General features: G+C 70.4%; 93 protein-coding genes, 1 tRNA gene and 1 other RNA gene (1 of these 95 only partly in view). 56 read left to right on the forward strand and 39 right to left on the reverse strand.

The window, feature by feature from the left end:
* Window positions 1-1013, forward strand: the 3' portion of a protein-coding gene (locus GPA03_RS12645; protein WP_156252358.1) for a leucyl aminopeptidase family protein. 505 nt of this gene lie to the left of the window's left edge; 1013 of the gene's 1518 nt are visible here — the last part of the coding sequence; the start codon falls outside the window, past its left edge; its stop codon occupies window positions 1011-1013.
* Window positions 1014-1088: 75 nt separating this feature from the next.
* Here GPA03_RS12645 and GPA03_RS12650 read toward each other — a convergent pair whose 3' ends face one another.
* Window positions 1089-2072, reverse strand: coding sequence for a type IV toxin-antitoxin system AbiEi family antitoxin domain-containing protein (locus GPA03_RS12650; RefSeq protein WP_156252359.1), 984 nt, complete (start codon window positions 2070-2072; stop codon window positions 1089-1091).
* Window positions 2073-2343: 271 nt separating this feature from the next.
* Here GPA03_RS12650 and GPA03_RS12655 point away from each other — a divergent pair, with 271 nt between their 5' ends.
* From GPA03_RS12655 to GPA03_RS12685, 7 genes are read left to right on the forward strand one after another with little or no spacing between them, the layout of a single operon-like run.
* On the forward strand, window positions 2344-3687 hold the full coding sequence (locus tag GPA03_RS12655; RefSeq protein WP_156252360.1) for an ABC transporter substrate-binding protein: 1344 nt from the start codon (window positions 2344-2346) through the stop codon (window positions 3685-3687).
* Window positions 3684-4649 carry a carbohydrate ABC transporter permease gene (locus GPA03_RS12660; RefSeq protein ID WP_156252361.1) on the forward strand — a complete coding sequence of 322 codons (966 nt, stop codon included), beginning with the start codon at window positions 3684-3686 and terminating at the stop codon, window positions 4647-4649. Before GPA03_RS12655 ends, GPA03_RS12660 begins: the two co-directional genes overlap by 4 nt.
* 1 nt (window position 4650) lies before the next feature.
* Entirely contained in the window at window positions 4651-5547 is an 897-nt protein-coding gene (locus tag GPA03_RS12665) for a carbohydrate ABC transporter permease (RefSeq protein WP_156252362.1), read from the forward strand.
* A 50-nt stretch (window positions 5548-5597) separates the two neighbouring features.
* Window positions 5598-6374 (forward strand): IclR family transcriptional regulator, encoded by a 777-nt coding sequence (locus GPA03_RS12670; RefSeq protein ID WP_162458361.1) that lies wholly within the window; start codon window positions 5598-5600, stop codon window positions 6372-6374.
* A gap of 23 nt (window positions 6375-6397) precedes the next feature.
* Window positions 6398-7498, forward strand: a complete 1101-nt coding sequence (locus GPA03_RS12675) for a mandelate racemase/muconate lactonizing enzyme family protein (RefSeq protein WP_241681279.1) — start codon at window positions 6398-6400, stop codon at window positions 7496-7498.
* A 10-nt stretch (window positions 7499-7508) separates the two neighbouring features.
* Window positions 7509-8327 carry a 5-dehydro-4-deoxy-D-glucuronate isomerase gene (kduI, locus tag GPA03_RS12680; protein WP_156252365.1) on the forward strand — a complete coding sequence of 273 codons (819 nt, stop codon included), beginning with the start codon at window positions 7509-7511 and terminating at the stop codon, window positions 8325-8327.
* Window positions 8324-9079, forward strand: a complete 756-nt coding sequence (locus tag GPA03_RS12685) for an SDR family oxidoreductase (RefSeq protein WP_156252366.1) — start codon at window positions 8324-8326, stop codon at window positions 9077-9079. The genes kduI and GPA03_RS12685 overlap by 4 nt, the downstream gene beginning before the upstream one ends.
* Before the next feature lie 169 nt (window positions 9080-9248).
* Here the strand turns inward: GPA03_RS12685 and GPA03_RS12690 are convergent, their stop codons facing one another.
* Window positions 9249-9788, reverse strand: coding sequence for an O-methyltransferase (locus GPA03_RS12690; RefSeq protein ID WP_338325734.1), 540 nt, complete (start codon window positions 9786-9788; stop codon window positions 9249-9251).
* A gap of 269 nt (window positions 9789-10057) precedes the next feature.
* Between GPA03_RS12690 and sigE the strand changes: the two genes are divergently transcribed.
* The 4 genes from sigE to GPA03_RS12710 all read left to right on the forward strand — a co-directional run bounded on the left by sigE (window position 10058) and on the right by GPA03_RS12710 (window position 13456).
* Window positions 10058-10669: an RNA polymerase sigma factor SigE gene (sigE, locus tag GPA03_RS12695; protein ID WP_156252368.1), complete on the forward strand. Its 612-nt coding sequence runs from the start codon at window positions 10058-10060 to the stop codon at window positions 10667-10669.
* On the forward strand, window positions 10666-11433 hold the full coding sequence (locus GPA03_RS12700; RefSeq protein ID WP_156252369.1) for a zf-HC2 domain-containing protein: 768 nt from the start codon (window positions 10666-10668) through the stop codon (window positions 11431-11433). The genes sigE and GPA03_RS12700 overlap by 4 nt, the downstream gene beginning before the upstream one ends.
* Before the next feature lie 291 nt (window positions 11434-11724).
* Window positions 11725-12873: a S1C family serine protease gene (locus GPA03_RS12705; protein WP_162458362.1), complete on the forward strand. Its 1149-nt coding sequence runs from the start codon at window positions 11725-11727 to the stop codon at window positions 12871-12873.
* 16 nt (window positions 12874-12889) lie between these two features.
* Window positions 12890-13456, forward strand: coding sequence for a twin-arginine translocase TatA/TatE family subunit (locus GPA03_RS12710; RefSeq protein ID WP_156252371.1), 567 nt, complete (start codon window positions 12890-12892; stop codon window positions 13454-13456).
* Between the two features lie 13 nt (window positions 13457-13469).
* On the opposite strand, the gene GPA03_RS12715 is transcribed toward GPA03_RS12710, so the two are convergent.
* Both GPA03_RS12715 and GPA03_RS12720 read right to left on the reverse strand, forming a co-directional pair.
* Window positions 13470-14288, reverse strand: a complete 819-nt coding sequence (locus tag GPA03_RS12715) for an ABC transporter permease (protein ID WP_156252372.1) — start codon at window positions 14286-14288, stop codon at window positions 13470-13472.
* On the reverse strand, window positions 14285-15250 hold the full coding sequence (locus GPA03_RS12720) for an ATP-binding cassette domain-containing protein (RefSeq protein ID WP_156252373.1): 966 nt from the start codon (window positions 15248-15250) through the stop codon (window positions 14285-14287). Before GPA03_RS12720 ends, GPA03_RS12715 begins: the two co-directional genes overlap by 4 nt.
* A 117-nt stretch (window positions 15251-15367) precedes the next feature.
* On the opposite strand from GPA03_RS12720, the gene GPA03_RS12725 reads away from it, so the two are divergent.
* On the forward strand, window positions 15368-16165 hold the full coding sequence (locus tag GPA03_RS12725) for a helix-turn-helix domain-containing protein (protein ID WP_241681280.1): 798 nt from the start codon (window positions 15368-15370) through the stop codon (window positions 16163-16165).
* A gap of 9 nt (window positions 16166-16174) precedes the next feature.
* Here GPA03_RS12725 and GPA03_RS12730 read toward each other — a convergent pair whose 3' ends face one another.
* The 8 genes from GPA03_RS12730 to GPA03_RS12765 all read right to left on the reverse strand — a co-directional run bounded on the left by GPA03_RS12730 (window position 16175) and on the right by GPA03_RS12765 (window position 23767).
* Entirely contained in the window at window positions 16175-17305 is a 1131-nt protein-coding gene (locus GPA03_RS12730; protein WP_156252375.1) for an Mrp/NBP35 family ATP-binding protein, read from the reverse strand.
* Between the two features lie 57 nt (window positions 17306-17362).
* Window positions 17363-18148, reverse strand: coding sequence for a DeoR/GlpR family DNA-binding transcription regulator (locus GPA03_RS12735; protein WP_156252376.1), 786 nt, complete (start codon window positions 18146-18148; stop codon window positions 17363-17365).
* Entirely contained in the window at window positions 18145-18993 is an 849-nt protein-coding gene (locus GPA03_RS12740) for a class II fructose-bisphosphate aldolase (RefSeq protein WP_156252377.1), read from the reverse strand. Before GPA03_RS12740 ends, GPA03_RS12735 begins: the two co-directional genes overlap by 4 nt.
* Before the next feature lies 1 nt (window position 18994).
* Window positions 18995-19999 carry a 1-phosphofructokinase family hexose kinase gene (locus GPA03_RS12745; protein WP_156252378.1) on the reverse strand — a complete coding sequence of 335 codons (1005 nt, stop codon included), beginning with the start codon at window positions 19997-19999 and terminating at the stop codon, window positions 18995-18997.
* Window positions 19996-20931 carry an ROK family protein gene (locus tag GPA03_RS12750; protein ID WP_206673540.1) on the reverse strand — a complete coding sequence of 312 codons (936 nt, stop codon included), beginning with the start codon at window positions 20929-20931 and terminating at the stop codon, window positions 19996-19998. The genes GPA03_RS12745 and GPA03_RS12750 overlap by 4 nt, the downstream gene beginning before the upstream one ends.
* Window positions 20928-21821: an SIS domain-containing protein gene (locus GPA03_RS12755; protein WP_206673541.1), complete on the reverse strand. Its 894-nt coding sequence runs from the start codon at window positions 21819-21821 to the stop codon at window positions 20928-20930. The genes GPA03_RS12750 and GPA03_RS12755 overlap by 4 nt, the downstream gene beginning before the upstream one ends.
* Window positions 21822-21957: 136 nt before the next feature.
* Window positions 21958-22476 (reverse strand): DUF1003 domain-containing protein, encoded by a 519-nt coding sequence (locus GPA03_RS12760; RefSeq protein WP_156252379.1) that lies wholly within the window; start codon window positions 22474-22476, stop codon window positions 21958-21960.
* The gene (locus tag GPA03_RS12765) at window positions 22469-23767 is read right to left on the reverse strand and encodes a magnesium transporter MgtE N-terminal domain-containing protein (protein WP_241681281.1); all 1299 of its coding nucleotides are present in this window, start codon (window positions 23765-23767) and stop codon (window positions 22469-22471) included. The genes GPA03_RS12760 and GPA03_RS12765 overlap by 8 nt, the downstream gene beginning before the upstream one ends.
* Window positions 23768-23865: 98 nt before the next feature.
* Between GPA03_RS12765 and GPA03_RS12770 the strand changes: the two genes are divergently transcribed.
* Window positions 23866-24387 carry a YflT domain-containing protein gene (locus GPA03_RS12770; RefSeq protein WP_156252380.1) on the forward strand — a complete coding sequence of 174 codons (522 nt, stop codon included), beginning with the start codon at window positions 23866-23868 and terminating at the stop codon, window positions 24385-24387.
* A gap of 200 nt (window positions 24388-24587) precedes the next feature.
* Here GPA03_RS12770 and GPA03_RS12775 read toward each other — a convergent pair whose 3' ends face one another.
* The 3 genes from GPA03_RS12775 to GPA03_RS12785 all read right to left on the reverse strand — a co-directional run bounded on the left by GPA03_RS12775 (window position 24588) and on the right by GPA03_RS12785 (window position 28306).
* Window positions 24588-26000 carry a DUF2079 domain-containing protein gene (locus GPA03_RS12775; RefSeq protein ID WP_156252381.1) on the reverse strand — a complete coding sequence of 471 codons (1413 nt, stop codon included), beginning with the start codon at window positions 25998-26000 and terminating at the stop codon, window positions 24588-24590.
* 2 nt (window positions 26001-26002) lie between these two features.
* Window positions 26003-27529, reverse strand: coding sequence for an aminopeptidase P family protein (locus GPA03_RS12780; protein ID WP_156252382.1), 1527 nt, complete (start codon window positions 27527-27529; stop codon window positions 26003-26005).
* A 156-nt stretch (window positions 27530-27685) separates the two neighbouring features.
* Window positions 27686-28306: a hypothetical protein gene (locus tag GPA03_RS12785; protein ID WP_206673542.1), complete on the reverse strand. Its 621-nt coding sequence runs from the start codon at window positions 28304-28306 to the stop codon at window positions 27686-27688.
* Between the two features lie 162 nt (window positions 28307-28468).
* Between GPA03_RS12785 and GPA03_RS12790 the strand changes: the two genes are divergently transcribed.
* Window positions 28469-29326 (forward strand): PHP domain-containing protein, encoded by an 858-nt coding sequence (locus tag GPA03_RS12790; RefSeq protein ID WP_156252383.1) that lies wholly within the window; start codon window positions 28469-28471, stop codon window positions 29324-29326.
* Entirely contained in the window at window positions 29323-31407 is a 2085-nt protein-coding gene (locus tag GPA03_RS12795) for a GMC oxidoreductase (protein WP_156252384.1), read from the forward strand. Before GPA03_RS12790 ends, GPA03_RS12795 begins: the two co-directional genes overlap by 4 nt.
* A gap of 80 nt (window positions 31408-31487) precedes the next feature.
* On the opposite strand, the gene GPA03_RS12800 is transcribed toward GPA03_RS12795, so the two are convergent.
* The 3 genes from GPA03_RS12800 to GPA03_RS12810 form a co-directional block, all read right to left on the reverse strand.
* A complete protein-coding gene (locus GPA03_RS12800) occupies window positions 31488-32219 on the reverse strand; it encodes a nucleoside/nucleotide kinase family protein (protein WP_241681282.1) in 732 nt (243 codons plus the stop codon).
* A gap of 76 nt (window positions 32220-32295) precedes the next feature.
* Complete coding sequence (locus GPA03_RS12805) at window positions 32296-33906, reverse strand: DEAD/DEAH box helicase (RefSeq protein ID WP_156252385.1); 1611 nt, start codon at window positions 33904-33906, stop codon at window positions 32296-32298.
* A gap of 180 nt (window positions 33907-34086) precedes the next feature.
* Window positions 34087-34329, reverse strand: coding sequence for a DUF3107 domain-containing protein (locus tag GPA03_RS12810; RefSeq protein ID WP_156252386.1), 243 nt, complete (start codon window positions 34327-34329; stop codon window positions 34087-34089).
* A gap of 76 nt (window positions 34330-34405) precedes the next feature.
* Between GPA03_RS12810 and GPA03_RS12815 the strand changes: the two genes are divergently transcribed.
* From GPA03_RS12815 to GPA03_RS12825, 3 genes are read left to right on the forward strand one after another with little or no spacing between them, the layout of a single operon-like run.
* The gene (locus tag GPA03_RS12815; RefSeq protein ID WP_156252387.1) at window positions 34406-35176 is read left to right on the forward strand and encodes a DUF3152 domain-containing protein; all 771 of its coding nucleotides are present in this window, start codon (window positions 34406-34408) and stop codon (window positions 35174-35176) included.
* A 29-nt stretch (window positions 35177-35205) separates the two neighbouring features.
* Window positions 35206-38430 (forward strand): ATP-dependent DNA helicase, encoded by a 3225-nt coding sequence (locus tag GPA03_RS12820; protein WP_241681283.1) that lies wholly within the window; start codon window positions 35206-35208, stop codon window positions 38428-38430.
* The gene (locus tag GPA03_RS12825; protein ID WP_156252388.1) at window positions 38427-41615 is read left to right on the forward strand and encodes an ATP-dependent DNA helicase; all 3189 of its coding nucleotides are present in this window, start codon (window positions 38427-38429) and stop codon (window positions 41613-41615) included. Before GPA03_RS12820 ends, GPA03_RS12825 begins: the two co-directional genes overlap by 4 nt.
* On the opposite strand, the gene GPA03_RS12830 is transcribed toward GPA03_RS12825, so the two are convergent.
* The gene (locus GPA03_RS12830) at window positions 41605-42762 is read right to left on the reverse strand and encodes a phosphotransferase (RefSeq protein WP_206673543.1); all 1158 of its coding nucleotides are present in this window, start codon (window positions 42760-42762) and stop codon (window positions 41605-41607) included. The two genes, GPA03_RS12825 and GPA03_RS12830, sit on opposite strands and share 11 nt — an antisense overlap.
* 149 nt (window positions 42763-42911) lie before the next feature.
* On the opposite strand from GPA03_RS12830, the gene betC reads away from it, so the two are divergent.
* Together betC and nudC are read left to right on the forward strand one after the other, a co-directional pair.
* Window positions 42912-44408, forward strand: coding sequence for a choline-sulfatase (gene betC / locus GPA03_RS12835; RefSeq protein ID WP_156252389.1), 1497 nt, complete (start codon window positions 42912-42914; stop codon window positions 44406-44408).
* Between the two features lie 71 nt (window positions 44409-44479).
* On the forward strand, window positions 44480-45400 hold the full coding sequence (gene nudC / locus GPA03_RS12840) for an NAD(+) diphosphatase (protein ID WP_156252390.1): 921 nt from the start codon (window positions 44480-44482) through the stop codon (window positions 45398-45400).
* On the opposite strand, the gene GPA03_RS12845 is transcribed toward nudC, so the two are convergent.
* On the reverse strand, window positions 45392-45649 hold the full coding sequence (locus GPA03_RS12845; RefSeq protein WP_156252391.1) for a mycoredoxin: 258 nt from the start codon (window positions 45647-45649) through the stop codon (window positions 45392-45394). The genes nudC and GPA03_RS12845 overlap by 9 nt on opposite strands.
* A gap of 94 nt (window positions 45650-45743) precedes the next feature.
* Here GPA03_RS12845 and GPA03_RS12850 point away from each other — a divergent pair, with 94 nt between their 5' ends.
* Together GPA03_RS12850 and GPA03_RS12855 are read left to right on the forward strand one after the other, a co-directional pair.
* Entirely contained in the window at window positions 45744-47798 is a 2055-nt protein-coding gene (locus tag GPA03_RS12850) for an ATP-dependent helicase (protein ID WP_156252392.1), read from the forward strand.
* Window positions 47799-48234: 436 nt separating this feature from the next.
* Window positions 48235-48567, forward strand: a complete 333-nt coding sequence (locus GPA03_RS12855; RefSeq protein ID WP_156252393.1) for a WhiB family transcriptional regulator — start codon at window positions 48235-48237, stop codon at window positions 48565-48567.
* Between the two features lie 10 nt (window positions 48568-48577).
* Here the strand turns inward: GPA03_RS12855 and GPA03_RS12860 are convergent, their stop codons facing one another.
* A complete protein-coding gene (locus GPA03_RS12860) occupies window positions 48578-49639 on the reverse strand; it encodes a hypothetical protein (protein ID WP_156252394.1) in 1062 nt (353 codons plus the stop codon).
* Window positions 49640-49766: 127 nt separating this feature from the next.
* Here GPA03_RS12860 and GPA03_RS12865 point away from each other — a divergent pair, with 127 nt between their 5' ends.
* Window positions 49767-50318, forward strand: coding sequence for a M48 metallopeptidase family protein (locus GPA03_RS12865; protein ID WP_156252395.1), 552 nt, complete (start codon window positions 49767-49769; stop codon window positions 50316-50318).
* A 1-nt stretch (window position 50319) separates the two neighbouring features.
* On the opposite strand, the gene GPA03_RS12870 is transcribed toward GPA03_RS12865, so the two are convergent.
* On the reverse strand, window positions 50320-51735 hold the full coding sequence (locus tag GPA03_RS12870) for a zinc-dependent metalloprotease (protein WP_156252396.1): 1416 nt from the start codon (window positions 51733-51735) through the stop codon (window positions 50320-50322).
* A 127-nt stretch (window positions 51736-51862) separates the two neighbouring features.
* Here GPA03_RS12870 and GPA03_RS12875 point away from each other — a divergent pair, with 127 nt between their 5' ends.
* The gene (locus tag GPA03_RS12875) at window positions 51863-52954 is read left to right on the forward strand and encodes a YlbL family protein (RefSeq protein ID WP_241681284.1); all 1092 of its coding nucleotides are present in this window, start codon (window positions 51863-51865) and stop codon (window positions 52952-52954) included.
* Window positions 52955-52978: 24 nt separating this feature from the next.
* On the opposite strand, the gene GPA03_RS12880 is transcribed toward GPA03_RS12875, so the two are convergent.
* The gene (locus GPA03_RS12880; RefSeq protein WP_156252397.1) at window positions 52979-53530 is read right to left on the reverse strand and encodes a PPA1309 family protein; all 552 of its coding nucleotides are present in this window, start codon (window positions 53528-53530) and stop codon (window positions 52979-52981) included.
* Between the two features lie 74 nt (window positions 53531-53604).
* Between GPA03_RS12880 and GPA03_RS12885 the strand changes: the two genes are divergently transcribed.
* Both GPA03_RS12885 and GPA03_RS12890 read left to right on the forward strand, forming a co-directional pair.
* Window positions 53605-56667 carry a UPF0182 family membrane protein gene (locus tag GPA03_RS12885; protein WP_156252398.1) on the forward strand — a complete coding sequence of 1021 codons (3063 nt, stop codon included), beginning with the start codon at window positions 53605-53607 and terminating at the stop codon, window positions 56665-56667.
* Window positions 56668-56757: 90 nt separating this feature from the next.
* Window positions 56758-56831 (forward strand) — tRNA-Met (locus GPA03_RS12890).
* 302 nt (window positions 56832-57133) lie between these two features.
* Here GPA03_RS12890 and GPA03_RS12895 read toward each other — a convergent pair.
* From GPA03_RS12895 to GPA03_RS12940, 10 genes are all read right to left on the reverse strand, one after another.
* The gene (locus GPA03_RS12895) at window positions 57134-58372 is read right to left on the reverse strand and encodes a D-arabinono-1,4-lactone oxidase (protein ID WP_156252399.1); all 1239 of its coding nucleotides are present in this window, start codon (window positions 58370-58372) and stop codon (window positions 57134-57136) included.
* Window positions 58373-58471: 99 nt separating this feature from the next.
* Complete coding sequence (locus tag GPA03_RS12900) at window positions 58472-59014, reverse strand: hypothetical protein (RefSeq protein WP_156252400.1); 543 nt, start codon at window positions 59012-59014, stop codon at window positions 58472-58474.
* Window positions 59011-60294, reverse strand: a complete 1284-nt coding sequence (locus tag GPA03_RS12905; RefSeq protein WP_156252401.1) for a DUF58 domain-containing protein — start codon at window positions 60292-60294, stop codon at window positions 59011-59013. Before GPA03_RS12905 ends, GPA03_RS12900 begins: the two co-directional genes overlap by 4 nt.
* Window positions 60291-61268: an AAA family ATPase gene (locus GPA03_RS12910; RefSeq protein ID WP_156252402.1), complete on the reverse strand. Its 978-nt coding sequence runs from the start codon at window positions 61266-61268 to the stop codon at window positions 60291-60293. Before GPA03_RS12910 ends, GPA03_RS12905 begins: the two co-directional genes overlap by 4 nt.
* Window positions 61265-61729: a hypothetical protein gene (locus GPA03_RS12915; protein WP_156252403.1), complete on the reverse strand. Its 465-nt coding sequence runs from the start codon at window positions 61727-61729 to the stop codon at window positions 61265-61267. Before GPA03_RS12915 ends, GPA03_RS12910 begins: the two co-directional genes overlap by 4 nt.
* On the reverse strand, window positions 61726-62469 hold the full coding sequence (locus GPA03_RS12920) for a DUF4129 domain-containing protein (RefSeq protein WP_241681302.1): 744 nt from the start codon (window positions 62467-62469) through the stop codon (window positions 61726-61728). The genes GPA03_RS12915 and GPA03_RS12920 overlap by 4 nt, the downstream gene beginning before the upstream one ends.
* A gap of 18 nt (window positions 62470-62487) precedes the next feature.
* Window positions 62488-62970: a dihydrofolate reductase gene (locus GPA03_RS12925; RefSeq protein WP_194239521.1), complete on the reverse strand. Its 483-nt coding sequence runs from the start codon at window positions 62968-62970 to the stop codon at window positions 62488-62490.
* A gap of 16 nt (window positions 62971-62986) precedes the next feature.
* Window positions 62987-63787, reverse strand: a complete 801-nt coding sequence (locus tag GPA03_RS12930; RefSeq protein WP_156252406.1) for a thymidylate synthase — start codon at window positions 63785-63787, stop codon at window positions 62987-62989.
* 10 nt (window positions 63788-63797) lie between these two features.
* Window positions 63798-64550: a hypothetical protein gene (locus tag GPA03_RS12935; RefSeq protein ID WP_156252407.1), complete on the reverse strand. Its 753-nt coding sequence runs from the start codon at window positions 64548-64550 to the stop codon at window positions 63798-63800.
* A 9-nt stretch (window positions 64551-64559) separates the two neighbouring features.
* Entirely contained in the window at window positions 64560-64970 is a 411-nt protein-coding gene (locus tag GPA03_RS12940) for an OsmC family protein (RefSeq protein ID WP_162458363.1), read from the reverse strand.
* A 232-nt stretch (window positions 64971-65202) separates the two neighbouring features.
* Here GPA03_RS12940 and GPA03_RS12945 point away from each other — a divergent pair, with 232 nt between their 5' ends.
* Both GPA03_RS12945 and GPA03_RS12950 read left to right on the forward strand, forming a co-directional pair.
* Window positions 65203-66312: a glycosyltransferase gene (locus GPA03_RS12945; RefSeq protein ID WP_162458364.1), complete on the forward strand. Its 1110-nt coding sequence runs from the start codon at window positions 65203-65205 to the stop codon at window positions 66310-66312.
* Window positions 66309-67388, forward strand: a complete 1080-nt coding sequence (locus GPA03_RS12950; RefSeq protein WP_156252410.1) for a glycosyltransferase family 2 protein — start codon at window positions 66309-66311, stop codon at window positions 67386-67388. Before GPA03_RS12945 ends, GPA03_RS12950 begins: the two co-directional genes overlap by 4 nt.
* Window positions 67389-67397: 9 nt before the next feature.
* On the opposite strand, the gene wecB is transcribed toward GPA03_RS12950, so the two are convergent.
* A complete protein-coding gene (gene wecB / locus GPA03_RS12955; RefSeq protein ID WP_156252411.1) occupies window positions 67398-68438 on the reverse strand; it encodes a non-hydrolyzing UDP-N-acetylglucosamine 2-epimerase in 1041 nt (346 codons plus the stop codon).
* 56 nt (window positions 68439-68494) lie between these two features.
* Between wecB and manA the strand changes: the two genes are divergently transcribed.
* Window positions 68495-69682 (forward strand): mannose-6-phosphate isomerase, class I, encoded by a 1188-nt coding sequence (gene manA, locus GPA03_RS12960; RefSeq protein ID WP_206673545.1) that lies wholly within the window; start codon window positions 68495-68497, stop codon window positions 69680-69682.
* Here manA and GPA03_RS12965 read toward each other — a convergent pair.
* Window positions 69669-70307: a TIGR03089 family protein gene (locus GPA03_RS12965; RefSeq protein ID WP_241681286.1), complete on the reverse strand. Its 639-nt coding sequence runs from the start codon at window positions 70305-70307 to the stop codon at window positions 69669-69671. The genes manA and GPA03_RS12965 overlap by 14 nt on opposite strands.
* Window positions 70308-70599: 292 nt before the next feature.
* Between GPA03_RS12965 and GPA03_RS12970 the strand changes: the two genes are divergently transcribed.
* Genes GPA03_RS12970 through GPA03_RS12980 form a run of 3 tightly spaced genes read left to right on the forward strand, consistent with a single transcriptional unit; the run spans window position 70600 to window position 75939 of the window.
* Window positions 70600-70872, forward strand: a complete 273-nt coding sequence (locus GPA03_RS12970) for a WhiB family transcriptional regulator (RefSeq protein ID WP_194239522.1) — start codon at window positions 70600-70602, stop codon at window positions 70870-70872.
* Between the two features lie 19 nt (window positions 70873-70891).
* Entirely contained in the window at window positions 70892-74428 is a 3537-nt protein-coding gene (locus GPA03_RS12975; protein WP_156252414.1) for a glycosyltransferase, read from the forward strand.
* Complete coding sequence (locus tag GPA03_RS12980; RefSeq protein WP_156252415.1) at window positions 74428-75939, forward strand: DUF5719 family protein; 1512 nt, start codon at window positions 74428-74430, stop codon at window positions 75937-75939. The genes GPA03_RS12975 and GPA03_RS12980 overlap by 1 nt, the downstream gene beginning before the upstream one ends.
* A 117-nt stretch (window positions 75940-76056) precedes the next feature.
* On the opposite strand, the gene GPA03_RS12985 is transcribed toward GPA03_RS12980, so the two are convergent.
* Window positions 76057-78216, reverse strand: a complete 2160-nt coding sequence (locus tag GPA03_RS12985) for an HNH endonuclease signature motif containing protein (RefSeq protein WP_156252416.1) — start codon at window positions 78214-78216, stop codon at window positions 76057-76059.
* Window positions 78217-78509: 293 nt separating this feature from the next.
* On the opposite strand from GPA03_RS12985, the gene GPA03_RS12990 reads away from it, so the two are divergent.
* From GPA03_RS12990 to GPA03_RS13015, 6 genes are all read left to right on the forward strand, one after another.
* A complete protein-coding gene (locus GPA03_RS12990) occupies window positions 78510-79070 on the forward strand; it encodes an RNA polymerase sigma factor (protein ID WP_156252417.1) in 561 nt (186 codons plus the stop codon).
* The gene (locus GPA03_RS12995; protein ID WP_156252418.1) at window positions 79067-80392 is read left to right on the forward strand and encodes a hypothetical protein; all 1326 of its coding nucleotides are present in this window, start codon (window positions 79067-79069) and stop codon (window positions 80390-80392) included. The genes GPA03_RS12990 and GPA03_RS12995 overlap by 4 nt, the downstream gene beginning before the upstream one ends.
* A 70-nt stretch (window positions 80393-80462) precedes the next feature.
* On the forward strand, window positions 80463-81044 hold the full coding sequence (locus GPA03_RS13000) for an HhH-GPD-type base excision DNA repair protein (protein WP_156252419.1): 582 nt from the start codon (window positions 80463-80465) through the stop codon (window positions 81042-81044).
* A gap of 168 nt (window positions 81045-81212) precedes the next feature.
* Window positions 81213-82487: a multidrug effflux MFS transporter gene (locus GPA03_RS13005; RefSeq protein ID WP_241681287.1), complete on the forward strand. Its 1275-nt coding sequence runs from the start codon at window positions 81213-81215 to the stop codon at window positions 82485-82487.
* Window positions 82488-82533: 46 nt separating this feature from the next.
* On the forward strand, window positions 82534-83085 hold the full coding sequence (locus GPA03_RS13010; RefSeq protein ID WP_156252420.1) for a DUF2087 domain-containing protein: 552 nt from the start codon (window positions 82534-82536) through the stop codon (window positions 83083-83085).
* Window positions 83086-83143: 58 nt separating this feature from the next.
* Window positions 83144-84640, forward strand: coding sequence for an aldehyde dehydrogenase family protein (locus tag GPA03_RS13015; protein WP_156252421.1), 1497 nt, complete (start codon window positions 83144-83146; stop codon window positions 84638-84640).
* Window positions 84641-84662: 22 nt separating this feature from the next.
* On the opposite strand, the gene GPA03_RS13020 is transcribed toward GPA03_RS13015, so the two are convergent.
* Window positions 84663-85961, reverse strand: coding sequence for an MFS transporter (locus GPA03_RS13020; protein ID WP_156252422.1), 1299 nt, complete (start codon window positions 85959-85961; stop codon window positions 84663-84665).
* 92 nt (window positions 85962-86053) lie between these two features.
* Here GPA03_RS13020 and prfB point away from each other — a divergent pair, with 92 nt between their 5' ends.
* The 17 genes from prfB (at window position 86054) to GPA03_RS13105 (ending at window position 110035) form a co-directional block, all read left to right on the forward strand.
* On the forward strand, window positions 86054-87163 hold the full coding sequence (prfB, locus tag GPA03_RS13025; protein ID WP_156252423.1) for a peptide chain release factor 2: 1110 nt from the start codon (window positions 86054-86056) through the stop codon (window positions 87161-87163).
* A gap of 117 nt (window positions 87164-87280) precedes the next feature.
* Window positions 87281-87976: a cell division ATP-binding protein FtsE gene (gene ftsE, locus GPA03_RS13030; protein ID WP_156252424.1), complete on the forward strand. Its 696-nt coding sequence runs from the start codon at window positions 87281-87283 to the stop codon at window positions 87974-87976.
* Window positions 87977-88040: 64 nt separating this feature from the next.
* Window positions 88041-88955 (forward strand): permease-like cell division protein FtsX, encoded by a 915-nt coding sequence (gene ftsX / locus GPA03_RS13035; RefSeq protein ID WP_156252425.1) that lies wholly within the window; start codon window positions 88041-88043, stop codon window positions 88953-88955.
* Window positions 88956-88964: 9 nt separating this feature from the next.
* Complete coding sequence (locus GPA03_RS13040; RefSeq protein WP_156252426.1) at window positions 88965-90368, forward strand: M23 family metallopeptidase; 1404 nt, start codon at window positions 88965-88967, stop codon at window positions 90366-90368.
* 144 nt (window positions 90369-90512) lie between these two features.
* On the forward strand, window positions 90513-90995 hold the full coding sequence (gene smpB, locus GPA03_RS13045; RefSeq protein ID WP_206673566.1) for an SsrA-binding protein SmpB: 483 nt from the start codon (window positions 90513-90515) through the stop codon (window positions 90993-90995).
* A 64-nt stretch (window positions 90996-91059) separates the two neighbouring features.
* Window positions 91060-92919 (forward strand): DUF2207 domain-containing protein, encoded by a 1860-nt coding sequence (locus GPA03_RS13050; RefSeq protein WP_156252428.1) that lies wholly within the window; start codon window positions 91060-91062, stop codon window positions 92917-92919.
* 97 nt (window positions 92920-93016) lie between these two features.
* Window positions 93017-93384: a transfer-messenger RNA gene (ssrA, locus tag GPA03_RS13055) on the forward strand.
* A 249-nt stretch (window positions 93385-93633) separates the two neighbouring features.
* The gene (locus GPA03_RS13060) at window positions 93634-94719 is read left to right on the forward strand and encodes a tyrosine-type recombinase/integrase (RefSeq protein ID WP_206673546.1); all 1086 of its coding nucleotides are present in this window, start codon (window positions 93634-93636) and stop codon (window positions 94717-94719) included.
* A gap of 77 nt (window positions 94720-94796) precedes the next feature.
* Window positions 94797-95963, forward strand: a complete 1167-nt coding sequence (locus GPA03_RS13065; protein ID WP_156252430.1) for a TRAFAC clade GTPase domain-containing protein — start codon at window positions 94797-94799, stop codon at window positions 95961-95963.
* A gap of 930 nt (window positions 95964-96893) precedes the next feature.
* On the forward strand, window positions 96894-97394 hold the full coding sequence (locus tag GPA03_RS13070) for an excisionase family DNA-binding protein (protein ID WP_156252431.1): 501 nt from the start codon (window positions 96894-96896) through the stop codon (window positions 97392-97394).
* A 451-nt stretch (window positions 97395-97845) separates the two neighbouring features.
* Window positions 97846-98730 (forward strand): hypothetical protein, encoded by an 885-nt coding sequence (locus GPA03_RS13075; RefSeq protein ID WP_206673547.1) that lies wholly within the window; start codon window positions 97846-97848, stop codon window positions 98728-98730.
* Window positions 98723-99532: a hypothetical protein gene (locus GPA03_RS13080; RefSeq protein ID WP_206673548.1), complete on the forward strand. Its 810-nt coding sequence runs from the start codon at window positions 98723-98725 to the stop codon at window positions 99530-99532. Before GPA03_RS13075 ends, GPA03_RS13080 begins: the two co-directional genes overlap by 8 nt.
* A gap of 880 nt (window positions 99533-100412) precedes the next feature.
* Window positions 100413-102410: a type I restriction-modification system subunit M gene (locus GPA03_RS13085; protein WP_156252432.1), complete on the forward strand. Its 1998-nt coding sequence runs from the start codon at window positions 100413-100415 to the stop codon at window positions 102408-102410.
* The gene (locus GPA03_RS13090) at window positions 102407-103702 is read left to right on the forward strand and encodes a restriction endonuclease subunit S (protein WP_156252433.1); all 1296 of its coding nucleotides are present in this window, start codon (window positions 102407-102409) and stop codon (window positions 103700-103702) included. Before GPA03_RS13085 ends, GPA03_RS13090 begins: the two co-directional genes overlap by 4 nt.
* Before the next feature lie 59 nt (window positions 103703-103761).
* Window positions 103762-104772: a PDDEXK nuclease domain-containing protein gene (locus GPA03_RS13095; RefSeq protein ID WP_241681288.1), complete on the forward strand. Its 1011-nt coding sequence runs from the start codon at window positions 103762-103764 to the stop codon at window positions 104770-104772.
* Complete coding sequence (locus GPA03_RS13100) at window positions 104765-107917, forward strand: type I restriction endonuclease subunit R (RefSeq protein WP_156252435.1); 3153 nt, start codon at window positions 104765-104767, stop codon at window positions 107915-107917. Before GPA03_RS13095 ends, GPA03_RS13100 begins: the two co-directional genes overlap by 8 nt.
* 18 nt (window positions 107918-107935) lie before the next feature.
* Complete coding sequence (locus GPA03_RS13105; RefSeq protein ID WP_156252436.1) at window positions 107936-110035, forward strand: DUF262 and DUF1524 domain-containing protein; 2100 nt, start codon at window positions 107936-107938, stop codon at window positions 110033-110035.
* A 362-nt stretch (window positions 110036-110397) separates the two neighbouring features.
* On the opposite strand, the gene GPA03_RS13110 is transcribed toward GPA03_RS13105, so the two are convergent.
* On the reverse strand, window positions 110398-111783 hold the full coding sequence (locus tag GPA03_RS13110) for a phospholipase D-like domain-containing protein (RefSeq protein WP_156252437.1): 1386 nt from the start codon (window positions 111781-111783) through the stop codon (window positions 110398-110400).
* Window positions 111780-115190 (reverse strand): serine/threonine-protein kinase, encoded by a 3411-nt coding sequence (locus tag GPA03_RS13115; RefSeq protein WP_156252438.1) that lies wholly within the window; start codon window positions 115188-115190, stop codon window positions 111780-111782. The genes GPA03_RS13110 and GPA03_RS13115 overlap by 4 nt, the downstream gene beginning before the upstream one ends.
* Window positions 115191-115343: the final 153 nt, after the last annotated feature.

A 115343-nucleotide genomic window follows, 5' to 3' on the forward strand; every position in this document is an offset into this window, starting at 1 on the left:
AGGAGGCGCTCGATGCTGCTCAGGTGAGTGCGCGCGCGACGTGTCGTGCCCGCTTGCTGGCGGCCACGCCGTCGAACATCAAGAACCCGGCCTGGCTGGCCGACCAGGCGGTCGCACTCGCCCAGGAGGCCGGTGGGGCGCGTGCTGGGCTCAAGGTGACCGTGCACGACGAGCGCTGGATCGAGCGCACCGGCCTGGGCGGGCTCGCAGCGGTCGGTCGCGGGTCGGCCACGCCGCCGCGGCTCGTGGTGGTCGACTACACGCCCAAGGTCGCTGCGACGGGAGCCCCGGTGCTGCTGGTCGGCAAGGGCATCACGTACGACACCGGCGGTCTGAGCATCAAGCCCCGCGAGGCGATGGTGCCGATGAAGACAGACATGTCGGGCGCGGCGGTCGTGCTGTCGGTGGTGCTGGCGGCCGCCGAGCTACGGCTGCCGCAGCGGGTGGTGGCGCTGCTGCCGCTCGCGGAGAACGCGGTGAGCGGCTCGGCGTACCGGCCGAGCGACGTCATCCGCATGTACGACGGCTCCACGGTCGAGATCGGCAACACCGACGCCGAGGGCCGGATGGTCCTCGCCGACGCGATGGCGTGGGGGCGGGAGACGTTCTCGCCGTCGGTGCTGGTCGACGTGGCCACGCTCACCGGCGCCGCGAGCCTCGGCCTGGGCAAGCTCCACGCCGCGCTGTACGCGACGACACCGGAGCTGAGCGGTGCCCTCGTGGCTGCCGGCGACGAGGCGGGTGAGTCGCTGTGGCCGATGCCGCTGGTCGAGGAGTACCGCAGCGCCCTCGACTCGGCGATCGCCGATGTCAGCCACATCGCCACCGACCCCAAGGTCGGGGGAGGCTCCATCACCGCCGCGCTGTTCCTGCAGCGCTTCGCCGGTGACATCCCCTGGGCCCACCTCGACATCGCCGGCCCCGGCCGCTCCGACGCCGACCGTCACGAGGTCACCAAGGGCCCCACGGGCTTCTCCGCTCGCACCCTGATCAGCTGGCTCGCCGCGCGGTAGCGGGCCCACGACCTCGCCGGCGCGACAGCTCCGGGGCACCCCTCCCTGCGGAAAGCGCTTTGGGGTACCCACGGTTCATCTGGCGGACCGCGACGACCCCAAAGGTCCCGGTGCAGGGGTGCAGCGGCGACACCGCTGGAACGATCCGGGCCATCCTCGCTGGCGCAGCACCTCGGCGAGCAGTCGGGCGGTGCGACACGGTGTGTCGAAGACCAGCCCGTACGTGATGCGCAAGGTCGCCTCCCGCGAGCGGGCCAGCTCGGCTAGGTCGCGGAACGCGTCGGCGTCGGATCGTGCGCCCGCGTGGTAGCCGCGCCCATCCAGCTCGACGATGAACCGGTACTCCGGGTACGGCACGTCCTGGCTGGTGCGGTGGCCAGTTGCCGTGCTGACCCGTTGTCGATCGGCACGCGGTAGTCCATGAGCCCTCTCGACCCGATGGAGGTACTCCCGTTCGAGCACCGAGCACGCGCCGTCGCGGAGGTCGTGGAGCAGGTCACGGATGAGGGCGCGGCCAGGGAGCCGCCTGCGCACCGCGAGCGCGTCGAGCATCTGATCGGGAGTGATCCGGCGCGAGTGCGCCACCTCGGTGAGGGCGTAGAAGGCGCCCGCGACGTCGTCGGCTGCGAGCTTCTCGGACATGTGGTCGAGGATCGCGTGCTCGGGGCGGACGCGGGCCGGTGAGCGATGCCGGCTCACCCGGGCGCTCACGTCACGCGACCGGTGCAGGACCGTCCCGGGTGGCACCTTGACCTTCCGGTCGTGCTCGATGACCAGGTGCACTTGGGCCGAGGACAGCTCGGGCAGGGCAGACGCGCAGCTGAGTGCCGCTGGCCCAGCCGCGAGGACGGGCACCCACATGCGCTGCCGCGGCGTCAGCGGCCCGGTGTGGGAGACGTAGACGCCGTCGAGCACCCGGGTGAGCTCGCGCCGTCGGATCAGGCGCTTGATGTCGTGCGGTGCGGCGCCCAGTGCGAGCAGCTGCTGCCGCGCGATGACGCCATCCTGCTGGGCCAGCAGGGCCGCGACACGATCGTCGTCGAGCGAGAAGCGAGCCATGCGGCCACGATGACCTGCTCGATCCCGCGCGCGCAGGGTCGACCCGGGGGTGCTGTGGACGACGGCGCATCGGTGCGTTCCTGTGGACGACCTGGCTGCGGGGGTGTTCTGGGTCTACCACCCGGGACCCTGCGCACCCCGAAGCGCTTTCCCGAGCGGGTTGACGCGCGTACGCCGCCCATGAGTGTTGCCCTTGCGGGCAGACGTCGTGTAGCGTCTCATTCATCGAATCAGGGTCCCGATGAATGACACACGACAAGGGAGTCGTCGTATGACACTGCTTCATCCGCCGCCGTCGCGGCGCGCCTTCCTCGGCCTGGGTGCGGGCGCGCTCGGCGCCGCAGCCCTCGGGGCATGCGGTGCACCTGATCTGTCGGCCGTCGACCTGCCTGAGGTGCAGGACGTGTACGACGGGCCGCCGCTGACGCTCACGTTCTGGAACGGTCTCACCGGTGGCGATGGCGGCATCATGCGCGACCTGCTCCTGGAGTTCGGGCAGGCCCACCCCAACATCACGGTGCAGATGTTCGCCATGCCGTGGTCGTCCTTCTACCAGAAGTTCCCCGCAGCGGTGGTGAGCGGTCTGGCACCCGACCTCGGCCTGATGCAGAACTTCCACGTGGCGACGAACGCCGCGCGCGGTGTGATCGTCTCGCTCGACGAGGTGGCCGACCGCATCGGGCTGACCGAGGATCAGTTCGCGACGACGGTCTGGCGGTCCGGGATCGTCGACGACGCGCGGTACTCCATCCCGCTCGACGTCTGGCCGGACAGCCTCTTCTACAACAAGCGGGTGCTGGCCGATGCCGGGCTCGACCCCGAGGAACCGCCCCGCGATCGCGCGAGCTACGAGGCGGCGCTCGAGACCCTCGCCGCGCAGGGCATCGCCGGGCACTGGCTGCCCGCCGTCGACCCCCAGGGGGTCGGGCGCGGCTTCGACAGCCTGCAGTGGCAGATGGGCGGCGAGCTCTACGACGAGGCGGGCAGCCGGGCGCTCTTCAACGGACCCGCCGGAGTCGAGGCGCTCACCTGGCAGCTCGACCTGATCCGCGCCGGGCACAGCAAGCAGAACGTCAACGGCGGCGATGCCAACGTCGCCTTCAAGAATGATCTGAACGCGTTTCTCTGGGGCGGCCCGGGAGCTCTCATCAACGACCTCAGCTCGGTCGAGGACCTCGACTGGGGAGTCGTGCCGCTCCCTCGCATCGGCGACCGGCCCGCCTCGTTCTCCGGCTCGCACCAGTTCGTGATCATGCGACAGCGCACCTTCGACCCGGATCGGCTCGCGGCGACCTACACATTCCTGTCCTGGATCAGCGCGAACTCGATCGGCTGGGCGGGCGCGGGACCGGTGCCGGCACGGCGGGACGTCGTCGAGAGCGCGGAGTTCGCCGAGCTGCAGGCGCAGTCGGCGGTCGCCGAGGCGCTGCCCGACGTGCGCTTCTACCCCCTGGTGCCCGGCATCTTCGAGGTCCAGTCCACCATCTTGTACCCGGCGATCAGCGACGTGCTGCTCGGGCACGCGGACCCGCAGGAGGCCCTGGACGAGGCCGCCGCGCGGGCCGCGTACCTGCTCGAGGAGAACCGGCAGAAGTACGCGGAGGCGCGATCATGACAACTGCCGAGCTGGCCAGCCCCGCCGTCCGCGAGAACCAGGGACCAGAGCGCACCACGCCGCGCACGCGCTCGGCACGCCACGGCAGCCGGTACGCGCCGTACCTGTTCCTGGCCCCGTTCATGCTCATCTTCGGTGTCTTCGTGCTGGCGCCCGCCGCGTACGGCATCTGGATCAGCCTGCACAACTGGGACTTCTTCCTGCCGTCGCGACCGTGGGTCGGGCTCGGCAACTACATCGAGCTCTTCGATCCCACGGCGCTCGTGGCGGTGCAGTTCTGGGAGTCGATGCGAGCGACCGGGCTGTTCGTGCTGTTCTCCGTGCCGTTCCTCGTGGTGATCCCGCTCGGTCTCGCCCTGATGCTCAACCGCACCTTCCCCGGGCGGACGTTCTTCCGCGCGGTCTACTTCGCGCCGTACGTGCTCGGGGTCAGCGTGATCGGTGTGCTGTGGCAGTACCTGCTGAACGCGAACGCCGGCCTGATCAACTATCACCTCGCCCAACTCGGCATCGCCGAGGCGATCCCCTGGCTGACCGCCACCCCATGGGTGTGGGTCACGCTCGTGGGCGTCACCGTCTGGTGGACGCTCGGGTTCAACGCCGTCGTCTACCTCGCTGGCCTGCAGGGCATCGACAGCACGCTCTACGAGGCCGCCCGCATGGACGGCGCCGGCAAGCGGCACGAGTTCTGGCACGTCACGCTGCCGGGGCTGCGGCCGGTGCTGCTGTTCGTCGTCACCATCACGATCCTGGCGTCGGCGAACGTGTTCGGCCAGGCCTACCTGCTGACGGGTGGGGCGCCGAGCAACGAGACGAGGACCGCGATCATGTACATCGCCCAGACCGGCTTCGAGCAGTTCCGGATCGGCAAGGCGTCGGCGATGAGCTACATCCTCGCGCTGCTGCTGATCGGCGTCAGCACGCTCAACTTCCTGCTGTTCCGCCGTCAGGAGAGGAACTGACATGGCCGTCCCGACAACTGCTCCGAGGCCGGCGCCGCCGGCACGTCCGGTCGCGAGCACGGGCAGGCGGCGCAGCCGTGCGTGGGCGCGGGTGCCGTTCTACGCGGTGCTGCTCGCGCTGTCCGTCGCGTTCTTCGCACCGATCCTGTGGATGATCTCGACCTCCTTCAAGACGGCAGGGGATGCGACCGCGCTCCCGCCGCAGTGGATCCCGCCGACCTGGTCGACCGAGGGCTACCAGACCCTGCTCACCGACCCGCAGGTGCCGGTGCTGCGATGGCTGGCGAACTCGTTGCTCGCGGGAGTCGGGCACACGCTGCTGGTGCTGCTGACGGCGGCGCTGGCCGCCTACGCACTGGCGCGCATGAACTTCCGCGGCAAGAACCTGGCGTTCGCGCTCATCGTCAGCACGCTGTTCGTCCCCGGCTTCGTGTTCCTGATGCCGAACTACCTGATCGTCGACGCCCTGGACTGGCTCGACAGCGTGTGGGCGCTGATCGTCCCGAGCGCGGCGTCGGCGTTCGGTGTGTTCTTCCTGCGGCAGTTCTTCCTGTCGCTGCCGCGCGAGCTGGAAGAGGCAGCTCTCCTCGACGGCGCGAACCGCTGGCAGATCTTCCGTCGGGTGGTGGTGCCGCTGTCGCTCGCGCCGCTGTCGACCCTCGCCGTGCTGTCGTTCCTGGCCAGCTGGAACGACTTCCTGTGGCCGCTCTATGTCCTGTTCAACCCGGAGAATCTGACGCTCCCGGCGGGTCTGGCCACGCTCCGCAACGCCTACGGGACCGACTTCCCGGCCGTGATGGCGGGAGCGGTGCTCGCGAGCCTGCCGGTGCTGGTGATCTACGCCGTCGCACAGCGGTACATCATCGCCGGTGTCTCCAGGTCCGGTCTGAAGGGGTGAGCGCCATCCCTGCGGCGCCCGAGCTACCGGCATCCACGAGGATGTCGGACATGAGCCCACGCACCAGTGCTGCCGACGAGTCGACCTCCGGCACCCTCGCCCGCGGCCTGACCATCCTGGAGTTCGTCGCCGAGCAGGGCAGGGTCGGCGTGGCCGAGATCGCCACCGAGCTCGGCATCTCGCGCAGCGCTGCCTATCGCCTGGTCACCCAGCTCCGCGATCGGGGGTTCCTCTCCGAGTCCTCCGACGGCGGCGGTGTGCGGCTCGGTGGGGCCGCCGTCCGGCTGGGGCTGCAGGCGCTGGGCGGCGTGGACCTGTTCCACCTCGCTGCAGGCCGGCTGGCAGCACTGGTCGAGCAGGTCCGCGAGACGGCGTTCCTCGCGACCGTGGACTCCGACGAGGTGGTCTACGTGCTGCAGGAGGTCGGACCGAACGCCGTCACGATGACGGCGAAACCCGGCAGCCGGCGCCCGGTCTACGGCACCGCGCTCGGGAAGGCCTATCTCGCGGCGCTGCCCACCGCTGAGCGCGAGGCCGTGATCGCCGGCCTCGACCTACGCCCGGTGACCGCGTCGACCATCACGGACCTCGAGTCGCTGCGCCGCGAGCTCGACGCCACGGCAGCGCGCGGCTACGCGATCGACGACGGCGAGCTCGAGCCCGAGGTCCGCTGCATCGCTGCCGCGGTTCGCGACCACCGCGGCACGCCGATCGCCTCGGTCAGCGTGGGTGGACCGGTCGATCGGATCCTCACCAAGGAGGAGGGCATCGTCACCGCCGTCCTCGCCACCGTGGCCGCGCTCAGCCGCGACCTCGGATCGTCATGACCCACCCAGGAACGGAGTCCCGCTTGTCATCGCTCGCCGACCATCGCATCCACCAGGTCGAGCCGCTCTCGGTCCGCACCCGCTACCCGCGGGTGGTGGGCCGCAACGCAAGGCTCGGCAGCCACGGATCCGGCTTCGAGAGCACGGCGGTCCGGGTCGTGACCGACCAGGGTGCCACCGGCTGGGGGGTGGTCGAGGGGCCGCTGGCCGGCGCCGAGACCGTGGTCGGCCGCCCGCTGCTGGACGTCTTCGACCCCGCGACCGGCGTGACCGCCGCGGAGGCGCTGCCGCTCGACTTCGCCCTGCACGACCTCGCGGCGACGATCGCGGACGTACCCGTGGCCACGCTGCTGGGAGGCGCCGGCGAGCGTTCGGTCACGTGCTACTCGGGCGCGATCTACTTCGACGACCTCGACCCCGAGGACACGCCGCGCGGCATCGCCGCCGTGCTCGTGAACTGCGCGGCCGACTGGGCGGCCGGGTACCGGGCGTTCAAGCTCAAGATCGGCCGCGGCAACCGCTGGATGGAGGCCGAGGCAGGCTTCGCTCGCGACATCGAGGTGACGCGCGCGGTGCGCGAGGCGTATCCGGATGCCCGCATCCTGGTGGACGCCAACAACGGCTTCTCGCCCGCCCAGACCGTGCGGTTCCTCCAGCACGTCGCGGACTGCGACCTGTTCTGGGTGGAGGAGCCGTTCCAGGAGGAGGAGGGCGGGCTGCGGGTGCTCCGCGAGCATCTCGTGTCCTCGGGCAGCCGCACGCTCATCGCCGACGGCGAGTACCAGCCGGACGAAGCGCAGCTGCTCGAGCTCGCGTCCGCCGGCTTGATCGACGTCATGCTCATGGACGTGGTCTCGTACGGCCTGACGGCGTGGCGCCGGATCATGCCGGTCCTCGCGGATCTCGGGGTGGCTGCCTCCCCGCATGCCTGGGGCATGCCGCTGAAGACGTTGTACGCCGCGCAGATGGCCGCCGGGCTCGGCAACGTGCTCACCGTGGAGGGCGTGCCCGGCACGACGGACGCGGTCGAGGCCACGGGCTACGTCCTCGAGGACGGCGTCATCACGGTGCCCGACCAGCCGGGCTTCGCCCTCCCGATCACGACGCCCGCCAGCCTGACCTGAGGAGCTCACCATGGACATCCGACACTCGACGCACCCCGACGACGTCGCCCACCTGGACGCCGAGGCCCTCCGATGCCGTTTCCTCGTGGAGGAGCTGTTCGCCGACGGCGCCGTACGGCTGGTCCTCACCCACGACGACCGCATGGTGATCGGCGGCGCCGTCCCCGCCGGGTCACCGCTGCCGCTCGAGCCCCCGGCCGAGCTCCGCACCGAGACGTTCTGCGCCCGCCGTGAGCTGGTCGTCGTCAACGTGGCGGCCGCGGCCGGCACCGTCACCGTCGACGAGGTGGTCTACGAGCTCGGCGAGCACGACATGCTCTACGTCGGCGTGGGATCCGGCTCGGTCACGTTCGGTGGCGCCGGGCGCTTCTACCTCGTGTCGGCACCCGCAGGCGCGCGGCATCCCACCACGCCCGCGCCCGCGGCCGAGGCCGAGACGCTGCACCTCGGCGACCCCGCCGCCGCCAACGTCCGCGAGCTGCGCCGGTACGTGCACGCCGGAGGCGTCGCCTCCGAGCGCCTCGTCGTCGGTCTCACCACCCTCGCCCCGGGGAGCGTGTGGAACACCATGCCGCCGCACCTGCACGACCGCCGGACCGAGGTCTACCTCTACACCGGTCTGGAGCCCGAGGCGCGCGTCATGCACTTCTGCGGCCGCCCCTCAGACCTCCGCACGCTCGTCGTCTCGGACGGTCAGGCCGTGATCAGCCCACCGTGGTCGATGCACTCCGGCGCGGGCACCAGCGCCTACTCGTTCGTCTGGGCGATGGCCGGTGAGAACCAGTCGTTCGAGGACATGGACGCGGTCGGCGTCGCGGATCTGAGGTGAGCGACCGGTTCAGCCTCGCAGGCAAGACGGCCGTCGTCACGGGTGCCGGTTCAGGGATCGGACGGGCGATCGCCTTCGGGTACGCCGACGCCGGCGCGCACGTGATCGCGTGGGGACGCACCGCCTCGGTCGAGACCGTGGTCGCCGAGATCACGGCGGCGGGCGGGAGCGCCGAGCCGGTGGTCGCCGACCTCGCTGACCTCGAGGCGGCCGCCGAGACCGCGAGGGCGCTGGCCCGGGAGCGACAGGTGGGTGTGCTCGTCAACAACGCCGGGGTGATCCACCGGGGCGCGTCGGAGCAGGTGCCCTACGAGCGGTGGCAGGAGGTGCGGACCGTCAACCTCGATGCGGTCTGGCTGCTGAGCCAGGCCTTCGGGTCGGCCATGCTGGAGCGCGGCCAGGGGAGGATCATCACGATCGCGTCGATGCTGTCGTTCCAGGGCGGGCGGCAGGTGGCGGGCTATGCGGCGACCAAGCATGCCGTCGTCGGGCTCACCCGCGCGCTCGCGAACGAGTGGGCCGGCCGAGGCGTCGCGGTGAACGCGCTGGCGCCGGGCTACGTCGTGACGGCCAACACGGCACCGTTGCGCGCGGACGAGCAGCGCGCAGCGGAGATCAGCAGCCGGATCCCCGCGGGCCGGTGGGCGATGCCGGAGGACCTCGTCGGGCCTGCGATCTTCCTGGCGAGCGACGCCGCCTCCTACGTTCATGGCGAGGTCCTCGCCGTCGACGGCGGCTGGTTGGCGTCCTAGCGCGTCGACAGGTCGGATCTGGGGTCGTCTAGGTCCGCCATGCGGACCCGACGCACCCCACAGCGCTTTCCGCGGGTGATCCCGGTGGGGCAGGGTGGGACGGAGCGGGCGGGTCCGGCGGGCGGGTCCGGCGGGCGGGTCCGGCGGGCAGGTCCGGCGGGGCGGGAGGCTACCGCTTGACGGCGACCAGCAGCCCGCCGCCGACCGGGAGGAGGGCGGGGAGGAGCCGCTCGTCGTCGCGGATCTGCTTGCCGAGCTCGCGCATGGCCACGGTGTCCTCGTCGCGGCGCGCGGGGTCGGCGACGCGGTCGTGCCAGAGGGCGTCGTTGACGGCCAGCGCGCCGCCGCTGCGCAGCATGCGCACGGCCTGGTCGGCGTAGTCGGCGGCCTCGGCGGGGTCGCCGTCGACGTACACGAGGTCGTAGGCGCCGTCGGCGAGCCGGGGCAGCACGTCGAGCGCGCGGCCCGAGATCGTGCGGGTGCGCGTGGACTTGATGCCGGCGGCGGCGAAGGCCTCCTTGGCGGCCCGCTGGTGCTCGACCTCGACGTCGATGGTGGTGAGCACGCCGTCGGGAGCCATGCCCTCGAGCATCCACAGCGCCGATACCCCGGTGCCGGTGCCGACCTCGGCCACCGCGCGGGCGTGCAGGGCGGCGGCGAGCAGCCGCAGGGTGGCGCCGGCCCCGGCCGAGACGGCGTCGATCCCCATCTCCTCGGCACGGTCACGGGCGTCGCGAACCGTCTCGGGCTCGGTGCTGAACTCCTCGGTGTAGGCCCAGCTCTGGACCTTGTCGCTGGCGATGATGAGCCTCCCGGTGTCCGAGTCGTGCAGCTGCAGGCGGCTGGCCTGTGAAGGATGACCCTAGCGCGCGGCCGCCCGCCAGGTGCGGAGCGAGCGCCGACCCGGAACACCGGGGCGCCCTCGCACGTTCACACTCACAGGAAACACTCAGCCCGGCGACATATCGTCGGACCACGATGAACGAGGACGTGCAGGTGACCGAGCCCCAGACCGCTGATACCGCTCCGGCGGGTGCTGCGGCCTGGCAACCTCCCACGTGGGAGCAGATCGTCACGCAGCACACCGACCGCGTGTACCGGCTCGCCTACCGCCTGACCGGCAACAAGGCCGACGCCGAGGACCTCACGCAGGAGACGTTCGTGCGCGTGTTCCGGTCCCTCGACCGCTACCAGCCGGGCACCTTCGAGGGCTGGCTGCACCGCATCACCACCAACCTGTTCCTCGACGGCGCACGCCGCAGGACCCGGCTGCGTTTCGACGCGCTGGGGGAGTCGGCCGAGCGGGTCCAGGCCTCCGACCGCACCTCGCCCGAGCGCGGGTTCGAGCACGAGAACCTCGACCTCGACATCCAGGAGGCGTTGAACGCCCTGAAGCCGCAGTTCCGCGCCGCCGTGGTGCTCTGCGACATCGAGGGTCTCTCCTACGAGGAGATCGGTGCCACCCTCGGCGTCTCGACCGGCACCGTGCGTTCCCGGATCCACCGCGGTCGCGCCCAGCTCCGGGAGGCCCTAGCGCACCGCGCACCTCGTCCCAAGCCGACCTTCAGTCCGGGGATCACCGCCGTATGAACCATCTCGGTGCCCTGATCACACCGTTCGTCGACGGCGAGCTCAGCGCCGCTCGCGCCGCCGAGGCACGGGCGCACCTGAGCGACTGCTCCGAGTGCCGCCGCCTGCTCCTGATGGAACAGGCGGCGCGCCGCCGCACGCAGGCCTCGGCCCACGGTGTCCAGGCCAGTGCCGAGCTCACCGCCCGCCTGCTCGCGATGCCGACCGGCCCGGTCCCAGCGGCAGCCCCGCTCCGCTCGCGTCGTACCCCGTTCATCCTCGGCGGCGGGGTGGCGCTCGTCGGTCTGTTCGTGCTCACCCTCGTCGTGCTCGGCGCGCCACGTGCCGATCACCCCAGCGCGCTGCTGTCCGCGACCGCCGACGCCGCCGACCTCGCCACGCCGAGCACGCGCGCCGTCCCCCAGGCGGCGCTCTCCGGCTGGGCGCTGCCGGCGAACCACACGGTCCACAGCCTGGACCTCCTGGGCGAGGGCGACACCGAGACGCTCGACGTCGTGGTCGAGACCGCTGCAGGCGAGGTCCGCCTCCTCGAGCGCGTGGGATCGCTGGACGAGGAGGCCGTCGCGGGTATGCCGGCCAGCACGATCGCCGGCCGCACCGCCTACCTCGTGGAGGGGTGGTACGTGCTCGAGTCCGGGCCCTGCGTGGTAGCGGTGCTCGGCGACGATCTCGCGGTCGAGATGGTCATCGACCAGCTCCCGCTGCCGGCGCCAGACGGCGTCCTCGGCCGGGTGGTCGCCGGCTGGCACGTGCTCGTCGGCTGAGCGGCCTGGCCACCTGCACCGAGCACGGCTGATCTCGGGGAGAATGTCCTCATGACGTCCCCGCCCGACGACGCGTGGGCGCCTCTCGGAGGAGGCGCAGCTCAGGCGCATGCTGAGTCCCGTGAACCGGGACCGACGACGGCGGCCCAGCCGATACCTCCGATCTCGCCTCCCGCAACGGCCCAGCAGAGCGAGGGCGCCGCGGGCGTGGGACCGGCACCCGTGACGTCGGCACCCGTGACGTCGGGCCCCGCATCGAGCCAGCAGGCAACGAGTGCCGTGCAGCCGCCGATGGCACCTCCACCTGGTGTGGCAGCGCCGCCACGCTCCCAGCGCCGCCGCAGGGGTGTGCCCGGGCTCGTCGTCGTGCTGCTCATGGTCGTCAGCCTGCTCATCGGTGCGCTCGTCGGCCTGGTGGGGCGACCGTGGCTGTTCCCGGCCGAGTCCGGCGCCACCGGCCTGCCCACCTCGCGCAGCGACACCCGCGGGGACCCGGTGGGCGACACGTGGATCAGCGAGATCGCCGCGATCGCGCTCCCGAGCACCGTGTTCATCGAGGTCCGGAGTGACGGCGCTGGTGTCACGGGCAGCGGTTTCGTGGTGCGCGAGGACGGGTACGTCGTGACCAACCACCACGTGGTCGAGACGGCTGTCGACGGCGGCGCCGAGATCACCATCGGGTTCTCCGACGGCACTGAGGACCGGGCCGAGGTCGTCGGCAGCACACCCGACTACGATCTCGCCGTGCTCAAGATCGACCGCACCGGGCTCACCCCGCTCGTCCTGGGGGACTCGGACGGCATCGCGGTCGGGGACCCGGTGATCGCGGTCGGTGCGCCGCTCGGGCTCACGGGCTCGGTCACCTCGGGCATCGTGAGCGCCCTCAACAGACCCGTCACCGTGCGCAGCCCCGACGCCAGCGGCGCGGACCCCTCGAGCTACATCAACGCCGTGCAGACCGACGCCGCGATCAACCGCGGCAACTCCGGTGGCCCGCTGATCGACGCGAACGGCGAGGTCGTGGGTGTGAACACGGCGGTCGCCCGTGACGCCTCCTCTGGTGGCGGCAACGAGCCAGGCTTCGCGATCCCCGCCAACCAGGTCCGTCACACCGTGGAGCAGATCATCGAGACCGGGCAGGCGACCTACCCGGTGATCGGGGTGCTCCTGGACCCTGATCACGACGGGGAGGGTGTGGCCGTCGCGAGCGACGAGGTCAACGGCTCCCCGGCGGTGACCCCGGGTGGGCCGGCCGACGAGGCCGGCATCCGGCCGGGTGACGTGATCGTCGCCGTCGACGGCGATCCGGTGAGTCAGCCGACGGAGCTGATCGTGCGCGTACGGGCGCACCTGCCCGGCGACTCGGTGGTGCTGACGATCCGTACGGGCTCCGACGAGCACGACATCGAGGTCGTCCTCGGTGAGCAGGTCAGCAAGTGAGCATTAGGCTCAGCTCATGAGCGCTGAGGAGATCGGGATCATCATCCTGCTCGCGCTCGTGGTGATCGGTCCGCAGCGGCTGCCGGAGTACGCCGAGCAGCTCGCGAAGCTGGTGAAGAACGTCCGGAAGATGGCCACGGGCGCCACCGAGACGATCCGTGAGGAGCTCGGTGACGAGATCGCCGACCTCGACCTCACCAAGTTCGACCCCCGTCAGTACGACCCGCGCCGGATCGTGCGCGAGGCCCTGCTCGATGACATCATCCCGGCGACCAAGCCCGCCAAGAAGGCGACCACGACGACGGCGGCGAAGAGCAACGGCTCGACGGCAGCGAAGAAGCCCGGCGTCACGCCGAGGACCCGCACCCCCAAGCCGGTCAGCAAGAACGGGCCCACCGCCGTCGCGGGGACCGCGGCGGCCGCCACAGCGACCGCTGCCGCCGCGACGGCCACGATCGAGGACGCCCCCGTCGGGGACGCCACGATCCAGGACGCGCCCGTCGAGGATGCGCCGGTCGAGGACGCCGCGCTCGCACTGGTGCCCTCCCCGCCGCTACCGCCCTTCGACGACGAGGCGACCTGAGCCACCGCTGGCTTCACATGCGGCGCCGGTGCGCCCAGACCGCGAGCGGTGCGAGCACGGCGACGAGGATCGCGCTCCACAGCAGCGTCATCGCGACGGGGCCGGCTGCGGGGCCGCCCAGCAGCAGAGCACGGCTGGCGTCGATCGCGTGGCTGACGGGGTTGACGTCGACCCAGGCCTGCAGCCAGCCGGGCATGGTCTCGACCGGGGCTGCCATGCTCGTGCCGAACACGAGCGGGAACGGCAGCAGGAACCCGACCGTCGTGACGAGATTCTCGTCGCGGAGCACGACGGCCACCAGGACCGTGAGCCAGCCCAGCGCGAAGCCGAACACGATCGCCAGGCCCACCGCCGCCAGCGCCGAGAGGAGATCGGTCTGCACGCGGAAGCCGAGGAGATACCCGAGCGCGAACAGCACCGCGGTGGCCAGCAGATAGCGGATCGCATCGCCGACGACCGAGCCGAGCAGGGGGGAGGATCGTGCGATAGGCATGCTGCGGAAGCGATCGAAGATGCCCTTCTTCATGTCCTGCACGATGCTCAACGAGGTGGAGACCTGGCCGGTGAGGATCGTCGTCAGCATCAGCACGCCGGGGAAGATGTACTGCAGGTACTCGCGCGAGGACCCGCTGACCGCGCCGCCGAACAGGTACACGAACAGCACCAGGAAGATGATGGGCAGGATCACGGCATCGAGCACCATGCCCGGGTTGCGCCGCGTCTTGGTGAGGCTCCGGCCGGCGAGCACGAACGTGTGCCTGAGGAGCCGCGCCGGTCCGGACCGGTTGCCGGGAGGCGCTGGGAGGTTCTGGCGGGTGGTGGTGGCAGTCATGCTGCGCCCTCCGTCTCGGTGTCGTGGTGGTGCGCTCGTCGTTGTCCGGTGAGGCCGAAGAACACGTCGTCGAGACCCGGGAGCCGCAGCGCGATCTCTGCCACCCCGATCCCCGCTCTCTCGAGTGCCACGACGGTGCGCGTGAACGTGTGCTCCTCCTCGACGGCGGCGGTGATGACGCCGGTGGTGCCGCGCTCGATGAGGACCGCGTGCAGGCCGACGACGGCGCGAACCTCACCGAGCCGCTGCGGATCGCTCGGGCGGACGACGATCGTCCTGCCCCCCGCACGCTGCTTGAGCCCGGCCGGGGTGTCACGCGCGATCGCGCGGCCGTGGTCGATGACCGTGATCTCGTCGGCGAGCGCGTCGGCCTCCTCCAGGTGCTGGGTGGTCAGCAGCACGGTCGTTCCCTCGGCCGACAGCTCTCGGATGGTCGCCCACATGGTCTCCCGGCTGCCTGGGTCCAGGCCCGTGGTCGGTTCGTCGAGGAAGACGATCTGCGGCCGGCCGACGAGGCCGGCAGCCAGGTCGAGCCGGCGGCGCATGCCACCCGAGTACGTCGAGAGGTTGTCGTCGGCAGCGTGCTGCAGGTCGATCAGGTCGAGCAGGTCGGAGGCTCGCGAGCGAGCCTCGCCACGGGACAGGTCGAGCAGCCGCCCGAGCATCACGAGGTTCTCCCGCCCCGTGAGGTCCTCGTCGACGCTCGCGTACTGACCTGTCAGTCCGATGACCCGACGGGCGCGATCGGGATGGCGGACGGCGTCATGACCGTCGACCAGCACAGCGCCGGCGTCGGGCGCGAGCAGCGTGGCGAGGATGCGGAGCGCCGTCGTCTTCCCGGCGCCGTTGGGGCCCAGGATCCCCAGGATCTGGCCGCGCTCGCCGTACAGATCGAGACCGTCGAGGGCGGTCGTGCTGCCGAACCGTTTCACCACGTTCTCCAGCTCGAAGGCGTTGTCCATGTGTGACTCCCTGTTCGTCGGTGCTCTCGACGTCCGAGTCTGTGCGGCACCCAGAGGCGTGCCAATGACCTGTGAGGTAGTTGCCGATGGTGCAGCGGCATCGGCATGCTGGCGGTCATGTCGCAGGAGACCGTGGGCACGCTCGTCCGCCACTGGCGCAAGCGGCGGCGGATGTCGCAGCTCGACATGTCGGGCTCGACCGGCGTCTCCGCGCGTCATCTCAGCTTCGTGGAGACTGGTCGGGCCGCCCCGAGCCGCGCCATGATCGAGCGGCTGTGCGAGGCGCTGGACGTACCGCTGCGGGAACGCAACGCGCTCTATCTAGCCGCCGGCTTCGCACCGGTGCACGACGAGCGACCGCTCGCCGATCTGGGTGCGGCCCGCGCGGCGGTGCGGACGGTGCTGCGCGGGCACGAGCCGTACCCCTCAGCAGCCGTGAACCATCGCTGGGAGCTGCTGACGGCGAACCACGCGATGTCACGCTTCCTGACGGGGGTGCCCGAGGAGTTTCGGCACCCGCGCATCAACATGCTGCGCGCGACGCTGCACCCGGAGTCCCTCGGACCGCAGATCCGGAACTACGAGCAGTGGCGCACGCACACGGTGCGCAGGATCCGACGACAGCTCGAGCGGACCGGTGACCCGGCGCTCGACGACCTGCTGCGCGAGGTCGAGGGCTACCCGGTGCCGATGGGTGCGCGAGGGTCCGCGGCGCAGAGCTATGGCGACCTGATGGTGCCGATGGTCCTCGACACCGAGATCGGCACGCTCTCGCTGTGCTATGTGCTGTCGGTGTTCGGGGCGCCGCGCGACGTGACGCTGGACGAGATCGCCATCGAGACGAGCTTCCCCGCCGACGAGGCGACGCGTGCCGCGCTGGTCGCGATGGCCGAGCGCGAGGTCGCCGCCGGCTGACGCGCCGGCTCAGCCCACCGGCGAGATCGCGAGCTTGCGGCCGGCGAGGCCGCGGGAGCGGTGGGACAGAGAGCGCGCCACGTCCCGCAGCACCGAGCCGCCGGCGGAGTCCGGGTCGGTGAGCACCACCGGCACGCCGGAGTCGCTGCCCTCGCGGAGCGAGATGTCGAGCGGCACCTGCCCCAGCAGCGGCACCGGTGCGCCGAGGGTCTCGGTGAGCCGGTCGGCGACCCGTTGGCCGCCGCCGGAGCCGAACACCTCGAGGCGGCTGCCATCGGGCTGGACCAGCCACGACATGTTCTCGATGACACCCGCGACCTTCTGGTTGGTCTGCACCGCCATCGCACCCGCGCGCTCGGCCACCTCGGCGGCGGCGAGCTGCGGGGTGGTCACCACGAGCAGCTCGGCACCCGGCAGCAGCTGCGCGACCGAGATCGCGATGTCGCCGGTACCGGGCGGCAGGTCGAGGAGCAGCACGTCGAGGTCGCCCCAGAACACGTCGGCGAGGAACTGCTGCAGCGCGCGGTGCAGCATCGGGCCTCGCCAGATCACGGGGCGGCCGGGCTCGGCGAACATGCCGATCGAGATGACCTTCACATCTTGCGCGACCGGCGGCAGGATCATGTCGTCGACCTTGGTCGGCGCGTGCTCCACGCCGAGCATGCGCGGGATCGAGAAGCCGTAGACGTCGGCGTCGAGAACGCCCACCTTGACGCCGTCGGCGGCCATCGCGGCCGCGAGGTTCGCCGTCACGGAGGACTTCCCCACGCCGCCCTTGCCCGAGGCGACGGCGATCACCCGGGTGAGGTTGCCAGGCTGCGAGAACGGGATCACCGGGTCGGCCACGCCGCCGCGCAGCTTGGTGCGCAGCGCGGTGCGCTCGTCGGGGGTCATCACGGTCATCTCGACCGTCACCGACAGCACGCCCTCGAGCGCCTCGACGGCGTTGGTCACGTCGCGCGTGATCGTGTCCCGGAGCGGACAGCCGGAGGTGGTCAGCGCGATCACGACCGTGACCGCTGCGCCCTTTCCAGCCGCATCGATCCGGATGTCCCGGACCATGTCGAGCTCGGTGATCGGGCGCCGGATCTCCGGGTCGAGGACCCCATCGAGCGCTTCGCGGACCACGTCTGGACTCATGCCTTCGAGTCTAAGCCGGTTGCGGACCGCCACCCGCGGGCGAGGGTGTGGGTCCGGTCACCGAGCGATCAGCACCTGCAGCCCCCGCGCGCGCAGCGCCTCGGCGTCCTCATCACGGATCCCGGCGTCGGTGACGAGGCCCGTGAACGACTCGAGCTCACCGACCGTGGCGAACGCCCGCTGCCCGACCTTCGAGGAGTCGGCGATCACCCAGGCGTTCTCGGCGCGCGAGGCCATCAGCGCGTTGACGCGGGCCTCGCGCTCGTCCTGGACCATCGGGCCGTTCTCGGCGTCGATGCCGTGCACGCCGATGAAAGCGGCGTCCAGGGTGATCCGCTCCAGCATCAGGTCGGTGTACGGCCCGACCATCTCGTAGGAGCGCACCCGCACCACGCCGCCGGTCACGACCACCCGGATGTGCGGCCTGATCACCAGCTGCGCCGCGATGTTGATCGCCGAGGTGACCACCGTGATGCCCTCGCCGTCGTGCGCGTCGAGATCCGTGCGCTGCCCGAGCGCGTCGGCGACGGCCTTGGACGTGGTGCCGCCCGAGAGCCCGATCCGCATGCCCGGCACGATCAGCGTCTGCACCATCGCCGCGATCGCGGCCTTGGCGTCGGGGTTCGTCTCGCGCTTGAACCGCAGCGGCAGGTCGTAGGAGACCGACTGCGCGGTCGCGCCGCCGCGCGTGCGGGTCAGCAGCTGGCGGGAGGCGAGCACGTCGAGGTCGCGTCGCGCGGTGGCGGGGGAGACGTCGAAGCGCTCGACGACGTCGCTCACGTCGAGCACGCCAGCCTCGCCCAGCAGGTCGAGGATCGCGACGAGCCGTTCCTCGCGCCTCATTCTTGCGACCCCGCTGAGGCGAACAGCCGGATCAGGCGCTCGACCTCGCCGGTCATCGACTCGCGCCCGGCGCCGAGGTACTTACGGGAGTCGACCAGCCCGGGGTCGGCGCCCAGCCGCTCGCGCACCGCGGCCGTGAACACCTTGTTGAGCTGCGTGGAGACGTTGATCTTGCGCATGCCGGACCTGATCGCGGCCACCAGCGCGTCGTCCGGCACCCCGCTGGAGCCGTGCAGCACCAGCGGCACCGGGACCCTGGCGGAGATCCGCTCGATCAGCTCGAGGTCGACGGCGGCCGTGCGCTCGGTCATCGCGTGCGAGCTGCCGACCGCCACCGCCAGCAGGTCCACCCCGGTCGCCTCGGCGAATCGCGCCGCCTCCTCCGGATCGGTGCGCACCCCTGGCGCGTGCGCGCCGTCCTTGCCGCCGATCTCACCGATCTCGGCCTCGACGACGGCGCCTGCCGCGCGTCCGTCCCGCGCGGCGCCCTGGGTGAGGGCGACGTTCTCCTCCCAGGCCAGCCGGGCGCCGTCGACCATCACGGAGGAGAACCCGAGGCGCAGCGCCTCGGCGATGAGCGAGGCGTCCTCCGCGTGGTCGAGGTGGACCGAGAGCGGAGCGCTGCTGGCGCGGGCGACGGCGGTTGCGGCGTCGGCGATCGGCGTGAGCGAGCCGTGGAACCTCACGCAGTTCTCGGAGATCTGGAGCACCGCGCCGCCGCCGGCGGCCTCAGCGCCGGCCGCGATCGCCTCGGCGGTCTCCAGGTGGAGCACGTTGAGGGCGGCGAGGCCGGAGCCGTCGGCGATCGCGGCGTCGAGAAGCTCGCGCGTGGTGACGAGGGGCATGTCAGTCCTTCAGGGCGGGGGCGGTGGTGACGGTCTCGACCGTGACGTCGGCGAGCAGCGGTGCCGGGTCGGTGATCGAGCCCGCGAGCGGGTGCAGCACGGCGGCAGCGGACCAGGCGGTCGCGAGGCGCACCGTCTCCTCGGCGGGGGCGTCGGTGGCCAGGCATGCGGCGATCGCCGCGACCGCAGCGTCGCCCGCACCCGTGGTGTTGCCTGCGAGCGAGCGGTTCAGGCGCGCGTGCAGCACGGCGCCGTCTGGCGGGACACGCAGCAGCCCGGCCGCGCCGAGAGAGGCGTAGACGATGCTGCCGCCCCGGTTCGCGAGGGCGCGGGCCGCAGTGAGCACGTCGTCGCCGCCCATCGCCGCGAGCAGCTCGTGGTGGTTGGGCTTGAGCACGTCGGCACCGGCGTCGGCGGCAGCGCGCAGGTGAGGGACGCTGCTGGTGTCGACGACGCAACGCGCTCCGTGCTCGTGAGCGACCTCCACCAGGCAGGAGATCGCGTCGACCGGGGACTCCGGCGGCATCGAGCCGCTGCACACCAGGACTGCTCGAGCCGGGATGCTGCTCTCGCCCACGACGGGGCGCAGATGCGACCGCGGGCCGACGTCGTCCGCGGTCGCGCCGTCGGTGAGGGCAGCGGCTGCGAGGGCGATCAGCTGCTGCCACTGGGTCCCGCTGAGTGCGGCACCTGTCTCGTTGAGGTTCGTGGTTGCGGTGGGGGTGACGAGCGCGAGGGTGTGACGGGTCGCGAGCTCGACCTCCAGGAGCGAGTGGCGCAGACCGGCGGCATCGAGGTCCTCGCGCACGGTCGCGCCTGCCGCGCCGCCCACCGGTGCCACCACGTGGCTGGCATGGCCCTGCGCGTGGAGCACGCGCGCGACGTTGATGCCCTTGCCGCCGGCGCGGACCTGCGCGGGCGGGACCCGCTGCGAGGAACCGAGATCGAGCTTCTCGAGATGGTAGGTGAGGTCGAGCGCCGGGTTGGGCGTGAGCGTGACGATCACCGTGCGGCCTCCCGGCCCAGCAGCGCCGCTCCCACGAGCCCGGCGTAGGCGCCGATCGCGGCGGGTCGCAGCTCGGGGACCCGGTGCGGCGGCGTGGTGCGGCCGACCGCGTCGGCGAGCGGACCGAACAGGGCGTCACCGGCTCGGGACAGCCCGCCGCCGATCACGACGACCTCCGGCGAGAGGATCGCGGCCAGCTGCCGGATCCCCGCCGCGAGCGCCGCGATCGCGTTGTCCCAGATGTTGCGGGCGGCCTCGTCGCCGGCCTCGGCGAGCGCCAGGACCTCACGGGCGCCGGGGACCTCGATCCCGGTCGCGGCGGTGTATCGGCGGGTGATCGCCGCGGCGCTCGCGATGGCCTCCAGGCAGCCGTGGGCGCCGCAGACGCACGCTGGCCCGCCCGGGTCCACGACCGAGTGCCCGAGCTCTCCTGCCCAGCCGTGGCCGAGCAGCGGCCGACCCTCGACGAACAGCGCAGCCGCGATGCCGGTGCCGACGACGAGGACCGCGGCATCGGCGACCCCGCGTGCGGCCCCGAGCTCGAGCTCGGCGCGTCCGGCGGTCGCGACGTCGTGCCCGAACCCGACCGGGAGCCCGGTGCGTTCGGCGACCAGGTCACGGAACGGCACGTCGTGCCACACGAGGTTCTCGGAGAACACCGCCACGCCGCGGTCGGCATCCACGATCCCGGGTACCACCAGGCCGACGGCGGCCGGAGCGGGCTGCGCGTCACGGACCTGCTCGACGTGGTCCGAGACGGCGTCGAGGACCCGCTCCACGACGTCCGCACCGCGCGGGGTCGGGGAGTGCACGGCCGGGGAGAGGTGACCTTCGCCGTCGAGCACCGAGGTCTTGATCTCTGTACCGCCGACATCGAGGACGGCGACAGGGGCGCCGGGCCCCAGGTCGACGCCGACCACGTCGGGGCTCACCCGAGGATGACGGAGCGGGTGAGCGCGCGGGGGTGATCGGGGTCGAGCCCGCGCGCGCGAGCCCGCTCGAGGGCCACCCGCTGCGTCGCGACCAGCTCGGCGAGCGGGTCGACGTCGGCGTGCTCCACATAGGCGGCGCCGGTGGCCGAGACATCGTCGCTCAGGCCCTCCGGGGCAGCCCCGAGCACCCAGGTGGCGCGGCCTGGAGCCGCCACGGCGATCGGGCCGTGCCGGTACTCCATCGAGGGGTAGGACTCGGTCCAGGACTGCGAGGCCTCGCGGTTCTTGAGCGCGGCCTCGTGCGCGAGCCCGACGGCCCAGCCGGACCCGAGGAACGTGATCTGATCGGCGGCGACGAGCCGCTCGTCGATCGGGGCGGCCAGGGCGGCCTCGGCGTCGGCGATCGAGGGCACGACGTCCAGGCCCAGACCGGCGCGCAGCAGCGTCAGCGCGGTGGTCGCAAAGCGGGTCTGCACGACCGAGGCCTCGTCGGCGAAGTCGAGGACCACGAGATCATCGACCGCGCCGGGGATCGGGGTCTGGGGGTCGGCGACGATCCCGAGCAGCGGCACCCGGCCCTTGAGGGTGTGGGCGGCGGCGATCACCTCGCTGGTGGTGCCGGAACGGGAGAGCAGGATCGCGAGGTCGTAGTCGCGCTCCAGCGGTGCCTCGGAGGCGGCGAAGGCGTCGGTGACGCCCTGGCCGGCCTGCTCGCGCATCGCAGCGTAGGACTGCGCCATGAACCAGGAGGTTCCGCAGCCGAGCATCACGACCCGCTGCCCCTGCTGCGGGAGCGGTGCTGACTCGGCGAGAGCGGCGGCCTGCCGCCAGGTGTCGGGCTGACTGGTGAGCTCGGCTTCCATGTGTGCGCCGAGGATGTCTGTGGTCACGGCTCCATGATTGCGCATGATCGATACTCGTGTCTAGCGAGCACAATCTGTCATGTTGGGCGTGGGGTGTCGCACGCCGTCCATCGAGCTCGGAGTGGCCCGCTGAGAGCGGCCTCGTCGCGCCTCGCGAGCACGTCTACGTGTCCTGCGCCGGGCGGTTCTCGTTCTGCTCGTTCTCACGCTCCTGGAGGATGTCCTCGAGGAGATTTCGCAGCTCGCTGCGCAGGAAGTCGCGCGTGGCGACGTCGTTGAGCGCCAGCCGCACGGCAGCCATCTCGCGCGCGAGGTACTCGGTGTCGGCGAGGTTGCGCTCCGAGCGCACCCGGTCCTGCTCGGCGGCGACACGGTCGCGGTCGGTCTGGCGTTCTTGCGCGAGCAGGATCAGTGGCGCCGAGTACGAGGCCTGCAACGACAGCATCAACGTCAGCAACGTGAAGTTCAGCGCGCGCGGGTCGAACTGCAGGGTGCTCGGCGCCAGCGTGTTCCAGAGCAGCCAGGCCGCACAGAAGACCGTCATGTAGAGCAGGAACCGCGGGGTGCCCATGAATCGGGCGATGCCCTCCGCGAGGCGACCGAACGCGTCGGGGGAGCGCCGGCTGCGCGGCAGCAGTCGGCGGCGGGAATCGACGGGGGTGTCGAGGCGGTCGTCAGCCACGGTTCTGACTCATCTGCGCGTCGGTCACCTCGTCGTCTGCACCGCGCCAGTCCTCGGGGAGCAGGTGGTCGAGCACGTCGTCGACCGTGACCGCGCCGAGCAGGCGCTTCTCGGCATCGACCACCGGCAGGACCGTGAGGTTGTAGGTCGCGAGCAGACGCGTGACCTTGCCGATCGGGTCCTCCGGCCCGACGGCGGGGATGTCCTTGTCCAGCATCGTCCCGATCGACTCGTGAGGCGGCTGCCGCAGCAACATCTGCAGGTGGACGCCTCCTAGCAGCTTGCCGGTCGGCGTCTCCAGCGGCGGCCGTGCGACGAAGACCATCGCGGCGAGCGCGGGCGTCACGTCCTGACGCCGGGCGTGCGCGAGCGCGGTCGCCGCGGTCGCCTCCGGGCCGAGGATCAGCGGTTCGGTGGTCATCATGCCGCCCGCGGTGTGCTCGTCGTAGGCCAGCAGCCGGCGCACGTCCTCGGCCTCCTCCGGCTCCATCAGCTCGAGCAGCTCGGCCGCCTGCTCGTTGGGCAGCTCGGCGATGAGGTCGGCGGCGTCGTCGGGCTGCATGGCGTCGAGGACGTCGGCGGCCCGCTCGGAGGTCAGCCCGGACAGGATCACCACCCGGTCGTCGTCGCCCAGCTCCTCGAGGATGTCGGCGAGCCGCTCGTCGGGGAGCTCGGCCGCGACTTCCACACGCCGGTCGTCCGGCAGGTCGTGAAGGACATCGGCCACGTCGGCAGGCTTGAGGTCCTCCAGGGTCGCCAGGAACGTGGAGGCGCTCTGGGCCTGCGCGGCGCGGGGCTCGAGGCTGGTGACCTCGTCGTAACCGACCAGCAACGACTCACCGCGCCGGAAGAGGCGCCCGGAGGTGGTGCGCCGCACGTACAGCTTGCTCACGCGCCAGTCCCTGTTGCGCTGCTGCTCGAGGGCGACATCCTCGACGCGGACCTCGCCGGAGCCGTCCGCGAGCGTGAGCGTGCGGTCGAGCAGCTGACCGAGCACGAGGGTTTCCGCCGCTCGCTTCTCGAACCGGCGGATGTTGAGCAGGCCGGTCGTGAACACGGCGCCCGCCTCGATCGAGGTGACGCGGGTCAGCGGCAGAAAGAGTCGGCGTTTGCCGGGCACCTCGACCACCAGGCCTACCGCGCGCGGGGCACCGGTCGGCTGAAGGATGAGCACGACGTCGTGGACCCGCCCCACCTTGTCGCCGAGGGGTTCGAACACGTCCGTGCCCGCCAGCCTGCCCACGAACACGCGGGCGCTCAGCCGGGTACTCGCGTTGCTGGGTGCGCTCACGTCGGCAGCCTATGCCAGCGCCTCCGCACGGACCGGTGATCGACCACGTCCCAGCCTGCTCCCAGCGAACGTCAAGCGTCTGGGTACACAATGGTGGCATGTCGTTCATGCAGACCCCTCGCGACCCCCGACTCGGCAACCAGCCTCGGGGGGAGGAGATCGCTGCCTATGACACCTACCTGCAGGCGCAGCGCACGGTCGACTTCCTCTCCGACTCGGAGTTCCCGGTGCAGAAGGTGACGATCGTCGGCACCGATCTGAAGATGGTCGAGCGCATCACCGGCCGCCGCACGTACATGCACGCGGCGCTGCAGGGTGCAGCCTCCGGAGCGTGGCTCGGTGTGTTCCTCGGGCTGATGTTCCTGCTGCTGTCCCCGGGTGCCACGCTGGTCGGGATCTTCATCCCCGCGCTGCTGATCGGTGCGGGTTTCGGGATGTTGTGGGGCGTCGTCGGGCACGCGCTGACCGGGGGCCGCCGCGACTTCAGCTCGACCTCCCAGGTGATGGCCAGCCGCTTCGCGGTGCTGTGCCTGGCCGAGTCGGCCGACGAGGCACGCCGCCTCCTCGCCACGATGCCCGCCGACGGCGCCGCACCTGTCGCCGACGACCGCGAGGCCTGAGTCCGGTACCCGCCGGGGAGCGGGCGACGGTGCTGCCGGTCCCGCCGCGCCCCGGGTCAGCGTTGCAGAACTGACCTGACGGCATGGAGCGCAACGCCCGGCCCGGGTTGGCGTTGTGGAACTGGCCTGACGGCACATTGCTCAACACTCTCTCAGCCCACGCCGTCGTCTATGCCTGTCCGGAAGCGTGCTGACGAGGGTCAGGGCGTGTGCTCGGCGACGAGGAAGCCGTCGGCGTCGACGATCTGGGTGAAGTCCTCGCCGGGGAAGCGCTCCTCGGCCCACGCCTCGGCGCTCTCGGGCGGGTCGCCACCGTAGATCCCGGCGCCCTGGAAGAGCACCACGTACTCGGGCACCGGGTTGTCGTTGCCCATCCAGTAGACCTCGGTGCGCGGCGCCAGGTAGGCCATCAGGGTGATGTCGCTGACCACGGTCGCGCCGTCGGGGATCGCGGCGAGCGCGACCGCGGCAGGCTCGGGGCGGCTGCCCGGGGTCCAGTACTCACCGTCCGTCAGCTTCCACAGGGGGAACTGGATGGTCACCACCAGAGCGAGCACGACGGCGATCCCCGCGAACCAGGGGGCCCTCGCCTTCCAGGTCGGTGAGCTCACCAGGGCGTCGACGAGCGCGAGGAACACCACCGGCATCAGCACGGCCGAGTAGTGCCAGTCCAGGGACCAGTGGAACGGCACGTCGGAGGTGAGCCGCCAGGCGAACGTCGGCAGCGTGATCAGCACGAGCGGAGAGCGAAGCGCCAGGAACGCCGTGACCGCGACGACCAGCACGATCAGCACGAGCTTGTTGCCGAACCCCGTGAACAGCGAGCTCAGTGCCCCGGCGGGGTCGGAGAACACCTGCGAGACGATCGAGTCGTCCGCGTAGTCCCACACGCCGTCGGGGTTGAGGGCAGGGAGGATCACGTTGGTGGTGAGGAAGAACGCCACCACCCCACCGACCGCCAGCCCGACACCGAGCCTGCGAGCGCCGCGGATCGCGATCACCACGCCGATCATCGTGACCGTCAGCCCGAGGTCCTCCTTGACCAGCAGCAGCGGCAACGACCAGAGCGCGGCGGCCCGGTGGTCCCGCCGCACCAGCGCGGAGAGCGACGCGGCGAGGAACGGCAGCGCCAGCGCCACCTCGTGGAACTGCGACGCCACCGACGACTGCAGCCCCCACGAGAGCCCGTACGCCACGCCGATCGCGATGCCGCTGCCGCGCCCGAGGTGGCGCACCGCGCACACGGTCACGATCGTCACCGACACCCCGATCAGCAGCGCCTGCACGATCAGCAGCGTCAGCCCGCTGGGGTGGATCCAGTACGCGGGGGCCAGCAGCGCCAGCAGCGGGTGCCAGTGGTCGCCCAGGATCATGAAGTCCGGGCCCTTGATCGGCACGACCGGGGCACGGAGCTCGGCGTAGGCGCGGAAGATCTGCGTGAAGATCCCGAGGTCCCAGCTCGGTACCTCGAAGCGGGCCCACTGCCGCCAGGACCACAGCGAGTACAGCGCCGTGACGACCAGGCCGACCGCGAGCGAGGGCATGACGGCGGCGCGTCCCCGCGCGGGCGAGGGCGCAGACCCGGCGCGCTCCGCCGTCGTGGTCTCGGACAAGGTCAGCGCTGGTGGAGCGCGGCCATCCAGGCCTCGACGTCCTCGGGGCGGCGGGGCAGCGCAGCGGAGAGGTTCTCGACGCCGTCGGCGGTCACGAGCACGTCGTCCTCGATACGCACGCCGATGCCCCGGTACTCCGGTGGCACGGCGAGGTCGTCGGACTTGAAGTACAGGCCCGGCTCGATCGTGAACACCATGCCGGGCTGGAGCTCGGCGTCGAGGTACATCTCGGCGCGGGCCTGGGCGCAGTCGTGCACGTCGAGGCCGAGGTGGTGGCTGGTGCCGTGCGGCATCCAGCGGCGGTGCTGCTGGCCCTCGTCGGTGAGTGCGGTCTCGGCGTCGACCGGCAGCAGCCCCCACTCGGACAGCCGCTGCGCGAGCACAGCCATCGCCGCGGCATGCACCTCGCGGAACTTCACGCCCGGCCTGGCGACCGCGAAGGCGGCGTCGGCCGCGTCGAGGACCGCGGTGTAGACCGTGCGCTGGATGTCGGTGAAGGTGCCGTCCACGGGCAACGTGCGGGTGATGTCGGCGGTGTAGAGCGAGTCGACCTCGACGCCGGCGTCCACGAGCACCAGCTCCCCGTGGCGGACCTGGCCGTCGTTGCGGATCCAGTGCAACGTGGTGGCGTTGTCGCCGCTCGCTGCGATCGTGTCGTAGCCGATGCCGTTGCCCTCCTCGCGCGCCCGGGCGCCGAAGACGCCCTCGATCACGCGCTCGCCGCGCGGGTGCTCGGCCGCCCGTGGCAGCGCTCGGACGATGTCCTCGAAGCCCGCGATCGAGGCTGCAACCGCCTCGCGCATCTGCTCGATCTCCCAGTCGTCCTTGACGAGCCGGAGCTCGGAGAGCGCCTCGGCGAGCTTGGCGTCCAGTTCGTCGTTCTCCTCGCGATGCCCCCTGATCGCGTCGACGGCGTTGCTCGTGGCCTGGTCTGCATCCGGAACCACCCGGACGGTCACCTGGCCGACGTCCTTGCTGACGGCGTCCTCGAGGCCGTCCAGGTGGACCGTACGGATGCCGGTGAGCTTCTCGATCTCCTCGAGCGAGGGGCGAGAGCCGACCCAGAACTCGCCGTAGCGCGCGTCGCCGTAGAACTCCTCGCTGTCGCGGCCCGCCATCGGGCGGATGTAGAGGACGGCCTCGTGGCCGGTCGGGGTGGGGTCCTCGCCGTCGAACGTGGGGTGCAGCACGAGCACGGCGTCGGGCTCGAAGTCGCTGCCGAGGCCGGTCAGGTGGGCGAACGCCGAGTGCGGGCGGAACCGGTAGTCGGTGTCGTTGGAGCGGACCTTGAGACCGCCGGCGGGCAGCACGAGGCGCTCGCCGGGAAACTGCTCGGAGATCGCCGCGCGGCGTCGCTCGGAGTGGTCGGCGACGGTGGCCCGCTCGCCACCGTTCTCGGTCGCCGGTGCCCAGCTCGAGGCCATGAACTCGCGGAACGCTCGCGAGCTCGGGCGGCGGGATCGGTTGCTCCCGCGTTCCTCCAGTGGCTGCTCGGCAGTCTCGGACGTCGGTGCGGCAGGCTCGGTCATGCGCCCATCGTCTCACTGGCGCGGGCGCCGCGTCCGCCCGCGCCGTGCACCGAACTGGTGGCCAGATGCGCGTTCGGGGTACGACCGGGTGCGATCAGCGCATCTGGCCACGAGTTTGGTGCAGGCGGCTGCGAGCTCGGTGCACGCGAGCGTGGCTCACAGCAGGGCGATCCAGGGGTGGCCGGGGTGCGCCAGGTCGAGCGCGTCACGCAGCCACCTGCGGGCCGCCGGTTCGAGCAGGGGCAGACACGCCTGGAAGTCGGCGTGATCCTGTGGGCGCAGCCCCTTCGCCTTGTGCAGCAGCTGCACCTCAGGCCGTAGGAAGGTGATGCCCTCGTGCTGCCAGAAGATCTGCCCGGCGGGGGCGGTCAGGCGCCGATCGCGCTTGTAGGTCCAGGTGGTGTCGGTGACGGTCATGAGCAGCACGTCGTACTCCCAGGGCTCCGCGCCGCTGGGCCGGAGCCAGAGGTTGCCGCAGGTGGGTGAGATCGGCTGGTCCGGGTCGCCGGTCAGCGGGCGAAGCGAGCCCTGATCGGCCGCCCACACGTCGAGCCTGCCCGCGAGGTGGCGGCGCAGCAGCGGGACGTCGGCCCGCGGGATGCTCGGATCGATGTCGCCGTGCTCACGGTGCACGCAAGTGAACGTCTCGATCGCCCAGCCGCCGGCGATCCACCACCGACCGGGGTAGTCGGCGAGCAGCGTGGCCACGTCAGCCGGCGTGCGCTCGAGCCACGGCCCGTAGAGACGGACGATCTCGTCATGCTCATCGGTGCGCACGGGAGGCGAGTGTAGGCAGCTGCCTCGGCCGGCGTGCTGGTCTGTCACGGCAGGGAAGCGTGACTGGAGCGCCGTCGGGGCGGTGGGGTCACGGTGGCTGGCTCGCCGACTGGTCTCGACCCTGTGCGCTGCGGGGTCACGGCGTCACTAGTGTCAGCACCGATGCGTATCGACCTCCACACCCACTCGGCCGTCTCCGACGGCACCGAGAGCCCCGGGGACCTCATGCGGGCGGCAGCGGCGGCGGGCCTGGATGCCGTCGCGCTCACCGATCACGACACCACAGCGGGCTGGGACGAGGCGAGCGAGGCCGTCGGCAGCACCGGGGTGACCCTGGTCCGAGGTGCGGAGATCTCCACGCGGGCGGGCAGCATCAGCGTGCACCTGCTCAGCTATCTGCACGACCCCACCGACGCCGTGCTGACCGACATCCTCGAGCGCTCGCGGGCCTCGCGCGAGGCCCGCGCGCAGACCATGGTCGAGCGCATCGCCGCTGACCTCGAGCTCACCTGGGACGACGTCCTCGCCCAGGCGGGCGACGGGGCCACGATCGGTCGCCCGCACATCGCCGACGCGCTGGTGAACCGCGGCTACGTGGCCGACCGCAGCGCGGCGTTCGAGACCGTGCTGCACCCGGCCGGCCCGTACTACGTGCGCTACTGGGCGGCGGAGACGGCGGACGCCGTCGCGGCCGTCCGCGCCGCTGGGGGAGTGCCGGTGATGGCGCACCCGCGCGCCTCGATGCGGGGGCGGGTCGTCTCGGTCGACACCATCCGCGGTCTCGCCGAGGCCGGCCTGGCCGGGCTGGAGGTCGACCACCTCGACCACACCGAGGCCGACCGCGCCGCGCTCCGCGAGATCGCTGCCGAGCTCGGGCTGCTCGTCACCGGGTCCAGCGACTACCACGGAGCCGGCAAGCCGAACCGGCTGGGGGAGCGCACGACCGCGCGCGAGGTGCTCGACGAGATCGAGCGCCAGGGGCGGCTGCCGCTCCTGCGCCCGGCCACGGAGCAAGCATGACGACCGAGCCGCGCGGCCACGCCGAGCTGCTGGCGGCGGTCATCGAGACGATCGTTCCGGCGGACTCTTCGCCCTCCGCCCTCGAGACCGGTGGTCTCGACTTCCTGCGATCCGTGCTCGACGGCGACCGGCCGGGTTGGCAGGACCGCGTCGAGCGGGTGCTCGTGACCGTCGGCGGGCGCGCGCCGGGCTTCGCCGGCCTCGATCCGGCGGCTCGCCTGGCCGTACTGGACGCGCTGGCCGACGACGGCGACTACCGATGGTTCGCACGGCTCGTGCAGCGGGGATACCTCGCCGATCCCGGCAACCTCGGCAACCGTGACGCCGCCTCGTGGCGCGACCTCGGCTGGCGCCCCGAACCGGCCGGCGGGTGGCCCGATCTCGACGCGGTCTTCGAGCTGGACCGGCACGCGTTCATCACGCCCGACCAGCTGGGTGAGCACTACGACGCGATCGTGATCGGCAGCGGCGCAGGCGGTGGGGTGGCGGCGGCCGCGCTCGCGGAGGCCGGGCGTCGCGTGCTGGTGGTCGAGCGCGGCGAGATGCCGGACAGGGCGCACCTGTGGCAGGACCACCTGCGCAACGCACGAACCCCCGTCGGGCTGGACGATCGCACCGCCCCCAGGGCCGACGAACCCCGGACGCTCGAGCTGGGCAGCCGCATCCTCACGCTGGCAGCGACGGACGGGCGGTGGGGCAACAACGCCATGACGATCGGCGGCGGGACCCGGGTCTACGGCGCTCAGGCCTGGCGCTTCTCGCGCGAGGACTTCCGGATGGCCTCGACCTACGGGGTGCCCGAGGGCAGCACGCTCAGCGACTGGCCGATCGACTACACCGACCTCGAGCCGTACTACTCGCGAGCCGAGTGGGAGGTCGGGGTCAGCGGCGACGCGACCGGCAACAGTGCCGATGGCCCGCGCTCGCGGGACTACCCGATGCCGCCGCTGCCGACGACGACGGCCGCACAGGTGCTCGCCGCCGGTGCCGGCAGGCTCGGGCTGCGAACCTCACCCGTGCCGCTGCTGATCAGCTCCACCCCGTGGCTCGGGCGGCCCGCCTGTGCGCAGTGCGCCCAGTGCATCGGCTTCGCCTGCCCGATCGAGGCGAAGAACGGGTCGCACAACACGATGCTCGCGCGCGCCGTGGCGACCGGGCGAGCCTCGATCCTCACCTCGGCGCGTGCCGAGCGGCTGGTCGCCGACGGAACCGGTCGGATCGTCGCCGTCGCGCTCGTGGGCGACATGGGTGGCGCCATCTGGCGGACCCGCGTGAGCGCCGCGGAGATCGTGGTCGCGGCGGGCGCCGTCGAGACCGCGCGGCTGCTGCTGAACAGCCCCACGTCGCGCGAGCCCCACGGGGTGGGCAACAACCATGACCAGGTCGGTCGCCACCTGCAGGGCCATGTCTACGCCGGTGCGACCGGCATCTTCGAGGACCCGATCAACGACCTGGTCGGCCCCGGTCCGGCGATCGCGACGAACGACTTCCGGCACCACAACCCGGGCATCGTCGGTGGCGGCATGCTCGCCAACGAGTTCGTGACCACGCCGGTGCTGGATCACGCCTATCTCGACGGCGCCGGGCTGCTGCCTCTGCACGGGACCCAGATGAAGGATGCGCTGCGCAGGCTCTCGCCGCGCATGCACCGCGTCGTCGGGCCTATCCAGGAGATGACGACGACGACCTCGCGGGTCCGTCTCGACCCGCACGTCGTGGATCGCTTCGGCATCCCGGTGGTGCGGTTCAGCGGTACCGTGCACCCCGAGGACGTGAAGGCGGCGGCCTTCATGACCGGGCGGGCGTCGGAGTGGCTGGCCGCGAGCGGCGCCACGCGCGTGATCGGCGCGCCGCCGCGTGGCGCTGACGCCGGACCCAGCAGCGGCCAGCACCAGGCCGGGACCGCGCGCATGGGCGAGGATCCGTCACGGTCGGTGACCGACCCGATGGGTCGCGTCTGGGGTCATGACAACGTGCGTGTGGCCGATGGCTCCCTGCACGTGACCAACGGGGGCGTCAACCCGGTCCTCACGATCTTCGCCAACGCGATGCGCGTGATGGACGACATGGCGGTGACCTGATCCGCATCACGGCGCCCGACCATCCGTACCCGCCGCCGCCAGCAGCGTGCGTCAGCCCTGTCGGGCGTGCGCCTCGCGTGTCACGGCAGCGGCTTGCGCCGGCACAACGGTAGCTCCAGCTCTTCCTCGATATCGACGGAGACCAGCTGGGGCCGGCTGAGATCGGTGTTGTCGAGGATCCACGTCGGCCAGACCTGCCCGTGGGTCCGCAGCTCGAACGCGTAGCGGCGCTGGGCGCCCACGTACCGGGCGTTGGCCGGGTGGTCGGGGTCGTCCTCGGCGGCCGGGCGGCCGAACCGGGCGTTGCCGCGGGGGACCGTGACCTCGGGATCCGCCGTCACCAGCAGCACCTCGTCGAACTCCTGCTGGAGCTCCGGGCGCTGCAGGAACACCCCCTCCACGAGCAGGACCGCGTCGCCGGAGGGCTCGACCGGGTCGGGGAAGACGCGATCATCCGTGGCGACGTCGTGCACCGCCGGGACGATCTCTCGGCCGGCCCGGAACGGCTCGAGCACGTGCCGCCGCAGCGCCTCGTAGTCGAACGCGTGCTCGTAGTAGCTCGCGGCGTCGCGACCGTGCGCGTAGCGGACGTCGCGAGGGTGGTGGAAGCCGTCGACGCTCACGCCCAGCACCTCACGGCTCGCGACCACGGGGGCCAGCGCCAGCAGCTCGGCCGTCAGCGTCGACTTGCCGACGCCGTCGGGGCCGTCGATGCCCACGATCGCACGCTCGCGCGGGCGGACGGCGACCACCAGCTCGAGGAGGTCGAGAAGGACCTGGGCTCGCGCCGCCGTCGGGTGCTGTGGTGACACCTGTCCCACGCTACGGGAGGTGGGCAGGCGCTCGCCCACCCGCTCGGCGGCACCGAGCGGGCGGGCGAGCCGCGGCTCAGTCGTTCTGCGTCTGTGCTGCACCCTCGGCAGCGTTGCCGCCACGGGTGCGACGACGACGACGGCGCCGCGGTGCGCCCTCGCCCGCGGGTCGCTCGCTCTGCTCGGCTGGGCGGTTGCCGCCCTCGGAGCGCTTCTCGCCGCCCTGGCCAGGACGGCCGCCGCGGCCACCACGGCCACCACGGTCGTGACCGCCGTCACGGCCGCCGTCGCGACCACGACCACGGTCACGGGCGCCTGCGCCACGTCCTGCGCCCTTGCCGGTCTCACCGAGGTCCTCGAGGGTCTCGGCTCCGAGGCCGGAGCGGGTGCGCTCGCTGCGCGGGAGGCGCCCCTTGGTGCCCTCGGCGATGCCGAGGTCGCTGTACAGGTGCGGCGAGGAGGAGTAGGTCTCGACCGGCTCGCCCCGGTTGAGGCCGAGCTGGTTGTCGATGAGTCCCCAGCGGGGCACGTCGTCCCAGTCGACGAACGTCACCGCGGTGCCGGTGTTGCCCGCGCGGGCGGTGCGCCCGATGCGGTGCAGGTAGGTCTTCTCGTCCTCGGGGCACTGGTAGTTGACGACGTGCGTGACGTCGTCGACATCGATGCCGCGGGCAGCCACGTCGGTGGCGACCAGCACGTCGACCTTGCCGTTGCGGAATGCGCGCAGCGCCTGCTCGCGCGCACCCTGGCCGAGGTCGCCGTGGATCGCGGCGGCCGCGAAGCCGCGCTCGGTCAGGTCCTCCGCGACCTTGGCGGCCGTGCGCTTGGTGCGCGTGAACACGATCGTGAGACCGCGGTCCTTGGCCTGCAGGATGCGGGCGAGCACCTCGACCTTGTCCAGGGCGTGCGCGCGGTAGACGAACTGGGTGACCGCGCTGACGGTCTTGCTGCCGTCGTCGTCGGGGTCCTGCGCACGGATGTGCGTGGGCCGGCTCATGTAGCGGCGTGCCATCGCGATGACCGGGCCGGGCATGGTGGCCGAGAACAGCATCGTGTGGCGGTTCGGCGGCGTGGCTGCCAGCAACGTCTCGACGTCGGGAAGGAAGCCCAGGTCGAGCATCTCGTCGGCCTCGTCGAGCACGAGGACCTTGACCTTGGACAGGTTGAGGTGGCGCTGCTTGAGGAGGTCGATCATGCGGCCGGGGGTGCCGACCACGACCTCGACGCCGCGCTGCAGCGCCTCGATCTGCGGCTCGTACGCGCGGCCTCCGTACACCTGCAGTACGCGCACGCTGCGGTGCCGGGCGGCGGTGCCCAGGTCGCCGGCGACCTGGACCGCGAGCTCACGGGTGGGGACGATCACCACGGCCTGCGGCTTGCCTGCCTCGGGCAGCGTGTCCCAGCCGTCCTCGCCCGGCCCGACCACGCGCTGGAGCAGCGGGATGCCGAAGCCGAGGGTCTTGCCGGTGCCGGTCTTGGCCTGGCCGATGATGTCGTGCCCGGACAGGGCGACCGGGAGGGTCAGCGCCTGGATCGGGAACGGGTGGGTGATGCCGACGTCCGAGAGTGCGCGAACGATCGGTTCGGAGACCTTGAAGTCAGCGAATGTCGCAGGAACTTCGGCGTGCGGGTCGGACAGCTCCACCTCGGTGGTGTCCGCGACGATCTCGTCGAGGGATTCGGTCATGTGTGCCTTCGGTCGCGGCGACACGCTGGCTGAGAGCACAGCGATCCGTCACCTCGTGGTGGCAGCCGATCGCGAAAGGTCTCTCGAGCCGGAGCTCGAGGGGGTGAGGCGTGCCGTTCCGAGTGGGCGACCGGGCAGCCTGGTCGAGCCCCATCCTACGGCCAGCGGGCGCTCAGCCGCTCAGAGCGTGCCGAACCCCACACGCCGGGGCTCGTTCGCACCGATCTGCACGTACCCGAGAGCGCTGGCCGGCACGATCGTCCGGTTGCCCTTCTCGTCGGTGAGGTCCAGCACGGCTGCGGTGTCGCCCTTGGCGGCCTTGGCGAGGACGTCGGTGACGTTGGCCACGATGTCGTCGGCCTCGCCCTCGACCTCCAGCGTGATCTCGCGCGCGATGTCCCGGACGCCGATGCTGATCTCCACGCGTGTTCCTTCCGTCAAGCGGGTCGCACCTCGACCCGGTGCCATCGTAGGCATCCATTCCTGACACGATGGACACATGTCTCGACGCGTGGTGCTCGCTGCCGCCGTCCTTCTCGTCTCGCTCGTGGCGGGCATCATGCTGGCTCCCGTCGTGTTCTCCTCGGTCACGGCCCCAAGCGGCCGCACGACGGCGGAGGTCACGCCGAGCGAGCCCGTCACGCTGTCCACCTCCTCGCCGTCCTTGCCCACGAGCTCGCTCACTCTCAGCGCCGAGCAGGAGGCAGACCTGCTGGCGGGCGTGCGGGTGCGCCGGGTGCCCGATGCCAGCACCGGGGTGCTGCGGATCGTGCCCGGCGCCGCCGAGGCGCCCGCGGGCGCGGCGGCGGTGCAGACCGTGCGGGTGGAGGTCGAGGAGGGTCTCGACGTCGACAACGAGGCGTTCGCGACATTCGTGATGACGGTGCTCAACGACCCGCGCGGCTGGGGCGCCGACGGCTCGGTCCGGTTCGCTCGGACCGACGGCGAGGCAGACATCCGGGTGGTCCTCGCCACGCCTGCCACGGTCGATGAGATGTGCGCACCGCTGGCCACGAACGGCAGGTGGTCCTGCGGCCGCTACGGGCACGCCGCGCTGAACGCGGACCGCTGGGTGTTCGGCGCGGACGCCTGGACCGAGGGCGGCGGCGACCTCACCTCCTACCGCCAGTACCTGGTCAACCACGAGGTCGGTCACCTGCTGGGCCACCCGCACGAGAGCTGCCCGGTCCCCGGCGAGCCGGCCCCGGTGATGGTTCAGCAGAGCATCAACCTCGACGGCTGCGCCCCGAACGGCTGGCCCCACCCATGAGTGTCGGCGGCCTGTGATCTGATGCCGTGGTGACCCAGACCGCCGTCCCGGACCTGCTCGGGGGGACTGCCGAGCAGCTCATCGCGCTCGACGCCGATCAGCGCGGTGCTCGCGATGCGATCCTGGCGGGCGGGAACCACGTGGTCCTGGGCGCACCCGGCACCGGCCTGACCACGACCGCGCTCGAGACCTTCGTCGCGTGGAGCGCAGACCACCCGCCGGAGTCGGCGCTGCTGATGGTCCCCACCCGGCAGCGCGCGGGCCGGTTGCGCGACGAGCTCGCCCGCCGTCTCGACCGCACCACCGGGCAGGTGCTGGTCCGCACACCAGCCTCGCTCGCGTACGCCATCCTGCGGCTGCGCGCGAGCCACCGTGGCGAGCCGCCGCCCACGCTGGTCTCCGGTCCCGAGCAGGACACGGTGCTCGCCGATCTCATCGCCGGCCATCTCGGCGGCGAGGGCGTCCCGATCACCTGGCCCGAGCGGATCGGTCCCGAGACGCTGCGGCTGCCGGCCTTCCGCGCCGAGCTGCGCGACCTGCTCATGCGAGCGGCCGAGGCAGGGCTCGACGGCGAGGGCCTGGACGAGCTGGGCCGCCGCCACGACCGCCCCGAGTGGTGCGCGGCGGGGCGGCTGCTCGCCGAGTACGGCGACGTGATGACGCTGGGCGAGCTCACCCCCGATCGCGGTGCCCGCTACGACGCCGCCACGATCGTGGACCAGGCCGTCGTCGCGCTGCGGACCTGGGCCTCGGAGTTGTCGGAGGAGACCCGGCCACGCTGGTCGCTCGTCCTCCACGACGACTACCAGGATGCCACCCTCGCCACGGCGCGGCTGCTGACCGCTCTCGCCGATGACGGCGCCCGCGTCAGCGTTCTCGGCGACCCCGATCGCGGGGTCCAGGCCTTCCGCGGTGGGCAGCCGGCGTTGCTCGACGCCGCCACCCGGGCGTTCGGCTCGGTCGATGGTGGGCTCGGCGCGCAGGTGCACGTGCTCGGCACGAGCTACCGGCACGGGCCGCGGCTGCGTGAGGCCGTGCAGCGCCTCACGGCGATGCTCCCCGCGCTCGGAGAGGAGCGGCGCCGCCGAGCGGCGCCCGGAGCGCAGGAGGAGCCGCTGCCGGTCGAACCCGTCCGCCACCTGCTGCTGCCCACCGCTGCGCAGGAGGTCGCCGGCATCGCGCTCCAGCTGCGGATCGCGCACCTGCATCACGGGGTGCGGTGGTCCCAGATGGCCGTGATCGTGCGCACGGGCGCGCGGGTGGGGGAGATCCGGCGCGGCCTGCGCACCGCCGGGATCCCGCTCGCGGCAGCCACCCCCGACCGGCCGCTGCGCGAGGAACCGGCGGTCCGGCCGTTCCTCGTGGCGCTGCGGTGCGTCATCGACGACGAGATCGACACCGAGGCCGCAGCAGCCCTGCTGCTCTCGCCGCTCGGCGGGCTCGATGCCGTGTCGATGCGGTCGCTGCGGCGCGTGCTGCGGCAGCGCGACGGCGCCGGCACCCCCTCCGACGAGCTCCTCCCGCGGCTGTTCAGCAGCGACCGTGGCGACGACGCCCTCGACGACCTGCCGCCACGCCTGCACGCGGCGGCGACCTCGGTGGCCGCTGTCCTCGACGCCGGCCGTGCCGCCCTCGCGGAGGATCCGCGCAGCACCGAGATGGCACTGTGGGCGATGTGGGATGCCTCCGGGCTGGCCGAGGAGTGGCAGCAGCGGGCGCTCGCGGGCGGCGCCGCCGCCGATCGCGCCGATGCCGATCTCGACGCGGTGGTCTCGCTGTTCACGGCTGCCGAGCAGTTCACCGACCGCACCACCGGTGCCGACCCGAGCACGTTCCTCGCCCACCTGGCCACGCAGGACTTCGCGGCCGACACGCTGGCGGCTCGCGGTGAGGACTCCGAGACCGTCGTGGTCCACACCGCCGCGAGCGCAGCGGGTGGCGAGTGGGACCTGGTGGTCGTGGCGGGCGTCCAGGAGGACTCCTGGCCCGACCTGCGCATCCGCGACACGCTGCTCGGCGCGCAGCAGCTCGCCGACATCACCACCTCGCGCGACACCGGCCTCCGGCGTGACGACGACGCAGGCATGGCCGAGGTGCTCCGCTCGGCCCGGGCCGGCGTGCTCGCCGATGAGCTCCGGGCTTTCGTGGCCGCGTGCTCGCGCGCCCGTCGCGCGCTGCTGCTCACCGCGGTGCTCGACACCGACGCCCGGCCGTCCAGCTTCTACGAGGCGCTGCTGCCGCCGAGCACCGATGGGCTGGGTGGCACGACCGGGCTGCCGAGACTCACGTCGGTGACCGCCGCGCTCGACCTGCGCGGGCTGGTGGGCGAGCTCCGTGCGGAGCTGCACGGCCCGGACGAGCGGGCCGCGGCCGCGCTGCGCGTGCTCGAGCACCTGCGGCAGAACGGCGTCGAGCACGCCGACCCTGCGCGCTGGCCCGACCGGCTCGCACCCACCACGAGCGCGCCCGCCCACGATCCCGCGCAGGCCGTGCCGATCTCGCCGTCCGCCGTGGAGAAGGCCACCTCATGTCCCCTGCACTGGGCGCTGAGCACCGCCGGCGGCCGCAAGCCGAGCTCGCAGGCGCAGAACGTCGGCAACCTCATCCACGAGATCGCTGCCGAGCTCCCGCACGGCACCCACTCCGAGCTCCGGGCCGAGCTCGCGCGCCGCTGGCACGAGATCGGGCTCGATGACGCGTGGGTGTCGCGGCAGGAACGAGCCCGCGCCGAGGAGATGGTCCGGCGTCTCTCGGTGTATCTGGCCGACCACCCCGAGCCGGTCGACGTCGAGGCCGACTTCGATGTCGAGATCGATGTCGACGGCGGTCGTGCCCAGGTGCGGGGCCGCATGGACCGGGTGGAGCGCACGCCCGAGGGGCTGCGGGTCATCGACCTCAAGACCGGTGCGTCGCCTCCCACGGCCGAGCAGACGGCGAGGCACGCGCAGCTCGGGAGCTATCAGCTCGCCGTCGAGCACGGGGCGTTCGGGGATGCGCAGCCTCAGGGCGGCTCGCTGGTCTACCTCGGCACCGGGGCGCGCGGACCGGGGCTGCGGCACCAGAACCCGTTGCCGGCCGATGCCGAGCCGGGCTGGGCGCACGAGCTGATCGCCCAGACGGTGCGCACGCTCACCTCCGGTGAGTTCCCGGCGCAGCAGAACCCGATGTGCGGCTACTGCCAGGTGCGCACCTCGTGCCCCGTGCAGCCCGAGGGTGGCCGAGTGGTTCCCAGGGGGCGGGAGGGCCAGCGGTGAACGACGCCGTCGAGCAGGAGATCGCCTGGAGCGCCGCGCGGATCGCGGAGGTGACCGGGCAGCCGCCGCCCACCCCGGAGCAGGCGGCGGTGATCGAGGCGCCGCTGTCGCCGATGCTGGTGGTGGCCGGCGCCGGGTCGGGCAAGACCGCCACGATGGCGTCGCGAGTGGTCTATCTGCTGGCCAACGCCCTGGTGGAACCCGGCGAGGTGCTGGGGCTGACGTTCACACGCAAGGCCGCGGCCGAGCTCGCCGACCGGGTGCGCCGGCGCATCCGCGAGGTGCGCGCCGCGGGCGCCGAGATCGACGTCGAGGAACGACCGCGGATCGCGACGTACAACTCCTACGCGGGCGCGATCGTGCGCGACCACGCGCTGCGGCTGGGATTCCCACCTGACGCCACGCACATCGGCGACGCGGGCCGGTTCCAGCTTGCCGACGAGATCGTGACCAGCTGGGCCGGTGACATCGAGACCGGCTACAAGGCCAGCACGCTCGTCGATGGTGTGACGGCGCTCGAGGCGGAGCTCAACGAGCACGGCGTCGACCCGGCCACCGCGCGCCAGGAGATGGACGCCGTTGCCGAGGCGATCGAGGAGCTCCAGCCCACCAAGTCCTCCGACGCGTTCAGGGCCGCGGCCGCGCTCCGCACCCGCGCGCAGCTGATGGACCTGGTGTCCGCCTTCATCGAGCGCAAGCACGAACGAGGGTTGATCGACTTCGGCGAGGAGGTGCGGCTCGCCGCACGCATCGCCGCCGAGGTGCCTGAGGTCGGTCGCGCCGAGCGGGGCCGGTACCGGGTGGTGCTGCTCGACGAGTACCAGGACACCTCCATCGCCCAGGTCGCGCTCCTGTCCGCGCTGTTTCGCGGCGGCCACCCCGTGACCGCTGTCGGCGACCCGCACCAGGCCATCTACGGCTGGCGGGGTGCCGCAGCCGGCACGCTGTTCGACTTCCCGGCCACGTTCCACCACGCGAGCGGCGAGCCCGCGGCCACCGCGACACTGAGCACCGCGTGGCGCAACGATGCCGCGGTGCTCGACGCCGCCAACACGGTGGCCGCACCGCTGCGGGCCCAGGCCGCCGGCGACGTGCCGGTGCTGCAGACCCGCGAGGGGGCCGGCCCCGGGCGCGTGATCGCCCGATTCCTCGAGACGATCCCGGCGGAGGCGGAGGCGGTGGCGGACCACCTGCAGCGCGTGCGTGCGGCCGGCGAGCCCCCGAGCGCCGCGGTGCTGTGCCGCAAGCGCAGCCAGTTCGCCCCGATCGCGGCCGCGCTGGAGGCGCGCGGCATCCCCGTGCAGGTCGTGGGTCTGGCCGGGCTGCTGCACACGCCCGAGGTCACGGACATCTGGTCGGCGCTGATCGTCGTCCACGACCCGGGCCGCGGTGACGCGCTGATGCGGCTGCTGACCGGTCCCTCCGTGGACCTGGGCGCGAGCGACCTGCTCGCGCTGGGGGAGTGGGCGTCGGCGCAGGCCCGCACCCGGCGGCGCACCGATCGGCGGGAGGACGACCTGCCGGAGGCCGAGGCCCCGGCGGTCCGCGAACCCGCCGAGCTCGCCAGCATCGTGGAGGCGATCGACCAGCTGCCGCCTCCCGGCTGGCGGGACCCGCGGGGCCGGGAGCTCACCGGGGCCGCACGCTCGCGGCTGGCCAGGCTCGCCGGTGCGCTGCGCGCGCTGCGCTCGCTCAGCTACCTGTCCCTGCCCGAGCTCGTGACGACGGCCGAGCACGTGCTCGGGCTCGACATCGAGGTGGCGGCTCAGCGACCGGGTCCGGTGGGTGAAGCGCGCCGCAACCTCGACGAGCTCACCGCCGTCGCCTCCCGCTTCTCCGGAGACGCCGAGGACCGCAGCCTCGGCGCGTTCCTCGCGTGGCTCGACGCCGCCCTCGAGGAGGAGCGCGGCCTCGACGTCGCCGAGGCAGAGCCCGACCCGAGCGCGGTCCAGCTGATGACCGTCCACGCCTCCAAGGGTCTGGAGTGGGACGTCGTGGTGGTCCCGGGCCTCGTCGAGGGCACCTTCCCGACGACGGCCCCCACCAAGGCAGGTGCCCGCAAGGGGTCGGGATGGCTCTCGGGTGCCTCGACGCTGCCCTACGTGCTGCGTGGCGACCGCGCCCACCTGCCCGAGCTCGAGCTCGAGCTCGCTACCACCGCCAAGGAGCTCGGCGCGGTCATCGACGACTTCAAGGAGCGCGAGGGTGCGCGCGAGCTCACCGAGGAGCGCCGGCTTGCCTACGTCGCGCTCACCCGGGCACGCCAGGAGCTGTTGCTGCTCGGCTCGTTCTGGCGGGACGGCAAGAGCCTGGCGACGGCCTCGCTGTTCCTCACCGAGCTGATCGACGCCGGCGTGGTCGAGGTCGGGCCGGACTGGCCCGAGCGGCCCGCGCACGAGTCCAACCCCACCCATGATCAGGTGATCTCGGCACCCTGGCCCGCTCCGCCGTCGGCGGACAGGCTCGCCGGGCTGGCCGAGGTGAGCCCCTTGCAGGACGAGACCACCCGGCGCTGGTGGCACGACGCCGAGCTGCTGCTCGCCGAGCGTGACTCCTCGCTCGCCGTGGGCGCGGCCACGCCGGTGCACCTGTCGGCCTCGGCGATCGTGTCGCTCGGCGCCGACCGGGAGCGGTTCCTGCGGGATCGCCGCCGGCCGATCCCGCGCCGACCGAGCGTGGCGGCGCGGCGCGGAACCAGGTTCCACGCCTGGGTGGAGCAGCACTTCGGCACGCAGGCCCTGCTCGACACCGACGAGCTGCCCGGCGCCGACGACGCCGAGATGGGTGCTGAGCCCGAGCTCGATGCGCTGATCGCTGCGTTCCTCGCCTCGGAGTGGGCGCACCGGGTCCCGGTGATGGTCGAGGCCGACGTGGACACCCCGATCGCCGGGATGACTGTGCGGTGCCGCATCGATGCGGTGTTCGACGACGGTCCCGACCGGTACCACGTGGTCGACTGGAAGACCGGCCCGCCGCCCTCGGACCCCGACGACCTGCGCGCCAAGCGGCTGCAGCTGGTGCTCTACCGGCTCGCCTGGGCGCGGTACCGGGAGGTGCCGCTGGAGAACGTCCGAGCCTCGTTCCACCACGTGGCCGCGAACGTGACGATCGAGGCCGATGACGCCGACCCGAGCCAGGTCACCGAGGTGCTCGAGGAGCTGACGGCGGGTCGCGTCAGTCCCTGATCGGCAGCTCGCTCGTCGGGTTGTCGTCCGGGTGCGCTGCGTGCCCACGGGTGATGACGGGGCGGGTGCGTTCGCCCGAGCTGGGCTGGAACGACGGCGGTGCGTCGTCCGGCTCCTCCTCGCCCTGCTCGTCATCGTCCTGCTCGCCGTCGAGCGGCTCGGACTCCCGATCCCCGTCCTCGGCGCTGGGCAGCGGTGCCGGCTCCACCCGACCGATCGGCGGTGCGTCGGCCACGGCCGCGTCGAGCTCGCGGAGCATGTCGATCGCGTCCTCGATGACCTCGTCGGAGCGGATCCGCACGCCGTGCATCAGCCAACGGGCGACCGCCAGCTCGCCGGCGAGCGTGACGCGATGGCTGAACGCCTCGTCGAGCGCGCCGTCGCGTGCCTCGGCGTAGTGCTGCATCGCGGCGACAGCGGCTTCGGGCGAGGTGGTCGCGAGCAGCCAGGCGAGATCGTCGGCCGGATCTGCCACGCAGGCGTCGGACCAGTCGACGAACCCGACGACCTGCCGGCCGTCGACGAGGATGTGCTCACCCGCGAGGTCACCGTGGACCGGCGTGGTGGCGAACCGCCACAACGAGACGTCCTCGAGCGCGTGCTCCCAGCGGCGGAGCAGCCGCGTGGGCAGGTGTCCCGTGCGAGCGGCCTCGTCCACCTCGGCCAGCCGGCGCCGGCGGTAGCTGTCGGCGTCGTAGTCGGGCAGGCCCGCTGTGCGCACGACCGCGCCTGAGAGCCCGTGGAGCGCGGCGATCGCGCGGGCGACGTTGCGCAGCAGCGGGGAGTCGGGGCGCAGCGCCGCGGCGTCGAGCGGTCGACCCACGAGCTCGGGGTAGATCATCGCCCGGCCGCCCTCGGGCAGCGGCGCGAAGCCGGCGGGCCGAGGGACGTCGAACGGCAGCAGGCCCCGGTCCACGGCGTCGGCGAGCTCGCCGAGCAGAGCGACCTCGCCCTCCATGGCCGCACCCGCAGCGGCATGCCGCGGTGAGCGGACGATCCAGCGCCGGTCCTCGGAGTCCACGATGCCGACGACGTCGAAGTCAGCCCCTGGTTCGCGCGGCGGCTGCGTCGCGACAACGTCGAGGCCAGGTTTGGCGATCGTCGCGAGGGCAGCGAGGGCGAGCGGGGTGCGCGGTTGCTCGGGCACGGACCCAACCTACGGGCCCGCTCCGCGTCCGGCCCTGCTGACACGCCCCGGCTTGTGCGCACGGGCGAAGAGCGGCACCATGACATGGGAACGATCTCATAGCCGCCGAGACCCGAGTCCGGCGGCGGCTCGACCCGAGAAAGGGCACCGTGGCCCCCCACGCACCAGGCGGCGCTCCCGCGCAGCAGCCGAACATCCTCGTGATCATGGCCGACCAGCTGGTGCCGTTCCTGACCGGGCCCTACGGCGACCCGGTCGTGCGCACCCCGAACCTGGACCGGCTGGCCGCCCGGGGCGTCACCTTCGACGCCGCCTACACGCCCTACCCGCTGTGCGCGCCGGCACGCGCGGCGATGCTGACCGGCGAGCACGCCTCGTCGTTCGGCTGCTACGACAACGCCGCACTGTTCCCCGCCGACCGGCCCACGTTCGCCCACTACCTCGACGTGGCCGGCTACCGGACCGCCCTGACCGGGAAGATGCACTTCGTCGGCCCGGACCAGCGGCACGGTTTCGCGGAGCGCCTCAACCCGGACATCTTTCCTGCGGGGTTCGACTGGCTGCCCGAGGTGGACGCCGAGGGCCGGTTCCCGCGCGGCGGGCATGCCCATGACTACGTCCCACCAGCCGTGGGGGTCCGCACCTGGACGCGCTTCCTGGCCTACGACGAGGAGACCACCCACCACGCCGTCGACTTCATCCGGGAACGGGCGCTGGCGGCGAGTGCAGGCGAGGGCGCCCCGTGGCTGCTGGTGGCGTCGCTGCACAACCCGCACGACCCGTTCCAGGTGACGCAGCAGATGTGGGACGGCTACGCCGATGTCGAGGTCGAGATCCCCGAGCCGGAGCCGGACCTGCCCGTCAACGCCCTGGACCGCTGGCTCAACGAGGCCCACGACACGGGCGGCGTGGACCTGACCGACCCCGAGGCGCTGCGCGCGCTGCGACGCGCCTACTACGCCCTCGTCACCTACGTGGACACCAAGATCGGCGAGATGCTCGACGCCGTCGAGGAGACCGGGCAGGGCGCGGCCACCGTGGTGGTCGTGACCGCGGACCACGGTGACATGCTCGGCGAGCGCCGGATGGTGCAGAAGCGGTGCTTCTACGAGTGGTCCGTGCGGGTGCCGCTCCTGATCGCCCGTCCCGGTGAGAGGCTCGGACGGCGGTGTGCCGAGCCGGTCACGCTGGTCGACCTGGCCCCCACGTTGCTCGACCTGGCGCGAGTACCCGAGGCGAGCCGCACGCCGATGCACGGCGCCAGCCTCGTGCCGCTGCTCGACGGCGAGGCGTGGCACCGGGACGCCGTGTTCTCGGAGTACCACGTGGAGAAGGTGCACGCGTCGGGCTACATGGTCCGCTCCGGGACCTTGAAGTACGTGTACGTGCACGGCCACGATCGCCAGCTCTTCGACCTGGCAGCGGATCCGGGGGAGCGGCACGACCTGGCCGCGGACCCCGACCGAGCCGACGACGTGGCGCGGTTGCACGCGCTGCTGCTGGAGCAGTTCGACCCGGTCGCGCTGGCGGCGGCAGCCGCGGCCTCGGTGCGCCGCCGGGCCGTGATCCGCGACGCGATGTCCGCCACGCAGACCCGGTGGGACTTCGCCGGCGACCCGCCGTCAGCCTCCCGCTACGTGCGCTGAGCCGCCCGGTCGCGTGTCGGACCAGAGCGCGCTGCCCCGGCACCGCCCGCCACACGGCTTAGGTTGATCACGTGGATTCCGATGCGCTGCCGTTGAGCAGAGGCACTGTCGACCGTGACGCTCGTCGTCGGAGCGAGGGGATCGAGGCGATCCTCGCGGACCCGCGGCTGCGCGTGCTGCGCGTCCGGCTCGGCCGGGTCGCGGGTGACGAGCACGGCCTCGCTCTCGGTGCCGCCGTCGAGGCCGGCGCCGAGGCGGCGTACCTCGGGCGCGACGCGGAGGGCTGGAGCTATGTGGCCGATCTCGGCACCGGGCTGCCCGAGCCCGATCCAGGGCGAGCGCTCGACGACCCCCAGGGTCCGCCGTCGGGCATCAGCGTGCGCGACGTGGGCTGGCAGCTCGAGCCACGCGACGCGGGGCTGGCCGCCGCGGCGCTCGCGATGGCCAACTGGCATGGCTCGCACCGGTTCTGCCCCCGCTGCGGCGCCCCGACCACGATCGCGCTGGCCGGGTGGGAACGCCGGTGCGCGGCGGAGGGCAGCGCGCAGTACCCGCGCACCGACGCCGCGGTGATCATGGCGATCGTCGACGACGACGACCGGCTGCTGCTCGGGCACGGCGTCGCGTGGCCGGCGACACAGTTCTCCGTGCCGGCAGGGTTCGTCGAGCCCGGCGAGACGCTCGAGGCAGCGGTGCGACGCGAGGTCGCGGAGGAGACGGCGATCGAGGTGGGTGAGGTGACCTACCAGGGGTCGCAGCCGTGGCCGTTCCCCGCGTCGCTCATGCTCGGGTTCCGTGGCCGGGCGGTCACGACCGAGCCCCGGCCCGACGGCGTCGAGGTCACCGAGGCGATGTTCGTGACCCGCGACGAGCTGACCGAGCTGCTCACCGCGGGCACGATCCGGCTGCCGCGTCCCACCTCGATCGCGCACTACCTCATCCGCGACTGGTACGGCCGGGAGTGGCCGACCACGCCCTGGATCTCAGGCTGACAACCGCTGCTGGACCTGCTTCAGCGACGGGTTGGTGGCGGCCGAGCCGTCCGGGAAGAGCACGGTCGGCACGGTCTGGTTCCCGTCGTTCACCGACTCGACGAACGCAGCGGCATCGGGGTGCTGCTCGATGTTGACCTCGGAGTACTCGATGCCTGCGCCGCTGAGCTGTGACTTGAGGCGCTGGCAGTAGCCGCACCAGGTGGTCGAGTACATCGTGATGGTGCCGGGAGCGGGTGTGGTGCTCATGCCGGGAGCAACCAACCGACCGGGGTGGATGTTCCCGCCGCGGCTGTGGATCGCCGGGCGGTCATGTCGGTGCGGCCTGAGAGAATCGGCAACGATGTCGACAACCGCACCGAGCGCCTCACCAGGGGGCGCTCCACCCACCGCTGACGAGCTGCTCGCCGCGCTCGACCCGGATCAGCGCGAGGTCGCGAGCTCGCTGTCCGGACCGCTGTGCGTGCTCGCGGGGGCTGGCACCGGCAAGACCCGGGCGATCACCTACCGGATCGCGCACGGCGTCGTCACCGGGCGCTACGACCCCCGCCGGGTCCTCGCGGTCACCTTCACCGCTCGTGCGGCCGGTGAGATGCGCTCGCGGCTGCGGGATCTCGGAGTCGGAGCGGTGCAGGCCCGCACGTTCCACGCGGCGGCGCTGCGACAGCTCTCGTACTTCTGGCCCCAGGCGGTCGGGGGCGGTGTCCCCCGCATCGCGGAGCACAAGGCTCCGCTGATCGGTGAGGCCGCAGGGCGGCTCGGGCTGGCGGTCGACCGGATCGCGATCCGCGACCTCGCGGCCGAGGTCGAGTGGGCGAAGGTCAGCATGGTCACCCCCGACGACTACGTGCGTGCTGCCTCGGCGGCGGGGCGCACCGATGCCGCCGGTCACGACCTCACGACCGTGTCGCGGCTGCTCTCGGTCTACGAGGAGGCCAAGTCCGAGCGCGGCGTCATCGACTTCGAGGACGTGCTGCTGCTCACGGTCGGCATCCTGGCCGAACGGGAGGATGTCGCGGCGCAGGTGCGCACCCAGTACCGGCACTTCGTCATCGACGAGTACCAGGACGTCTCGCCGCTGCAGCAACGGCTCCTCGACCTGTGGCTCGGGGACCGCGACGAGATCTGCGTCGTCGGAGACGTCTCCCAGACGATCTACTCCTTCACCGGCGCGACGCCGCGCTACCTCACCGACTTCCGCCGCAGGCATCCCGAGGCAGCCGTGGTGCGGCTCGTGCGGGACTACCGCAGCACCCCGCAGGTGGTGCGCCTGGCCAACGAGGTGCTCGAGCGCGCCGGTCGGCACCGCAACGCTGCCGCGGTCGAGCTGATCGCCGGCCGCCCCTCCGGTCGACCGGTCGCCTTCGACACCTACGACGACGACGACGCCGAGGCGCGCGGCATCGCCACCAGGATCGCCGCGCTGCAGCGTGAGGGCGTGCCGGCCGCCGAGATCGCCGTGCTGTACCGGACCAACGCGCAGTCGCAGGTGTTCGAGCAGGCGTTCGCGCAGGCGGGTATCGGCTACCTGGTCCGCGGTGGTGAGCGGTTCTTCTCCCGTGCCGAGGTCCGTGACGCGATGGTGCTGCTGCGCGGCGCCGCGCGCGCGCAGCTGGACGGCACGATGCCCGAGCACGTGCGCGCGGTTCTCACCGGTGCGGGGTGGCAGCACGAGCCACCGGCCGCGCGCGGTGCCACACGCGAGCGCTGGGAGTCGCTGAACGCCCTGGTGCTGCTCGCCGACGAGATCGCCGCGAGCCGCGACGCCGACATGCAGGGCTTCGTCGACGAGCTGATCGAGCGGGCGGCGGCGCAGCACGCTCCCACCGTCGACGGCGTCACGCTCGCCTCCCTGCACGCCGCGAAGGGTCTGGAGTGGGACGCCGTGTTCCTCGCCGGCGTGAGCGAGGGCCTGCTGCCGATCTCGCTCGCCGAGGGCGACGACGCGATCGCCGAGGAACGCCGGCTGCTGTACGTCGGCATCACCCGGGCACGCGAGCACCTGACGCTCTCCTTCGCGCGGTCGCGCACCGCCGGTGGCCGCGGCAACCGCCGCCGTTCCCGTTTCCTCGACGGGATCTGGCCCGAGGCCAGCACCAGCGGTCGTCGCTCGACCAAGCACGCGCGAACCGGGGAGACCCGCACCGCGCTCGCCGCCCAGGATGTCGACCCCGAGCTCTACGAGCGACTCCGCAGCTGGCGGGCTCAGGTCGCCGGCCAGATCGACAAGCCGACCTTCGCGGTGCTCCACGACTCGACGCTGGTGGCGATCGCCGCGGCGCAACCGCGCGAGCTGCGCCAGCTCGCGATCCTCCGCGGGATCGGGCCCACGAAGATCGAGGCCTACGGAGCGCAGATCCTCGCCGTCGTGCGCGGTGACGAACCCACGCTGGAGTGACGCGACGCGCACCGATCGAGGGCGCGAAAAAGAATCTCGATAAATACCTTGGACCCCTCCGCAGCGGGGTGTAACGTCATGCCCGTTCTGTGAGTCGGACCTGGCCTAGCCAGCATGAGGGTCCCCGATCAAGAGGAGGTGGAATTCGCTGTGATGAATCTGATGAAGGCCTACGGCCCGTCGATCGCCCCACGCGGCGTCCTCTTCGATCGAGGTATCCGCAACAGGGGACTGGGCGCTCTGCCCATCCCCACGGGCGGCGCGGTCGATCAGACCCGTAGCGCCTCCACCGGCTCCGTTTCCTGACGCATCTCTCGCGATCAGCTGCGGAGCATCAGGCCCGCGGCTGACCCTCATCTTCGCCATCGATGGCGGGACGAGGTCGTTCAACCGCCGGCCAGACCGGCTGACCGAACGAGTGCCTCAGGAGCACCCCGTGAAGTACACATCAATCTTCGACACGATCTCTGGGTCGGCGACGAGCTGGCCGTCGCCCTCGGCGACCGCCGAGCCCGACCTCTCAGTTCCCTGCCAGGACCCCTCCAACCTCGAGCTGTGGTTCGCCGAACGAGGCGACGACGTCGAGCGAGCAAAGGCCATGTGCGCCGAGTGCCCCCTCAAGGCGTCGTGCCTCGAGGGCGCGATCGAGCGCGCCGAGCCCTGGGGCGTCTGGGGCGGGGAGGTCTTCATCGACGGCCGCGTGGTCCCGCGCAAGCGGGGTCGGGGCCGGCCGCGCAAGGACGAGGCCGCGCGCTGGAGCGCAGCGTGACCGGCTCGCGTCACGACCCGCCGTCGTGGTGCCCCACGGGTGCCACGGCGGCGTCGTCGTGCCCGGAGCGCGCCGGCGGCAGCGACAGCTGAGCGCATCCGCAGTCCGGGTGCACCGCCCACTCGCGGTAGCGGGGCAGCGGGTAGGTCGCGCTGACCTCGAGCGAGGTCCCCGCCACCAGCACGCCCCGGCCGTCGGCGACCGCGAGCACCTGGTGCGCCGCCAGCGCGGCACCGAGCCACGCGAGCGAGGTCTCCGTGCCCTCGGGTGGGCTGGTGGTGATCTGGGTGGCGACCGCCGGCCACCGGGGGTCCTCGTCCGTGCGGTGCAGGTCGAGGCACCGGAGGCACGGACCGTCACCGGGCCGCACCAGCGGCCCGATCACCACGTCGACCTCCCGCACCAGCACCGGCAGGTGGGCGATGTCCTCGCGCATCAGTGGTCGCGCTCGCACCGGGTCGACCGCGCCGTGCTGGACGAGCACCACCAGGTCGGGGTGGGCGCCCGCCGCTGCGCTCAGCGCCGTCATCGGCGAGGCGGACCGCAGCAGCGCGAAGGCTCGTTCCTGCCGCGGCAGGGCCAGGTCAGGCGGGCGGTAGCCCGCGACCCCCAGGTCGTCGAGCGTGACCGGCCGCGCGTCGTCGAGGACCACGGTGCCCACCCCGGCCTGGGCGAGGATCTGTGCGATCCGCAGCCCGAGCTGGTCGAGGCCGCTCACCACCACGTGAGCGGAGCGCCGGGAACGTGTCCGCTCGTGCCCTGCGACCGCGGCCAGGTGCCAGTAGCGATCATCCGAGGTGTCGTGCAGCGGCACGCCGTTCATCAGGTAGCCACGTTCCTCGAGCCGGTCCATGAGCGCGCGCACCGGCGCGCGACCGACCCCGAGGGTGCGGGCGTAGACGTTGAGCTCGGGCTCACCGCCGAGCCGGGGGAGCTGCTCCAGCAGGCTCTGCTGGATGGGGTCGAGGTCGTCGAGCACGACGGCGCAGCGTGGGTCGATCCCGACCTGTGACGTCCCGGGCTCGCGCCAGAGCACCCTCACGCCCGGTCGCAGGTAGCGGGCTGCTGGCATCTGGCGAGCGTGGCACGCAGCCGCCCGGGGTGCGAGGGTGCCCGTCCGATCTGTGGATGAACCGCGCCGGCCCACGGGCTGTGGATAGCGCGACGGGAGTGTCGGTGCCCGCTGCGATACTCGGCAGGTGCCCAGCTCACCCGCCCCCGAGATCGAGGTGCGCCGCAGCTCCCGCCGGCGGCGCACGGTGTCGGCGTTCCGCGAGAACGGCCGGCTGGTCGTCGCCATCCCCGCGCGGTTCACGCGCGCCGAGGAGGAGCACTGGGTCGCGGAGATGACCAAGCGGGTGATGGCCAAGGAGGTGCGTCGCCGTCCGAGCGATGACGATCTCGCCGCCCGCGCCGACCGGTTGGCTGCCACCTATCTGCCGCAGGGCGTCCGGCCCCGCTCGGTCGCGTGGGTGACCAATCAGGGCCGTCGGTGGGGGTCCTGCACACCGGCGCAGGGGACGATCCGGCTCTCCCACCGGCTGCAGGGGATGCCGAGCTGGGTCATCGACTACGTGCTGGTGCACGAGCTCGCGCACCTGGTGGTCAGCGGGCACAACCAGCAGTTCTGGGACGTCGTCAACCGTTACCCGCACACCGAGCGGGCGCGCGGCTTCCTGCACGGCATCTCGTACCGTGACGCCGAGAGCGATCCCGACGCGGACCCGGAGAGCGAGCCGGAGCTGGACTGACTCAGTCCTTCGGTTGCTGAGGGTCCTCGTCGGCAGGGTTCTCCTGCGGGGCGTCATCCCCGCCAGCGTCGTTGAGGATGGCCTCGAGGGCAGCGTCGAGGTCGGCGCTGATGTCGCTGTCCTCGGCGTGGCGGTCGCCGAACAGCTCCGGCTGATCGAGGTCCTCGGTGGTGGGGAACAGATCGAGCTGGGCCCACAGCGCATCGCGTCCGGTCACGCCGCGGTCGCGGGCGATGACCGCCCACAAGCGGGCGGCGTCACGGGCGCGCCGCGGGCGCAGCTCCAGCCCGACCAGCTGGCGGAACGTGTCCTCCGCCGGGCCGCCGGCGGCGCGCCGGCGGCGCAGCATCTCGCGCAACGGGACGGCGTGCGGCAGGTGCGGTGCGACGGCGGCGGCTGTCACCTCCTCGACCCAGCCCTCCACGAGTGCGAGCGCGGTCTCGAGCCGCAGCAGCGCGCGCTCCTGGTCGGGTGTGCGCTGCGGCGAGAAAATGCCCTGCCCCATCGCGGCGCGGAGCTGCTCCACGTCGGTGGGGTCGATCGAGCGGACCGCCTCCTCCATCTGCTCGGCGTCGATCTCGATACCGCGGGCGTACGCCTCGACAGCCCCGAGCAGGTGCGCCCGCAGCCATGGCACGTGCGTGAACAGGCGCGCGGTCGCCGCCTCACGGACAGCGAGGAAGTGCCACACCTCGTCGGTCTCGGCGTCGAGCCCCTCGGCGAACGCCTCGACATTCGCGGGGACCAGCAGCAGCTCGCTGCCGGAGAGCAGCGGCAGCCCGGTGTCGGTGCCGCCGAAGACCTCGCGTGCCAGCGTGCCGGAGCCCTGGCCCACCTGCATCGCGAAACCGAGCCGTCCCAGCTTGGTGATCAGCCTGGGCAGGTCCATCCCGCCGGGCAGCGCTCCGATCTCCTCGGGCAGCTCGTCGCCGCCCAGCTGATCGGACAGCACGCGCGCGAGCGCCTCCGCCACCGACACCCCGATCGGGTCCGCGACCGCACGCCACGTCGGCAGCGTCCGTTCCACCCAGTCGGCCCGGGAGGCGGCCACGTGCGGACCGCCTGCGGGAGGAAGGTCGGTCGCCGCGTCGAGCCAGAGGTCCGCGACCGTGAGCACCGACCGGACCTTCTGCGCCTGGGCGGCGGTCACGCTCGGGTCGCCACCGGCATGGGCGACCTGGCGCGCGACGTCGTGCGCGAACCGCCAGTCGGACTCACCGCCGTCGTCGGAGGCGAGGATGCGCTGCATCTGGGCCATGGCGGCCGCCAGCGCCTGCGGGTTGTTGCCGAAGCCGGTGGACCTCGCCCACTCGGCCGGGTCGGCGCCGCTCGCCTCGAGCGCGCGCATCGCCTCCTCGGCTGCCTCGGCTCCGAGAACCGACTCGAGCATCCGCCGCCACTGCTCGCGATCATCCATGCTCCGACGGTACGCGGCGTCGCACCACCGCGGCTGGATCGGGCTGCCAGGTTCGCTCAGGGCGCACGGATGCGGGGGAGAGCCCCCGTGTCAGGACCGGCCGCCGTCGTCGGCGAGAATGGCGCACATGGCCTCGACCTTGCGCACCCGGCTCGGCCGGTGGGGGGTGACCCCGCGGCTGATCACGATGACCGGGGCTGCCGTCGTCACGTTCGCGCTGCTGCTGACGATGATGACTGTCGACGTGCCGTACGGCGTGCGCGCACCCGGTCCGATCGTCGACACGCTCGAGAGCAGCGGCGACGTCGAGCTGATCACCGTCGAGGGCACCGAGACGTACCCGACGTCGGGGCACCTGTTCCTCACCACCGTCACCACGGCGGGCGGCCCGGGCTACGAGGTCGACGCGGGCGGGGTGATCCGTGGCTGGATATCCCCGGACATTATGGTCGCGCCCGTCGAGAGCTTCTTCGACACCAGCCAGACCCAGGATCAGATCAGCGACGCGTCGCAGCAGCAGATGCTGTCCTCGCAGCAGAACGCGACCGTGGCCGCGCTCACCGCGCTCGGGCACGACGTGCCCGCGCGGCTCACGATCGTGGGCGTGCAGGCGGGCTCCGGGTCCGACGGCGCGGTCGAGGACGGCGACGTCATCACCGGCATCGAGGTCGGCGGCGAGCGCACCGTGGTCGCCACCTACGCCGATCTCGACGACGCACTCGAACGGACCGACCCGGGCACCACGGTGCAGCTGGAGGTCGAGCGCGCCGGCGAGGTGACCAGCCTCCCGATCGTCACGGGCGATGACGGCGCGGGCGGGAGCGTGCTCGGCGTCTTCCTGGCCGGCGAGTTCGACTACCCGGTCGATGTGCACATCGAGATCGAGAACATCGGGGGTCCCAGCGCCGGCACGATGTTCGCGCTCGGGATCATCGACAAGCTGACCCCCGGGGAGATGACCGGCGGGAACTCGATCGCCGGTACCGGGACGATCAGCCTCGGCGGCGACGTCGGGGCCATCGGGGGGATCCGGCAGAAGCTGGCGGCCGCGCGCGCAGGCGGCGCGGAGTACTTCCTCGCCCCGCTCGCGAACTGCGCCGAAGTCGTCGGTCACGTCCCGAACGGGCTCCAGGTGGTCGGCGTCAGCACCCTCGAGGGGGCACGCGCCGCGGTCGAGGCGATCGCGGCGGGCGGCAGCGCCGACCTGCCGAGCTGCTGAGCCGGCTCGTTCGGGAAGGTCGGCTCACTCCGCGAGCGTCGCGCTGATCGCCTCGACGAGGCCGGGGACCGCGTCGGGGGAGCCGCCCACGTTGTCGTCGGAGTCGTTGGCGCGGCTGCGCAGCGCGCACCACGACTCGCCGGTGCGGAGCACCCCGGCGGCGATGCGGACGTCCTGCCGCTGCGGGTGCGCCATCAGCTGCTCGACAGACATGTCTTCCGCAGCCTCGGCGGCCTCCGGTGGCACGACGATCCGCTCGACGACCACCGCTGCGCCGTCGACGGACTCCGGCCACGCCAGCTGGGCGAGGAGCTGCTCGAGATCGGCGGACGAGGGCAGGCCCTCCTGCTCGATCGAGGTCAGGTGGTGCGGGTTGTCCTTGGCCAGGGCGATCGCGTCGGCAGGCAGCTGCTCCGCGAGCTCGGGTGTGCGGGCGAGCGCCTCGGTGGTGCGGACCAGCGCGAACACCGCGGTAGGAGCGTCCCACCCGCCTCGTGCGACGTGTCGTTCGATGTCGATGACGGCGAGCCGCAGCGCCTCGCCGCGTGCCTGATCCTGGGTCTGGTCGTGCTCCATCCGCCTCATCGTGGCACCACCGGCGCGATGTGGGAAACTTCCAGGGCGACTCGTGCGTTGCTCCCTGTGGAGCGATGTCGCTCGCTCGCCCGACTTCCGCCGCGTCCAGCGGTGCCCTTCCTCCCGAGGTGATCTGTATCTCTGCCGAACGACGCCCGGCCGCTGGCCGCCGCGGCGCCCTGCTGCCCACGCTCTTCATCGTGGGCGGCATCGTCGTGCTGTTCTTCATCTTCGCCAGGTTCTGGACCGAGTGGCTCTGGTTCTCCCAGGTCGGTTTCACCGAGGTGCTGCGCACCCAGTGGCTGAGCCGCGCCGCGCTCTTCCTCGTGGGTGGCGTCCTCATGGGGGCAGCGATCTGGGTGAACCTGCGGCTGGCGTACAAGCATCGGCCGATGTATGTGCCGACGACGACGCAGCAGCGCGATCTCGACCGTTACCGCGAGGCGTTCGAGCCGTTGCGTCGGGTCGTGTTCATCGCCGGTCCGCTGGTGGCGGGCTTCTTCGCCGGCTCGGCAGCGAGCACCCAGTGGCAGCCGATGCTGCTGGCGCTCAACGGCCAGCCGTTCGGCGTCGACGACCCGATCTTCGGGATCGACGTCTCGTTCTACACCTTCACGTTGCCGTTCCTGCGCTTCGTCGTCTCGTTCGCGATGACGGTGACGTTCTTCTCCGCCGCCGTCGCGCTGTTCACCCACTACCTCTACGGCGGCCTGCAGGTCTCCGGCCCTGGGGACCGGATCTCGCGTGCCGCGCGCATCCATCTCGCGGTGCTGGCCGGGGTGTTCGTGCTGCTCATCGCGGCCAACTACTGGATGGACCGTTACTCGCTGCTGTCGAAGCTGGGCGAGGCCGACGGCTGGGACGGCGCGTTCTACACCGACGTCAACGCGGTCATCCCGGCGCGCGCGATCCTCGCCATCATCGGTGTGCTGGTCGCGGTGCTGTTCTTCTACACCGGTGCCCGCGGCACGTGGCGGCTGCCGGCGATCGGCGTGTCGTTGATGATCGTCTCGGGTGTGCTCGCCGCCGGGATCTACCCCGCCGTGATTCAGGGCGTGCGGGTCAACCCGAACGAGCAGGCGCTGGAGGAGGAGTACCTGCAGCACAACATCGACTTCACCCGGATGGCGTACGGCCTCGACGAGGTCGAGGTGGAGCCCTACTCGGCGGAGATCGAGGCCGAGGCGGGTCAGCTCCGCGAGGATGCGGAGTCCACCGCCTCGATCCGGTTGCTCGATCCCTCGATCGTCTCACCCACCTTCCGGCAGCTGCAGCAGAACCGCGCCTACTACACGTTCCCCGACCAGCTCTCGGTCGACCGGTACGAGATCGACGGCAGCCTGCAGGACACCGTGATCGCGGTTCGCGAGCTCAACATGACCCAGGTCGACAACAACTGGGTCAACCGGCATACCGTGTACACGCACGGCTACGGTGTCGTGGCGGCGTACGGCAACCGGCTCAACCCCGATGGCCGCCCGGCGTTCTTCCAGTCCGGTATCCCCACGACCGGTGCGCTCGGGGACTACGAGCCGCGCATCTACTTCAGCCCGAACTCGCCGGAGTACTCGATCGTGGGCGCACCCGAGGGCTCGACCCCGTGGGAGCTCGACTACCCGGACGACACCGCCGCCAACGGCCAGCAGAACTACACCTACCAGGGCGAGGGTGGTCCCTCGGTGGGCAACCTGTGGAACCAGCTGCTGTTCGCGGCACGGTTCGGCAGCGAGCAGATCCTGTTCTCCGACCGGGTGACCTCGGAGTCCCAGATCATGTTCCACCGGGACCCGGCTGAGCGCGTGGCTCAGGTCGCGCCGTACCTGACGCTCGAGAGCAAGTCCTACCCCGCCGTCGTCGACACCGATGGTGACGGCGTGCGTGAGGTCGTCTGGGTCGTCGACGCCTACACGACCTCCAACGCCTACCCCTACTCCGAGCACGAGACCTTCGCGTCGGCGACGTCGGACACCTTCACCGACGCCGACTCCTCGCAGTTCGAGATCCCGGACAAGATCAACTACATCCGGAACTCGGTCAAGGCCATCGTGGACGCCTACACGGGCGAGGTGACGCTGTACGCGTGGGACACCGAGGACCCGGTGCTGCAGACCTGGCAGGAGATCTTCGGCAACTCGTTCACGCCGATGTCGGAGATCAGCGGTGACCTGATGGGCCACCTCCGCTACCCGGAGGACATGTTCAAGGTGCAGCGCGAGCTGCTCACCCGCTACCACGTGACGGACGCCTCGACCTTCTACAGCCGCGGTGACTTCTGGACCGTCCCGAACGACCCGGTGGCGGGTAGCGAGGTCGCCCAGCCCCCGTACTACCTCACGCTGCAGATGCCGGGGCAGGATGTGCCGTCCTTCTCGCTCAGCACGAGCTTCATCATCAGCGGGCGAGAGGTGCTGACCGGGTTCCTGGCCGTCAACTCCGAGACCGGCAGCCAGGACGGAGCCGTGGACGAGGACTACGGCACGCTCAGGCTGCTGGAGCTGCCACGTGACCTCACGGTGCCCGGACCGGGTCAGGTGCAGAACAACTTCGACTCCAACGCCGAGGTGGCCGAGCAGCTGAACATCATCGCCCAGGGTGGTTCCCGGGTACAGCTGGGCAACCTGCTCACGCTTCCGGTCGGCGGCGGTGTGCTGTACGTGCAGCCGGTCTACGTGTCGTCAGCGGGCGACACCTCGCTGCCGCTGCTGCGGCGCGTGCTGGTCGCTTTCGGCGACTCGGTCGGCTACGCCGCGACCTTGGACGAGGCCCTCAACCAGGTCTTCGGTGGTGACTCCGGAGCCGAGGCCGGCGACGCCGACGTCGATCCTCAGGACCCGACCGATCCCGGGGACGGCGGCACCGAGCCCGACGCGGACGCCCAGCAGCGCCTGAGCGACGCGCTCGCGGACGCCGCGCAGGCACTGGCCGACTCCGAGGCGGCGCTCGCCGAGGGCGACTGGGCCGGCTACGGCGAGGCGCAGGAGCGGCTGCAGGCGGCCCTCGAGGCGGCGATCGCTGCCGAGGAGGAGATCGCTGGTGGCACGGCCGAGGGTGCGACCGACGACGGCGCCACGGACGGCGCGACGGACGGCGCGACCGACGAGGCGACCGACGGTGCTACCGAGGAAGCGACCGGCTGATCGGGATCGACGGCGCGGGTGTGATCTCCCGCACCCGCGCCGCCCTCAATTTGCTCTGGTCCATGCCGCCACGTACAGTAGAAGCACCGACGCGGGGTGGAGCAGTTCGGTAGCTCGCCGGGCTCATAACCCGGAGGTCGCGGGTTCAAATCCCGCCCCCGCCACGAAACGCGAAACCGCCAGACGAAGTCTGGCGGTTTTTGCGTTCGTGGGGGGCGTGATGCTGGGAGGCGGAGCGCCCAGCGAGGGACGAGCTGGTCGTGACGACGGCTCCCGCCCCCGCCACGAAACGCGAAACCGCCAGACAGTATCTGTCTGGCGGTTTTTGCGTTTCCGCCGGAAGCATCAGCGGCCCGGCCCGGCCCGGCCCGGCCCCCGTCCCGCCGAGGGCGAGCCTCGACGCCGAGGGCGAGTCGTGCACCACACGCCCTCGACGTTTGCGCTCGCCTTCGACGCTGGCTGGCGTTCAGAGGACCAGCCGGTCGAGGTAGGCGTTGCGGAAAACACCGTCGGGGTCGACGCGGGCCGCGAGGGTGCGGAAGTCGCCGATCCTGGAGAACACCTGCTCGAGACCAGCGCGGTCCATCGCGAACCACTTGCCCCAGTGCGGTCGGGCGTCGAAGGGGGCGAGCACCCGCTCCACCGCGGGCAGCACCGCATCGACCGCGGCCGGGTCGCGCTCCCAGGTGAAGTGGAAGCCGACCGTGTCGCGCTCATAGGCGGCCGAGAGCCAGAGGTCGTCGGCAGCCATGGTGCGGATCTCGCACACCTGCAGGATCCCGGTCAGCTGCTCGCGGATTCCGCGGAGCGCCTCGATCGCCTCGACGGCGTGCTGGCGGTCCAGCAGGTACTCGCTCTGGATCTCCGTGCCGTTGCTCGGTGTGAAGCCCATGCGGAAGTGGGGGAGGCGGTCGTACCAGGGACCCATGGCACCGAGCTGTCGGGTCGCGTTGATCGCGTCGATGCCGAGGATCGGGTGCTGGTGGTCGGTGGCGGGCGCGCCGCCGTACAGCTCGGTGGGCGCCACGTCGTCGCGGCTCTTGAGCCAGATCTGGTCGACGGCGTCCTCCGCCCACCTGGTGAAGATGCTCACGCTGTGCGCGGCTGCGGTGATCTCGTCGAACCGGCTGGTGACCGTGGCCCAGGTGACCTCGTTGATGACGTCCTGACGCACCTGGAACGTGGGCTCGACCGCGAGTCGCAGCCGCGTCACGATGCCCAGCGCACCCAGCCCCACGACCGAGCCGGGGAAGTCGTCATCGCCTCGTTCGACCCAGCGCAGCTCGCCGTCCGCGCCGATCATCTCGACGCCCCTGACCATCGCCGCCAGGTTAGGGGTGGCGTCACCCGAGCCGTGCGTCGCGGTCGCGACCGCGCCGGCGATCGAGATGTGCGGCAGCGAGGCGAGCGCAGGCATCGCGAACCCGGCGCTGTCGAGCTGTTCGGCCACGGCGCCGTATGTCAGGGAGCCGTTGACCGTCGCTGTGCCGGTCTCGGCGTCGACCTCGAGCGGCAGCGGCACCTCACGCAGGCTGATCAGGTCGCCGGGGGAGTCCGCGAGATCGTTGAAGGAGTGACGCGAACCGAGCGCGCGGATCCGGGTCGCATCGGCGACGATCTGCTGCGCCTGCTCGAGAGCGCTCGGGAGGTGGAGCCGGCCCGCGCCGAAGGTGTACGTCCCCGCCCAGGTGGTCCCGATCGTCATGGCCCTATCCATCCAGACCGGTGCCCTCGCGCGCAAGTGCGCGCCTCGGATCACCAGGGGACTGCCTATCAGCGATCGCCATCGCCTGAGGCGGGGATCTCATTGGGTGTTCCGGACCACCCACCGCGCACCTGCGAAGACGGCGACCGCGATGCCCGCGACCGCGAGCACGGCGAACCAGCTGAAGGTCGGGAACCCTGCCATGGCCGCGAAGCTGAGCGCCACCATCGCCTGCGTGAGCAGCTGGAGCACCGCGAACGCCCCGAGCGCGCGCAGCACCAGCGCCAGCTCCACCCGCCCGGTCGGGGGCAGCGGCGCCGTCAGCCGTGCCAGCACCGCGACGAGGTGAAGCACGAGCACGAACACCGCGCACGTGAGCAGGTCGGGTGGCTGGCCCCAGACCCACGCCGCGCCGATCGCCACCAGCCCGGCCACCACGCCCGGGTGCGGCAGGATCATGATCGCCACGGCCGCGAGCACCGGCACCACGACGTCGTCGACCACCGGCATCAGACCGAGCACGATCACCGCGGCCGAGATGCCTCGCAGCAGCCAGGCCGGGACGCTGCGCTCCAGCTCGATCGCGACCGGTGGCCGCGGCCGGCGCCGGGGTCCGCTCTCGAACAGGCTCCCGAGGTTCATCGCGCACCCCCGCGCTGGCGGGTGCGGGCCAGCGCGTGCAGCTCGACGGCGGTGCTCGTCGACCAGTCGACCAGCTCGACGCCCGTGCGCCGGAGGGCGCGCAGCCGCTGCCGGCGCGCCAGCAGCAGCAGCCGGAGCGCCGTCTCCTGAAAGCCGTTGAGGAAGGCGGTGCTGACGCGGGGCAGGGTGTCGACGGCGATCACCCGGTGCCCGTACGAACGCCACTGCCGCGCGATCCGGGCCGCCTCGTCGTCGAGGAACGTCGAGCAGAGCACCACGAGCGCACCCGAGGGGAGCTGCGGTGGGCGGTGCCGCTTGTCCGGCCAGCCCTCCGGCGCGACCCGGACCAGGCGCTGCTGGATCCGCTCCCACTGGTGCCGGCCCGCAGCGGGTGCCACCGGGCGTCGTCGTCGGCCGAGGTCGTCGAGTCCCACGCGGTCGCCCAGGTCGAGGTACGCACGCGAGATCGCCGCTGCTGCCTCGCGTGCGATGTCGAGCGAGGTGGTCTCGTCCATCCGGACGTCGACGCCACCCGCCCACGCGGACACGTCTTCGCCCACGTCGTCGCGCGAGTCGACGACGATCATGACGGTGGCGTCGGCGGTCGCGAACGTGCGGCGTGCGTAGAGGGTGCCGAGGCGACCGGTGCTGGTGTCGATGGCCCGCCGCGCACTCACTCGCCAGTCGATCCGCCGGAGCCGGTCACCCGGTGCGAACTCGTGCACGTCGTGGGTCTCGTACCCCTCGCCCACGCGCCGGGACGTGTGGGTGCCGGTCAACCCGGGCAGCCGGAACGGCAGCGGCATGTCCTTGAGCGGGCGCGCCACCGGGTGCACCGCGACCGGCATCGGCCCGGCTTTCGCGGGCGCCGACAGCAGCATCGCGCCGAAGGACTCAGCCATCCAGTCGACCCGGAACATGTCGTGGACGCCGGTCCGCGACGTCTCGAGCGAGAGCGGGATCGTCCGCTCCTTCCCGGCCGCGACGAGCGCCTCCTTCGGCCGGTACCCCTGCGTGGAGACGCGCAGCAGCACCGCCTCGACACCGCGACTGGTCGCGAGCACCGCCTCCGCCCGGACCTTGCCGGTCTCGCTGTGCTCGGAGGTCGCCCGCACCTCGAGATCTCCCGGTCGCCGGGGTCGGGTCAGCCCCGCCCACAGCACCATGAGCAGGAACGGCACCGAGAGCACCGCCACGTCGGGGCGGCCACCGGCGACGCCGATGGCGAGCACCACCACCGCGACCAGCGCGGTGGCGGTGGCACCCGACGTGAGGATCACGCGCGACCGACCGTCGCGGGTCCGGGAACCTCGTCGAGCATCTTCGTCACGAGGTCGCCAGGCTGGACCCCGGAGGCCCACGCAGCCGGTGTCAGCGTCAGCCGGTGCGCGAGCGCTGCCACGGCGATCTCCTTGACGTCCTCGGGAGTCACGAAGTCGCGACCCGAGAGCACGGCGACCGCGCGCGAGACGAGCATCAACGCCTGCGAGCCGCGGGGCGAGGCCCCCACCTCGAGGTTGGTCATCGTGCGGGTCGCCGCGGCGAGGTCGACGCAGTACCGCACCACGTCGGGATCGACCGTCACGGTCTCGACGCCCGCCTGCATCGCGAGCACGGTCTGCGAGTCGACGACCTGGTTGACGCCGGCCTCCTCGCGGCGGCGCTGCAGGCGTCGCATGAGGACGTCGACCTCACCCTCGACGCTCGGGTAGCCCACGCCGATGCGGACCATGAACCGGTCGAGCTGGGCCTCGGGCAGCGGGTAGGTGCCCTCGTACTCGACCGGGTTCGAGGTCGCCAGCACATGGAAGGGGCGCTGCAGCGGGAACGAGTTGCCCTCGACCGTCACCTGCTTCTCGGCCATCGCCTCCAGCAGCGCGGACTGGGTCTTGGGTGCGGTGCGGTTGATCTCGTCCGCGAGGAACAGGCCCGTGAACACCGGCCCGGGCCGGAAGACGAACTCCGAGGTGGCCGGGTCGTAGGTGTAGGAGCCGGTGATGTCGGCCGGGAGCAGGTCCGGTGTGCACTGCAACCGCCGGAACTCCAGGCCCAGCGCCCCTGCCAGGCAGCGGGCCGCGAGCGTCTTGCCGAGCCCGGGGACGTCCTCGAACAGCACGTGGCCGCCGGCGAGCACGGCGGCGAGCGCGGTGCGCAGCGGCCCCTCCATGCCCACGATCACGGTGCCGACCTCACGCAGCACCTCCTGACCGATCCTCGTGACCTCGGGCACCGGCAGCGGTTCGGGGGTTGTCATAGGGATTTCTCCAGGTTCTCGAGCGCGTGCACAGCGGTCCGGACAGCCTTGACGGGCGGTGGTGGGGAGTCGGGGTCGACGACGAAGGCGGTGAGCGGGTCACCGAGCAGCTCGGCCGCGCGTGCCCGGCCGGTCGGTGTGTCGACATCGATCCCCGCCTCGGCGAGCCCGTCGCGGCACAGGTGCCGCAGCTGGCGCGCCGCCTGGGGCGTGACCCCCTCGTTGCCGTAGAGCGCCCAGGAGAGCGAGGCAACCTCGGTCCTGGCGCCGTCGCGCCTGTCGAACGGAAGCCGGGGGAGGGAGACGCGCTGCCCAACGCCCAGGTGGATCACCACGAGCACGCCGATCAGCCACAGCAGCCCGCCGAGCAGCGCGTGCGGCAGGTCGGAGCCGATCAGCGCGAGGATCCCCACGATCCCGACGCCGGTGCCCGCGACCGCCCACCACCGGCCGCGCGTCACCGCGGCACCTGCACGGCCGCCCACGATGCCGCGATCCGTTCGAGTGCGACGTGGGCCTGCGTCGCGTCGTCACGGGTGATCTCGGCCTCGGAGAACCGGGAGCGGGTGTAGAGGCGTCGCAGCACCGCCACGGCGGCGTCGTCGGCCTCGGTGCGGGCGAGCACGACCGCCGCGAACTCCGTAGGTGTCTGGGCGGGCCTGCGCGCCACACCCGCGTCGCCGGCTGCCTCCTCGAGCGCCATCCAGGCGCGCACGATCGCGTCGCGAGGGGGCCGCTCGGAGGCGAGCGCCTGCTGGGCGGCAGCGATGCCCTCCTGGATGGCGGGTGCGTCGACGAGCTCGTCGGCCCCGGGCGTGCCGACCTCGCGGGGGTCGGGCGGCGGCACGGTTCCGCGGCGCAGCGCCAGCACCAACCGCACCAGCAGCAGGATGATCAGCACCCCGATCGCCGCCACCGTGGCGATCACGAGCCACCTCACCCACGCGTTCTCGCCGGCCGGGGGAGCCCCGAGATCCTCACCCTCCGGCACGGTCTCCGGGGTCGGGAAGGTGGGGAAGAACGGCGTCATCTCCTCGCCGCCGGTCCCCGTGGACCCCAGCCCGGGATCGGGCCAGTTCCACGGCCCCGCCGCCGCGCCGGCGAGCAGCATGAGCACGATCGCGAGCACGGCGAGCGCCGCCACGGTGCCCACACGCGAAGGTGCGTGGCCCCGCTCGTCGGGATGGTCGCCGTCGGCCATGTCGGTCACGGGCTCCCGCTAGGGGAGCATCTCCCGGCGGTAGGTGAGCACCCGGAACCGCATGCCGTTGCTGGCCTCGATCCAGTCGCCCACCTGAGGATCGGACCACCCGGGCCCGATCTCCGGGGCGAAGGTGTCACCGTCGACCTCGATGTCGATCTCGCTCACCACGAGGACGTCCGCGACCGGCATCGCCTGGGCGTAGATCTCGCCACCCCCGCAGATCCAGGTGTCCGCGCCGTCGAGCAGGGCGAGGGCCTCGGCGAGCGAGTGGGCGATCTCGGCGCCGGGAGCTGCGTACCCGGGCTGGCGGGTGAGCACGATGTTGCGTCGCCCCGGGAGCGGGCGGAACGACGGCGGCAGCGCCTCCCAGGAGGTGCGGCCGTGGATCACGGCATCGCTGCCGGTGGTGCGCTTGAAGTGCTGCATGTCCTCGCGCAGGCGCCACGGCAGATCGCCGTCGCGTCCGATGACGCCGTTGCGCGACTGCGCCCAGATCATGCCCAGCACGGTGCCGTCAGACCGCGATCGGTGCCTTGATGGCGGGGTGGTGCACGTAGTCGACGACGCTGACGTCGTCGATCGTGTAGTCGAACAGGCTGTCGGCCTTGGCGAGCTCGAGCCGCGGGAACGGGTGGGGCGCGCGGCTGAGCTGTTCGCGGACCTGCTCGGTGTGGTTGTCGTAGACATGCACGTCGCCGCCTGTCCAGACGAAGTCGCCCACCTCGAGCCCGACCTGCTGCGCGACCATGTGGGTGAGCAGCGAGTAGGACGCGATGTTGAACGGGACCCCGAGGAACAGGTCGGCGCTGCGCTGGTAGAGCTGGCAGGACAACCGGCCGTTCGCGACGTAGAACTGGAACAGGGCGTGGCACGGCTGCAGGGCCATCTCGTCGAGGTCGGCCACGTTCCAGGCCGAGACGATGATGCGGCGCGAGTCCGGCTGCGTGCGCAGCTGCTCGAGCACCCTGCTGATCTGGTCGATGTGCCCGCCGTCGGGGGTGGGCCACGAGCGCCACTGGACGCCGTACACCGGGCCCAGCTCGCCGTCGTCGTCGGCCCAGTCGTCCCAGATCCTGACCTTGTTCTCGCGCAGGTAGGCGATGTTGGAGTCGCCGCGCAGGAACCAGATCAGCTCGTGGACCACCGAGGGCACGTGCACGCGCTTGGTCGTGATCAGCGGGAACGCGGCGGACAGGTCGTAGCGCATCTGGTGCCCGAAGATCGAACGGGTGCCCGTGCCGGTCCGGTCCGACTTCGCCGCACCGGAGGAGAGCACGGTCCGCAGCAGATCCTCGTACTGCGTGTCGGGGCTCACGTCGCTCACCCTACGGCGCCGAGCGCCCCTGGCGGGACTCCAGCCGCAATGCGTCGTCGAACGTGTCCTCGACGACGAAGGTCGCGTTCACCTCGCGCACGAACGTGGCAGGGGGCGGTCCGAACGCGCTCCGCACGCCCTCGATCATCTGGGTGCCGACGACGCGGGTTCCCGCGAAACCGACGGCCGCGCCGATCCCGAAGGGCAGCAGCCGACCGAGCATCAGCGAACCGACCTTGGCGGCCGAGCCTTTGACGATCCTGCCGCGGAGCGTCTTGTTCACGGCCTTGACCGTCGCCAGCGGCAGCCGCGTGAGCAGCGTCCGACCCCACGTCACGGCGCTCAGCCCGACCTGCTGGCCCAGGAGCTCGGGACCCTCGTCGCCGAGCAGGGAGGTCAGCAGCAGCGCTCGCCGCCGGGCATGGTCGTCGGTCGAGATGCCGTGCACGTCGGCGACTGCCAGCGCCAGCAGGCTCGAGGCGCCGAGGAACGAGGCCACCTGCCCGGTGGTGAGCGCCAGCGCGGTGCCGGTGCCGATCACGGGCAGCGCCGCTGCCGCGCCCACCGCACCACCGGACGTGCTCACCGCGAGCAGGTACCGCTTCTCGAGGGTCTGGATCACCTCGGCGGGCGTCGCGTCGGGTCGCTTGCTGCGGATCCTGTCCACGTGCGCGCGGACCCGATCGGTCGGGAACGCCAGCGCGGCATCGATCGCACCCTCGATGCCCTTCGGCCTCTCGCGGTTCTCGTTCTTCTTCCGCATCTCGACTCCTCAGCCTCGTCGGATGGTCACGGTGTGGGGCAGACCGCGCTCGAGCGTGCGGCCCACGGTGCACGCCTTGGCGATCGAACGAGTGGCGACGTCCACCAGTTCCGCCCAGGCCGCGTCGTCGAGATCCTGGCTTCCCTCGATCTCGAGGTCGACGGCGGCGTCCACGTAGGCATTGCTGCTCTGGTCCTTGATCGTGGTCACCTGGCCGCGGGCTGCGAGCTCGTCACCGAGGCGGCGCACCAGCGCCGGGTCGGCGCTCATCATGTTGCACGCGGCGAGCGCGACCGCGAGCAGCTCACCCGGCGTGAACGACCCGGGGACCTCGACCGGCCCGTAGCGCAGCTCTCCGCCACGATCGTTGGTCGCGATTCCCTGACGCACCCCGGTGCGTTCGACGCGCAGCTGTGGCATACGAGCCATCATCGCACCCGCTGCTCTGCACGAAGTTGGTGCGCCAAGGGCCTTGCGGCGGACTGGGCTCAGGTCCATGATGAGCGGACCTCCCTCTCGGAGGGGTCTCCGCAAGGAGATCGAGGCCCGGCCAACTCATACTTGGCCGGGCCTCTTCCGTTGTACCGCTCGACGGCGCAGCGGGCCTGGAGGCTCGCCGCTCACCTCCCGGGTTGGCCGCTATCGTGAGCGTGTGCGGATCGTGGTGGTGACGACCTGGTTCCCTACCGATCGGGCGCCGGGGTCGGGCGTGTTCGTGGCGAACGACGTGGCGGCGATCGCCGCGCACCCCGAGGTCAGCGCGGTCGAGGTGATCCACCTCGTGGCGCCCCGGCTGCACGACGGCGCGGCCGTCACCGAGCACGAGGGCATCCGGGTGCGCAGGTTGCCGATGAGCCCCGCCAACCCGCTGGACATCATCCGGGTCTCCCGGCAGCTGCCACGAGCGCTCGCCGGCGCCGACCTGGTGCACTCGATGGCGATGAGCACGCTCGCTCCGATGCTGCTCACCCGGCCGAGCGTGCCGTGGATCCACACCGAGCACTGGTCCGGGCTGACCAACCCGGGCACGGTGGCGCTGCCGTTGCGACCCGCGGTCGGGCTGGTGAGGCTGCTGCTGAAGGCGCCACGGACCGTGACCGCCGTCTGCGACTACCTCGCGCGCCCGATCCGGCGCTCGCGCTACCCGCGGCGGACCGCCGTCATCGGCTGCATCGTGCCGCCCCGTGCCCACCTCGCCGGGCGCCCGCTGCGCCCGGCAGCGGCGTTGCGGCTGGTGGCGGTCGGTGGGCTCGTCGACCGCAAGGACCCGTTGCTGGCGGTGCGCACGATCGCCGCGTTGCGTGACCGCGGGGTTGCCGCGCAGCTGACGTGGGTCGGCGGCGGGGGACTCGCGCGCAAGGTGACCTCGCTCGCGCGCAAGCTCGGCGTGGCCGACGCCGTCGTGCTGGCGGGTCCGCAGGAGCCCGGCGGGGTGAGCGCCGCCCTGGAGGCGGCCGACATGTTCTTCCTGCCGACCCGCGGCGACAACTTCTGCGTCTCTGCCGCCGAGGCGCTCGTGCACGGGCGCCCGGTGGTCGTCGGGGCGACGGGTGGGCAGGGCGAGTACATCGACCCCGCGGTGGGCGCGCTGGTGGCTGAGCAGAGGCCGGAGGCGTACGCGGCCGCGATCGTCGATCTCGACAAGCGGACCCAGCACGTCACCGCCGGCGAGATCGCCGCGACGATCGGCGACCGGTTCGCGCCGGCTCGGATCGCTCAGGGGTACGTGGCCGAGTACCGCCACCTGCAGAGGTCCCGGTGACCGAGGCGGCAGCGACCGCCGGTGTGGATGTCGTCATCGCCGTCCACGACCCTGCGCGGCCGATCGCGCGCGCGGTGCGGTCGGTGCTCGACCACAACGGTGAAGGCGTCCGGCTGACGATCGTGTGCCACGAGGTGCCCGCGGCCACGATCGCCGCCCAGCTGCCGCAGCAGCATCGGGAGCAGGTCCGCTTCCTCGAGCACAGCGACGGCACGGGCTCGCCCGCCGGCCCCTTCAACGCGGGCATCGAGGCGGCCGACGCGCACTTCGTGGCGGTGATGGGCTCCGACGACACGCTCGCACCAGGGGCGGTGGCCTCGTGGTTCTGGCTCGCGAAGAAGCACGACGCCGACGCCGTGATCGCGCGGCTCGAGCGGGACGACGAGTCGGTCGTCCCGACGCCGCCCACCCGGCCGTGGCGGCGCGGTGTGCTCGATCCGGTCCGCGACCGGCTCAGCTACCGCAGCGCGCCGCTCGGGCTCGTCTCGCGTGCCGCGATCATCCGGATGGGGCTCCGCATGGACGACGTCGCGGTCGGCGAGGACGTCGGGTTCGTCACCCGGCTGTGGTTCCGCGGCCGGGTGGTGTTCGACCGGTCCGGCCCCGCCTACCGGATCGGCGGCGACGCTACCGACCGCGTGACGATGTCCACCCGGCCCATCAAGGACGAGCTCGCGTTCGTACGGCGGCTCGTCAAGCGCCGGTGGTTCGAGGCGCTGGAGCTCCAGGAGCGCCGCGCGGTGTGCGTGAAGCTCACCCGGATCCATCTGTTCGGCGCAGTGCTCAACCGGCCCGACCCCGCGTGGTGGACCGAGCGGGAGCGCGCCGACCTCGCCACGGTGGGTCGCACGATGCTGACGGCCGCCCCGGGGATGGACGCCGTGCTCTCGATCGCCGACCGGGCACTGCTCGACCGGATCCTCGACGGTTCCGGTGACGCGGACCAGCTGATCGCGCTCGCCCGCGCGCGCCGCCGGCACGGCGTGCCACGCACCCTGATGACCCGCGACCCGGGGTATGTGCTCGCACGGGAGGCGCCGCTGCGGGTGATGGCGGCCTCGTTCCTCATCCGGTGAGGGGCGACCTCACGCGCGCAGGTGCTCGGTGAGGGCCTCGACCGTGCGTTCGGCGGCGTCACCGGTGCCGTAGGGGGCGGCGTCCGTGGCCGCAGGCCGGGGCCGGGAAGCGGCGGCGGCGATGCCATCGGGCTCCACCAGGACGTTCCAGCCGAGATCGACGGTCTCGGTCCACTCGGTCTCGGTGCGCACGGTGGTGCACGGCACCCGCAGCAGGAACGCCTCCTTCTGCAGGCCACCGGAATCGGTCACCACACCACGGGAGGCGGCCACGCTCGCGACCAGTGCGGGGTAGTTGAGCGGGTCCCGCGCCTCGACGCCGCCGGCGCTGAGCTCGATCCCGGCGTCGGCAGCCTTGGCGCGCAGCCGCGGGTGGGCGAGCAGCAGCACGCGCTCGTCCAGGCCGGCCAGCCCATCGATGATCGCGGCGAGTCGCGCGGGGTCGTCGGTGTTCTCGGCGCGGTGGATGGTCGCGACGATCGCGTCCTCGGCGCCGGCCACCGGATCGGCCGTGCCGCGGGTGCGGAACAGCACATCGGTCATCACGTCACCGACCACCACGGTGCGCTCGGCGAGCCCCTCGTCGCGCAGGTGCCCGAGCGCCACCTCGGTGGGGGCGAGCAGCAGGTCTGCGGCGTGGTCGGTCAGCACCCGGTTGTGCTCCTCGGGCATCGCCCGGTTGAAGGAGCGCAGCCCCGCCTCCAGGTGCGCGAGCGGCAGGTGCATCTTCACGGCGGAGACCGCGGCGGCGAGCGTCGAGTTCGTGTCGCCGTACACGAGCACCCAGTCGGGGCTGTGCTCGGCCAGCACGTCGTCGAGGGCCGCGAGGATCGCACCGGTCTGCTTGCCGTGGCTGCCGGACCCGACCCCGAGGTGGACGTCCGGCGCGGGGATGCCGAGGTCGTCGAAGAAGACGTCCGAGAGCAGCGGGTCGTAGTGCTGGCCGGTGTGCACGATGACGTGCTCGTCACCGCTGGCTGTGATCGCGTCCGCTACCGGGGCGAGCTTGACGAACTGGGGGCGGGCGCCGACCACGCTGAGGATCTTCACACCGGTACCCTGCCACGCATGAGGACCGCCGACCGCGTTGCTGGGCCGAGGGCCGCATGATCCACAGGTTGACCGGCGCCCGGCAGGCGTACTCCTGGGGCTCGCGCACCGCCATCCCCGACCTGCTGGGGGAGCCGGCGCACGAGGACCCGGTGGCCGAGGTCTGGTTCGGTGCCCATGCGAGCGCGCCCGCCACGCTCGGCTCCGGCGCTCCGTTGTGCGACCTGATCGACTCCGACCCCCAGGCTCAGCTCGGGCAGGGCGTGCTCGCGCGTTTCGGACCGCGGCTGCCCTACCTCGTCAAGCTGATCGCCCCGGCCGGCCCGCTGTCGCTGCAGGTGCACCCGAGCCTCGAGCAGGCCGCGGCGGGCCACGCGCAGGAGGAGGCCGCCGGGATCCCGCTGGGGGTCCCGCACCGCCGCTACCCCGACGCCAACCACAAGCCGGAGATGCTCTTCGCGCTCGAGCCGTTCGAGGCGATCGCCGGCTTCCGCACCGCTCGGCGCGCGACCGAGCTGCTGCTGGGCCTGGACACCGAGCTGGCGCGCTCGCTCCTGACCGCCCTCCGTGCCGACATGGGTCCGGCCGGGGTGCGCGCGGCGTTCACGAGGCTGCTCGAGCGCGCGACCAGCCCCGACGCTGCCGCTGTGGCCGAGACCGTCGACGCGTGCGCGGCGCGGCTCGCCACGGGCGAGTCACCGTCGGTGCGCGCCGACCGGGTGGTCGGCGTCCTCGCTGCCGCGTTCCCCGGCGACGTGGGTGCGGTGGCGTCGCTGCTGATGAACCCGGTGTCGCTGCGCGCGGGGGAGGCGCTGTTCGTTCCCGCGGGCGGCGTGCACTGCTACCTCTCCGGGCTCGGCCTCGAGGTGATGGCGAGCTCGGACAACGTGCTGCGCGCCGGTCTCACGAGCAAGTTCGTCGATCCGGACGAGGTGCTGCGCACCGTCGACTGGATCGCCGCACCGCCGGTGCGCGTGGCGCCCGAGCACATCAACGACGACGTCGAGGTGTTCTACGCCCCCGTCGACGACTTCGAGCTGGCGGTCGCGACAGGAGACGGCGCCTCCGTCACCATTCCCGGCCGCGGGCCGCGGGTGCTGATCTCGCTCGACGCCGAGGTCGTCGCCACGCACGACGGCGACCAGGTCACCCTGAGTCGTGGCCAGGCCGCGTTCGTGCCGGCGTCCAGAACTCCTGTGGTGCTCGACGGCGAAGGTCGCCTCGCGCAGATCACGGTGCCCTGACGCCCTCCTGGTCCCGGATCGAGGCCAGCTCGGCCTGCTGCCGGGGTGTCACGACGACGGCGGAGCCGCCCTGGGCCCAGGCGGACCACGCCTGCTCGACGAGCGTCGCAGGATCCTCGGCGATCAGCAGCACCCGCTGATCGGGATCCGCCGCCAGCGGGGCACGCCGCGGCGGCGCTGCGGCGAACAACGGCTCGTCCGGCTGGCCCATCAGCTCGGCCGCGCCATCGATCACGCCGGGGGGCAACGCCGTCGGCCAGGCTCGGGCAAGAGCAGGAAGGGCGACGGCCACGAGGTCGTCGGCACCGCCGTCGAGCCATCGATCGGGGCGGTCGGTGACGACGATCTCAGAACCCGATCTCTCGCCGTCGAGCCGGGTCTCGGCGCCCACGGCCCAGGCCCCGAGGGTCCACACGAGGAGCCGCCAGTGGGCTGGGAGATCGAGCTGCACGAGCGAGCCCGGAGCGGCGCTGCACTCGCTGACCAGCAGGTTCGCAGCCTTGACGACCCAGTTCGCGAGGACGCGGCCCGAGAGGTCGACGCGTTCGCCGTCCTGTCCGTACCAGGTGAGACGGGGCGCGCTGGGCTCCCACTGGGCGAGTGTGCTGAGGACAGAAGGGGTCACGTTCGCGAGGTATAGCACGCACCGGGCTTGACTCCAGGGGATAACACGCGTGTAATTTAGGTGTACCGCCCGGGTGAGCACACGGTGGGACCACGACAGCAGGACCAAGCAACAGCGACCACGAGCAGTGCTGGCAAGGTCGGCAGCACGGTCGCAGCAGCCGCGGAATCACCCGGCGGATCATGAACATCGACTGAGACGAGGGGAACCGGCGGTGTGGAACATACTCGGGGACGGCCCGCTGAGCTTAGGCAACACGCCGCAGCCAGCCGCGCCATCCCCCCTGGTTGCCATGTTCGGGGTCGACGAGGACGAGGGCGTCCTCGGTTGGCAGGAGCGAGCGCTGTGCGCCCAGACGGATCCTGAGGCGTTCTTTCCCGAGAAGGGCGGGTCGACACGCGAGGCGAAGCGCGTCTGTGCCTCGTGCGAGGTACGGGTCGAGTGTCTCGAGTACGCGCTGATGCACGATGAGCGGTTCGGGATCTGGGGCGGGCTCTCCGAGCGCGAACGTCGCAAGGTCAAGCAGCTGAAGCAGGCTGGTCAGCTGAACTCTCGCGCGGTCTGACCGCGTTCATCCCCCCGACATGAGCCGACCTTCGCGCGCCCGCGTCACCGCGGTGGTGGTCGTCGTCGGGGACAGTCCGTATCTTCAGCAGACCCTCGAGGCGCTCGCGGCGCAGACGGTCGCGCCGGACCGTGTGGTGGTCGCGCACGCCGAGATCGAGGCCGGCTCGATCAAGGAGTTGGCGAAGGACGCCGGGCTCGCGGCGGACCTCGCGGCCGTCGACGGGGCCGAGGGGATCGGGCCGGCGGTGATCTCCGCGGCAGCGGCGGCCGGCATCGACACCCCGTGGCTGTGGCTGCTGCACGACGACTCGGCTCCGCTGCCGGGCGCGCTGGCCGCGCTGACCCAGGTGGTGGAGACCGGGCGCTCGATCGCGGTGGCCGGGAGCAAGCAGGTCGCGTGGAATCACCCCGACCGGTTGGTCTCGGTGGGCGCCCGGTACACGCGGGACCTGCAGCGCTTCACCGGGATCGAGGATGGCGAGGTCGACCAGGGGCAGCACGACGACCGCGAGGACATCGACGCCGTGGGCACGGCCGGGATGCTCGTGGATCGCGAGCTCTTCGCGACCCTCGGCGGTCCCGACCCGGCGCTCGGACCGTTCGGCGACGGGCGTGACATCAGCCGCCGGGCGCGGCTCGCCGGGCATCGTGTGGTGGTCGTGCCGCGGGCCGTTGTTCGGCATGCGCGCGCCAGCTACCTGGGGCTGCGGCGCGAGGGGCGCCGCGCACCCGAGCCCGACCCGACGCACAGCTTTCGCAAGCGCCGCACCTCGATCCTGCACAGCCGGTTGACCGAGGCGCGGGCGCCGTTCGTCCCGCTGGTCGCCCTGCTGGCCCTCGTGGCTGCACCCGTGCGCGCGGTCGGACGGCTGGTGTCGAAAGAGATCCCGCTCGTCGCGGACGAGCTCTGGGCCCCGCTCGCCGCCCTGGGGGGCTGGCGCTCGGTGCTGCGTGCGCGCAAGCGGCTGACGCGGGCGGGGTCGCGGAGCCGGTTGCGGCCGTTGCAGGCGAGCTGGGGCGATGTCCTCGGCGTGCGCCGCGACAAGCGACTGCAGGCGGCGGCGCAGCGACGCACGGTGCGCGCGCCGTCGGAGCTGGAGATGAAGGAGCGCGCCGCGCTCGGCAGGCGCCGGCGGCTGGTGCTTGCCGGTGTGCTCGTGCTGGCGGCGGCGGTCGCGGGGATCACGTTGGCGCCGATCGCGTTCTCCGGGCCGCTGCTGGGTGGTGCGCTGCTGCCCGCAGACGGCTCGTTCGCGGAGCTCTGGCGTGCGGCCACCTCGCCGTGGCTCGCGACCGGGGATGGCTGGGCGGTTCCTGCCGACCCGTTCCTCATGGTGCTGGGGGTGCTGTCGGCGCTGACCGGTGGGCCCTTCGGCACGCCGGTGTGGGTGACGATCTCGATCGTGCTGGTGCTGGCGATCCCGCTGTCGGCGCTGACCGCCTGGTTCGCCTCGGGCGCCGCGACCCGCTCGCTCGCGCTGCGCGCGTGGGCTGCGGTGATCTGGGCGCTCGCGCCACCGCTCGTGCTCGCGATCGCGGGGGGTCGGCTCGGTCCGCTGGTGGCGCACGTGCTGCTGCCGCTCGTCGCTCTCGGGCTCGCGCGCGCGTTCGGTCTGGACCGCCGGGATGTCGTGGTCTCGGGGTTGGTCGGTGCCCGCCGCGTGGAGCCCCGTGTGATCACCGCTCCCGCCGCGGAGCTGCGCAAGCGCCGCCTCGCGGCACTCGCGGCCGTGGCCGACGACGCCCCCACCGGTCAGATCCAGCGGGTGCTCTCCGGCGAGGAGCTGGACGCGCTCGGGGCCGCCGAGGCCCAGGGTGAGGGCGAGGCGGAGAAGCCAGGCTCCGCCGTCGAGACCTCGGAACGGAGTGCCGCAGCCGAGAAGCCGCACGGGGCGTCCGACAGCGAGGATCTTGAGCAGGCCCCCGCGATCGTTTCCAACACGGCCGAGCCTTACGAGGCCGAGGAGGAGGAGTTCGCGACGATCGTGGCGAAGCCATCCGGGGTCGGCTCGATCGGCGCCGCTGCGGCGGCGGGGCTGTGCCTGGCAGCTGCCGCTGCCGGTGCGCCGGTTCTGCTGCCCGCGGCTCTGCTCTGTCTCCTCGCGCTCGCGCTGCTGCTGCCGCGCAAGGGGGTGGCAGGCCGGTCGCGGCTGCTGCTGGTGGCGGTGCCGCCGCTGGTTCTGCTGGGGCCGCTGCTGACGCACGCGCTCCAGGTCGACGGCGGCTGGCGGCTGCTGCTGTCCGGTCCCGGTGCTGTGATGGCGACGCCGACGTCGACGCCGCTCCTCGCGTTGCTCGGTTGGCCGCAGGACCCGCCGGCGGCCGGGATCGCATCGGTCTCTCAGTGGCTGGTGCTCGCGGCATCGGCGACCGTGGCTGTGGCAGCCGTCGTGTCGCTCGCCCGCGGCGGCGCGCTGGCCAGAGGTGTCCGGTTCGCCTGGCTCGTGGCGGCCGTGGGTGCGGCGGCGGCCGTGCTGGCGCCGCGCGTCGAGGTGGGTATCGCGCAGCGGGCAGACGGCACGGCGGTCGTGGCGAACGGGTGGGGCGGGGCCGGCACGTCGTTGCTGCTGCTCGGGCTGGTCACCTCGACGGCGATCGGCTGGGGCGGGCTGCGTGCGGCCCTGCACGGACGGAACTTCGGCTGGCGTCAGCTGGGTGTGGCGCTGATCAGCATCGTGCTGGTCGGTGGCATCGCGCTCGCCGCTGTGGGCTGGACAACGATGCTGCGCAGCGAGGTGCTGACGCTCACGACCCGGCACACGGACCCGGTCCCGGCGATCGGCGATGAGCTGCAGACCTCTGACGCGCGTGCCCGGGTGCTGGCGCTGTGGGCGACGGACACCGGCGTCGTCGACGCCGAGCTCTGGCGGCTGCCCGGCCCGCAGCTGACCGAGACCTCCTCGGCCCTCGCGCTGGCTGATCTTGACCGGACCGAGATCGACCCCGTGACGGACTCGTTGCGCACGATCGTGGCCGGGCTGGCCACGGGCACCCTCAGCGGGGCTGCCGACGCGCTGGCCGGCCATGCGGTGGGCGTCGTGGTGGTGCCGCCGCTGGACTCCGCGGTGACGGGCAGCACGTCCGACGACGTGGGGCGTGATCGCCTGATCGCCCTGCTCGACAGCGTGCGGGGCCTGGAGCGTGTGACCGAGAACGACTCGGGTGTCGTGTGGCGGGTCAGCACCGAGGAGACCGCCGTCGGGCGGGTCCTGCTCGTGGCCGCGGACGGCACGACGACGCGGGTCCCGGCCGACGTGGTCGGGGTGAGGACCGAGCTTCCCGCTACCGAGGGTGCGGCCACGCTGGTGCTGGCGGAGCGCCCCGATGCCGGGTGGCACGCCTGGCTCGACGGCGACCAGCTTCGCGCCGTGACCCACGGCTGGCAGCAAGCCTTCGAGGTCCCCGCCGGTGTGAGCGGTGAGCTCGTGGTGCGGTACGACGACCCCTTGGCCACGCCCTGGCGCATCGTGATCGGGTTCACCTTCGTGGTGGTCGCTCTGATCGCCCTGCCCACGCGCCGCCGTCGGCTCGAACCGCTGGAGGAGCAGGACTGATGGCGACCTCACGAACGTCGAGCGTGCTCCGCCGGGTCGGGCTCGCGCTGAGCGGGCTGCTCGTGCTCGCCCTCACGGTGGGGGTGGGGCTGGCGGCGACGCTCGTCGGCCCGCCCGAGTCGCGCGAGGTCGAGATCGAGGCGCTGAACGTCGGGGCTGGAGCGACCACGTGGGTGTGTGCGCCGGTGCCCACGCTGCCGACGGCGGCAGCGGGGGAGGACGTCGAGTACGACCCGGACCTGGGGACCGGTGGCGGTGCGGTTGCCACGCTCAGCGAGCTGACCGCCGTCGGGAGTGACGATGCGCCGCTGATGACGGTGGGTCCCATCGGCCAGGAGGCCGGCGATGCGGGCACGGTCGGGTCGCTGGCGACGATCTCCCAGCCCGATGTGACGGACCCGTACGTGGGGGTGGTGGAGCCGTTCGACGGCGGTGTGCCGCTGGTCGGTGGGCTCAGCATCGCGCGCGCCGACGGGGGTGATCTGCGGGGGTTGGCGCTCTCGACGTGCCAGCAGCCGGTGAGCAGCGCCCTCGTCGTGGGTGGTTCGACGCAGCTGGGTGCGAGCTCGCGGCTGGTGCTCACCAACGCCGGGGAGACGACGGCGTCGGTCACCTTGTCGGGGTGGGGCGCCACAGGTCCGTTGCCGGACATCGCGCCCATCGTGGTGCCGGCCGGGGGCGTGCGTACCGTGCTCCTGGAGACGATCTCGCTCGAGCCGCGGCTCGCGATCCGCGTGGACGTCGAGGGCGGCCGCGTGGTTCCCACCATCCAGGACAGCTCGCTCGATGGCCTGATCGCGGCGGGGACCGAGACCGTGTCTTCGACCGCTGACCCGGCCACGAGCCTCACGGTCGCCGGGGTCGCGCTCACCGAGGAGGCGGGCGCCGCGGCGCTGCTCCGCCTGGTCAACCCAGGAGCCGACGCTGCGACGGTCACGGTGGAGATGCTGGGGCCCGAGGGCGTGTCGGTGCTCGCGGGGGCAGAGGCCTCGGTGATCGAGCCGGGCACCGTGGCCGATATCTCGCTGGCGGGCGTGCCGACGGGCAGCTACGGGATCCGTGTCACCTCGGATGTACCGGTCACCGGGGCCGTGCGGCTGACGCGGACCGGGACGGCCGGCGAGGTCGATCCCGACACACCCCCGGTCGACATTGCTTGGCTGCCGGCGTCAGCGCCGGTCGACAGGGGCGTGCTGCCGATCCCGAGCGACCTCGTCGACGTGGTGAGCGCGACGGTCACCAACCCGGGCAGCGCCGGCGTCGAGGTCGGCGTCGTCGCCTATGACGAGACCGGCTCGGCCCTCGAGGAGTCGATGGTCTCCGTCCCAGCCGGGTCCACCGCGCCGCTCACCGTCCCTGATGGTGCACGCGTGCTGGTCCTCGAAGGCGACGCCATCCTCGCCTCGGCGGTCGTGACGGGTGCCGCCGCAGACGGCACGCTGATCTCCGCCTATCCGATCGTCGGCGACCCGTACACGGAGCAGAACGTCACCGTGCGCGTCACTGACTGACCGAAGGGCCCAGCCCCGCTCGCCACGCGCCGCACCCTGCCGGTTGAAGAACCGGGAGTGTGCAGCGACCCGGGCATCGCAGCGAGCAACGTGGCGTGGTAGGCGACGACGGACGGTTCAGAAGGGCGGTGGGGCGTCGTCGGTGGTGTACCGCTGCGCGGGTGCCCAGCCTCCGCTCGGCTGCCGGTTCGCGGTGCTCTGGCTTGCCGCGAGGTCGCTGACCTCGCTGCTGGCGCCCGGTCCGTAGGACGGTCGGATCATGGTGATCTGACCGTCGGGGTGTTGCAGGTAGGTGTGGTTGGTGGCGGTGGTCCAGGTGTAGCTGCCGTCGGGGTTGTGAGTGTAGGTCCAGCCGGCGTGAGTCAGCAGGAGGTGGTCGCGGCGGCATCCGGGGTCGAGGTTGATGACCGTGGTGGCTCCCAGGGGCCACGGGACGTGGTGGTGCAGGTCGCAGCTGTCCGAGGAGATGGTGCAGTCCGGGCGTACGCACTCCGGCTGGGCGGCGCGGACGAGCTCGGCCATGGCGACGGTGGGGCGGTACTTCTCGCTGCTCACCTCGAGAACCGTGCGGTCCACGGGGTCGGTGACCATGCGCGCCCAGGGTCCGCCGGCTGCCAGGGCGCGGGCGATGCTGGCAGGAATGGGTCCGTAGCCGTCGAGGGTCGCGGGTTGGTCGGAGCCGGGTAGGTCTGCTGCTGGTCCGCCTGGGCCTCCCATCAGTGAGGTCAGCGGGATGACGACGCGCACGTGCGCGGACTTGCCGCCGATGTCTCCGACGCGCATGCGCTGCCCCGGGGTCGGGTAGGTGCCGATGCTGGCACCGGCTGCGGTACGCATCGCTGGGTCGGCTCCGGCTCGCGTGGCAGCGCCTGTCGTTGTGGCTGCGGTGGCTGTTGTGGCACCGGTGTGGCCAGGCGGCTCCAGGGGTCGTTGCTGCTTGGCTGCCGGAGCGCTGCCGGTGGTCGGATCTGGTGGTCCTGTCCGCGTGGCGGGTCCCGACCGAGGTCGATTCGCAGGCAGATCCGGCGGGTCAGCGGCTCTCCCGGTGCTGCGATTGGTCTCGGCTTGCTCGCCTGCATCTGACTGCGGGGTGGTGTCGTGGGCGGGATGGGGGCAGGGCCCGATCATGCCGGTGAGGGTGGCGGTGGCGCCCATGAGTGCGAGGGCGTCGGAGCGGAGCTGGTCGAGGGTCCGTTCGTCGCCGCTTGTCTTGGCGGAGCGGGCGGCGGCGTCCAGGGCGCGGTAGACCTGAGTGGCGTCCACCGCGGGCATGAGGGCATAGATGCTGGCCATGCCATCGGGCAGTACTCGGGGCGGGTCGACCCGCCGCTGAGCAGCGGCTCGCTGGCAGCGCTGCTCGAACCTCTCTGGGAGCACGGTGGCTCTGGCGGTGGCGATCGCGCGCCGGATGGCGGTGGCGGTGGTGTGGGATGCCTTGGGTAGCACGAGATCTTGGACCTGTAGTGCTTCCTCCAGGCCGAGGTCCTCGATGCCCAGGGCGATGATGTCGGCTTTGCTGGGGTCGATCTGACCGGTCTCGAGGGCTTCGGCGGTGGGTCCGGCGGGACCGGTGAGCAGCTTCGCCGAGCGGACCAGCCTGCTGGCGGCTCGTTTGCCGAGCCCGAGGCGCAGGGCGAGCTCGTCGCCGGCGATGCTGGGGTCGTTGACCTTGATGTTCAGGTGTTGCAGGTTTCCGAGTGCTTGGTCGAGGTGCTCGCTGCTGGCCAGCTCGGCGACCGCCTCGCGCATCTTCGCCCCGGCGTAGGAGACCAGCCGCGACCAGTGCGCGACCAGCTCCAGAGCGTCGTAGTCGTTGTGCACGATGCCGGCGGGCAGGTTCTCCAGCTCGTTCATCAGGTACCCGGAGGCAGGGACCTCCTCCAACCAGCCGATCGGCCCCAGCTCAGGGTTGGTCGGCGCGCTCCGCCATTCCTCTTCGAGTGCCTCCAGCCACTCTGCAGGCGGTTCATCGCTGTGGGGCACGATCGGCACCTGGGTCCAGTCGTGCTGGTCCCAGACCGCGTTCCCCGCCTCCACGAAGATGCCCGGTTCGCGTTCGACCCACTCCCGCTCCGCGACCTCAGCCGGCAGGCTCCAGGCCGGCGGCGTGGCCTCGGCCGGATCGACCCCAGCGGCGGTGGCCCGAGCCGGGCGGGTGTCAGCGCGAGTGACCTCAGCCGGACCGGTATCGACAGGGATCGCCTCACCGAGGCTGGTCCCAGGCAGCTCAGCCTGGCCGCCCTGCTGCGACTCGCCGTCGAGACCTTCTTCGAACATACGTCCAGTATAGGAGTAGTGTCCGACATGGGCAAGGCTTTCGGCAAGATTCCAACGGAGATCCGCCGCTCCGCCGTCAGCCCAGAACTCCGCAGCGACAACCTAGACGCGGCCACCCACACCGCCACGAGGCTCCCTGTGCACAGATACACGCGCCGGGAGATCCGGAACGACGCGACCATCCCCACGGAACCCAGTCGTTCGATCCTGAGGGCGCGCGTGGCGCTCACCGCCCGCGGCGAACTCGCGACGCGCCGGACCCAACCGAGACGACCGCTCGTTCGTGAGACACGATGAAGGAGCCGAAGACAGGGGGAACCGTGAGCTCGTGGGAAGAGACGCTGGCCACGCTGGTGCGTGACCATGGCCAGCGACTCCACCGCACGGCCTTTCTGCTCTGCGGGGACCGGAGCGAGTCCGAGGACCTGGTCCAGGAGGCGTTCGTCCGTGCGCTCAGCAGACGTCGTAGCGCGGCACAGGTGGCGAAAGGTGTCGAGCCGCACGAGGCTGCGGCGTACCTGCGCCGCACGATCCTCAACCTGTATCTCGACTCCTACCGACGGCGGCGTCGGTGGGTCGGCATTCGACATCTCGTCGCACGGCCGGACCGGGACGAGTCCGCGGCCGCGTCCGTGGACGACGCCGTCGATGCCACCACCGCGCTCGCACAGCTGCCTCCGCAGGTGCGTGCGTGCGTGGTGCTGCACTACTACGGCGACCTCCCGGTGTCACAGGTGGCCAGCGAGCTCGGTATCGCCGACGGCTCGGTCAAGCGCTACCTGAGCGACGGACGAGCGATCCTGGCGGCGAGCCTGTCCGACGATGCCGATTCGACGGCGGGAGGGAAGCCATGAACGCCGACGACATGAAGGGCCTGTTCGAGCGCTCGCTGCGCGAGGGAGGCATGGATGACGACGCAGGCCCCGATGGGTCCTCGATCGCTGGGCGAGTGAAGAGTGCCCGACGGCGTCGCGCGGCTGGGTCTGTGATGGCTGGGCTGGCCTCGGTCGGCCTCATCGCGGCCGCGGTCTGGCAGGTCGGCGGCTTCACCAACGACCCCAACCCACCGGCCACGCCGACCACGACCGCGTCGACGGACGAGCCGACCGATTCAACAAGCGACCCGACTGAATCCACGAGCGACGCCACGGACGAACCGACCACCGACCCCGCCGACGAGCCGTCGGGCGAGCCCACGGGCGATGCCGAGACCGATCCCGGCGACTGGTCGGACCCGGTCTACCCCGAGTGCGGGGACACGTTCAGCGGGTTGCCGGAGCGCACGTCGCAGCTGGTCGTCACCCAGGGTCCCGAACAGACGCTCGGCGCAGGCGCCGGTCAGTGGCTCACCCAGGTGCAGAACACCGGGTCCACCGACATCGGGGGCCTCGTCGCGTACCACCACGCCGTCGTCGTGGACGGTGACGGCGTGGTCGTCGCGACCATCGACCAGCCCGGCCAGCCCGACCAGCCCGACCAGCCCTTCTGGGGTGCCGAGGGTGGCACCGAGCTGGCGGTGGCGGCCGGTGATGCGGTGCCGTTCCGGGTCACCGGGTCCTACGCGTGCGCGGGAGGGTTGCTCGGCTCCGGCGAGTACGACATGTACCTACTGCTCACGATGGACCAGGCAGACGCCAGCGACCCTGAGCGGCTCGAGCAGGCCCAGGGTGGACCGTTCCCGCTCGTCGTCGACGAGTCCGTGCAGACCCCGCCGGTCGAGCTGAGCCAGCCCGACGGCGCGGCCCCGTGGACGTTCGAGTGCGGTGGTCCGTGGAGCCCACCAGCCCCCGCCACCGGCTTCGAGATGGTCCTCGAGACCCCGATCCGCTCGCCGCGTGACGCCTCCGACGACATCAGCGGCGGCAACTCTCGCCTCACGGTCACGCAGCCGCTCGCAGGGTCGATGTACCAGGAGGTCGTGGTGATCCAGGACGGCCGGGTGATGACACATCCCTGGGCCAGTGACGCGGCATCGGAGTACTTCCTCAGCGCGGGTAGCCAGGTCGAGATCCCGTTCGGAAGCAACCTGATCGGCTGCGACTCCGTGCCGCTGCCCCCGGGCCAGTACCAGGTGGCCGTGGTCACCATGCTGCACCAGTGGTCCGCAGGCGCCGACGATGGCTCCGTGGTGACAGCCATCGCAGCGACCGACCCCCTCGACCTCGTCCTGGAGTGAGGCGCGGTCTCCGAGGTCGACGCCCCGAACGGTGGCCGCCACGCCCGCCCGAGGTGGCACGATGCTGGGCATGGACCTGGATCTTCACCTCACCGGGAACGAGGCGGCCGACCGGCTGCTCTCGGAGGACCCGCTCGCACTGCTGCTGGGGATGCTGCTCGACCAGCAGATGACGATGGAGGCTGCCTTCGCCGGTCCTCGCAAGCTCGCCGACCGCATCGGTGACCTGGATGCCGGGGCCATCGCCGCGATGGATCCCGAGGAGTTCGCCGCCATCTGCGCCACCCCTCCGGCCGTGCACCGGTTCCCCGGCTCGATGGCAGGGCGCATCCAGGCGGTCTGCGCCGTGATCGCCGAGGAGTACGACAACGACGCCGCCGGCATCTGGACCGCGGGGGAGCCCGATGGCCGCGAGGTGCTGCGCCGACTGAAGGCGCTCCCGGGCTTCGGCGACCAGAAGGCGCGCATCTTCCTGGCGCTGCTCGGCAAGCAGGTCGGCGTGCAGGCAGCGGGGTGGCGCGAGGCGGCCGGCGACTACGGCACCGAGGGCTCCCACCGCTCGGTGGCCGACGTCGTCGACGGCGCATCCCTCGCGCAGGTGCGCGAGTACAAGAAGGCAGCCAAGGCAGCCGCTCGCGCAGCGAAGTCTTGACCCGCCCGAGGCCGCGAAATCCTGCGGTAGGGAGACCGCCACCACACCGCGCGTGAACATCATGTGAAGTCACGGCGCGTCGCGTCGTATCGATTCGACCCGGCGCGCCCGGACCTGTCACACTTGGCGACGACACGAAACGTTTCGACTTCAGAAGTTGCCGCCCGCATGACGACGATCTCCGCCCGCCCTCAGCCCATCCCTGTCGCACCCGTTGACGCGGTCGCCGTCGTCGCACCCCGAAGCAAGATGTGGACCTTCAAGCTGGTCCTGCTGCTCGGCTCGATGTGCGCGATCGGTGCCTTCACCACGGACACGTACCTGCCCTCGCTGCCCGAGGTGGCCGCTGACCTCGGCACCACCGAGGCGAGCGCCGCGTTCACGATCACCGCCACCCTCATCGGTGGCGCGCTCGGCCAGTTCATCATCGGCCCGCTCTCGGACCGGTTCGGCCGCCGCGCACCGGTGATGATCGGCCTCCTCGTCCACATCGTCGCCTCGCTGCTGTGCATCGCCGTGATGGACGTGGTGCCGCTGATCGCGCTCCGGATCATCCAGGGCATCGGCAACGCAGCGGCCGGCGTCACGGCGATGGCGATCATCCGGGACCGGCTCACTGGCTCCGAGGCGTCCGCCGTCCTGTCCCGCCTGATGCTGGTCATCGGCGTCGCTCCGATGCTCGCGCCGACGATCGGTGGCGCCATCGCCCAGACGTGGGGCTGGCGTGCGGTGTTCGTGTTCCTCGCACTGTTCGGCGTCGCGCTCCTGGGCATCGTGTGGAAGTTCATGCCCGAGACGCTGCCGCCCGCGAACCGCCTCACCAGCACCCGCGCGGTCGCCACCTCCTACAGAGTCCTCGTGAAGGACCCGACCTTCCTCGCGTTCGCGCTGCTGCCCGGTCTGACGATGGCCGCGGTGTTCTCCTACGTCGCCGCCTCGCCGTTCGTGATCCGCGTGGGATACGGGCTGACCGAGAGCCAGTTCGCGCTGCTGTTCGCGGTGGTCGGCCTGGGCCTGGTCATCGGCTCCCAGATCAACGCCACCCTGGTGCGTCGCTTCTCGCCGATCCGGCTGCTTCGCCTCGCCACCCCGCTGACGATGCTGTTCGCCGTTGCCGTGTTCGTGGTCACACTGACCGGGTTCGGTGGGCTGGTCGGGCTGATCGTGCCGCTCTGGCTGATGTTCGCCGCCGCCTCGATGGTCTCGCCCAACGCCTCGACGCTCGCGCTGCAGCGCCACGGTGAGCGCGCCGGCTCGGCCGCGGCCCTGATCGGCGTCTCGCAGTCCGGTGTCGCGGCGACCGTGGCGCCGCTCGTGAGCGTCTTCGGTGGCGACTCCGCCGCGATGGGCGCCGTGATCCTCGGCGCCGCGGTGGTGGGGCTGCTCGTGCTCGTCGCCACCGGCGCCTACCGCCGCGGCGGCTGGGAGACCTCGGTCGCCTGAGCGGAATCAGCTCGCCTCGGTCGGCTCGACCGCCTAGCGTCGCCGTGTGACTCCCGACGACGTCCGCGCACTCTCGCGCGCCGCCTCCCAGCTCGCAGCGCTCGCCCAGCCCGATGTCGCAGCCGTGGTTGCGGCACTGCCGCGCAGGCCAGGCTCGACGGCGACCCTCACCGATCTCGGGGAGGGCAGCGGCCTCGAGATGCGGGCCCTGGGCAAGGCGATCGCACGCGCCCGGGACGCGGGGATCGTCCGGGTCGAGGGAGACCGGATCGGCGCGGACCAGAGGGGCCCGAGTGACGCCGTCGCCCATCTCGTGGCGCTGACACCGCTCGGCGCGCTGCTGGTCGACCGGCCCGAGCTCGCTGCGGGCACGCCCTACGGGTTCATCCACGGCGTGCCCTCGGGCGATCACGCGCAGGATCTCCTCGCGCTCCTCGCAGCCCAGCTGCCCACCACGGAGCTCAGCGAGGCGGAGGTGACCGCCCAGCTGAGCATGTTCGGTGACGACCCGGCCGGGCTGCGCCGGGCACTGGTGGACTCGGGACTGCTCTGGCGCACGCTCGACGGCGCCCGCTACCAGCGTCAGGACCAGCGCTGACGCTCAGGCGCGCCACGTCGTGGTGCCGACTCCCAGCGAGCGTGCCTAAGGTGTCTGCATGAGTGCGACCACCACGTCCACCCCGATGTCGGAGGTGCTCGCTCTTCAGCGGGCGGCCTTCCACCGTGACGGTCCGCCGTCGGCCGCGGTCAGGCGCGACCGCATCGACCGGTTCGCGCACGCGGTGCTCGACAACACCGACGCGATCGTCGACGCGATCTCGTCCGACTTCGGCTTCCGCGGCGAGGTGACCACCCTGGTCGCCGACATCGTCGCGTTCACCGCCGAGGTCGAGATCCAGCGCGCCGGGCTCGGGCGCTGGATGAGACCGCGAGCTGGTGGCGGGCGGCTGGCCGGCGCCGCGATGCGGCTCGCCGGGCTGCGCGCCCAGATCGTGCCGACCCCGCTGGGCGTCGTGGGCGTGATGGGCATGTGGAACTTCCCGCTGACGCTGACCGCTGTCCCGGCGCTGACCGCGCTCGCGGCCGGGAACCGCGTGATGATCAAGATGTCGGAGCGGGTGCCGCGCACCGCGGAGGTGCTCGCGAACGCCTGGCACGACGCGTTCGACGTCGAGGAGGTCGCCGTCGTCACCGGTGGCCTCGAGGTGAGCCAGGAGTTCGCCGCGCTCGACCTCGACCACCTGTTCTTCACCGGTTCCGCCGACGTCGGCAGCAAGATCATGGCGGCCGCGGCCTCGCGGCTGACCCCGGTCACGCTCGAGCTCGGCGGCAAGAATCCGGTGATCATCTCCGAGCCGGCGGCGGCGCGGCGCGAGTCGATGCGCAGCGCCGCAGCCCGGGTGGCGGCGGCACGCATCCAGAACGGCGGGCAGGCCTGCATCAACCCCGACGAGGTCTACGTGCCCTCCTCGGCAGCGCGGCTCTTCGTGCAGGACGTCTTCTCCGCCTGGGGCGAGACCGTGCCCGACATCATCGAGTCGGGCCAGATGACCACGCTGATCGACGACGCCGCCTTCGATCGCGTCGTCGGACTCCTCGAGGACGCGGCCGCCAAGGGCGCGCAGGTGATCAGGTCGGTCTCCTCCGATGCCGCGGGTGAGGACGCGATGCGGCGCGAGCGAGTGATGCCGCCCGTCGTGGTGCTCGGCGTCACCGACGAGATGCGCATCGACCACGAAGAGGTCTTCGGCCCCGTGCTCGCCGTGCACACCTATGACGACGTGGCCGAGGTGTTCGACCGCCTCGCCGCACGCCCGGCGCCGCTGGTGGCGAGCTGGTTCGGCCCCGACGACGAGGACTTCCGCGCCTTCGTGGCGCGCACGCGCTCCGGTGGGGTAGCCCGCAACGACTGGGCCCTGAGCTCGTTCACGCCGGGTCTGCCGTTCGGCGGCGTGGGCAGATCCGGGATGGGGAGCTACCACGGCCGTGCGGGCTTCGACCGGTTCACCCACCAGCGCTCCGTGGTGGGCTCGAACCTCCCGGTATCGATCACCCAGTTCACGGGTCCCCTCGTGGACGCGCGCGTGCAGGACGCGCTGCGAGCCGGCGTCGACGCCTACCGCCGGCTGCTGCGCACCCGCCTGCGCGGCTGACTCCACCTCCGCCGACTTGAGGTCAGGGTTGGGGGTCGGCTGCGTCGTAGCGGACCAGGCGGCGCCCGATCGTGCCCGCCAGCAGGATCACGACAGCCACGCACGCCGCCCCGCCGATCACCGCCGCCGCGCCCTCCCCGAACCGCGAGGCGAGCGCGCCCACGGTGAGGTCGCCCAGGCGCGGCCCGCCCGCCACGACGACGATGAACACACCCTGCAGCCGCCCTCGCATCGCGTCGGGGGTGGCAGCCTGCAGCACCGACTGGCGGAAGATCGAGGAGATCGAGTCGGCTGCGCCGGCCAGCGCGAGCAGGCCGAGCGCGATCGCGAGCGCCCATCCGATCGTGCCGTCCGGGCGGTCAGCCCCGACCGACATCAACAGCGCCCCGAAGCCGATCGTTGACGCCGCGAACACGAGGATCGCGACCACGATGACGGCGCCCTGGCGGCGTACGTGCACCAGCCCGCCCGAGAGCACCCCGGCGAGCACGGCGCCGACGGCGATCGCCGCCGTCAGGTACCCGGTGGTGGTCTCACCGCCGCCCAGCACGAGGACCCCGACGGCGGGGAACAGCACCCGTGGCATCGCCAGGATCATCGCGCTCATGTCGAGCAGGAACGTCATGCGCAGGTTGGGTCGGGTGCCGAGGTAGCGCAGGCCCTCGATCACCGAGCGCAGCCCCACGCCCTTGCGTGGGGGAGCGGCCACGCCGTCGCTGGGCTCGGGCGGGACATCCGGGAGTCGCCACAACGCATACAGCGAGGCGCCGAACAGCACCACGTCCACCGTGTACGCGGCCTCGAACGAGTGCCACGCCACGAGCGCGGCCCCCAGCAGCGGACCGCCGGTCAGCGCGACGTTCCACGCGAGGGTCTGCAGCGCGAGCGCAGCAGGCAGCTGATCGAGCGGGATCAGCCGGGGGATGATCGCCGACCGGGCCGGGTTGTTGACCGCCGATGCCGCCGACTGCAGCCCCACCAGCACGTACAGCAGCCACACCGAGCGCAGGTCGAGCCACGCCTGCAGCGCGATCGCCACCGTGACCACGAAGAGCACGCTCGAGGCGATCAGCGCGACCTTGCGCCGGTCGAACGCGTCCACCAAGGCACCGCCGTACAGGCCGAGCACCACCAGCGGCACCAGCGCGAACAGGCCCAGCACGCCGACCGCGAACGTGTCCTGGGTGAGGGCGTACACCTGCAGCCCCACCGCGACGGCGGTCAGCTGGGTGCCGATGTTCGAGATCCCCAGGCCCCACCACAGGCGCCGGAATGCGGGACTGCTCCGCAACGGCGTCAGGTCGGCGAGCAGTCGGGCCACGGACGCTGAGCCTAAGCTGCGCCGCGTCGGCGGACCGCTGCCGGCCGCAACGTGGGAGGGGACCGGGCTGGGCTCGCGTAACCTAGCGAACCGTGGCTACTGACTTTCCTGCCGAGATCGCGGCCCTGCGCGGCACGCTCGACCAGATCCTCGCCGTCTCCAAGCCGGAGGAGCTGGAGCGGCAGATCGCCGAGCTGTCCGAGCAGGCGGCCGCGCCGGACCTCTGGGACGACCCCGAGGCCGCGCAGGTGGTCACCAGCAGGCTGAGCCACACCCAGTCCGAGCGAGACCGGTTGCGCGAGATCGGCGCCCGCATCGACGACCTCGGCGCGCTCGTCGAGCTCGCCCAGGAGGAGGCCGACGACGACACCCTCGCCGAGGCCGAGTCCGAGCTGGAGTCGCTGCGCTCGGCGATGTCCGAGCTCGAGGTACGCACCCTGCTCGCGGGCGAGTTCGACCCGCGCGAGGCCGTGGTCACGATCCGCGCAGGCGCCGGCGGCGTCGACGCCGCCGACTTCGCCGAGATGCTCATGCGCATGTACCTGCGCTGGGCCGAGCGCAAGGGGTACCCGACCAAGGTCATGGACACCCACTACGCCGAGGAGGCGGGCCTGAAGTCGGCCACGTTCGAGGTCAACGCCCCGTACGCGTTCGGGACGCTCTCGGTCGAGGCGGGCACCCACCGCCTCGTCCGGATCAGCCCCTTCGACAACCAGGGCCGCCGGCAGACCTCGTTCGCCGCCGTCGAGGTGATCCCGCTGATCGAGCAGAACGACAGCATCGAGATCCCCGAGTCGGAGCTCAAGGTCGATGTGTTCCGCTCCTCCGGCCCCGGCGGCCAGAGCGTCAACACGACCGACTCCGCCGTCCGCATGACCCACATCCCCACCGGCATCGTCGTCTCGATGCAGAACGAGAAGTCGCAGATCCAGAACCGCGCCGCGGCCCTGCGCGTCATGCAGTCCCGACTGCTGCTGCTGCGCCGCGAGCAGGAGGCCGCGACCAAGAAGGAGCTCGCCGGCGACGTCAAGGCCTCGTGGGGCGACCAGATGCGCTCCTACGTGCTGCAGCCCTACCAGATGGTCAAGGACCTGCGCACCGAGCACGAGTCGGGCAACACCAGCGGTGTCTTCGACGGCGAGATCGACGACTTCATCAACGCTGGGATCCGCTGGCGCCGCCAGAGCGCCGACGCGTCCTAGGGGCAGTGGGGTGCCTCACCCCGGCGTGTCGAGGCGGGATCCTCGCCGAACGCTGCCTAGCGTGGGCGATGGCCGGACACCTGTACTTCCCCATCCTCGATCCCGGCCGAGAAGCCAGTGATCCGGTTCGACAACGTCTCCAAGGTCTACGCCCGCGGGCACAGGCCCGCCCTCGACCAGGTATCGGTCGAGGTCGAGCGTGGTGAGTTCGTGTTCCTCGTCGGCGCCTCGGGCTCCGGCAAGTCCACGTTCCTGCGACTCGTGCACCGCGAAGAGCGCCCCACCTCCGGTGGCGTGTTCGTGGCCGGCCGCGACCTGTCACGGATCTCGTCGTGGAAGGTGCCGCAGCTGCGCCGCCAGATCGGTGTGGTGTTCCAGGACTTCCGGCTGCTGGGGAACAAGAACGTCTTCGACAACGTCGCGATCGCGATGCAGGTGATCGGCAAGCCGCGTCACCAGGTGATGAGCGCCGTGCCCGAGACCATCGAGATGGTCGGTCTCGCGGGCAAGGAGAAGCGCATGCCGAACGAGCTCTCCGGTGGAGAGCAGCAGCGCGTGGCGATCGCGCGCGCCTTCGTCAACCGGCCGGCGATCATCCTGGCCGATGAGCCCACCGGCAACCTCGACCCGACCACGTCCGTGGGCATCATGCGGCTGCTCGAGCGGATCAACCGCACCGGCACCACCGTGGCGATGGCCACGCACGACGACGAGATCGTCGACCAGATGCGCAAGCGCGTCATCGAGCTCGTGGACGGTCAGGTCGTCCGCGACCAGGCGCGCGGCGTCTACGGGGCGCGGGCCGAGGCATGAGAGAGACCACGCGCACTTCTGCTCCTCCGCTGCTCTCGCCCGAACAGGTCCGCGGGGGCCGGTCATGAGGCTCCGTTTCGTCCTCTCCCAGATCGGGAACGGCCTGCGGCGCAACATCGCCATGGCCGTCTCGGTCGTGCTCGTCACCTTCATCTCGCTGACCTTCGTCGGCGCGGCCGTGATGCTGCAGATGCAGGTCGACAAGGCCAAGGACGACTGGTACGACCGCGTCGAGGTCAACGTGTTCCTGTGCCCCGGCGGCGAGCCCACCCAGGCCTGCCCCGCAGGCGAGGTGACCGAGGAGCAGATCGCCGAGATCCAGTCGATCCTGGAGTCCGAGGCGCTCAGCGACTACGTGCAGAACGTCTACCTGGAGTCGAAGTCCGAGGCATGGGCGTCGTTCCAGGAGCGGTTCGGCGACCAGGAGTGGGCGCAGCGCATCACCGAGGACCAGATGCAGTACTCGTTCCGGGTCAAGCTCGTGGATCCCGAGCAGTACCAGCTGATCTACGACGAGCTCTCCGGGCGCCCGGGGGTGCAGCAGGTCATCGACCAGCGCAGCATCCTGGAACCCCTGTTCCTCGTGCTCAACCGCGCCACCCTCATCTCGGTGGGTCTCGCCGTCCTGATGACCGTGACAGCGGTGCTGCTGATCACCACCACGATCCGGCTCTCGGCGATGAGCCGCCGGCGCGAGACGGAGATCATGCGACTCGTCGGTGCCTCGAACTTCTTCATCCAGCTGCCGTTCATGCTCGAGGGTGCGCTCGCAGCGCTCACCGGCGCGGTGCTGGCGGTGGGCGGCCTGTGGTTGGGTGTCCACTACATCGTGGAGGACTGGCTCGCCGAGTCGGTCCGCTTCATGCCGTTCGTCAACACGGCTGACGTGTTCACGATCGCGCCCGTTCTGGTCGCCATCGGCATCGGGCTTGCCGTGATCAGCTCCTTGGTGACCCTGAGCCGATATACGAAGGTGTAGGGCTGATTCATGACCGCGATACGTAGGCAGCGCGGGACCTGGATGAGGACGACGGCGACCGCCGCCGTCGCGTTGTTGCTGCTCGGGGCGGCCGTCGGGCCGGCCGGGGCGGACGATCTCGACGACCTCGAGGAGCAGCAGGAGCAGAACGAGCTCGAGCGCGAAGAGGTCGTGGCCGCGCTGGAGGGCACCGACACCCAGCTCGCCGAGACCTATCTCGAGCTCGACGACATCAACCGCCGGCTCCCGATCGCTCAGTCCGAGCTCGTGGTCGCCAACGAGGAGCTCGCGGCCGCGGAGCGCCACCTCGACGAGGTGCAGGGCCGGCTCGAGGTGGCGCGCCAGCAGCAGAGCGACCTCGAGGTGGAGATCGCGCAGGGTGAGTCCGACATCCTGCAGACCGAGGACGCGATGGGTGAGGTCGCCCGCACCGCCTACCGCGGCGGCGACGGGATGAGCACGCTGTCGCTGATCTTCGGCGCGGGCTCGGCCGAGGAGTTCGCGTCGGACTACTCGGCGATGAGCTCGGCGCTGCGCACCCAGAACCAGACCCTCTCCGACCTGGAGAACCTGCAGGCCGTCAACCGGAACCGCCAGGTCCGCCTCGACGCCGTCGAGGACCGCATCGTGGAGCTGGAGGCCGAGGCCGAGGTGGCCGTCGACGAGGCCGAGGCCGCGCGTCAGCGCGCCGCCGACCTGGTGGTCGAGATCACGCAGCTGAAGTCCGAGAAGGAGTCCACCGCTGCCGAGCTCGAGCAGCTCCGCGAGGACTACAAGGAGAAGCAGGCCGAGCTCGAGGCGGAGAACAACCGCATCGACCAGGAGATCAAGGACGAGATCGCCCGCATCGCGGCCGCCGAGAAGGCCGAGCGTGAGCGCCAGGCCAAGATCGCCGCCCAGCAGGCGCAGCAGCAGCAGAGCTCGGGCGGCGGAGGTGGCGGCTCCGGTGGCGGTGGCGGTGGCGGCTCCAGTGGTGGCGGCTCCGGTGGTGGCGGCTCCTCGAGCTCCTTCATCTCACCGCTCAGCCGCTCGCTGCACGTGACCTCGGACTACGGGATGCGGTGGTATCCGATCACCGGTGGCTACTGGATGCACCAGGGCGTGGACCTGCGCTCCGGCTGTGGCGAGGCGCAGATGTCGATCGCCTCCGGCACGGTCGTCGGGGTTCGGCCGGCGGCCGGCAACGGCACGCACGGCAACCAGGTGCTCGTCAACCACGGCGTTGTCAATGGCAACTCCTGGGTGAGCGTGTACAACCACCTGTCGCGGTTCGCGGTCAGTGTGGGGCAGTCCGTGTCCCAGGGGCAGGCCATCGGCTACACGGGCGCCACCGGCAACGTCACCGGCTGCCACGTGCACCTGGAGATGTGGCGCAACGGGGCGCACGTCAACCCGATGCCGTACATCTCCTGACCCAGCCCGCTTCGGGCGTGCCGCTCTGCGCGAAAAGGTGAGGCTGAGCCGTCGGGACTGGCCTACCCTGGTTCGGCCACGCGTCAGGGGCGGGGCGGAGAGGGAGTCGTGAGCAACGTCAAGGGTGGCGCCAAGAAGAAGAAGGTGCCCGCAGGGGTCGATCCGCGCACCGTCAAGAACGTGGTGGCTCGGAACAAGAAGGCACGGCACGACTTCCACATCGACGACACGTACGAGGCGGGCCTGTCGCTGACAGGAACCGAGGTGAAGAGCCTGCGGGCCGGCCGGGCGTCGCTGGTCGACGGCTGGGTGGCGATCGACGGCGGTGAGGCATGGCTCGAGGGCGTGCACATCCCGGAGTACGCCGAGGGCACCTGGACGAACCACGCGCCGCGGCGCAGGCGCAAGCTGTTGCTGCACCGTGAGCAGATCGCGAAGCTCGCGCAGACCACGCGCGAGAAGGGGCACACGATCGTGCCGCTGGAGCTGTACTTCATCGGCGGTCGTGCCAAGGTCGAGATCGCGACGGCGCGAGGCAAGCAGGAGTGGGACAAGCGCGAGACGTTGCGGCGACAGCAGGATGAGCGTGAGGCGCAGCGGGAGATGAGCGTGCGCCGTCGGGCGTGAGGTGGGCAGGTCTGTCCGCCGGACAGGGGAGTGCCCCAGGACCAGGGCCGATTAGCCTGCGGGTATGACTCGACGGGCACCCTCCACGCTGCTGCTCTCGTTGGTGCTGGCGCTGCTGATCGCCGTCGTGCTGCTGCCGGCCTCGGCGGCGCGCGCCGACGACGACCAGGGCGACCGGGAGATCGACCGGTATCTCGTGGAGGCGACGGCGCAGCCGGCCGGCACGATCGACGTGCGGCTGGAGATCGACTTCAACTTCCGCTCCACGCCCGGGCACGGGATGTTCCTCACGCTGCTCACACGACAGGAGATCGACGGCGACCCCGATCACTACCGGGTGCTGGAGGTCAGTGACGTCGAGGTGTCCTCGCCCACCGGTGCACCTGCCGACACGCACCTCGACGAGAGCGACACCGGGCTCGTGATCCGGATCGGCGATGAGGACATCGACGACGTCTCGGGCGTGCAGACCTACGTGATCACCTACTCGGTGGCCGGCATCGTGAACTCCGGGGTCGGGGACGGCGGCGAGGATGAGATCTACTGGAACGTGATCGGTTCGGCATTCGAGGTGCCGATCTCGAACGCGACCGTGAGGCTGACCGCGCCCGAGATCCCGCTGGAGCTCGCGTGCTTCACCGGGCGCGTGGGGTCGACGAACCAGTGCTCCTCCTACCGGGTGGAGGACGGGGTGGCGAGCTTCGAGCACGGCTATCTCAGCGAAGGCCAGGGGATGAGCGTGGTGGCCTCGTACGAGGGCGGGACGTTCGGCGGGGTGGAGCCGATCCTGGCGCCGCGCCGCACGTTCGCGAACGGTCTCGGGCTGGGCACGCCGGTGGTGCCTGCCGCGGGCGGGCTCGCAGTCCTGGCGGTGGGAGGCGTGGCGGCGTTCGCGCGCCGGCGTGGCCGCGACATCGCCTATGAGGGGCTCACACCGGGCCTGCAGCCGACCACCGCAGAGGGTGCGACCGCGGTGGGGCCGAGGCGCAGGACCCCGGTGGCGGTGCAGTTCACGCCGCCGCCGGACGTGCTGCCCGGCGAGATGGGCACGCTCACCGACGAGAAGGCTGACCGGCGCGACGTCACGGCCACGATCTTCGACCTCGCGGTGCGCGGGTACCTGCGGATCGAGGAGATCGAGGGCAAGAAGAAGCCGGACTGGCGGCTCGTGCGCAACCTCGACGCGGACTGGGACGAGCTGCGCCCGTTCGAGCGCACGCTGCTGCGGAGCATCTTCACCACCAGCGGCAAGGAGAAGCGGCTGAGCAAGCTCGGCACACGGTTCGCCGAGGGCGTCTCCGACACCCAGGACCAGCTCTACGAGGAGATGGTCTCGCGCGGCTGGTTCAAGCACTCGCCGCAGTCGGTACGGGCGAGCTGGTACGGCATGGGCTTCCTCGTGCTCGGGGTCGGGATCGTGGCCACGTTGCTGCTGTCGTTCCTGGCCGGGCTGGGTTTGATCGGCGCGGCGGTGATCGTCGCGGGCATCGCGATCATCGTCGCTGCCCCCACAGCACCGGCCCGCACTGCCGCCGGCAGTGCCGTGCTCGCGCAGTCGCTCGGCTTCAAGCGGTACATCGAGACCGCGGAGGCGAACACGCTGCGGTTCGAGGCAGGGGAGGACATCTTCTCCAAGTACCTCCCCTACGCGATGACGTTCGGGCTGGAGAGCCGCTGGGTGGGGATCTTCGCCGAGCTCGCCAAGGAGGGCGTCGAGCTGCCCGCCCCGACCTGGTACCTCGGCCACACCCCCGCGCTGATGCTGTGGAGCTCCGGGTTCGGCGAGGCGATCGACTCGGTCACCTCGGCGGCAGATCTGGCGGTCGCGACGGCGACGCCCGCCTCCTCGGGCGGCTCGGGCTTCTCCGGCGGTGGCGGCTTCTCCGGCGGTGGCGTCGGTGGTGGCGGTGGTGGCGGCTGGTGAGCTGCCCGCCGGGAATCAGCTGGGCTGCCTGTTGGTTGAGGAGATAGCATGGCTGGACCGGTGGTTCACGGACCGGCGGTGCTTGATAACTGAACAGGGGGGTGATCGGTTTCGACGACGGTTGTCGTTCCAGGAGAAGCGGGTCGAGGATGCATGGTCATCTCGTCAACGCTCCATGCAAACCAATAGGTGCCGATTCCAAGCGCACCGAGTTCGCACTCGCCGCCTGAGCGAGTCCTGAACTCCGTCAGCCCGGGCTAGCTTCCGTCCCGGTTCCTGGCGTCATCTAGGAAGCCACTGCTCGTAGTCCTCGTCATCGGGACTGCGGGAACACTCAGATGACTGAGCCCGTCAGCGACTTGTCTGCGAGAACGCTGGGGCCGAGAAACTCATCAGCAGACTGCACCCGGAGAAGTCCTGGTTCCACGCTGTCGGACGCGGGTTCGATTCCCGCCACCTCCACAACGAAGCGCCGTGTACCTTCGGTACGCGGCGCTTTTCGTTGCAATCCCAACGGTTTCAGCGATCGGCTCCGTATGCAGGAGTTGGCACGGATGGGCCAGAATTGGCACAAGAACTGTCACACAGCTGTCACAGTCTGAGAGGGGTTGGGGTTCGATGGCGCGTTCTGGACCGCTCCCACGCGGGATCACGCTCTACCGGGGACGCTACCGGGTCCGGCTCTCGGTCGATGGTCAGACGCATGCACTGGGCATGTTCGACACCCTCGGCGATGCCAAGGCGGCCCTAGCGATCGCGAAGGGCGAGGCGGTCCGGGGATCGTTCGTGCCGCCCTCTGAGCTACGTGCCCAGCGGCGTGCGGTCGTCGAGCGGGAGGCGCTGGAGTCGGTCACGGTCGGGGAGTGGGCGCAGACCTGGCTGGCCGAGATGGACGCGAACCCGAAGCGCTCGCACGCGACGGTGGTGAGCTACACCTCGGTGCTGCGCAACCACGTGCTGCCGGTGCTCGGGCATGTGCGGTTGGTGGACTTGACCACGCAGCAGGTCGCGGACCTGCTCACCGAGCTGCGGTCCCGACCCTCGGCCCGCCACCCAGGAGCCAAGGCCAACGGCATCACCCATACAACCACCATCGTGCTGCGGTCGATGATCAACGCGGCGGTCAAGCGGGAGATCGGTGGGCTCACGAGCTTCCGCTTCCCAGAGGCGGTGGGGCACGTGCGGGTGCGCCCGGCCGAGGAGGACGGCGACGTCGCGACTCCCGCCGAGGTCGCGGCGATGGCCGAGTCGATGCCGGAGCACCTGCGGATCGCCGTGCCGCTGGCGGCGTGGTGCTCACTGCGGCTTGGGGAGGTGCTCGGGTTGGAACGGCGCGACTTGGAACATCTGGACGACCCGGCGCGGGCCACGTTGCACGTGCGGCGGCAGTGGAACACCAAGGCGCACGCGATCACCGACCCGAAGGCGGACTCGGCGAGGTCGATCGCGATCCCGCGGTTCTTGCTGCCGGCGCTGGTGGTGCACCTGGAGGAGTTCACCGGACCCAAGCCGAGGAGCACAGTGCTCCGCGGTCGCCGTAGAGATATGCGGGTGTCGCAGACGACGTTCGACAACGCCTGGCGCGAAGCGCGCAAGGCCGTTCGCCCGACCTTCCGCTTCCACGATCTGCGCCACACGGGACTGACGATCTACGCCCAGCAGGGCGCGACGCTCGCCGAGCTGCTCCATCGCGGAGGCCACAGCGACGTGAGCGTTGCGCTGAGGTATCAGCACGCGACCGCTACGCGGGATAGGACACTGACGGATCGCCTGAGCGACGAGGTCGACTTGCCTCGTTGAGCTGCTGCTTTCTTCGTCGATCGGAGGTCCGGTGCGCCTCGCGAGGCTGCGGATGCGGGCGGTGCTAGTTTCTCGGCATGGTCGGGAAGAGGGTTCAGGAGCAGCACATCGCGGTGTTTGGCGAGAGCGGTAGCGGGAAGACGGTCCTCGTCTCATCGTTCTATGGCGGTGCCCTCGAGCGGTCTAGCCAGAAGGAAAGCCACTTCGCGCTCATCTCTGACAACACAGGCCTGGGGACCAGGCTCAGGCAGAACTATCTCGGCATGAAGAACAGCGCGAAAGCGCCGCAGGCCACTCGGTTTGCTGCGACACAGTATGCGTTCACGGTGACACCGAAGGTTGCTCGTTCCGGCGCGACCGCGAAGAAGACCTCTATCGATGCTCTCCGCCTCGTCTGGCATGACTACCCCGGCGAGTGGTTCGAAGACGATCCGAGCAGTGATGAGGAGGCTGCGCGCCGCGTGGATACCTTCCGTGCTCTGCTAAGGTCCGACGTTGCCGTGCTTTTGATTGATGGTCAGAAACTATTGGACAATGAAGGCGCCGAAGAGGCGTACCTCAAGAGCCTGTTCTGGGGGATGCGTGATGGCATTCGAGGCATCAAGGACGACCTGCTCACCGACGGAGAGCTACTGGACAAGTTTCCTCGAATATGGCTCATCGCACTGTCTAAGGCGGACCTACATCCAGAGATGAAGGCGCCGGCGTTCCGGGACCTGGTTGTCGAGAAGGCTGCCGTGGAGGTCGAGGATCTGCGCGAGACGCTGGCGTCGCTCGTCCAGCGCCCCGAGGCGCTGTCGCTCGGCGAGGACTATCTCGTCCTGTCATCGGCGAAGTTCGAGCCAGGAAGGATCCTTCTGACTGAGGGTTTCGGGCTCAACCTACTCTTGCCTGCCGCGTCGATTCTTCCGGTTGAGCGGATGGTCGCCTGGAGCGAGTGGATGAAACTGCCATGGAGAGCTGTGAAGCCGCTGCTCAATAGCGCTGAGGCGCTGTCGCTCTTGATCGCCGCCTCCGGGCCTGTCGCGAAGCTGATCGGTAAAGTTCCGAAGGTCGGTCCACTCTTGGCCGGTTTCGCTCTTCCGGCTGTGACCGCACTGATCGAGGCAGGCAAGCCAAAATTGGAAGAGTTGCATCGTCAGGCGATCGCTAAGCATGACTTCCTGACGGCGATCCTGACGCAGTTTCGGCTCGATCTCGAAGATGGGATCGAACGGGACCTGTTCGTCAAGAGCCCCCGGTGAGACTGATATGGGCGACGCGTGGTCGCGCGTGGGGATTCAGATTCTTGCTCTCAGGCGGCTTCGAGGATCCGCTCGCTGAGTACGAGGCCGCCTTCGCCGGCACGGGTGAGAGCGAAACGGTGTTCACCACCTACGGGTCCGCTCTGGCGCTGCGATTTCCGGACCCCGAAGGAAGAGTAGACACGGCTGGTCGAGCTATCCCGCACGACCTCGTGCTCGTCCCACCGATTCCATCGGACGTCGACTCTCTCGAGGCAGCGAAAGCTGAGCTGTGGCCGAAACTGGCTGCGGCTTACGCGGCGGTCTGGGACCGGCCTCGTGCGCCGGGCCGGGATGAGGTCACTGCCCTGTTGGCGGCGATTGGGGTTGAGGGAACAGACGGATCTTGGTGAAGGTTCGTTGCGCTGCGCTCGCGTAGCCCTTGGCGCGACGGGCGGCGACGGCTTGCTACATACCTGCGACGACCGCTTCGACGTTGAGCCGACCGTTCCCAGGCCGACGATGGGGACTGAGATCCAGTGAGGCGGCCTGCAACGTCCTCTTGCTCGAGCCACGGAACAGTGGCGCCGTCCCGTTCCGGAATGCCAGCAGTCTGCCGACGGATACCCGGTGGCAGCCCCCGCACAGGTGGCGACAGATCTGTTGAACGGGCCCAATCGGGAACCGGAGGAGGGGAGTCTCTGATCGGGTGGATGCGCTCCAACGAAGGGCAACGGCGCCGTGCCTGATGCGGTGGTGATGGTCGGTCGCACGACCTTGCCCGGGGCGTGCAACTAGCCTTGCCCGCACCGCGTTCGTGCTGGCCGCGGGTCCGGGCAAGGTGCATGTGGACGAGCGACAAGGTGGCGCTGATCGATCGTCACAACGGACCAGGTGGACCTTTCGTAATTTTCGCAACTCGTCGAGACTTGGTGTGTTGAAAGGAACTCTATGAGCACCCGGCCCCAGGAGATTGTCGAGACCGTGGGCGAGCTCGACGATCTCGCGCAGGTACACAACTTCCTCACCGCCCACGACCGTGCGCGCGGGCTTGAGGCACGTCCGGCGTACCGTCTCAGCGGTATCGATGAGCACGATTCGGTCGAGCTGACCGAGTCATTGCACGAGGTGCTCAAGGCTGCTGTCGACGCCTTGCGACGCGGTCAGTCGGTCAGCATCCTGTCGAAGGATCGCGAGATCAGCACGCAGGTCGCGGCCGAGGTCCTCGGGGTCAGCCGTCCGACCGTGGTCAAGTTGATCGGCAGCGGCGAACTCCCGGCCCAGGTGCCGGGCGTCTCGCGTCGCAAGTTGCGACTGGTGGATGTGCTCGCCTATCGCGACATGTTGAGCGCACGCCGCAACACTTACCTCGACGCCGCCGTCGCGGCCGACGGCGACGTCGACGCAGGCGAGCTCGAGGAACTGCTCCGCGAAGCGCGCCGCCGGGCCTGACGCGCTCGCCCCGTGTGTCGCGCACCTCTCGACACCAGCGTGCTGGTGCCATCGCTGACCCGCGGCCTGCTGCTCCAGCTCGCGACGGTGGGCTGCTACCAGGCGGTCTGGGGCGTGCGGTGGTCGTCGAGCTGGACTACGTCCAGACCGTCTGAGCCGGATCCTGGTGGTCTGGGCTGGAACGGGCTAGTCTGTTCGGGAAAGAAGCCGATTCCGGTGGCAGCGGAATCATTTCATTACACGAACGAGGTGTGGCATGACGGTTGACGCGCCAACTGACGCTGACCTCCGTCGTCGCATTGTGAATCTCGTGCTCGACCGTGTGCCGCCGTCGTGGGACGTGAGCGAGCGTGACGGTGCGTCGTCGGCGGAGGCGGAGCCTGCTGACCTCATACTGCAACTCCAGGCGCCGAGTGGACCTGCTGCGAGCCTCCTCGTCGATGTGAGGCAGGTGCTCGCGCGTCGTGACGTCGCGCGGCTGGCGGAGGAACTCCGCTCCGGATCCGACGGATCCTCCGGATCGCTGGTGGTGGCCCGCTACCTGTCGCCGTCGGTACGTGAGGAGCTAGCGGATGCCGGGGTGTCATACGCCGATGCCACCGGCAATATGCGGATCAGCGTGGACTCTCCGGCATTGTTCATTGCCGATCGCGGTGAGGACCGTGATCCGTGGCGCAAGGGGCGCCCTCTGGGAACGCTTAAGGGCGAGCCGGCGGCGCGCGTGGTGCGTGCCTTGCTCGATGTCGATCGCGACTGGTCGGCGCGCGAGCTGGTCGCTGCCTCGGGCACCTCGACCGGTGCGACCTATCGCGTGCTGGAGTACCTGGAGCGTGAGGCGCTGCTCGTGAAGGAGGGCGCTCGCTCCCGCGTGATCGACTGGGAGAGGCTGCTGCGCTCGTGGAGCGAGCAGGCCCCTTTCCAGGCGACCACGCGGGCGATGGCGTTCATCGAGCCCCGTGGCATCGACGCGGTGCTCGACAAGATCGCAGGTCGGCGCAGGTTCCCGGTCGCGGTGACGGGTTCCGTCGCGGCGAAGCAGTGGGCGACGTACGCGCCAGCTAGAGCTCTCTACGTCTACGTCTCGTCCATCCAGGAGGCGGCCGAGCAGTGGGGCCTGCGGCCCAACGCTGCGGCGCCCAACGTCATCCTGCTGGAGCCCCAGCGCATCGGTGACGTCCCCTTCTTGAACAGGGTGGACTCTTCCGACGGGTATCCGGTAGCCGCCCCTGCTCAGGTAGCGGCGGATCTGCTGAACGGGCCCGGTCGTGAACCGGAGGAGGCGGAGTACCTGATCGAGTGGATGCGCGCGAACGAAGGGCGGTGGCGTCGTGCCTGATGCGGTGGTGATGGCGCGCACGGGGCTTCTCGATGCATTGGCAGCGTTGGAAGCGCACCTTGAGGCGCTCGTTCTGATCGGTGCCCAGGCCGCCTACCTGCACACTGGCGCGACCGAGATCGCGCTCGCCGAGTTCACCACAGATTGGCGACGTGGCACTCGACCCCGACCTCCTGGCCACCGAACCGTTGGTCGAGGAGGCGATGAGCGCAGCCGGCTTCGTTCCGGATCCTCGGCCGAGTGCCCTCGGGTCGTGGATCTCGCCCGGCGGTGTGCCGGTCGATCTGATGGTGCCGGACGCCGTCGCAGGAGCAGGCCGCCGCGGTGCACGTGTGCCGCCGCACGCGTCGACGTCGATGCGCCGGGCGAGGGGCATCGAGGGTGCGTTGGTCGACAACGCCAAGATGATCATCGGGTCGCTCGACGAGAGCGACTCGCGGGAGTTCGAGATTTCCGTTGCCGGGCCGGCGGCCTGCTGGTCGCCAAGCTCCACAAGATCGGCGATCGACTCGAGCACCAGTCGCGGCGCGACAACAAGGACGCGCACGACATCTACCGCCTGCTCCGCGCCGTCCAGACGCAGGATCTCGCGGCCGGTGTTCAACGACTCCTGGGCCACGAGGTCAGCGCCGTCGTCACACGTGAGGCGCTCGACCTCCTCCGGACCCTGTTCGAGGCGGGTGCCGACGCCGCGGGGTCCCGCATGGCTGGAGCGGCCGAAGAGCTCGTCGGCGATCCCGAAGTGGTGTCCGCGGCGCTGGCACTTCTCGCGCAGGATCTCATTGCTGCGACAGACCGCTGAAAGTCCGTTGGTCGGCACATGGACCTGTGCGAGATGAGCCCGGCCTCCGTCTCTAGGTCCCGGCTGACTGCCAGTCGTAGAAACGCCACTCCCGCTGCGCCTTGGATCGCCAGCCAACTGCACGCGGCCGAGGCGCCTCGGTGTCCCGCGCTGCGCAGATTGCGCACACCCCGTGCCCACCACACCTCTTGCACCTCTGTGAGATTATCGTCCGTACGTAAATCCTGGAGGTGCTCGACGATGGCCCGCAAACGGCAGCGAACGGCGCAGTCGAGGCGTGCCAGGCGGGCGCCGTCAGCGCGGTCCCTTGAGGAGATTCGCGCTGCAGCGCTGGCGAAGGCCGCGGAGCATCAGGAGGTCGGCCCGAGGTGCCCGCGGTGCTCGGAACTGCTGCCCTTGAACTCGAGCGGACGAGGTCGCCCACGGGTGTGGTGCTCGCAGGTATGCCGCCGCGCGGCCTACGAGGAGCGACGGGCAGCGGCAGCCGGCGCGATCGCGAAAGAGGTGGTGGTCAAGCGCGTCGAGCCGTCATGGGAGGAGACGATCGAGCGCGTACTGGAGTCGCCGAAGGCTTGCAAGCAGGTGCTGCGCGCGCTTCGCAAGAGGCTCGTCGCGGACGAGCTCGCGAACAGCCCGTGGAACGAGATACAGGCAGAGTTGTGGACGTTGTCAGATGCCTGGTCGGAGCGAGCGCGACGCTACGCGGCCCAGGAGCGAGGCTCGGCTGCTGGACCACGATCATCGCTAGGCTCGCGATGAGTGCACGACAGGCGCTGTTCCACGTGAAAGGTCGAGCTGTCGGACCGCCCTCATAACCTAGGCACCACCGGCAGCCGCCGGATGATCAGGCGCGCCTATAGCCCGCGGAGCAGGAGACAACGTGAGTCAGCTGAGCAACTTCGTCTGGTCGATCGCTGACTTGCTCCGGGGTCCGTTCAAGCCTCACCAGTACGGCACGGTCATCCTGCCGTTCACGATCCTGCGCCGCCTGGAAGCGGTGATGGCGCCGCACCGCGATGCGCTGGCTGCCGCCGTCGCCAAGTCCGAGGATCCGACCATGCGCCGCGCCCATGTGCGCCGCGCCACCGGTCTGCCCTTCTACACCACCTCCTCCTACACGCTCGCGACCGCACTGGAGGACCCGGACAACCTCGCCGCGAACCTCGTCGACTACGTCAACGGGTTCTCCGATGAAGTCGACGTGTTCAAGCACTTCGACTTCGAGGCCCGCATCCACCAGCTTGATGCCGTTGATCGCCTCATCCCGGTCACGCAGGGATTCGCCGCCGCACCGCTATCGACCGACGATGTCGACAACGCCGGCATGGGCGACCTGTTCGAGCACCTGATCTTCAAGGACTTTGAGGCCTCCAACGCCGAGGCCGGCGACTTCTACACCCCGCGCGATGCCATCCGCCTGCTCGTGGACCTGGTCTTCGCCGAGGACACCGCAGCGCTCGCCACCCCGGGAATCACCCGTTCCGTCTACGACCCGGCCGCCGGCACCGGCGGCATGCTCTCGGTCGCCGAGGAGCACTTGCACGAGCTGAATCCGAAGGCGAATCTGGCGCTGTTCGCGCAGGAGATCAACCCGTCCTCCTACGCGATCGCGAAGTCCGACATGCTGATCAAGGGCCAGGACATCGCCAACGTCCGCCTCGGTGACACCCTCGCCGAGGACCTGTTCGCCGGTGACACCTTCGACTTCGTCCTGTCCAACCCGCCGTACGGCGTGGACTGGAAGGCCTCAGAGAAGGCGGTCCGTGCCGAGCACGCGCGCGGCACGAACGGGCGCTTCGGCCCTGGGCTGCCGAGTGTGGGCGACGGCTCGATGCTCTTCCTCCTGCACGTGATCGCCAAGCTCCGCCCGGTCGACGCCCGCGGCAACGGCGGCCGCGGCGGCATCGTCCTCAACGGCTCACCGCTGTTCAACGGCGGGGCGGGCTCGGGTCCGAGCAACATCCGCGGGTACCTGCTGGAGAACGATCTCGTCGACGCGATCGTCGCGCTCCCGAACGACATGTTCTACAACACCGGCATCGCTACCTACCTGTGGATCCTCGACAACTCCAAGCAGCCCGAGCGTCGCGGCAAGGTCCAGCTCGTCGACGCCACCAAGCTCGGCACCAAGATGCGTAAGTCGCTCGGCTCCAAGCGTGTCGAGATCTCCGCCTCTGATCGCGATCTCATCGTGCGTACCTATGACCATTTCGACGGCGGAGCCTCCGTTGGTGAGTCTGGTTCCGACGGCGGTGGGTCACCTCGTTCCAAGGTCTTCGACAACCTCGACTTCGCCTACTGGTCGGTGACGATCGAACGGCCGCTGCAGCTCAACTTCCAGGTCACGCCCGAACGGCTGGAGTCGGTGACGGAGTCGAAGCCGCTCGCCAAGGTCGACGGGCTCGTCGACGCGCTTAGCTCGTTCGGCGACAAGCTGTACCTGAACCGCGAGGAGTTCCTGCGTGACGTCGGCAGGCACCTCGGCGCTGCCGGCATCGGGCTGTCGACGCCGCAGCGCAAAGCGCTGTGGCAAGCACTGGGGGAGCGCGACGAGAACGCCGACGTCTGCACGACGAAGGGTCAGCCTGAGCCCGACACCGGACTCCGTGACACCGAGGTTGTTCCCTTCGGCTGGGGCGGCCACTCGATGTCGCACGATGCCGAGCGCGACACCATCCAGGCCTACGCCGACGCCGAGGTCCTGCCCCACGTCCCCGACGCCTGGATCGACTGGCACAAGACGAAGGTCGGCTACGAGATCCCCTTCACCCGCCACTTCTACGAGTACGTGCCGCCGCGGTCGCTGGAGGAGATCGACGCGGATCTTGAAGCCTCGGTTGCTCGCATTCTGACTTTGCTACGGGAGGTGGAGGCGTGACTACGACGCTTCCATCTGCGTATGGCGACTACCCATCTACCTGGAACGTTTTGCCGTTGCTTGCCGTTGCGCGCGAGTCTGAGGTGGCGAACACAGACTTGCGGGAGGTCAACCTCCTGTCCCTCAGCTTCGGCCGCATCGTGCAGAAGGACATCAATAGCAGTAGTGGGCTGCTCCCTGAGTCGTTTGGCACTTACCAGATCGTGGAGCCAGGCATGACGGTCTGCCGGTTCACGGATCTCCAGAACGACCAGCGGAGCCTACGCACCGCACTGGTCGAGCAGCGCGGCATTATCACTTCCGCGTACGTCGCAGTTGACCCATTCGGCCTCGACTCGCACTACTTCGCCTACCTGATGCGGTCATACGACCTCAACAAGGTCTTCTACGCGATGGGCGGTGGTGTTCGGCAGGGGATTCGATATGACGATGTGCGGCGGCTTCCCGTGCCGGTACCGCCGATGGACGAGCAGCGGCGGATCGCGGACTTCCTGGACGCTGAGACCGCTCAGATCGACGCCCTCATCGCCGAGCTAGAACACTTCATCAGGCAACTCGGTGAGCGCCGAAGCGCGGTAATCGAGCGTGCCGTCTTCGGGGGCATCAATAACGCCGCTACGGCTGCGCACGCGGAGCCCTGGATACTCCCTACCGTCGCGACATGGACCGTGACGCAGCTCGGCTTCGTCGCGGACACGCTCGCTGGATACGCCTTTGCAAGTGACGGGTTCACAGTGAACACGAACGACACCCGGTTGCTTCGTGGGATCAACATCAAGCCCGGGCGGACCGACTGGTCCGAGACCGTGTATTGGGACGAAGCCAACTCGCCCGTGCCCTCGGCCTATGCGCTCGCCCCCGGTGACATCGTGCTTGGCATGGATCGTCCTTTCGTCGGCGGCGGTGTCCGTGTTACGGCACTGACCGAACAGGACATCCCCGCCCTGTTACTCCAGCGAGTGATGCGCATCCGACTGGCGAACCGTGGTTCAGTTGGGTACCTGAGGTATCTGCTGGAGACACGGTCCTTCTATGCGTACCTATCACCCATGTTCACGGGCGTCAGCGTGCCTCACATGAGTGAGTGGCAGGTGCGAAAGTTCAAGATGCCCTACCCGCCGGAGGACGAGCAGCGCCAGATCACGGATTTCTTGGATGAGAGCACCGCGAGTATTGACAGCCTGATCTCCGAAGCGAAACACAACATCGCCCTCTCGAGGGAGCGGCGTGCGGCGCTCATCACGGCAGCGGTCACCGGCCAGATCGACCTGACGAACGGGAGGGCGGCCTGATGAGCCGGGAGAGAGCGCCGGAGGTTGCTCGCCGGGCTGATGCTGACGTCGCTGGCACCGTGACGACATTGTTCGAGCGGGTCTCGGCGCTGGTTGAGGAGGCGCGGCTGTCAGCGAGCCGGCAGGTGAACGCGACGCTTGTGCTACGGAACTGGCACCTTGGTCGGCTTGTCTCCGAGTCCGTCCTCGGGGACGAGCGCGGCGAGTACGGCCGGAGCGTGCTCGCGAGCTTGTCGCAGCGCTTGAAGGCCACGTACGGACCGGGCTTCGACGAGACGAACCTCCGGCGGATGGTCCAGTTCGCGCGGGAGTTCAGTGACGATCAGATTCGCGTATCGCCGATACGCGAATTGGGCTGGACCCAGATCCTCGCCCTGCTGCCGCTCAAGTCGACGGACGCCCGTGCCTTCTACGCCCAGCAGGCGGTGGAGCGCCACCTCAGCGTGAAGGAGCTGCGCGGGATCATCGAGCGGAAGGCGTACGAGCGGCGGGAGATCGCGAACTCGCAGGTCGTTCCGGGGTCGGCGGTGCCGCTCGACTCGTTCCGCGACCCGTACCTGCTCGACTTCCTGCAGCTCGGTGGCGCCTACCAGGAACGTGACCTGGAGGCAGCGATCATCCGGGAGCTCGAGCCGTTCCTGCTCGAGGTCGGCGACGGGTGGACCTTCGTCGCCCGGCAGAAGCGCATGGTGATCGACGGCGAGGACTTCTCCCTCGACCTACTGTTCTACTCCCGCCCGCTGCGGCGACTGGTGGCCGTGGAGCTGAAGATCGGGAAGTTCAAGCCCGGCTACAAGGGCCAGCTGGAGCTCTACCTGCGCTGGCTGGACCGCTACGAGCGCCGCGAGGGCGAGGAGACCCCAATCGGTCTGATCCTGTGCACCGAGGCCAGCCGGGAACAGATCGAGCTGCTGCAGATGCACAAGGACGGCATCGCCGTCGCCGAGTACTGGACCACGCTGCCGCCCAAGGCACTGCTTGAGGAGCGGCTGCACACGATCTGGCGCGACGCGCAGGAGCGCGTCGCCCGGCGCGCCATCCAGGCGGGGGAGGAGACCAGCGGTGAGTGAGGCCGTCGCCGAGCAGGCACTCGAGGTGGAGATCGCGGAGTACCTCGCCGCGCACGGGTGGCTCTACTCGCCGACCGGAGCCGGGTACGACGCCAGTCTCGCCTTGTTTCCGGAGGACGTGTTCGGCTGGCTGGAGGAGACGCAGCCGGAGGAGCTGGCGAAGGTCGTGTCGGTCGGCTCGCCGTCGGAGGCGAAGCAGCGGCGCCAGTTACTGGAGGCGTTGGCGAAGCGGCTCGAAGCCCCGTTGAAGCACGCTGGTGGCACGCTGAACGTGCTGCGTCGCCCGTTCTCGCATGTGAACGCGCACTTCTCGATGTGTCAGTTCAAGCCGGCGACGTCGCTCAACCCGAAGACCACCGCCGACTACGCGGCCGTTCGGCTGCGAGTGATGCGGCAGGTGTACTTCTCGCCGGTCAAGGGTGACAACCGTTCGATCGACCTGGTGTTCTTCGTCAACGGCATCCCGGTGGGCACGGCGGAGTTGAAGACGTTCTTCAAGCAGCATGTGCGGAGCGCGATCGATCAGTACAAGACCGATCGCGACCCGAAGGGGCAACCGCTGCTGGGGCACGGGAACCGCGCGCTGGTGCACTTCGCCGTCGACGACGACGAGGTCTGGATGACCACGCGCCTCGCCGGTGGCAAGACCTACTTCCTGCCCTTCAACCGCGGCAGTCTCGATGGCGGCAAGGGCAACCCGCCCAACCGGGCAGGGGTGGCGTCGTCGTACCTGTGGGAGCGGGTGCTACTGCGTGACGCGTGGTTGAACATCCTGGGTGCGCTGATGTTCGTGCGGCACGAGGAGCGCGTCGACCCGATCAGCGGGAAGAAGGCGACGAGCTCGACGATCCTGTTCCCGCGATTCCACCAGTGGGAGGCGGTCACCGGGCTGGTCGAAGCCGCCCGCGCTGAAGGGCCCGGGTCGCGGTACCTGGTGCAGCACTCGGCCGGGTCGGGCAAGACGAACTCGATCGCGTGGACCGCCCACCGGCTCGCTCGCCTGCACGACGAGAGCAACCAGAAGGTGTTCGACACCGTCCTGGTGATCACCGACCGCACGGTGCTCGACGACCAGTTGCAGGCGGCGGTGCGGCAGATCGATGACCGCAAGGACCTGGTCGTCACCATCGACGACACCGAGGTCCGCCGTGCCGGCGGCTCGAAGTCGAAGGCGCTGGCGAAGGCGCTGACCGACAAGCGGCTGGTCGTGGTGGTGACGATCCAGACGTTCCCGTTCGTACTGAAGGAGTTGGCCGAGAACGCGTCGCTACGTGAACACCGGTTCGCGGTCATCGTCGACGAGGCGCACACCTCGCAGACGGGGGCGACGGCGTCGGAGGTCCGCAAGGTGCTGGCTGGTGGCGCTACGGAAGTTGCGGAAGGGGCCGAGGTGGACGCCGAGGACCTGCTGAACTCCGCCGTCGAGCAGCAGATCGCGACGATCATGACCGAGCGGGCAACGCCGTCGAACCTGTCCTACTTCGCGTTCACCGCCACACCCAAGGCCAAGACGCTCGAGCTGTTCGGCCGGCCCAACCCGGACGATCCCGAGCAGATCCCGCGGGCGTTCCACCTGTACTCGATGAAGCAGGCGATCGAGGAGGGGTTCATCCTCGACGTGCTGCGCGGCTACCAGACGTACTCGACCGCGTACGAGATCGAGCGTGCCGCTGAGCGTGGGGTGGATGCCTCCGACGGGCTCGGCGAGGACGGCGACCTGGTGGACGAGAAGGCGGCGTCGCGGGCGATCATGGAGTACGTCAAGCTGCACCCCAGCAACATCGGGCAGAAGGTGCGGATCGTCGTCGAGCACTTCCGGGCCAATGTGGCGCATCTGCTCGATGGGCACGCCAAGGCCATGGTGGTGACGTCCTCGCGCAAGGCGGCGGCGAGGTACAAGGTCGAGATCGATGCGTACCTGCGCAACATGAAGTACGACGACATGCAGACGCTGGTCGCGTTCTCGGGGTCGCTGGACGATGAGGAGTACGGGCTCGAGGGTGCGTCCGAGGCGAGCATGAACCCGGGGCTGGGGTCGCTGGACCTGGCGGCGGAGTTCATGGCGCCGCAGTACCGGGTGATGATCGTGGCGGACAAGTTCCAGACCGGGTTCGACCAGCCGCTGCTGTGCGCGATGTACGTGGACAAGCGGCTCGACGGGATCGCCGCGGTGCAGACGTTGTCGCGACTGAACCGGACGTATCGGGCGCCGTCGGGTGAGGTGAAGGAGAAGACGTTCGTCCTGGACTTCGTCAACGACCCGCTCGAGATCCAGAACTCGTTCGAGAAGTACTTCGCCGAGGCGCGGATCGAGACGACGACGGACCCGAACATCGTCCACGAGATCGCGGCGAAGCTCGCCGAGGCCGACATCTACGACGCCGAGGACGTGGATACGTTTTCGCACGCATGGTTTACCCGGGCGGGGCATGGGGCGCTGTCGGCGGCGATCCAGGGGCCGAAGCAGACGTTCGCGGACCTGTACGCGTCGGCGAAGAGGCGGCGCGACGTGGCCGAGGTGGAACGGCTGGAGCTGTTCCGCAAGGACGCGGGCACGTTCGTGCGGCTCTACGACTTCATGTCGCAGGTGGTCGACTATGGCAACACCGAGTTGGAGAAGCTGTCGGTGTTCCTGCGGCAACTGGTGCGGGTGATCGCGGTCGATCGGCTGACGAGCGAGGTCGATCTCAGCGACGTGGTGCTGAAGCGGGTGCGGCAGGTCGATCGCGGCGAGATGGATCTGGGGCTGACAGGGGCCGGTGTGCTGGCGCCGGTGAGCGGGGCAGGGTCCGGGGCGGCGTCACGGGATCCGAAGCTGGTGGCGCTGGACGAGATCATCCAGCACATCAACACGCTGTTCGCGGGCGATTTCGAACCGGGGACGGTGGAGGGTTTCGTGCGATCGGCTGCGGCTGAGGTCTCGACCGACCCGCAGGTGGTCGCGGAGATCGAGGCGAACGAGATCGACCAGTTCCGCAAGAGCCCGACAGTGCCGAACAAGGTGATCGACGCGGTTCTCGATGTTCCTGGGCTGATGGAGAAGATGACGGGGGAGGCGATCGGCAACCCCGACATCATCGCTGGGATTGCTGAGCTGGCGTATCTGCTGCACAAGCTTCAGAGCAGCGAATCGGCTGAAGGATGACAGTGATGAAGGAGAACGATGAAGGCTGTTGACTCCCACCTGCTGACCCTGCTGAAGGCGAGCAGTCAGTTCATCGTGCCGATCTACCAGCGCCTGTACTCCTGGAACGAGGTCGAGTGCGCACAACTCTGGGCGGACATCTTGCGAGCGGGGTCGACGGCCGAGCTAGGTTCGCACTTCACCGGATCGATCGTGTACGTAGCCAAGGAACAGGCCACGAATACTTCGGCGGAGCCTGATCTGATCATCGATGGGCAACAGCGAGTGACGACCGTGACGCTGATCCTGGCAGCGCTGGCAGCCCGACTGGAGGCAATGCCCGAGGACGCGCGCGAGCCTTGGGACGGCTTCTCTCCCAGGAAGATCCGCAACCGATACCTGCTCAACGACGACGAAGACGGCGAGCGACAGTTCAAGCTGATCCTGTCTCAGAGTGACAAGGACGCCTTGATCGCGATACTGCAGGGTGCCGAGCCGCGCGCCGACGCGGCCACCCGCGTCACCGACAACTATGAGTACTTCCGCCGGAAGCTCGAAGACCCGAGCCTGGATCTCAGTCAGGTGTGTCGCGGGCTCGACAAGCTCGTCGTCGTCGACGTCAAGCTCGAACGAGGAGTCGACAACCCGCAACTCGTCTTCGAAGCCATGAACTCGACAGGCAAGAAGTTGTCTCAGGCCGACCTGATCCGGAACTACGTGCTGATGGACTTGCCTCCCAAGCAGCAGGAGCGGCTCTACTCGGCCTTCTGGCGACCGATGGAGCTGGAGTTCGAGCATGCGGACGAGAGCCAGTTCGACCAGTTCGTCCGGCACTACGTGACCCTGAAGACCGGCGAGATCCCGCGCTTGGGCGACATCTACGACGCGTTTAAGGACTACGCCGCGCGCTCCACCGCCGAGGGTGACACGATCGAGGCGCTCGTCATCGAGTTGCGAAACTACGCAGGCCGCTACTGCGCGATGGCGCTGGGCAAGGAACGGGATCCGCTGTTGCAGGGGGCCTTCGCTGATCTCGACCAGATCAAGGCCGACGTCGTCTATCCGTTCCTTCTGGAGGCGTACACCGACCGAGAGCTCGGAACGCTCAGCCGCGACGAGTTGCTGCAGATCGTCGAGATGGTGACCACGTACGTGTTCCGGCGTGCTGTGTGTCGGATCCCGACCAACTCGTTGAACAAGACCTTTGCCGGCTTCAGTTCGGCTGTACGCAAGGACCGCTACGTCGAAAGCGTGGCGGCGCACTTCCTTAGTATGGGCAGCTATCGACGGTTCCCGAGCGATGCAGAGTTCGCTACTGCGCTCACCACGAGTGACCTCTACAACTTCCGCCGGCGCTCGTATTTCCTCCGGAGACTGGAGAACCACGGGCGCAAGGAGCACGTCACCATCGAGAACTACACGATCGAGCACATCCTGCCTCAGAACGAGAACCTGTCAGTGGGCTGGCGCGAAGCGCTTGGTCCGGACTGGCAGGAAGTTCAGGCGAAGTACCTTCACACCCTCGGCAACCTGACACTGACCGGCTACAACTCCGAGTACTCGGATCGCATCTTCGCTGAGAAGCGCGACATCGAGGGTGGATTCAAGGACAGTCCGCTACGACTGAACCGAGGACTAGGCCAACTCGAGACGTGGGACGCCGAGCAGATCGAGCGGCGCGCAGCACGCCTGGCGCAGGATGCGCTGGCCATCTGGGTCCGACCGGAGCTGCCATCCGAGGTGGTCGCCGAGCTCGCAGCGAAGCGAACCGAGTCGGACTTCGCTATCGAGGACCATCCTCACCTGCTGCCTCCGGCCCGGAGGTCGCTCTTCGAGGACTTCAGCCGCGAGGTCCTGGCGTTTGACCCGGCCATCACCCGGCAGTACCTGAAGCACTACATCGCCTTCAAGGCTGAGACCAACTTCGTCGACGTCGTGCCCCAGAAGGCGCGTTTGCGGCTGAGTCTCAACATCCCGATCGAGAGTCTGAATGACGAGCGGGAGCTGGCATGGGACGTGAGCCGTAAGGGTCACTGGGGCAATGGGCCCACAGAGGTGGGGCTCGACGAGGCCTCCGATCTCGGCTACATTCTTGGGTTGGCTCGGCAAGCGTTTGAGTGGCAGATGGCGGAAGAGTAGACGTCAGCCGGCCCCAGGCTGACCACGAGCTCAACTCTCGGCCCCAGCCTTGCAGATCCTTAGCGGTGCTCATCCCCCGCTGCGCTCTGAGTTCACGGAAGCGTTGAAAGCAAGGGAGGGCGGGGAGCCTTCATGGGAGGCGGCGATCTGGCGCCTCTGCCATCACCCGGGAAGCGTGTCAGAGGGCGTTCCTCCCGCTTCGTTCACCGGATGGCCGTGGACCGAGCTCAGCACTAGTCCGTGGAATGAGGGTCTCAGGCGGACTCTGGAAGTTGAGCGATGAGTGGCGGCGACGCAGTCGCGACGCCTTCCGATACGAGGCGCATCCAGTCCAACCCGTAGCCGCTGACGTCGAGCACTCTCTACGGCTTCAGCCGTGGATCCGCGCCGTCGGTATCAAGGATGTCCAGGTAACGCTGGAAGGCCTTCTCGACCTCGCTGGGGATCTGGACAAGCGTCCCCTCCTCCATGCGGTAGGTCCGATCCGGATCGCCCTTGAACGACAACCAGTTGAAACTAGTGGTGATCCATTGGTCATCGAAGATCAGGATCTTGGCGTGGGTGTTCTCTAGACGGACCACTCGAAGTTTGTCGTATCGAGCAGCCAGATTCGTGAGCTTCCGGAGTGCAAAGTCGTCTGAGCCGCTGTCATCCGGACCATAGCCATGTCCAATATGCACATCAACGCCTGCCCTCAGGCGCCGTTCAATCGCTGCGACGAAGTCGGTGTTCACTACGCCGCCCTTTACCCACGGGGCAATGATCAGTAGTCGCCGCTTGGCGCCGTTGAGGGCCTGCGAGAGTAGTTGAGGATGTTCATGCACGCCCACGCTTCTCACAGCGATGTCTTCGACACGTTGCGGTGCAGGCGAAGCCTCCGCTGGGCCGGCATCTGATGGCCGGTCTCCGGCAGCACGGATGATGTCGACCTCCTCGCCCGAGAGGCGCTGATCTTCGAGCTCAGGGGAGAGGGTCGGTCGCGGCTCGGGTTGAGCTACCGCTACACCTAACTTCACCACGGCATCGGCAGCGGCCAGCTCCAGCCCATGGGCGGGCTGCAGGTCACCCTCGACGCACAGGCCAAGTTCGACTTCGCCGGAATCGGGGTCGCCATAGACCAGCAGCTGCGCGGGCATGTACAGGTGCAGGCTCTGAGATGCGATCTTCCGAACACGAAGCACTTCGACCTGGCGGGTGCGGTCGTCACGGGAGTCGACCAGTTCATTGAAGCGCTCGACAGTCAGGTCGCTTAGGTGGACCCGCGAGGTCTTCTTGGCAGGGAGTAACTCCATGCCTGCTTCCCGGGCGTCCCGTTTCTTGATCAGGCTGGAGCGCGCGTAGTCCTGGGTGTTCCAGACCAGTCGATCGAACGGCACGTTGAGCTGGGTCAGCACTGGCTGAACGGCAGCCAGGTTGCGCGCGGCCTCAAGTCCGAGCGCGCTCAGGCTCAACTGTCCATTCCACGCGCGTGTCACGTTGTTGCCGCTGATTTGGTCAGCGACGGCCGCAACGACTTGCTCACGCTGTAGGCCGAGAAGCCTCGCGATCTCTTCGATTTGCTTGACGCCGGCGTGGACGAATCTGAGGATGAACTCGTCGAGGAGCGGCAGTGGCTTTCGCTCCTGGGCAAGCACATCGACGCGGAGCATCGTCACCGGCACAGCCGCGTCCACGACGCTGATGAGTTGGAGTCCGGGGCGGTGGTCGCCGAAGCGGCGACGAATCATGTCTGCAGAGGTCAGGCTCATCGGGCGGCCGTCCTCAGCTCGCAGTCATCCGGATGAGATTCGACGTAACTCAACACCTTCTTGAGTGCCCCCGTTGTCCCCTTGATGAAGGCAGCGTCGCCGACGATTGTGAGGCCGAAGCGAGCGCGAGACAGTGCGACGTTGATGCGACGCCAGTAGTCGGGCCCGATGAAGCCAAGTTGCGCCTTGGCGTTGCTCCTCGTCACGGAGAAGATGGCGACGTCTGACTCTCGACCTTGGACAGCATCAACGCTCATGACCGTGACAGTCAAGTGGCGCAGCCGATCGCGCATTGGTGCGAGTTGCTGCTGCAAGTCCGCCACCTGAGCGACGTACGGAGCGATGACAAGCACATCAAGCTGAGTGTTGCCTTCCGGGAGTCGAATGACCTTCTTGTCGATGGCACCGTTGAGCACCTTGAGCCGCTCACCAATGATGCGGGCTTCGGCACGGTTGGCATAACTCGTGCCCTTGCCATGCGGCGCGGCCTCACGGCGGGCGTCGCCGTGGGCGGATGTATCGAGCCACAGGACCGGCTTGCCGTAGCCGAGGGTGTACCCTTCCAACCCACCTTCGTTCGGGGATCGCAGCTTCCCGTCGTAGAAGCACGTCGAGATCATGTCCCCGATCGGCCGGATCATTCGGTACTGCTGATTGAGCATGACTTGAGAGTGCTCCGGCAGGCGATCGGTCAGCCTTTGAAATAGCGTCTGTTTAACATCGTCCGGCAGGAGCTGGTGATCGTTCAGCAATTCCTTGTTGCGGAGGAGGTCCTCGTCAATCGGAGGCAGTTGATTCGTGTCTCCGACTATAATCCAGCGCTTGGCGCGGGAGACAGGGACGAGCGCTTCCGTGAGCGTGGCGCGTGACGCCTCGTCCACGATGCATAGGTCAATTTCGAGGTGGCGAACAGCGGGATGACGGAGGAATCCGACGCAAGTGCCGGCGACGACGCTCGTCTGATCGAGAAACGCCGTGGCGAGTCCGGAGTCCGATGCGATGCGCTGTAACCACTCGCCCTGCAGCTTCAGCCTGGTGAGAAGACCTTGAGCGTCGTCGCTCTCTCCGATTAACACGTCGACTGCGTTGCCGGCATCCTTGGCGCTCATCGCGGCCGACAGGGTGAGGTCCCCTGCGAGTTCGGTCTGAGCTTCCTGGAGGAGTTCGTCGCGAAGATCGACAAGTGCGTCGACCCGCTCCTGGACGGAAGTTGAGGACTTCGGCTCGGAGAGCGACGTCGCAAGGTCGGAGGTCGGTTCCTCGTCGTCCTCTAGGTCCGCGCGTTGCAGGTACTCAAGTTGTGTGATCGTCGCCTCCAGCTGCTGAAGAGCCAAGGCTCCTCGGAGGTGGGCCGGCGCAAGCCCTGCTTCCATTGCGCGGATGCCAAGGTGGCTTTCGGCGTTTTTGCGGACCGTCCGTGCCCAGCGCTTCATTTGCGCTTCGAGGAGCAGATGTCGGACTGATTCATCAACGCGCTTTGGGTCTGCGCTCGCCAGACGGACCATGTTGACGAGGCCACCCGCCTCCAGCCGCTGCAGCGCGTTGTCGACGGCGACGTTGGTCTGGGACGCGATGAGTATCCTGGCTGTGGCGTTGCATGCCAACGTCTGTTCGACCAACTCCGCGATGAAGCTCGTCTTTCCAGTTCCTGGTGGTCCTTGGACGACGAAGACGTCGGGCGCCCCCAGCGCTGTCTCGATCGCGTGCTGCTTTCGTTCGTCGAGCTCGCGGTTCCAGTCCGCAATCGCAACCGGCTTCGGCTCACGGTTACGGCTAGGTTCGAGCAGGAGCTCACGGAGGTCAGGGCGAGCCGACTTGTCGCGCTGGACATCGTCTACGGCTTGACGTTGGCGGTTGAGGGCTGCTTCATCAGGGCCAAGGTGCGGGTCGAGCACCGCGCGGTCGGGCAGGCCCTCCCACCGGCGGGCACTGAGGATCACTACCTGATCGACATCGTGGTCGATGACCTCGCCCCAGCCGAACTTGCGGTCGGTTAGCCGGTCCCTGACACGCCACTCCGTCCCCACCAGGTCGTGGTCCGCGGGCGACTCAAGCGTGAAGGTCGCTTCGCGACCCCGCGCCTGCCACCTGCGATAGGGGATTGGCTTCTTCTCACCTCGGGCGAGCTCCTCCCGTGCGTTCAGGACTCGTCGCCAGGTGTCGAACAGCTCGTCCCCATCGCGATCTCGAGCCTGGTCGGAGTCAGGTTGATCCTTAGGTTCGTAGTAGGCGTCGATTGCGTCGAGGAGGGTCGCGATCCCACGCCGAGCCAGTGCTTGGTTCGGCGGCTGGTTGAAGGTCCACTCGAAAGCTCTTGGTAGGGCAAGCGAACGCCGCCGATGGTTCTCCAAGCGATCAAAGTCAAGTTCCGCGGCCTTGATGATGGCGGCGCCACTCTCGTCATGCTTCAAGGTGAAGCTCCAAGACTCGCCATCGAGTCGAATGCTGTCGCGCTGCAACGCTCCGGACGCCCTGTCAGTGAAGAACGACGCGTAGACCTCGCCAGATAGGTCGGCCTGAGCCTTGCCAATGGCTTCTTGTCGAGAGTCGTCGCTTCCACCAAGAGATCGGGTGGCCGCCTTCGTCAGGCGGAGCCAGATGGGATTGCGCTCGACCTGCTGCTGAGCCTGGCGCCGCACCTGGACCGACTTCAATGCGCCCAGCAGGTCGCTGGCGTTCTTCGGGCGGTCGTCGGGCTGGGTCGCGATGCATGATTCCAAGACGCGACGCACGTCTGGTGGGACTGGAATCGATTCCAGGGCGCGCTCGACGCCAGGATGGTCTCTGAGTTGCTCGGAGCTCATGCACTGAATGAGGAGTACACCCATGGAGTACACGTCACGGACGTAGCGGATATCTGCATTCAGCTCAGGCGGCGCGTATGGTTTTGAGTGCCAGGCGGCGACGGTAGCGGAAGTCGTTTGCTCGTCCCCCCGAATCTTTGCGATGCCGAAGTCGGCCAGAAATGGAACACCTTGGTTGTTGACGAGCACGTTCTGAGGCTTGATATCGCGGTGCTCGATTTGCTTCAGGTGCGTGTAGGCGAGTGCATCGATCAGCGGGATGGCGATTTCTGAAGCGAGTCTGTCCCAAGAGCCCCAAGGTCCGGACGCCTTCAAGACGTCGTCGAGGTTCTGCTCTACCCAATCTAAGACGAGGTAGTACGTGTCAGTCTCGTCGATTCCAGCCGCTCGGCACCTGACGATGTTGGGATGTGACAAGCTCTGTAGCGTCCGCGTCTCATTGTTGAAGACCCTCCGGGTGACGTCATCAGATTGACCTGAGAGCAACTTGACTGCGACGAACGACTCGTCCCTATCGTCGATGCCCTTGCGAACGACGGAGAAAGTTCCGCTACGGCGCTCCATCTTGAGGAGCAAGAAGTGCTCGCCGATGACGTCTGGCACGTCCCGTACTCCTTCGAATGATCGTCACTGGTCCCAAGGTCCATCGAAGCACAAGGTTCCGACGTCACGCGCCCCTTCCGAGAGGTGGTGGGGCTGGCGGAGCGCCGGTAGCGGCGTGATGCCTGGGTGAGAAGGTCGGAGCGCTGACTACTC

The sequence above is a fragment of the Pseudactinotalea terrae genome (genome assembly GCF_009733845.1).
GTDB classification, from domain to species: Bacteria; Actinomycetota; Actinomycetes; order Actinomycetales; family Beutenbergiaceae; genus Pseudactinotalea; species Pseudactinotalea terrae.

Coding starts and splice junctions, on each gene's coding strand:
- GPA03_RS12650 (WP_156252359.1), bottom strand. CDS start 2,072: ATGGCTCGCTTCTCGCTCGACGACGATCGTGTCGCGGCCCTGCTGGCC.
- GPA03_RS13005 (WP_241681287.1), top strand. CDS start 81,213: ATGACGACGATCTCCGCCCGCCCTCAGCCCATCCCTGTCGCACCCGTT.
- GPA03_RS12920 (WP_241681302.1), bottom strand. CDS start 62,469: ATGGCCGACGGCGACCATCCCGACGAGCGGGGCCACGCACCTTCGCGT.
- GPA03_RS12900 (WP_156252400.1), bottom strand. CDS start 59,014: ATGAACCTCGGGAGCCTGTTCGAGAGCGGACCCCGGCGCCGGCCGCGG.
- GPA03_RS12780 (WP_156252382.1), bottom strand. CDS start 27,529: ATGACCGAGCCTGCCGCACCGACGTCCGAGACTGCCGAGCAGCCACTG.
- GPA03_RS12805 (WP_156252385.1), bottom strand. CDS start 33,906: ATGACCGAATCCCTCGACGAGATCGTCGCGGACACCACCGAGGTGGAG.
- GPA03_RS12710 (WP_156252371.1), top strand. CDS start 12,890: ATGAGCGCTGAGGAGATCGGGATCATCATCCTGCTCGCGCTCGTGGTG.
- GPA03_RS13000 (WP_156252419.1), top strand. CDS start 80,463: ATGGACCTGGATCTTCACCTCACCGGGAACGAGGCGGCCGACCGGCTG.
- GPA03_RS12880 (WP_156252397.1), bottom strand. CDS start 53,530: ATGGAGCACGACCAGACCCAGGATCAGGCACGCGGCGAGGCGCTGCGG.
- GPA03_RS12845 (WP_156252391.1), bottom strand. CDS start 45,649: ATGAGCACCACACCCGCTCCCGGCACCATCACGATGTACTCGACCACC.
- GPA03_RS12875 (WP_241681284.1), top strand. CDS start 51,863: ATGGCCTCGACCTTGCGCACCCGGCTCGGCCGGTGGGGGGTGACCCCG.
- GPA03_RS12735 (WP_156252376.1), bottom strand. CDS start 18,148: ATGAGGCGCGAGGAACGGCTCGTCGCGATCCTCGACCTGCTGGGCGAG.
- GPA03_RS13050 (WP_156252428.1), top strand. CDS start 91,060: ATGACTCGACGGGCACCCTCCACGCTGCTGCTCTCGTTGGTGCTGGCG.
- GPA03_RS13040 (WP_156252426.1), top strand. CDS start 88,965: ATGACCGCGATACGTAGGCAGCGCGGGACCTGGATGAGGACGACGGCG.
- GPA03_RS12725 (WP_241681280.1), top strand. CDS start 15,368: ATGTCGCAGGAGACCGTGGGCACGCTCGTCCGCCACTGGCGCAAGCGG.
- GPA03_RS12870 (WP_156252396.1), bottom strand. CDS start 51,735: ATGGATGATCGCGAGCAGTGGCGGCGGATGCTCGAGTCGGTTCTCGGA.
- GPA03_RS12770 (WP_156252380.1), top strand. CDS start 23,866: ATGTCGTTCATGCAGACCCCTCGCGACCCCCGACTCGGCAACCAGCCT.
- GPA03_RS12665 (WP_156252362.1), top strand. CDS start 4,651: ATGGCCGTCCCGACAACTGCTCCGAGGCCGGCGCCGCCGGCACGTCCG.
- GPA03_RS12910 (WP_156252402.1), bottom strand. CDS start 61,268: ATGACAACCCCCGAACCGCTGCCGGTGCCCGAGGTCACGAGGATCGGT.
- GPA03_RS12940 (WP_162458363.1), bottom strand. CDS start 64,970: ATGCCACAGCTGCGCGTCGAACGCACCGGGGTGCGTCAGGGAATCGCG.
- kduI (WP_156252365.1), top strand. CDS start 7,509: ATGGACATCCGACACTCGACGCACCCCGACGACGTCGCCCACCTGGAC.
- GPA03_RS12720 (WP_156252373.1), bottom strand. CDS start 15,250: ATGGACAACGCCTTCGAGCTGGAGAACGTGGTGAAACGGTTCGGCAGC.
- GPA03_RS12700 (WP_156252369.1), top strand. CDS start 10,666: ATGAACCATCTCGGTGCCCTGATCACACCGTTCGTCGACGGCGAGCTC.
- GPA03_RS12970 (WP_194239522.1), top strand. CDS start 70,600: ATGTTCGGGGTCGACGAGGACGAGGGCGTCCTCGGTTGGCAGGAGCGA.
- GPA03_RS12895 (WP_156252399.1), bottom strand. CDS start 58,372: ATGACGATCGGGACCACCTGGGCGGGGACGTACACCTTCGGCGCGGGC.
- GPA03_RS12715 (WP_156252372.1), bottom strand. CDS start 14,288: ATGACTGCCACCACCACCCGCCAGAACCTCCCAGCGCCTCCCGGCAAC.
- GPA03_RS12655 (WP_156252360.1), top strand. CDS start 2,344: ATGACACTGCTTCATCCGCCGCCGTCGCGGCGCGCCTTCCTCGGCCTG.
- GPA03_RS12790 (WP_156252383.1), top strand. CDS start 28,469: ATGCGTATCGACCTCCACACCCACTCGGCCGTCTCCGACGGCACCGAG.
- GPA03_RS12690 (WP_338325734.1), bottom strand. CDS start 9,788: ATGGGGATCGACGCCGTCTCGGCCGGGGCCGGCGCCACCCTGCGGCTG.
- GPA03_RS12730 (WP_156252375.1), bottom strand. CDS start 17,305: ATGAGTCCAGACGTGGTCCGCGAAGCGCTCGATGGGGTCCTCGACCCG.
- GPA03_RS13070 (WP_156252431.1), top strand. CDS start 96,894: ATGAGCACCCGGCCCCAGGAGATTGTCGAGACCGTGGGCGAGCTCGAC.
- GPA03_RS12705 (WP_162458362.1), top strand. CDS start 11,725: ATGGCACCTCCACCTGGTGTGGCAGCGCCGCCACGCTCCCAGCGCCGC.
- GPA03_RS12985 (WP_156252416.1), bottom strand. CDS start 78,216: ATGTTCGAAGAAGGTCTCGACGGCGAGTCGCAGCAGGGCGGCCAGGCT.
- GPA03_RS12990 (WP_156252417.1), top strand. CDS start 78,510: ATGAAGGAGCCGAAGACAGGGGGAACCGTGAGCTCGTGGGAAGAGACG.
- GPA03_RS12670 (WP_162458361.1), top strand. CDS start 5,598: ATGAGCCCACGCACCAGTGCTGCCGACGAGTCGACCTCCGGCACCCTC.
- GPA03_RS12935 (WP_156252407.1), bottom strand. CDS start 64,550: ATGCGGAAGAAGAACGAGAACCGCGAGAGGCCGAAGGGCATCGAGGGT.
- GPA03_RS12660 (WP_156252361.1), top strand. CDS start 3,684: ATGACAACTGCCGAGCTGGCCAGCCCCGCCGTCCGCGAGAACCAGGGA.
- GPA03_RS12740 (WP_156252377.1), bottom strand. CDS start 18,993: ATGCCCCTCGTCACCACGCGCGAGCTTCTCGACGCCGCGATCGCCGAC.
- GPA03_RS12795 (WP_156252384.1), top strand. CDS start 29,323: ATGACGACCGAGCCGCGCGGCCACGCCGAGCTGCTGGCGGCGGTCATC.
- GPA03_RS12850 (WP_156252392.1), top strand. CDS start 45,744: ATGTCGACAACCGCACCGAGCGCCTCACCAGGGGGCGCTCCACCCACC.
- GPA03_RS13110 (WP_156252437.1), bottom strand. CDS start 111,783: ATGAGCCTGACCTCTGCAGACATGATTCGTCGCCGCTTCGGCGACCAC.
- GPA03_RS13060 (WP_206673546.1), top strand. CDS start 93,634: ATGTTCGACACCCTCGGCGATGCCAAGGCGGCCCTAGCGATCGCGAAG.
- GPA03_RS12980 (WP_156252415.1), top strand. CDS start 74,428: ATGGCGACCTCACGAACGTCGAGCGTGCTCCGCCGGGTCGGGCTCGCG.
- manA (WP_206673545.1), top strand. CDS start 68,495: ATGATCCACAGGTTGACCGGCGCCCGGCAGGCGTACTCCTGGGGCTCG.
- GPA03_RS12975 (WP_156252414.1), top strand. CDS start 70,892: ATGAGCCGACCTTCGCGCGCCCGCGTCACCGCGGTGGTGGTCGTCGTC.
- GPA03_RS12995 (WP_156252418.1), top strand. CDS start 79,067: ATGAACGCCGACGACATGAAGGGCCTGTTCGAGCGCTCGCTGCGCGAG.
- GPA03_RS12885 (WP_156252398.1), top strand. CDS start 53,605: ATGTCGCTCGCTCGCCCGACTTCCGCCGCGTCCAGCGGTGCCCTTCCT.
- GPA03_RS13065 (WP_156252430.1), top strand. CDS start 94,797: ATGGTCGGGAAGAGGGTTCAGGAGCAGCACATCGCGGTGTTTGGCGAG.
- sigE (WP_156252368.1), top strand. CDS start 10,058: ATGAACGAGGACGTGCAGGTGACCGAGCCCCAGACCGCTGATACCGCT.
- GPA03_RS12815 (WP_156252387.1), top strand. CDS start 34,406: ATGTCTCGACGCGTGGTGCTCGCTGCCGCCGTCCTTCTCGTCTCGCTC.
- GPA03_RS12925 (WP_194239521.1), bottom strand. CDS start 62,970: ATGATCTGGGCGCAGTCGCGCAACGGCGTCATCGGACGCGACGGCGAT.
- GPA03_RS12860 (WP_156252394.1), bottom strand. CDS start 49,639: ATGCCAGCAGCCCGCTACCTGCGACCGGGCGTGAGGGTGCTCTGGCGC.
- GPA03_RS13105 (WP_156252436.1), top strand. CDS start 107,936: ATGAAGGCTGTTGACTCCCACCTGCTGACCCTGCTGAAGGCGAGCAGT.
- ftsX (WP_156252425.1), top strand. CDS start 88,041: ATGAGGCTCCGTTTCGTCCTCTCCCAGATCGGGAACGGCCTGCGGCGC.
- GPA03_RS13015 (WP_156252421.1), top strand. CDS start 83,144: ATGAGTGCGACCACCACGTCCACCCCGATGTCGGAGGTGCTCGCTCTT.